Annotated in this window: 111 protein-coding genes, 1 tRNA gene and 4 other RNA genes (2 of these 116 cut by a window edge); 75 read left to right on the top strand and 41 right to left on the bottom strand. The window is 51.0% G+C overall.

What is annotated here, in order from left to right; all coding sequences use genetic code 11:
• The 5 genes from KDX31_13940 to KDX31_13920 form a co-directional block, all read right to left on the bottom strand.
• On the bottom strand, positions 1-157 hold the beginning of the coding sequence (locus tag KDX31_13940) for a hypothetical protein (GenBank protein ID UTW02447.1). 530 nt of this gene lie to the left of the window's left edge; 157 of the gene's 687 nt are visible here — the first part of the coding sequence; its start codon is at positions 155-157; the stop codon falls past the left edge of the window.
• Positions 144-872 (bottom strand): capsular biosynthesis protein, encoded by a 729-nt coding sequence (locus KDX31_13935; protein ID UTW02446.1) that lies wholly within the window; start codon positions 870-872, stop codon positions 144-146. The genes KDX31_13940 and KDX31_13935 overlap by 14 nt, the downstream gene beginning before the upstream one ends.
• Positions 872-3,085, bottom strand: coding sequence for a polysaccharide biosynthesis tyrosine autokinase (locus KDX31_13930; protein ID UTW02445.1), 2,214 nt, complete (start codon positions 3,083-3,085; stop codon positions 872-874). The genes KDX31_13935 and KDX31_13930 overlap by 1 nt, the downstream gene beginning before the upstream one ends.
• 79 nt (positions 3,086-3,164) lie before the next feature.
• Positions 3,165-3,674: a polysaccharide export protein gene (locus KDX31_13925; protein ID UTW02444.1), complete on the bottom strand. Its 510-nt coding sequence runs from the start codon at positions 3,672-3,674 to the stop codon at positions 3,165-3,167.
• 59 nt (positions 3,675-3,733) lie between these two features.
• Complete coding sequence (locus KDX31_13920) at positions 3,734-4,933, bottom strand: outer membrane beta-barrel protein (protein ID UTW02443.1); 1,200 nt, start codon at positions 4,931-4,933, stop codon at positions 3,734-3,736.
• Between the two features lie 315 nt (positions 4,934-5,248).
• Here KDX31_13920 and moaB point away from each other — a divergent pair, with 315 nt between their 5' ends.
• The 15 genes from moaB (at position 5,249) to KDX31_13845 (ending at position 17,395) form a co-directional block, all read left to right on the top strand.
• Positions 5,249-5,803 (top strand): molybdenum cofactor biosynthesis protein B, encoded by a 555-nt coding sequence (moaB, locus tag KDX31_13915; protein ID UTW02442.1) that lies wholly within the window; start codon positions 5,249-5,251, stop codon positions 5,801-5,803.
• Positions 5,800-7,041, top strand: coding sequence for a molybdopterin molybdotransferase MoeA (locus KDX31_13910; protein ID UTW02441.1), 1,242 nt, complete (start codon positions 5,800-5,802; stop codon positions 7,039-7,041). The genes moaB and KDX31_13910 overlap by 4 nt, the downstream gene beginning before the upstream one ends.
• A 53-nt stretch (positions 7,042-7,094) precedes the next feature.
• Positions 7,095-7,340, top strand: a complete 246-nt coding sequence (locus tag KDX31_13905; GenBank protein UTW02440.1) for a MoaD/ThiS family protein — start codon at positions 7,095-7,097, stop codon at positions 7,338-7,340.
• Positions 7,341-7,345: 5 nt separating this feature from the next.
• Positions 7,346-7,927 carry a molybdenum cofactor guanylyltransferase gene (gene mobA, locus KDX31_13900; GenBank protein ID UTW02439.1) on the top strand — a complete coding sequence of 194 codons (582 nt, stop codon included), beginning with the start codon at positions 7,346-7,348 and terminating at the stop codon, positions 7,925-7,927.
• 116 nt (positions 7,928-8,043) lie between these two features.
• Positions 8,044-8,631: a TMEM165/GDT1 family protein gene (locus KDX31_13895; GenBank protein UTW02438.1), complete on the top strand. Its 588-nt coding sequence runs from the start codon at positions 8,044-8,046 to the stop codon at positions 8,629-8,631.
• Positions 8,632-8,661: 30 nt separating this feature from the next.
• Positions 8,662-9,039, top strand: coding sequence for a CidA/LrgA family protein (locus KDX31_13890; protein UTW02437.1), 378 nt, complete (start codon positions 8,662-8,664; stop codon positions 9,037-9,039).
• A complete protein-coding gene (locus KDX31_13885) occupies positions 9,039-9,749 on the top strand; it encodes an LrgB family protein (GenBank protein ID UTW02436.1) in 711 nt (236 codons plus the stop codon). Before KDX31_13890 ends, KDX31_13885 begins: the two co-directional genes overlap by 1 nt.
• Before the next feature lie 1,163 nt (positions 9,750-10,912).
• Entirely contained in the window at positions 10,913-12,022 is a 1,110-nt protein-coding gene (locus KDX31_13880) for an AFG1 family ATPase (protein UTW02435.1), read from the top strand.
• A 447-nt stretch (positions 12,023-12,469) separates the two neighbouring features.
• The gene (gene rplM / locus KDX31_13875) at positions 12,470-12,898 is read left to right on the top strand and encodes a 50S ribosomal protein L13 (protein UTW02434.1); all 429 of its coding nucleotides are present in this window, start codon (positions 12,470-12,472) and stop codon (positions 12,896-12,898) included.
• Positions 12,899-12,911: 13 nt separating this feature from the next.
• Positions 12,912-13,304 carry a 30S ribosomal protein S9 gene (gene rpsI, locus KDX31_13870; GenBank protein UTW02433.1) on the top strand — a complete coding sequence of 131 codons (393 nt, stop codon included), beginning with the start codon at positions 12,912-12,914 and terminating at the stop codon, positions 13,302-13,304.
• A 292-nt stretch (positions 13,305-13,596) separates the two neighbouring features.
• On the top strand, positions 13,597-14,193 hold the full coding sequence (petA, locus tag KDX31_13865; protein ID UTW02432.1) for a ubiquinol-cytochrome c reductase iron-sulfur subunit: 597 nt from the start codon (positions 13,597-13,599) through the stop codon (positions 14,191-14,193).
• Entirely contained in the window at positions 14,193-15,440 is a 1,248-nt protein-coding gene (locus KDX31_13860; protein ID UTW02431.1) for a cytochrome bc complex cytochrome b subunit, read from the top strand. The genes petA and KDX31_13860 overlap by 1 nt, the downstream gene beginning before the upstream one ends.
• Complete coding sequence (locus tag KDX31_13855) at positions 15,440-16,201, top strand: cytochrome c1 (protein UTW02430.1); 762 nt, start codon at positions 15,440-15,442, stop codon at positions 16,199-16,201. Before KDX31_13860 ends, KDX31_13855 begins: the two co-directional genes overlap by 1 nt.
• Positions 16,202-16,291: 90 nt before the next feature.
• Positions 16,292-16,921 (top strand): stringent starvation protein A, encoded by a 630-nt coding sequence (sspA, locus tag KDX31_13850; protein ID UTW02429.1) that lies wholly within the window; start codon positions 16,292-16,294, stop codon positions 16,919-16,921.
• A gap of 63 nt (positions 16,922-16,984) precedes the next feature.
• The gene (locus KDX31_13845) at positions 16,985-17,395 is read left to right on the top strand and encodes a ClpXP protease specificity-enhancing factor (GenBank protein ID UTW02428.1); all 411 of its coding nucleotides are present in this window, start codon (positions 16,985-16,987) and stop codon (positions 17,393-17,395) included.
• A 147-nt stretch (positions 17,396-17,542) separates the two neighbouring features.
• Here the strand turns inward: KDX31_13845 and KDX31_13840 are convergent, their stop codons facing one another.
• The 4 genes from KDX31_13840 to KDX31_13825 are packed head-to-tail and all read right to left on the bottom strand — an operon-like array spanning position 17,543 to position 20,934.
• The gene (locus tag KDX31_13840; GenBank protein ID UTW02427.1) at positions 17,543-18,109 is read right to left on the bottom strand and encodes a BON domain-containing protein; all 567 of its coding nucleotides are present in this window, start codon (positions 18,107-18,109) and stop codon (positions 17,543-17,545) included.
• A gap of 3 nt (positions 18,110-18,112) precedes the next feature.
• Positions 18,113-18,703, bottom strand: coding sequence for an SIS domain-containing protein (locus tag KDX31_13835; GenBank protein ID UTW02426.1), 591 nt, complete (start codon positions 18,701-18,703; stop codon positions 18,113-18,115).
• A gap of 11 nt (positions 18,704-18,714) precedes the next feature.
• Positions 18,715-19,098: a YraN family protein gene (locus KDX31_13830; GenBank protein ID UTW02425.1), complete on the bottom strand. Its 384-nt coding sequence runs from the start codon at positions 19,096-19,098 to the stop codon at positions 18,715-18,717.
• 12 nt (positions 19,099-19,110) lie between these two features.
• Positions 19,111-20,934, bottom strand: a complete 1,824-nt coding sequence (locus KDX31_13825; GenBank protein ID UTW02424.1) for a penicillin-binding protein activator — start codon at positions 20,932-20,934, stop codon at positions 19,111-19,113.
• Between the two features lie 40 nt (positions 20,935-20,974).
• On the opposite strand from KDX31_13825, the gene rsmI reads away from it, so the two are divergent.
• The 21 genes from rsmI to KDX31_13720 all read left to right on the top strand — a co-directional run bounded on the left by rsmI (position 20,975) and on the right by KDX31_13720 (position 46,324).
• Positions 20,975-21,811 carry a 16S rRNA (cytidine(1402)-2'-O)-methyltransferase gene (rsmI, locus tag KDX31_13820; protein UTW02423.1) on the top strand — a complete coding sequence of 279 codons (837 nt, stop codon included), beginning with the start codon at positions 20,975-20,977 and terminating at the stop codon, positions 21,809-21,811.
• A 62-nt stretch (positions 21,812-21,873) separates the two neighbouring features.
• Positions 21,874-22,231, top strand: an RNA gene (rnpB, locus tag KDX31_13815) — RNase P RNA component class A.
• Between the two features lie 756 nt (positions 22,232-22,987).
• Positions 22,988-23,443, top strand: a complete 456-nt coding sequence (gene mraZ, locus KDX31_13810) for a division/cell wall cluster transcriptional repressor MraZ (protein UTW02422.1) — start codon at positions 22,988-22,990, stop codon at positions 23,441-23,443.
• A gap of 18 nt (positions 23,444-23,461) precedes the next feature.
• Positions 23,462-24,400: a 16S rRNA (cytosine(1402)-N(4))-methyltransferase RsmH gene (gene rsmH, locus KDX31_13805; protein UTW02421.1), complete on the top strand. Its 939-nt coding sequence runs from the start codon at positions 23,462-23,464 to the stop codon at positions 24,398-24,400.
• Complete coding sequence (gene ftsL / locus KDX31_13800; GenBank protein UTW02420.1) at positions 24,397-24,747, top strand: cell division protein FtsL; 351 nt, start codon at positions 24,397-24,399, stop codon at positions 24,745-24,747. Before rsmH ends, ftsL begins: the two co-directional genes overlap by 4 nt.
• Positions 24,737-26,452, top strand: coding sequence for a penicillin-binding protein 2 (locus tag KDX31_13795; GenBank protein ID UTW02419.1), 1,716 nt, complete (start codon positions 24,737-24,739; stop codon positions 26,450-26,452). Before ftsL ends, KDX31_13795 begins: the two co-directional genes overlap by 11 nt.
• On the top strand, positions 26,449-27,951 hold the full coding sequence (locus KDX31_13790) for a UDP-N-acetylmuramoyl-L-alanyl-D-glutamate--2,6-diaminopimelate ligase (protein UTW02418.1): 1,503 nt from the start codon (positions 26,449-26,451) through the stop codon (positions 27,949-27,951). Before KDX31_13795 ends, KDX31_13790 begins: the two co-directional genes overlap by 4 nt.
• A complete protein-coding gene (gene murF, locus KDX31_13785; protein ID UTW02417.1) occupies positions 27,948-29,336 on the top strand; it encodes a UDP-N-acetylmuramoyl-tripeptide--D-alanyl-D-alanine ligase in 1,389 nt (462 codons plus the stop codon). Before KDX31_13790 ends, murF begins: the two co-directional genes overlap by 4 nt.
• Entirely contained in the window at positions 29,336-30,418 is a 1,083-nt protein-coding gene (mraY, locus tag KDX31_13780; GenBank protein ID UTW02416.1) for a phospho-N-acetylmuramoyl-pentapeptide-transferase, read from the top strand. The genes murF and mraY overlap by 1 nt, the downstream gene beginning before the upstream one ends.
• A gap of 10 nt (positions 30,419-30,428) precedes the next feature.
• Entirely contained in the window at positions 30,429-31,781 is a 1,353-nt protein-coding gene (locus tag KDX31_13775; protein ID UTW02415.1) for a UDP-N-acetylmuramoyl-L-alanine--D-glutamate ligase, read from the top strand.
• Positions 31,778-32,983, top strand: coding sequence for a putative lipid II flippase FtsW (gene ftsW, locus KDX31_13770; protein UTW02414.1), 1,206 nt, complete (start codon positions 31,778-31,780; stop codon positions 32,981-32,983). The genes KDX31_13775 and ftsW overlap by 4 nt, the downstream gene beginning before the upstream one ends.
• Positions 32,973-34,070: an undecaprenyldiphospho-muramoylpentapeptide beta-N-acetylglucosaminyltransferase gene (murG, locus tag KDX31_13765; protein UTW02413.1), complete on the top strand. Its 1,098-nt coding sequence runs from the start codon at positions 32,973-32,975 to the stop codon at positions 34,068-34,070. Before ftsW ends, murG begins: the two co-directional genes overlap by 11 nt.
• The gene (gene murC / locus KDX31_13760; protein ID UTW02412.1) at positions 34,067-35,512 is read left to right on the top strand and encodes a UDP-N-acetylmuramate--L-alanine ligase; all 1,446 of its coding nucleotides are present in this window, start codon (positions 34,067-34,069) and stop codon (positions 35,510-35,512) included. The genes murG and murC overlap by 4 nt, the downstream gene beginning before the upstream one ends.
• Before the next feature lie 11 nt (positions 35,513-35,523).
• Positions 35,524-36,456 (top strand): D-alanine--D-alanine ligase, encoded by a 933-nt coding sequence (locus KDX31_13755; protein UTW05399.1) that lies wholly within the window; start codon positions 35,524-35,526, stop codon positions 36,454-36,456.
• Positions 36,457-36,459: 3 nt separating this feature from the next.
• Entirely contained in the window at positions 36,460-37,437 is a 978-nt protein-coding gene (locus KDX31_13750; GenBank protein ID UTW02411.1) for a cell division protein FtsQ/DivIB, read from the top strand.
• Between the two features lie 10 nt (positions 37,438-37,447).
• Positions 37,448-38,689 (top strand): cell division protein FtsA, encoded by a 1,242-nt coding sequence (ftsA, locus tag KDX31_13745; protein ID UTW05398.1) that lies wholly within the window; start codon positions 37,448-37,450, stop codon positions 38,687-38,689.
• 179 nt (positions 38,690-38,868) lie between these two features.
• Positions 38,869-40,065 (top strand): cell division protein FtsZ, encoded by a 1,197-nt coding sequence (gene ftsZ / locus KDX31_13740; protein ID UTW02410.1) that lies wholly within the window; start codon positions 38,869-38,871, stop codon positions 40,063-40,065.
• A 129-nt stretch (positions 40,066-40,194) separates the two neighbouring features.
• On the top strand, positions 40,195-41,109 hold the full coding sequence (locus tag KDX31_13735) for a UDP-3-O-acyl-N-acetylglucosamine deacetylase (GenBank protein UTW02409.1): 915 nt from the start codon (positions 40,195-40,197) through the stop codon (positions 41,107-41,109).
• A gap of 188 nt (positions 41,110-41,297) precedes the next feature.
• Complete coding sequence (gene secA / locus KDX31_13730; GenBank protein ID UTW02408.1) at positions 41,298-44,033, top strand: preprotein translocase subunit SecA; 2,736 nt, start codon at positions 41,298-41,300, stop codon at positions 44,031-44,033.
• Positions 44,034-44,143: 110 nt separating this feature from the next.
• Positions 44,144-45,361: a bifunctional glutamate N-acetyltransferase/amino-acid acetyltransferase ArgJ gene (argJ, locus tag KDX31_13725; GenBank protein ID UTW02407.1), complete on the top strand. Its 1,218-nt coding sequence runs from the start codon at positions 44,144-44,146 to the stop codon at positions 45,359-45,361.
• Positions 45,362-45,391: 30 nt separating this feature from the next.
• A complete protein-coding gene (locus KDX31_13720; protein UTW02406.1) occupies positions 45,392-46,324 on the top strand; it encodes a Nudix family hydrolase in 933 nt (310 codons plus the stop codon).
• A 702-nt stretch (positions 46,325-47,026) separates the two neighbouring features.
• Here KDX31_13720 and yacG read toward each other — a convergent pair.
• The 5 genes from yacG to pilB all read right to left on the bottom strand — a co-directional run bounded on the left by yacG (position 47,027) and on the right by pilB (position 51,947).
• Positions 47,027-47,263, bottom strand: a complete 237-nt coding sequence (gene yacG / locus KDX31_13715; GenBank protein UTW02405.1) for a DNA gyrase inhibitor YacG — start codon at positions 47,261-47,263, stop codon at positions 47,027-47,029.
• Complete coding sequence (gene coaE, locus KDX31_13710) at positions 47,256-47,885, bottom strand: dephospho-CoA kinase (GenBank protein UTW02404.1); 630 nt, start codon at positions 47,883-47,885, stop codon at positions 47,256-47,258. The genes yacG and coaE overlap by 8 nt, the downstream gene beginning before the upstream one ends.
• Before the next feature lie 81 nt (positions 47,886-47,966).
• On the bottom strand, positions 47,967-48,881 hold the full coding sequence (locus KDX31_13705) for a prepilin peptidase (protein ID UTW02403.1): 915 nt from the start codon (positions 48,879-48,881) through the stop codon (positions 47,967-47,969).
• A gap of 73 nt (positions 48,882-48,954) precedes the next feature.
• Positions 48,955-50,181 (bottom strand): type II secretion system F family protein, encoded by a 1,227-nt coding sequence (locus KDX31_13700; GenBank protein ID UTW02402.1) that lies wholly within the window; start codon positions 50,179-50,181, stop codon positions 48,955-48,957.
• Between the two features lie 47 nt (positions 50,182-50,228).
• Positions 50,229-51,947, bottom strand: a complete 1,719-nt coding sequence (gene pilB / locus KDX31_13695; protein UTW02401.1) for a type IV-A pilus assembly ATPase PilB — start codon at positions 51,945-51,947, stop codon at positions 50,229-50,231.
• 372 nt (positions 51,948-52,319) lie between these two features.
• Between pilB and KDX31_13690 the strand changes: the two genes are divergently transcribed.
• Positions 52,320-52,748: a prepilin-type N-terminal cleavage/methylation domain-containing protein gene (locus KDX31_13690; GenBank protein UTW05397.1), complete on the top strand. Its 429-nt coding sequence runs from the start codon at positions 52,320-52,322 to the stop codon at positions 52,746-52,748.
• Between the two features lie 121 nt (positions 52,749-52,869).
• Entirely contained in the window at positions 52,870-53,229 is a 360-nt protein-coding gene (locus KDX31_13685; protein UTW02400.1) for a hypothetical protein, read from the top strand.
• A 214-nt stretch (positions 53,230-53,443) separates the two neighbouring features.
• On the opposite strand, the gene KDX31_13680 is transcribed toward KDX31_13685, so the two are convergent.
• Complete coding sequence (locus KDX31_13680; GenBank protein UTW02399.1) at positions 53,444-54,289, bottom strand: carboxylating nicotinate-nucleotide diphosphorylase; 846 nt, start codon at positions 54,287-54,289, stop codon at positions 53,444-53,446.
• A gap of 164 nt (positions 54,290-54,453) precedes the next feature.
• Here KDX31_13680 and ampD point away from each other — a divergent pair, with 164 nt between their 5' ends.
• The 3 genes from ampD to KDX31_13665 all read left to right on the top strand — a co-directional run bounded on the left by ampD (position 54,454) and on the right by KDX31_13665 (position 57,018).
• A complete protein-coding gene (gene ampD, locus KDX31_13675; GenBank protein ID UTW02398.1) occupies positions 54,454-55,032 on the top strand; it encodes a 1,6-anhydro-N-acetylmuramyl-L-alanine amidase AmpD in 579 nt (192 codons plus the stop codon).
• Complete coding sequence (locus KDX31_13670; protein UTW02397.1) at positions 55,029-55,877, top strand: hypothetical protein; 849 nt, start codon at positions 55,029-55,031, stop codon at positions 55,875-55,877. The genes ampD and KDX31_13670 overlap by 4 nt, the downstream gene beginning before the upstream one ends.
• 94 nt (positions 55,878-55,971) lie before the next feature.
• Complete coding sequence (locus KDX31_13665) at positions 55,972-57,018, top strand: ABC transporter ATP-binding protein (GenBank protein ID UTW02396.1); 1,047 nt, start codon at positions 55,972-55,974, stop codon at positions 57,016-57,018.
• Positions 57,019-57,032: 14 nt separating this feature from the next.
• On the opposite strand, the gene KDX31_13660 is transcribed toward KDX31_13665, so the two are convergent.
• The 4 genes from KDX31_13660 to KDX31_13645 all read right to left on the bottom strand — a co-directional run bounded on the left by KDX31_13660 (position 57,033) and on the right by KDX31_13645 (position 62,511).
• Positions 57,033-58,709: an iron ABC transporter permease gene (locus KDX31_13660; protein ID UTW05396.1), complete on the bottom strand. Its 1,677-nt coding sequence runs from the start codon at positions 58,707-58,709 to the stop codon at positions 57,033-57,035.
• Between the two features lie 115 nt (positions 58,710-58,824).
• Positions 58,825-59,868: a Fe(3+) ABC transporter substrate-binding protein gene (locus tag KDX31_13655; GenBank protein UTW02395.1), complete on the bottom strand. Its 1,044-nt coding sequence runs from the start codon at positions 59,866-59,868 to the stop codon at positions 58,825-58,827.
• A 177-nt stretch (positions 59,869-60,045) separates the two neighbouring features.
• A complete protein-coding gene (locus KDX31_13650; protein UTW02394.1) occupies positions 60,046-60,759 on the bottom strand; it encodes a 16S rRNA (uracil(1498)-N(3))-methyltransferase in 714 nt (237 codons plus the stop codon).
• A gap of 51 nt (positions 60,760-60,810) precedes the next feature.
• Complete coding sequence (locus tag KDX31_13645; GenBank protein UTW02393.1) at positions 60,811-62,511, bottom strand: sigma-54-dependent Fis family transcriptional regulator; 1,701 nt, start codon at positions 62,509-62,511, stop codon at positions 60,811-60,813.
• A gap of 362 nt (positions 62,512-62,873) precedes the next feature.
• On the opposite strand from KDX31_13645, the gene KDX31_13640 reads away from it, so the two are divergent.
• The 6 genes from KDX31_13640 to KDX31_13615 all read left to right on the top strand — a co-directional run bounded on the left by KDX31_13640 (position 62,874) and on the right by KDX31_13615 (position 67,595).
• Entirely contained in the window at positions 62,874-63,170 is a 297-nt protein-coding gene (locus tag KDX31_13640; protein UTW02392.1) for a phenol hydroxylase, read from the top strand.
• A 65-nt stretch (positions 63,171-63,235) separates the two neighbouring features.
• On the top strand, positions 63,236-64,222 hold the full coding sequence (locus KDX31_13635; GenBank protein ID UTW02391.1) for an aromatic/alkene monooxygenase hydroxylase subunit beta: 987 nt from the start codon (positions 63,236-63,238) through the stop codon (positions 64,220-64,222).
• A 32-nt stretch (positions 64,223-64,254) separates the two neighbouring features.
• On the top strand, positions 64,255-64,524 hold the full coding sequence (locus tag KDX31_13630) for an MmoB/DmpM family protein (GenBank protein UTW02390.1): 270 nt from the start codon (positions 64,255-64,257) through the stop codon (positions 64,522-64,524).
• A gap of 11 nt (positions 64,525-64,535) precedes the next feature.
• The gene (locus KDX31_13625) at positions 64,536-66,038 is read left to right on the top strand and encodes an aromatic/alkene/methane monooxygenase hydroxylase/oxygenase subunit alpha (GenBank protein ID UTW02389.1); all 1,503 of its coding nucleotides are present in this window, start codon (positions 64,536-64,538) and stop codon (positions 66,036-66,038) included.
• Positions 66,039-66,107: 69 nt separating this feature from the next.
• Positions 66,108-66,470, top strand: coding sequence for a phenol hydroxylase subunit P4 (locus KDX31_13620; GenBank protein UTW02388.1), 363 nt, complete (start codon positions 66,108-66,110; stop codon positions 66,468-66,470).
• 63 nt (positions 66,471-66,533) lie between these two features.
• Positions 66,534-67,595, top strand: coding sequence for a 2Fe-2S iron-sulfur cluster binding domain-containing protein (locus KDX31_13615; protein ID UTW02387.1), 1,062 nt, complete (start codon positions 66,534-66,536; stop codon positions 67,593-67,595).
• Between the two features lie 58 nt (positions 67,596-67,653).
• Here KDX31_13615 and KDX31_13610 read toward each other — a convergent pair whose 3' ends face one another.
• The gene (locus KDX31_13610; protein UTW02386.1) at positions 67,654-68,550 is read right to left on the bottom strand and encodes a LysR family transcriptional regulator; all 897 of its coding nucleotides are present in this window, start codon (positions 68,548-68,550) and stop codon (positions 67,654-67,656) included.
• A gap of 166 nt (positions 68,551-68,716) precedes the next feature.
• On the opposite strand from KDX31_13610, the gene KDX31_13605 reads away from it, so the two are divergent.
• The 14 genes from KDX31_13605 (at position 68,717) to phbB (ending at position 81,107) form a co-directional block, all read left to right on the top strand.
• Positions 68,717-69,127, top strand: coding sequence for a DoxX family protein (locus KDX31_13605; protein UTW02385.1), 411 nt, complete (start codon positions 68,717-68,719; stop codon positions 69,125-69,127).
• 65 nt (positions 69,128-69,192) lie between these two features.
• Complete coding sequence (locus KDX31_13600; GenBank protein ID UTW05395.1) at positions 69,193-70,146, top strand: glutathione S-transferase C-terminal domain-containing protein; 954 nt, start codon at positions 69,193-69,195, stop codon at positions 70,144-70,146.
• A gap of 9 nt (positions 70,147-70,155) precedes the next feature.
• The gene (locus tag KDX31_13595; protein ID UTW02384.1) at positions 70,156-70,938 is read left to right on the top strand and encodes a dioxygenase; all 783 of its coding nucleotides are present in this window, start codon (positions 70,156-70,158) and stop codon (positions 70,936-70,938) included.
• Positions 70,939-71,151: 213 nt separating this feature from the next.
• Entirely contained in the window at positions 71,152-71,496 is a 345-nt protein-coding gene (locus KDX31_13590; protein UTW02383.1) for a 2Fe-2S iron-sulfur cluster binding domain-containing protein, read from the top strand.
• 48 nt (positions 71,497-71,544) lie between these two features.
• On the top strand, positions 71,545-72,468 hold the full coding sequence (locus tag KDX31_13585; protein UTW02382.1) for a catechol 2,3-dioxygenase: 924 nt from the start codon (positions 71,545-71,547) through the stop codon (positions 72,466-72,468).
• 167 nt (positions 72,469-72,635) lie between these two features.
• Positions 72,636-74,096: a 2-hydroxymuconic semialdehyde dehydrogenase gene (locus KDX31_13580; GenBank protein ID UTW02381.1), complete on the top strand. Its 1,461-nt coding sequence runs from the start codon at positions 72,636-72,638 to the stop codon at positions 74,094-74,096.
• Between the two features lie 50 nt (positions 74,097-74,146).
• Entirely contained in the window at positions 74,147-74,932 is a 786-nt protein-coding gene (dmpE, locus tag KDX31_13575; GenBank protein UTW02380.1) for a 2-oxopent-4-enoate hydratase, read from the top strand.
• 61 nt (positions 74,933-74,993) lie between these two features.
• A complete protein-coding gene (locus tag KDX31_13570; GenBank protein ID UTW02379.1) occupies positions 74,994-75,905 on the top strand; it encodes an acetaldehyde dehydrogenase (acetylating) in 912 nt (303 codons plus the stop codon).
• Positions 75,906-75,920: 15 nt separating this feature from the next.
• Positions 75,921-76,964, top strand: a complete 1,044-nt coding sequence (gene dmpG, locus KDX31_13565) for a 4-hydroxy-2-oxovalerate aldolase (GenBank protein UTW02378.1) — start codon at positions 75,921-75,923, stop codon at positions 76,962-76,964.
• On the top strand, positions 76,964-77,770 hold the full coding sequence (dmpH, locus tag KDX31_13560) for a 2-oxo-3-hexenedioate decarboxylase (protein UTW02377.1): 807 nt from the start codon (positions 76,964-76,966) through the stop codon (positions 77,768-77,770). The genes dmpG and dmpH overlap by 1 nt, the downstream gene beginning before the upstream one ends.
• 116 nt (positions 77,771-77,886) lie before the next feature.
• The gene (locus KDX31_13555; GenBank protein UTW02376.1) at positions 77,887-78,468 is read left to right on the top strand and encodes an antibiotic biosynthesis monooxygenase; all 582 of its coding nucleotides are present in this window, start codon (positions 77,887-77,889) and stop codon (positions 78,466-78,468) included.
• 10 nt (positions 78,469-78,478) lie between these two features.
• Positions 78,479-78,670: a 4-oxalocrotonate tautomerase family protein gene (locus tag KDX31_13550; GenBank protein UTW02375.1), complete on the top strand. Its 192-nt coding sequence runs from the start codon at positions 78,479-78,481 to the stop codon at positions 78,668-78,670.
• Between the two features lie 133 nt (positions 78,671-78,803).
• Positions 78,804-80,153: an MATE family efflux transporter gene (locus KDX31_13545; GenBank protein UTW02374.1), complete on the top strand. Its 1,350-nt coding sequence runs from the start codon at positions 78,804-78,806 to the stop codon at positions 80,151-80,153.
• A 204-nt stretch (positions 80,154-80,357) separates the two neighbouring features.
• Positions 80,358-81,107, top strand: a complete 750-nt coding sequence (gene phbB / locus KDX31_13540; protein ID UTW02373.1) for an acetoacetyl-CoA reductase — start codon at positions 80,358-80,360, stop codon at positions 81,105-81,107.
• Positions 81,108-81,189: 82 nt separating this feature from the next.
• On the opposite strand, the gene KDX31_13535 is transcribed toward phbB, so the two are convergent.
• Together KDX31_13535 and KDX31_13530 are read right to left on the bottom strand one after the other, a co-directional pair.
• Positions 81,190-83,859, bottom strand: a complete 2,670-nt coding sequence (locus KDX31_13535; GenBank protein UTW02372.1) for a DUF349 domain-containing protein — start codon at positions 83,857-83,859, stop codon at positions 81,190-81,192.
• 184 nt (positions 83,860-84,043) lie between these two features.
• Positions 84,044-84,475 (bottom strand): YchJ family protein, encoded by a 432-nt coding sequence (locus KDX31_13530; GenBank protein ID UTW02371.1) that lies wholly within the window; start codon positions 84,473-84,475, stop codon positions 84,044-84,046.
• 132 nt (positions 84,476-84,607) lie between these two features.
• On the opposite strand from KDX31_13530, the gene sbcB reads away from it, so the two are divergent.
• Both sbcB and KDX31_13520 read left to right on the top strand, forming a co-directional pair.
• Positions 84,608-86,068 (top strand): exodeoxyribonuclease I, encoded by a 1,461-nt coding sequence (gene sbcB, locus KDX31_13525; protein ID UTW02370.1) that lies wholly within the window; start codon positions 84,608-84,610, stop codon positions 86,066-86,068.
• Positions 86,068-86,562 carry a hypothetical protein gene (locus KDX31_13520; GenBank protein ID UTW02369.1) on the top strand — a complete coding sequence of 165 codons (495 nt, stop codon included), beginning with the start codon at positions 86,068-86,070 and terminating at the stop codon, positions 86,560-86,562. Before sbcB ends, KDX31_13520 begins: the two co-directional genes overlap by 1 nt.
• On the opposite strand, the gene KDX31_13515 is transcribed toward KDX31_13520, so the two are convergent.
• Positions 86,541-89,384 (bottom strand): insulinase family protein, encoded by a 2,844-nt coding sequence (locus tag KDX31_13515; GenBank protein UTW02368.1) that lies wholly within the window; start codon positions 89,382-89,384, stop codon positions 86,541-86,543. The two genes, KDX31_13520 and KDX31_13515, sit on opposite strands and share 22 nt — an antisense overlap.
• A gap of 436 nt (positions 89,385-89,820) precedes the next feature.
• Here KDX31_13515 and KDX31_13510 point away from each other — a divergent pair, with 436 nt between their 5' ends.
• The 4 genes from KDX31_13510 to KDX31_13495 are packed head-to-tail and all read left to right on the top strand — an operon-like array spanning position 89,821 to position 93,723.
• Positions 89,821-90,204 (top strand): hypothetical protein, encoded by a 384-nt coding sequence (locus KDX31_13510; protein UTW02367.1) that lies wholly within the window; start codon positions 89,821-89,823, stop codon positions 90,202-90,204.
• A 12-nt stretch (positions 90,205-90,216) separates the two neighbouring features.
• Entirely contained in the window at positions 90,217-91,905 is a 1,689-nt protein-coding gene (locus KDX31_13505) for a potassium channel protein (GenBank protein ID UTW02366.1), read from the top strand.
• Positions 91,905-92,804 carry a DMT family transporter gene (locus tag KDX31_13500; protein ID UTW02365.1) on the top strand — a complete coding sequence of 300 codons (900 nt, stop codon included), beginning with the start codon at positions 91,905-91,907 and terminating at the stop codon, positions 92,802-92,804. The genes KDX31_13505 and KDX31_13500 overlap by 1 nt, the downstream gene beginning before the upstream one ends.
• Before the next feature lie 43 nt (positions 92,805-92,847).
• On the top strand, positions 92,848-93,723 hold the full coding sequence (locus tag KDX31_13495) for a Tim44 domain-containing protein (GenBank protein ID UTW02364.1): 876 nt from the start codon (positions 92,848-92,850) through the stop codon (positions 93,721-93,723).
• A 96-nt stretch (positions 93,724-93,819) separates the two neighbouring features.
• Here the strand turns inward: KDX31_13495 and yaaA are convergent, their stop codons facing one another.
• The 3 genes from yaaA to KDX31_13480 form a co-directional block, all read right to left on the bottom strand.
• Positions 93,820-94,593 (bottom strand): peroxide stress protein YaaA, encoded by a 774-nt coding sequence (gene yaaA, locus KDX31_13490; protein ID UTW02363.1) that lies wholly within the window; start codon positions 94,591-94,593, stop codon positions 93,820-93,822.
• A 100-nt stretch (positions 94,594-94,693) separates the two neighbouring features.
• Positions 94,694-94,927 carry a DUF2789 domain-containing protein gene (locus KDX31_13485; protein UTW02362.1) on the bottom strand — a complete coding sequence of 78 codons (234 nt, stop codon included), beginning with the start codon at positions 94,925-94,927 and terminating at the stop codon, positions 94,694-94,696.
• Positions 94,928-95,043: 116 nt separating this feature from the next.
• Entirely contained in the window at positions 95,044-95,346 is a 303-nt protein-coding gene (locus KDX31_13480) for a hypothetical protein (protein UTW02361.1), read from the bottom strand.
• A 156-nt stretch (positions 95,347-95,502) separates the two neighbouring features.
• Here KDX31_13480 and KDX31_13475 point away from each other — a divergent pair, with 156 nt between their 5' ends.
• The 5 genes from KDX31_13475 (at position 95,503) to KDX31_13455 (ending at position 99,551) form a co-directional block, all read left to right on the top strand.
• Positions 95,503-96,786: a tryptophan--tRNA ligase gene (locus tag KDX31_13475; GenBank protein UTW02360.1), complete on the top strand. Its 1,284-nt coding sequence runs from the start codon at positions 95,503-95,505 to the stop codon at positions 96,784-96,786.
• Between the two features lie 80 nt (positions 96,787-96,866).
• Positions 96,867-97,712, top strand: a complete 846-nt coding sequence (locus KDX31_13470; GenBank protein ID UTW02359.1) for a sulfurtransferase — start codon at positions 96,867-96,869, stop codon at positions 97,710-97,712.
• 20 nt (positions 97,713-97,732) lie between these two features.
• Positions 97,733-98,113: an MmcQ/YjbR family DNA-binding protein gene (locus KDX31_13465; GenBank protein ID UTW02358.1), complete on the top strand. Its 381-nt coding sequence runs from the start codon at positions 97,733-97,735 to the stop codon at positions 98,111-98,113.
• 116 nt (positions 98,114-98,229) lie between these two features.
• Positions 98,230-99,165: a Dyp-type peroxidase gene (locus tag KDX31_13460; protein ID UTW02357.1), complete on the top strand. Its 936-nt coding sequence runs from the start codon at positions 98,230-98,232 to the stop codon at positions 99,163-99,165.
• 188 nt (positions 99,166-99,353) lie between these two features.
• Complete coding sequence (locus KDX31_13455; GenBank protein UTW02356.1) at positions 99,354-99,551, top strand: hypothetical protein; 198 nt, start codon at positions 99,354-99,356, stop codon at positions 99,549-99,551.
• A gap of 67 nt (positions 99,552-99,618) precedes the next feature.
• Here the strand turns inward: KDX31_13455 and cysK are convergent, their stop codons facing one another.
• On the bottom strand, positions 99,619-100,587 hold the full coding sequence (cysK, locus tag KDX31_13450; protein UTW02355.1) for a cysteine synthase A: 969 nt from the start codon (positions 100,585-100,587) through the stop codon (positions 99,619-99,621).
• A 381-nt stretch (positions 100,588-100,968) separates the two neighbouring features.
• On the opposite strand from cysK, the gene KDX31_13445 reads away from it, so the two are divergent.
• On the top strand, positions 100,969-101,442 hold the full coding sequence (locus KDX31_13445) for a sel1 repeat family protein (protein ID UTW02354.1): 474 nt from the start codon (positions 100,969-100,971) through the stop codon (positions 101,440-101,442).
• 107 nt (positions 101,443-101,549) lie between these two features.
• On the opposite strand, the gene KDX31_13440 is transcribed toward KDX31_13445, so the two are convergent.
• The 3 genes from KDX31_13440 to kdsA form a co-directional block, all read right to left on the bottom strand.
• The gene (locus tag KDX31_13440) at positions 101,550-102,983 is read right to left on the bottom strand and encodes a DUF4139 domain-containing protein (GenBank protein UTW02353.1); all 1,434 of its coding nucleotides are present in this window, start codon (positions 102,981-102,983) and stop codon (positions 101,550-101,552) included.
• Positions 102,984-102,988: 5 nt separating this feature from the next.
• Entirely contained in the window at positions 102,989-104,974 is a 1,986-nt protein-coding gene (locus KDX31_13435; protein UTW02352.1) for an SUMF1/EgtB/PvdO family nonheme iron enzyme, read from the bottom strand.
• 155 nt (positions 104,975-105,129) lie between these two features.
• On the bottom strand, positions 105,130-105,975 hold the full coding sequence (gene kdsA / locus KDX31_13430) for a 3-deoxy-8-phosphooctulonate synthase (protein UTW02351.1): 846 nt from the start codon (positions 105,973-105,975) through the stop codon (positions 105,130-105,132).
• A gap of 113 nt (positions 105,976-106,088) precedes the next feature.
• Here kdsA and KDX31_13425 point away from each other — a divergent pair, with 113 nt between their 5' ends.
• Complete coding sequence (locus KDX31_13425) at positions 106,089-106,592, top strand: pyridoxamine 5'-phosphate oxidase family protein (protein UTW02350.1); 504 nt, start codon at positions 106,089-106,091, stop codon at positions 106,590-106,592.
• Positions 106,593-106,648: 56 nt separating this feature from the next.
• Here KDX31_13425 and KDX31_13420 read toward each other — a convergent pair whose 3' ends face one another.
• The 11 genes from KDX31_13420 to KDX31_13370 all read right to left on the bottom strand — a co-directional run bounded on the left by KDX31_13420 (position 106,649) and on the right by KDX31_13370 (position 113,563).
• Positions 106,649-106,849, bottom strand: a complete 201-nt coding sequence (locus KDX31_13420; GenBank protein ID UTW02349.1) for a DUF2788 domain-containing protein — start codon at positions 106,847-106,849, stop codon at positions 106,649-106,651.
• Between the two features lie 125 nt (positions 106,850-106,974).
• Positions 106,975-107,946: an ATP/GTP-binding protein gene (locus KDX31_13415; protein UTW02348.1), complete on the bottom strand. Its 972-nt coding sequence runs from the start codon at positions 107,944-107,946 to the stop codon at positions 106,975-106,977.
• 171 nt (positions 107,947-108,117) lie between these two features.
• Positions 108,118-108,624 (bottom strand): disulfide bond formation protein B, encoded by a 507-nt coding sequence (locus tag KDX31_13410; GenBank protein UTW02347.1) that lies wholly within the window; start codon positions 108,622-108,624, stop codon positions 108,118-108,120.
• A 305-nt stretch (positions 108,625-108,929) separates the two neighbouring features.
• Entirely contained in the window at positions 108,930-109,592 is a 663-nt protein-coding gene (locus KDX31_13405) for a 2OG-Fe(II) oxygenase family protein (protein UTW02346.1), read from the bottom strand.
• A gap of 78 nt (positions 109,593-109,670) precedes the next feature.
• Positions 109,671-109,913 (bottom strand): TIGR02647 family protein, encoded by a 243-nt coding sequence (locus KDX31_13400; protein UTW02345.1) that lies wholly within the window; start codon positions 109,911-109,913, stop codon positions 109,671-109,673.
• Positions 109,914-110,490: 577 nt separating this feature from the next.
• On the bottom strand, positions 110,491-111,507 hold the full coding sequence (locus KDX31_13395; GenBank protein ID UTW02344.1) for an IS110 family transposase: 1,017 nt from the start codon (positions 111,505-111,507) through the stop codon (positions 110,491-110,493).
• Between the two features lie 113 nt (positions 111,508-111,620).
• Positions 111,621-111,748, bottom strand: a non-coding RNA gene (locus KDX31_13390) — RtT sRNA.
• A 52-nt stretch (positions 111,749-111,800) separates the two neighbouring features.
• Positions 111,801-111,928, bottom strand: a non-coding RNA gene (locus tag KDX31_13385) — RtT sRNA.
• 52 nt (positions 111,929-111,980) lie between these two features.
• A non-coding RNA gene (locus tag KDX31_13380) (RtT sRNA) lies at positions 111,981-112,108 on the bottom strand.
• A 241-nt stretch (positions 112,109-112,349) separates the two neighbouring features.
• Positions 112,350-113,366, bottom strand: a complete 1,017-nt coding sequence (locus tag KDX31_13375; protein UTW02343.1) for an IS110 family transposase — start codon at positions 113,364-113,366, stop codon at positions 112,350-112,352.
• A 113-nt stretch (positions 113,367-113,479) separates the two neighbouring features.
• Positions 113,480-113,563 (bottom strand) — tRNA-Tyr (locus tag KDX31_13370).
• 442 nt (positions 113,564-114,005) lie between these two features.
• On the opposite strand from KDX31_13370, the gene nrdA reads away from it, so the two are divergent.
• Positions 114,006-115,343: the 5' portion of a ribonucleoside-diphosphate reductase subunit alpha gene (gene nrdA, locus KDX31_13365; protein ID UTW02342.1), read on the top strand. The gene runs 927 nt beyond the window's last position; 1,338 of the gene's 2,265 nt are visible here — the first part of the coding sequence; the start codon lies at positions 114,006-114,008; its stop codon lies off the right edge, out of view.

Below are 115,343 nucleotides of genomic sequence, written 5' to 3'. Positions count from 1 at the left end.
GGATTTTGTCTGTTTTTTGCCATTGTTCGAGGTGCTGTCTAGGAGAGTATGCGTAGACGTCTGCAATACCGCCCCGGGTGGCGATGACGGCAGCCGAAACAAGAATAATGAGTATTGCGAAGACAAAAGTTTTGCGGACAGCGTCAGGTTTCGGCATGGTTGGAGATTATATATTCGGGTATTGAGGTTACCAGTGCCCGGGCTGCATCTTCACCAACGATCTGAATAGCGGCCTGAACCCCTTCCGTTAGTACGGGGGGACGATGGCGGCTATTATGGGCATCCGTAGCGAGTATGGTTACCCAGTCCCGCTGAAGCAGTATTTCGGAGATCTCTCTGGCAGCGTCGCCAAAGCGTCCGGCAACGGACATCGCGGTTACCTGCAATAAGCAGCCCTGGGCAACCAGAGGGTTGAGTTTATCGATATTGTCGATGATCTCTTTGTTGCGCTCCGGATGCGCAATCATCGGCTGAATGTTCTGGCTTAACAGCCAGTTGATCAGCTTATCTGTCCCTGGGGGAATATGGCTGTGAGGCAGTTCCAGGAGTAAGACTTTCTTACCCTTCCAGCTTCCCAGAAAGGGGACTTTACCGGAGGGTATCATGCTGATCATTTCGGCAGAGATACGTAGTTCTGCGCCCATGCTCAGCGTGAGTGGGATATCGGCATCAGCGATAGCCTGTTGCAGGGTCTGCAATACCGGCTGTATGGTACTGATCTGATTTTCGTAACGCCCGGGATGGATATGGGGGGTTACGACAATATGACGAATACCGTCATCAACAGCGATCTTAGCCAGTTCCAGCGACTCAGAAAGCGTCGCTGGCCCATCATCTATTCCTGGCAGTATATGGTTATGCAGATCAATCATCAGGCTGTCTTTTCTTCTGCGGTATAGCCGTACGTATCATAGTAACCACTGTAGTCACCACCATACTTTGCGGCCTTTTTAATATCGACCTGATTAAGCACTACGCCGATAACCGGGGCTTTCACTTCATTCAGACGCTTGAGACCATTTTTAGCCAACTGGTAGTTTGTCGCATCCGCTTTGACCACGTAGATCATTGCGCCTACATGCGATGACAGCACCAGCGCATCACTGACGGCTTGTGTCGGTGCCGTGTCGATGATGATCCGGTCGTATTTTGTTTCCAGAACTGCCAGTACCTTCGCGAAACGCTCTGATGAAAGCAGCTCCAGCGGGTTAGGGGGAATAATCCCCGATGGCAGTACATCAATACCGGATTTTTCATCTTTGTGAATGGTTTCTTCCAGTCGGGCAGTGCCGGCAACCAGATTCGATAATCCCGGTGTTTTGCCAGACAGACCAAAGTTTTTGGCTATTGACGGACGGCGCATATCGGCATCAATCAGCAGTACTTTCTCCATCTGTCCAATCGAGAAGGCAAGGCTGAGGGTAAGCGATGTTTTGCCCTCACCGGGGACCGAAGAGGTGATACATAAGATTTTATGGGGGTTGTCCAGCGCAGAGAGGACGATGCCGGTACGAATGGTTCTTACTGATTCAGCAAAGGCCGACTGCTGATCGTTCAGGTAAGCGCTGTAACTGATGTTTTCCGTACCCCCTTTTTTCGCCAGTTTCGGCAGCAGGCCCAGCATCGTGGCGCCGAGTTTGTTTTCAACATCCTGAGCCGTTTTCAGCGTATTGTTCAGCGCTTCCAGCAGGAATGAGAGCATAGTTCCAAACATGATTCCGACGATGAATGTCAGCGCGATAATAAGTCCTTTCTTCGGCTTTTCCGCGCTCTGTGGCGGGTGTGCCGGATCGGAAATACGGGCGTTGGCTGATTGCAGATCGCCGGTTGCATTGGTTTCGCTCAGGCGTGTGAAGAACGTGTCATACAGCTGGCGGTTGGCATCCACCTCTTTCTCAAGCTCTTTCAAACGGTAATCTTTCCGGTTGATCGATTGCAGTTCTTGCTTGGTGTTATTAACCGCAGATTTAAGTGAACGTTCAGCGGAGAGCGCCAGCCGGTATTCATTTTCAATACCATTGACGATAGACAGGACCTGCTCGTGCAGGCTACGCTGTGCATTTTCAAGTTCAGACTGAGCGGCTTGCATCTTAGGATGCTTGGCACCGTAGCGCTTCGACAGTTCAGACCTCTTGAGCTCTACCTGAAGAACAGAGCCTTTCAGACTCTGTACTAAGGGGTGCTGAAGAACCGCAGGGATCAGCTCAAAGTTCTCGGGATGGCGCTTGTCTACTTTCTTTATCTGATTGTTCAGGCTTTCGAGCGCCATACGTTCACGTCGTGCATCAACAAGCTTGCTGGCCACCAGGTCCAGTTCGCTGTTAGCGATATCAAACCCGCCGTCATTACCAACAATCTGTTCCTTTTCCCGGTATTCCTGTAAATTTTGTTCAGATTGTTTAAGTTTATCTCTGAGACCACTCAGTCTTTCCATCAGCCATTCGGAGGCTTTATAGGTCAGTTGCAGGCGTGCTTCCAGGTTGTTTTCAATATAAGCGTCGCCTATGGCGTTGGCTATCCGGGCCGACAGCAGCGAATCGTAAGAATCGTAGCTGATTTTGACCAGCTGTGTTTTACGGATGGGTGAGATTGTCAGGTTCGCAAGAAACTGATCGGTGACCTCTTGAAGTCTGATACGGGCCTGTTCCTCTTCGGAAAGCTCTGCTTCAACGCCCAGCGGTAGCAGGTTCTTAGCTGAAGTGATCGTTGCAGCGATAAAACCGGGCTTCTGGTTGAATTCAGGGTTATCTATCAGGTTTAGTTTCTCAATAACCCGTTCCGCCAGTTGCCTGGATTTGAGAATTTCAAACTGTGTCAGGTAGTATTCACTGTTGCCTGCATCGAGGCCGTAGACCTCTTCAATCGATACCACATTGGCATTTTTTGACTCAATCAGCAGCGTCGCTTCAGCGCGATAGACCGGTTTCATCGAGAAGACGACCAATGTCGCCAGCATCGTTATGACGATGGCGAATCCGAATATTCCCCACTTGTGCCGGTTAATGGTGTTCCAGTATTGGCGCAGATCGATTACATCGTCGCTCATCAGGCGGGTCATGCTTTCCTGGGATCTATTCGTATCCATACTTTCTGGCTTGTCTCTGTAATATGTATGCGGAACGGTTTAGCTTTGCTTATTAGTTGTGCTGAGTGACAGCAGCAATTTAGAAGAAGCTCTGTTCGATAGTAATAATATCGCCGGGTTTGATCTGGGTGTTGAGCTGAACCAGGCGTGGGTCGGTGGTTTCACCATCATGGGAGACAAATAGCTTGCTCTTGGAGGCGCGTTCAGTAAATCCGCCGGCCAGTGCAACCGCTTTCTGTAGTGTCAGCCCTGGCTGGAACGGGTAGCCACCGGGCTCCTGAACTTCGCCATTGATAAAGAACTGCCGATATTCCGCGACTGTGATGCTGACATGTGGGTCAAGCAGATAACCATCGGCCAGGCCCTGTTCAATCATTTTGCTAAGGTTGCCTATAGTCATATTCAGCACTCTGAGCTCGCCTAAAAAAGGATAAGCAATGGTGCCTGCGTCGCTGAGGCGGATCTCCATGCTCAGGTCTTCTTCGCCGAATACCTGGATGCTGAGGAGATCTCCGGAACCAAGACGGTAGTCGGAAAGTGTGGTCGACTCAGCCGAAACGACTGAGCAGAAGAGAAGCAGAGTAGCCATAAAGGCTACCCTGATAGTATTAAAACCGAATAACATAGATATATCTCGATTGTAACAGTTTAGAGCGATGCGTTAACTGTCAGCATAACCAGGTTTTTGCTGTAATCGGTATTGGCCAGGTTTGAATCGATATCACTGTATTTGTAATTCAGACCAAAGGTCAGCCAGCGTCGCATATCGTAATTCACACCCATATTAACCGATGTAGTGTCATCTTCCCGTCCATCAGCAGCACCTTCATAGGCTTCGTTGGTATATCCGAGACCCAGGTCAGTGTTAACAATGTCGCTCCAGGCGTGATTCCAGTTGACGTTATAGCTCTTGGTATCAATGAAGTTTCCGTTGCCGGTACTTTCAGCAGCGCTTCGGCTGGTGCTGATGTCGACGACGGAATAGGTGCGTGGCGCCCAGCGAACTGATGCTTCCCAGCTGCCGCTGGTGAAATCCTTACGGCTGGCTGAATCGAAATCTTTTTCGCTCACACCGACTTTAACGGTACCCGTTGTTTTTGCAGTGCCTTCCCAGGTCGCACCGACAAAATACTTGCGGGTTTCGCTGTCAAGAGAGTTGGCCGGATCAACATCGTAGTCTATATCTTTGTTGCGGACTTCAAACAGCAGAGATGTTTTCGGCATCACCTGGTAGTAGAAAACTGCACCCAGAGTCACTTCTGTGTCGTCCCGGCCTTCGGTTATTGAGCGGAAGTTCTGGTATTCGCGGTCAAGGTGCTCACCGTAAACCTGAATCCGGCCGGTTGCCTCCGGAGCACCATAGATGTAGCTGAAACCTACGGTTTGTGTGTCATATTCCAGAGGGGCATCAATGCTGTTTGCGATACCGCCGGTTCCGCTAAGTCCGGTGCCGCGTGCTTCATGACCTTTGTTGTAGGCTGCGTTCAGATCCATCACGCTGCGCTGACTGAATTCAAGATGTACGTCAGCGGACAAGTTATGATCTGTGTAGTTATCCGTCGAATGATCCTGGTTGATACCTTCGCTGAGCTGGTAGGTTAAGCGGTATGCGTTCAGTCCATCTTCGGCGATCAGTTGAACTGAGGGAGACAGAACAGTAATGGTGTCGTCTTCTTCGTTAGCAGAGGTGCTGAAAAAGTTATCGTCATAACCCACCTGAGCACTGATCATTGGGACAATTTTAACCGGACCTGCGTCAATGGCTGCAGGTTCGATAGCGGCTACAGCTGGCAGCGAGAAGATAAACGCAGTAGGGGTAATTAAACGTGCTAAAGTCCGGTATTTCATCGGCATATGTCCTTATGTGTCACTTTAAAATGTAATATTTTGTTCATTGTCCGCGTTATGAAAAGCATCAAATGAACCATAGAGTTTCAATATCGGCTAATAGTACCATGCACTTTTTTATAGCGGTACTCACTGATGCCTCTAAGTGGGTATGTTTTATGCTGCTATTGCTTGAAAGCTAACATTTTCTGTGTTCCCGGGTGTTGTCTTTCTATAATTGTCTTGTAAAGAGGCTTGGACACCCGGTCATATTTTATTTATCGTTTTATTTTCATGTTCTGTTTATATGGCATGACCCCTTCTTATGAGGATTTTATGAGTCATACAAAAACAAATGTACCGTTTCAGCCGTTACAGATCGCTGTGTTGACTGTTTCTGATACCCGTACTCCGGAAAATGATACCTCGGGTGATGCGCTGGTGGACGGATTAACTGAAGCTGGACACCGGCTGGCTGAGAGAGTGATCTGCAAAGATGATGTGTATCAGCTACGTGCGGTCGTCTCTGGATGGATCGCCGATGCCTCGGTTCAGGCTATTCTGGTGACCGGGGGAACCGGCTTTACCCTGCGGGATACAACCCCGGAAGCATTGATGCCGCTGTTTGATAAAGCCATCGAGGGTTATGGGGAGCTGTTTCGCCAACTTTCCTATGAGGAGATCGGCACTTCGACGGTTCAGTCCCGGGCGTTTGCCGGTGTTGCGAACCGAACCGTTATTTTCTGTATGCCGGGCTCGACCGGCGCCTGTAAGACCGCCTGGAACGGTATTATCCGGGAGCAACTTGATGCGCGTCACCGGCCCTGTAATTTTGTTGAGATGGTGATGACAGCGAGACCTGTCGATACTGCTTGTGGGCCGCGCGGATGAGTAGTCAACATAGCGATTGTGATGCACCTGCACCTCAGCTGATGCCGGTTGGTGAAGCGCTGGAAAGGCTGCTGGCGGAAGTGACGTTGCCGGTTGCGACTGAAGAGGTGAGTATCAGTGATGCTCTGGGGCGGGTGCTGGCTGAAGACCAGTTGTCAACTGTTGATGTGCCGCCCGCAGATAACAGTGCCATGGATGGTTATGCATTAAAAATTGCAGACCTTGCCGCAGGTGGACGTCTTAACGTATCGCAACGCATTCCTGCCGGAACAGCGCCCCTGCCGCTGAAATCCGGGTCTGCCGCGCGTATCTTTACCGGCTCTGAAATTCCATTGGGTGCTGATGCCGTTGTGATGCAGGAGAATGCCACGGCGGGTGAGAGTGATGGTCAGCAATGGGTTGAAGTGACTGAAGTGCCGTCCGTCGGTAACAATATTCGTCGTCAGGGGCAGGATATCCGTACCGGACAGGTTGTTATTCCGGCCGGTATGCGGCTTCAGGCGCACCATGTCGGCGTTCTTGCATCGGTAGGTGTTTCCCAAGTCAGAGTTTACCGGCGTTTAAAGGTTGCAGTGCTGGCGACCGGTGATGAGCTGGTGATGCCGGGGAATCCGCTTGAACCGGGCCAGATATATAACTCTAATCTGTATACTATCCGGGGATTATTACAGGGGCTGGGGTGTGAAGTTGTCGATTCGGCGGTTGTTGAAGATACTCTGGAGGGGACTAAAGCCGCTCTGAGGCAAGCGTCTGAGCAGGCAGACTGTATTATCACCAGTGGTGGTGTCTCTGTGGGTGAAGAGGATCATGTTAAAGCGGCTGTTGAGGCTCAGGGGGAACTGAGACTATGGAAACTGGCGATTAAACCAGGTAAGCCGATGGCCTTTGGTTATGTCAACGGTAAGCCATTGCTTGGATTGCCGGGTAATCCTGCGGCGGTATTGGTGACATTTAATATACTGGCGCGTCCTTTTCTGCTTCGCTCAATGGGGGCTGGCAATGTGGCAGCCAACGGTTTTTCCGTGGAGGTCGGCTTTAGCCGGCCTAAAGCGATTAGTCGCCAGGAATACCTCAGGGTTCAGCTGCAAGATGGGCGAGCGGTGCTCGGCGCCAGCCAAAGTTCGGGCGTGTTGAGTTCATCAGTAATGGCTGCGGGTTATCTTGTGGTGCCGCCGAACCAGGTGGTTGAAGAGGGTGGCCGGCTGATGTTCATTCCGTTTAGTGAAGTGATGAATTAAGTGCGGCAGATGGCTGCTGCAAGAGCAGGCTATTAAATGAGTGAGTTGTTGTAATGGTAAATGTGCTTTTTTTTGCTTCCCTGCGCGAGGCGCTGGGTGTTGGTCAGGTAAGTTATCAGTTAGATTGTTCTGTCAGTGCTGCCGGGTTGGTGGAGCAGCTGCAGGCGCAGGGTGTTGAGTGGCAAAAGGCGTTAAGCGGGCAGCTGCTCTGTTCTGTTAACCAGGATATTGTGCCATTGGATACTGTTATTTCAGACGGTGATGAAGTGGCGTTCTTTCCTCCTGTGACCGGCGGTTAATGCGCTTGGATGTTATTATCCTGGCAGGTGGCGAGGGGCGCCGCATGGGTGGTTGTGATAAAGGCCTGGTGCCATTTAAGTCGCAGCCGATGGTGGCTTTTGCAGTTGAGCTGGTCCGGCCTTTTGTCGAGCAGGTTGTGATTAGTTGTAACCGGCATCTGCCGGAGTATGCGGTTCTTGGTGATCAGGTTGTGGAGGATTCGCTGGAGGGATTTCAGGGTCCTCTGGCCGGGATTATGGCGGGGCTCAGGGTGTGTCGGTCTGATCAGGTGTTAGTGTTGCCCTGTGATACGCCGTTGCTTGAACCCTCTCTTATTGAGCGATTGCTGGATGCTGCCGGTCGCGCGCCTCAAAGTATTACCGTGTTATCAGAAGATGATAAGTTGCATCCGCTGCATGCAGTGATGCCCCGGCTGCTTGCTGATGACCTGGAACAATGGCTGAAAGGAGGGCAGCGTGCAGTGCAACGCTGGATGCGCATCCATCCGATGCAGTTGGTCGATATTTCCGATCTGTCTGAGCAGTTATGCAATCTTAATACTTTTCAGGAACTCCAGTCTCTGGAAGCGTTAAAGTCTGAGAGCTAGGTGCAAGATTGTTTCTGAGGGCTGTGTATCAGGGCTCGGCATAAGGTCTGTGATTAAAGACTCTGCATAAAAACTCTGTATAATCGCCGACTTTGATTTCTCAAGGGTTGTGTTTGATGGACCAGTTGGCGAGTGTAGTGGGTGCCTTCCTATTGGTGTTTCTGGCCGAGTTCGGTGATAAGAGTCAGTTGGTCTGTATGACCCTGGCTACCCGTTACCGCATTTTTCCTGTGCTGATGGGGGCGGTTGTTGCGTTTGCGGTTTTGAATCTGCTGGCTGTTCTGGTTGGCGCGGTTGCGGCAACCTGGTTGCCACGGCCTGTGGTTTTGGGTGTGGTTGCGGTTCTATTTCTCTGGTTCGGTATTCAGTCCTTCAGAACAGAGGAGGATGAGGCTGATGACAATGTTTCGCTCTCAGTGAAGAGTGTCTTTGTATCGGCGCTGTTGATGCTGTTTTTTGCAGAGCTGGGGGACAAGACTCAGTTGGCTGTAGTGGGGTTAGCGAGCACCGAGCCAGGGCTGCTCGTCTGGATTGGTTCGACGCTGGCGCTGGTGTCAACTTCGGCGCTGGGTGTTTTGGCCGGCAGGGCGTTAATGCGTTATGTTTCGGTAATCTGGTTGCATCGGGCATCAGGGGTGCTGTTTATTACTTTTGCGCTGTATGCTTTTTATGCCGGAACGGAAGCTGTATTGTTGATGGTTTGATGACGCAGGCCTGACTGCTCAGGGGATGAGATGTTAATTGGATTCCTGGTTTTACTGCTGTTTCAGTTTGTCGGAGAACTGGTTGTTACTATTGCGGGGATGCCGGTGCCGGGGCCTGTGGTCGGCATGGTGCTTCTGCTGGTCGCCCTGGTTTTAAATGGCAGTGTTCCGGATTATCTGCGTATCCCCAGTGAGGCTTTGTTGAAGCATCTGGCCCTGCTGTTTGTGCCCGCAGGCGTGGGGCTGATGACTCATTTCGGGTTGCTTAAACAGGATTGGCTGGCAATTCTGATTGCTCTGATTGTCAGTACCGCCCTGACCATTGTAGTGACCGCGCTGATTCTCAATCCGTCTGCAAAGAAGCTGCATAAGCTGACTGAAGATGCGTCGGCAGGGGATGATCGCTGATGGAGTTCTGGACCTTCTTTGCTGCCAAGCCTCTGATGTGGCTGATTATTACTATCAGCACTTTTATAGCGACCTCCTGGTTTAACCGACGCCTTGGTGGCACTCCGTTATTGCATCCGGTGCTGGTATCGCTGTCTCTGATTATTGTTTTTCTGTTATTGACCGGAACCTCATATGAGACCTATTTTGAGGGGGCGCAGTTTATCCACTTTCTGCTGGGGCCTGCGACGGTGGCGCTTGCTGTGCCGTTATTTGATCATTTTGAGCGGGTGAAACGGTTGCTTCTGCCGCTGCTGCTGGCGTGTCTGGCGGGTGCTGTGACTGCGGCGGCCTCTGCTCTGCTGGTTGCTCAGGCGCTTGATGCCTCGCTGGGTACGTTGTTGTCTATCGCCCCCAAGTCGGTCACCTCGGCGATCGCTATCGGTGTGGCGGAAAAGTTGGGGGGGTATCCTTCATTGGCGTCAGGTTTAGTGCTGATTACCGGTGCGCTGGGTTGTATGCTGGCACCGCCGATCTATCGCATTCTTAATGTTACTGATGAGGCGGTAAAGGGGTTTACTCTGGGTGTCTCTGCGCATGGTATGGGGACTGCTTTTGCCTTCGAATATGGATTGATGGCCGGTGCGTTTGGTGGGCTGGCGATGGGTATGACCGGTGCATTCACTGCATTTATGCTGCCATTGCTGGTGCCGTTGCTGGGGATAGGGTAAAAACCGGATCAGAGGTTCAATTGCTTCGTGTGTCCGAATGCAGCTTGCGGCTGCTTGTCCGCTTATTCGCATCCCGGGCTTCGAAAAGGACTTACCGCAGAGGATGCAGAGGTCTGTTTTGTGTAGGAGCCCCGTCCCGGGGCGATAAAATCATCGCGGCGGGACGCCACTCCTACAACACATTACACCTTGTAGGAGCTGCTTCCAGCAGCGATAAAGCCATTAGCAGTCGGCGGAATAATTCATCGCTGTGGCTCTAATGGGAATATCAGCGCGCAGCCCCAAATTAAATCTCTTCCCTCTGTTTCTCTGTTGAAAATAATAAATCGCCCTTACAAAGGGCTCCTGCATAGGCGCAATGATCTGTCTTGTGTAGGAGCCCCGTCCCGGGGCGATAAAACCCTTCGCGGCAAGCACCCAGAGGGCATGCTAATGCCGCTCCTACAAATACATCCCTCCCCGTAGGAGCCCCCTTTCAGGGACGATATAATCATCGCGGCGGGACGCCACTCCTACAACGCATTACACCTTGTAGGAGCTGCTTCCAGCAGCGATAAACCATCAACAGGCGGAGAAATAATTCATCCCCGTGGCTCTGATGGGTATATCAGCGCGCAGCCTCAAATTAAATCTCTTCCCTCTGTTTCTCTGTTGAAAATAATCAATCGCCCTTAAAAAGGGCTCCTGTTTAGGCGCAATGATCTGTTTTGTGTAGGAACCCCGTCCCGGGGCGATAAAACTTTTCGCGGCAAGCACCCAGAGGGCATACTTATGTCGCTCCTACAATACATGCCCGGCCCCGTAGGAGCCCCTTCCAGGGGCGATAAAATCATCGCGGCGGGACGCCACTCCTACAACACATTACACCTTGTAGGAGCTGCTTCCAGCAGCGATAAGCCATCAGCAGTCGGCGGAATAATTCATCGCCGTGGCTCTGATGGGTATATCGGCGCGTAGTCTTAAATTAAATCTCTTGCCTCCGTATCCTCTGTGGTGAAAATTGCTTTATGCTCTTCCTGACCTCGGGCAAGTGCAGCGCCCGGACAACGGACTTAGGCTCTCATCCCTTTGTTGCGTTGCAAAATCCGGGGGCTGAGAGTAAAGTGCCCAACCTTCTTTTATCTCTTTATTCTCTGAACTAGTTTGAATGGTACGGTTTCGGCATGACTCCTATTGATCGTTATAAAAAAGATCTTGAACGCGACGACTTTTCCTATGATGCAGCACAGGAGGAGGCGGTTAAGCATCTGCAGCGCCTTTATGACGATCTGGTTGCCAGGCAGAATCAGCCAAAGCCCCGGGGGTTGATGGGGCGGTTGTCGACTAAGTTAAAAAAATCGCAGACTGAGCCGGTTCAGGGGCTGTATTTCTGGGGTGGTGTCGGTCGGGGTAAAACCTATCTGATGGACACCTTCTTCGATAGCCTGCCGTTTGAGAATAAAGAGCGAACCCACTTTCACCGCTTTATGCAGCGGGTCCATAAAGAACTGAAATTGCTGGATGGTACACCTAATCCACTGGTCGCTATTGGTAAGAAGTATGCCAGCGAGTTTCAGATTATCTGCTTTGATGAATTCTTTGTGACCGATATTACGGATGCAATGATTCTCGGTGGCCTGTTAGAAGAGCTGTTTAAAAACGGTGTATCGCTGGTCGCGACGTCAAATATTGTCCCTGACGGTTTGTATGAGAATGGTTTGCAGCGTGCCCGTTTTTTACCTGCGATAGATATGCTCAATAAGTTTACCAACGTTGTTAATGTGGATAGTGGTGTTGATTACCGCTTGCGGACTCTGGAGCAGGCTGAGTTGTATCACTATCCCCTGGATGGAACCGCGGATGTCAGTCTGAATAACAGTTTTGAAAGTCTTGCACCCGATCTTGAAGAGGTGGTTGACGGTGGTGTACTGGATATTAATGGTCGCAATATCAACGTGCGTCGCTGTTGTGAGGATGTGGTCTGGTTTGACTTTGCCGAGCTGTGTGAAGGCCCCCGCAGTCAGAATGACTATATCGAGCTGGGTAAGATTTTTCATGCGGTGCTGATCAGTAATGTGCCTCAGCTGGGGCGGAGCAATGATGATGCGGCTCGTCGTTTCGTAAACCTGGTGGATGAGTTTTATGATAGTGGGGTGAAGCTGATTCTTTCTGCTGAAAAATCTATCCATGAGATCTATAGCGAAGGGCGGCTGGAATTTGAAATACAGCGTACCCAGAGTCGTCTGTTAGAAATGCAGTCCCACGAATATCTGGCGAAAGAGCATCGGGCTTAAGAGCAGTTGTCAGACGCGGCTTCGCCGCTTGCTAGTGGTTAGACGTCGCTGCGCGACTAGCTAGAAAAGAAAGTCACCTGTGAAGGCTTGTTTTGTGGGTCGTTGAAGGCCGCGGTTGTGTTTGGGCTTTTCAGTTAAGTGAGACGGGATGATCTGTAGCGCGCTGGTGTTGCTCCCAAGTGAAGTTACAGGTTTTTGTTTTTTCTTTTTCTAGCAAGCAAAGCGGAGCTTTGCGTCTGGCAAGCGACGAAGTCGCGTTCTGGTCGCTAGCGACTGAATTTATTATTGGCATATTTTTTAACTTGCAGTATAATCCGCGCTCCTTCGGATAGGTCCGGGGATTTTTGACGTTGTAAACACTGTTTGCAACCAATAATTATAAGGTCGTCGAGCATTGCTAATCGATTGAATTGGCAGTAATCAGACTGATGTATAGGTAAATTTATCATGACTACATTTAGCGCAAAGCCTGCAGAGGTTAAACGCGACTGGTATGTTATCGACGCTGAGGGTAAAACTCTGGGTCGTATGGCTACTGAAATCGCTCGTCGTCTGCGTGGCAAGCATAAAGCAGAATTCACTCCTCACGTTGACACTGGCGATTACATCATCGTTATCAACGCTGAGAAAGTAAACGTAACCGGTAATAAGCGTAAGGACAAAATGTACTATCGCCACACTGGTTACCCGGGTGGTCTGCGTGAAACTTCTTTCGAGAAGATGGTTGAAACTCATCCAACACGCACCATCGAACTGGCCGTTAAAGGTATGCTACCTAAAGGTCCCCTGGGTCGTGCTATGTACACTAAGATGAAAGTGTACGCTGGTGCAGAACATCCGCATGCGGCTCAACAGCCACAAGAACTGAACGTCTAAGGGGCAGGTCAATATGTCTACAACTCAGTATTACGGCACAGGCCGTCGTAAATCCTCTACTGCACGTGTATTCCTGCGTCCGGGTACAGGTAAAATCACTGTTAACCAGCGTGAGCTTGATGTTTACTTCGGTCGCGAAACTGCTCGCATGATCGTTCGTCAGCCTCTGGATCTGACTGGTAACACAGAAAAATTTGATGTTTACATTACCGTTAAAGGCGGTGGTGGTTTCGGTCAGGCTGGTGCGATCCGTCACGGTATCACTCGCGCCCTGATGGAATATGATGAGACTCTGCGTCCTGAACTGCGTGCTGCTGGTTTCGTTACCCGTGATGCTCGTGAAGTTGAGCGTAAGAAAGTGGGTCTGCGTAAAGCGCGTAAGAAGCCACAGTTCTCCAAGCGTTAATTCGCTGCGATACAGCTTCTGTATCGCCTCAGAAAACGCCCGGATCAGAAATGGTCCGGGCGTTTTTTTTTGTTTAATTTGTGCTGTTGCGTGAGCATGTCGGAAGTGGGTCGACTATAGGCGTAAAAAGGCCGTTTTGGCCTGAATTGGCCTTGTAAGAAGGGGGGAATTTCATTACTATTTGTGCCATTTTAAAAATCCGTTAATTCGGTATTCATTACTGAGCAACCGGAAAATTGCTGCGCTGCAATAGTGCAGGGGTTTGAGGGTTGAGTGAGGGGAGATAATCTTAATGAGTAATGACGGCGTGAATAAGGGGCGGCGACGTCTCCTGATCGGTGCCACCTCTGCTGTTGGGGCAGTGGGTGCCGTAGGAGCTGCAGTTCCGTTCGTGGCTTCATGGAATCCGAGTGCGAAGGCGAAAACCGCTGGTGCTCCGGTTAAAGCTGATATCAGCAAGCTGGAAGTCGGTCAGCAGATGATCGTCAAATGGCGCGGCAAGCCTGTATGGATTGTGCGTCGTGGGCCTGAAGCGCTGGCGAATCTGGCAAAGCTGGATGGTAGTCTGGCTGACCCTAAGTCTGAGGCACCTCAGCAGCCTGTGTATATACCTCACACTGCTGCACGGTCACTGCGTGAAGATATCGCGGTAATGGTTGGTATCTGTACCCATCTGGGTTGTTCTCCGACCTACCGGCCTGAACTTGCCCCTGAAGATCTGGGTGAGGAGTGGGTTGGTGGTTTCTACTGCCCATGTCACGGTTCCCGTTTTGACCTGTCTGGTCGAGTATTGAAGGGTGTTCCGGCACCTACTAACCTGGTGATTCCGCCTCATTTTTATGAGAGCGATAATGTGATCATCGTTGGTGTGGATCAGGAGACTGCATAATGGCTGGCGCACGTAATAAAGGAAATCCGGGCTTCATAGGCTGGATCGATGATCGTTTCCCTCTGACAGCGATGTGGGATGATCACTTAGCAAAATACTACGCTCCGAAGAACTTTAACTTCTGGTATTTCTTCGGTTCACTGGCGTTGCTGGTGCTGGTTAACCAGCTACTGACCGGTATCTGGTTGACTATGAGCTATAACCCGACTGCAGAGGGTGCGTTCGCTTCTGTTGAATACATCATGCGTGATGTGGATTATGGCTGGCTGCTACGTTATATGCACTCTACCGGCGCGTCTGCCTTCTTTGCCGTTGTTTACCTGCACATGTTCCGTGGTCTGCTGTACGGTTCTTACCGTAAGCCCCGTGAACTGGTGTGGATCTTCGGTATGACGATCTACCTGGCGCTGATGGCTGAAGCGTTCATGGGCTACCTGCTGCCATGGGGGCAGATGTCTTACTGGGGTGCTCAGGTAATCGTATCTCTGTTCTCTGCTGTGCCGGTGATTGGTCCCGATCTGGCTGAGTGGATTCGTGGTGATTACCTGATCTCTGGTATTACCCTGAACCGTTTCTTCTCACTGCACGTTGTTGCGTTGCCAATCGTCCTGCTGGGGCTGGTTGTTATGCACATTATTGCGCTGCACGAAGTGGGTTCAAATAACCCGGACGGCGTTGAAATTAAAGAGAAAAAGGATGAGAACGGTATTCCGCTGGACGGTATTCCATTCCACCCTTACTACACCGTTAAAGATATTGTTGGTGTTGTGGTATTCCTGTTCGTATTCTGCCTGATCATCTTCTTCTTCCCGGAGATGGGTGGCTACTTTATTGAGCAGCCTAACTTTGAACCTGCTAACCCGCTGAAGACGCCGCCGCATATCGCGCCGGTATGGTACTTCACACCGTTCTACGCCATGCTGCGTGCGATTCCGCCTATTGCGGCCTCTCAGTTCCCTGGTGTGGTGGTGATGGGTGGTGCGATTGCTATCCTGTTTGTGCTGCCATGGCTGGATCGCAGCCCGGTTAAATCCATGCGTTATAAAGGCTGGATGAGCAAAGTGTGGCTGGTTATCTTTGCAATCAGCTTCGTTATTCTGGGTTACCTGGGGGTTGTTGCATCTTCTCCTGGCCGTACTCTGGTGGCGCAGATCTGTACTGCACTGTATTTCGCATACTTCTTCCTGATGCCGTTCTACACCAGAATGGAAAGCACTAAACCGGTACCGGAAAGGGTGACAGGCTAATGAAAAAGTTTTTTATCGCAATTATGTTAGTGCTGGCACCAGTGGCTGCTAGTGCGAGTACGGGTGGGGCTCCGCTGGATTCTATGTCTCCGGACCATGCCAATAAGGAATCACTACAGCGTGGTATGAAAACCTTTGTAAACTATTGCATGGGTTGCCACTCTGCTAACTATCAGCGTTATGAGCGTGCTGCAACCGATCTGGGTATTCCTAATGAGCTGGTTGAAGAGAACCTGATCTTTGGTGATTCCAAAGTGGGTGAGCAGATGACTATTGCTATGCCTCAGACGGATGCAGCCGCATGGTTTGGTACGCCGCCGCCTGATCTGACGCTGGAAACACGTCTTCGTGGTGAGAGCTGGGTGTATACTTACCTGCGTAGCTTCTACAAAGATCCTGCCCGTCCATGGGGTGTGAATAACGTTGTATTCCCGGATGTTGGTATGCCAAACGTTCTGGAAGGGCTTCAGGGTCTTCAGGTTAATCACTGTACTAAAGAGGAGATGGCTCATCATGAGAAGACTATCGATCCTCTGACAGGACTGCAGATGGGTGGTTGTCTGAGCGTTGCTGAGAAAGGTTCCCTTTCTGTTGAAGAGTTCGACAAAACGATCTATGACCTGGTGAACTTCATGTCTTATATGGGTAATCCTGTTAAGCTGGAGTCTCAGGCAATTGGTTATAAAGTACTGATCTTCCTGTTCATCTTCTTCTTCTTTGCTTACGCCCTGAAGAAAGAGTACTGGAAAGACGTTCACTAAACGTCTGCTGGTCAGTAATGCCGATACGCGGTCCAATTTAGTTGGTCCGCGTATGTTTTTTTTATGGAACATGTGAAACGGGGTGATTTAATGGGTGTAGTGGCCAAGCGTTCTTCTATGACTTTTTACTCCGATGGTAATGATCATTACAGCCATCGGGTACGTATCGTTCTGGCAGAAAAAGGTGTTGCAGTTGAGATAAATGATTGTGATCCGAATAATTTGCCTGAGGATCTGGCTTCACTGAATCCGTACAACAGCTTGCCGACCCTTCTGGATCGTGAGTTGGTATTGTATGAGCCAAATGTGATGATGGAGTATCTGGATGAGCGTTTTCCTCATCCGCCGCTGCTGCCTGTCTATCCTGTTGCACGTGCTGAAAGTCGCCTGTATATGTACCGTATTCAGCGTGACTGGTGTTCTCTGGCGGATGTTATTCTGACCTCTGAAGATGCTGACGAGGCAGATGAAGCCCGCAAAGCGTTGCGTGACAGTCTGGTGGCAGTTTCACCGATTTTTGGTGAAAAAGATTTTTTCATGAGCGAAGAGTTTACGCTGGTGGATTGCTGTATCGCTCCGCTGCTGTGGCGTCTGGAGATCCTGGGTGTTGAATTGCCAGAGGCTCAGTGTAAAGATCTGATCAAGTATATGACTCGCCTGTTTGAGCGTGAGGCATTTCAGATCAGTCTGTCCGAAGAAGAGCGTGAAATGCGGGACTGATAGTCTGTCGCTAATAATAAATAAAGGATGGGTTGTTACTCATCCTTTTTTTTGGAGTGTGTAATGCAATCAAGTCGTGGATATCTTCTCCGTGCGTTGAATGAGTGGATTCTGGACAGTGGCTGGACACCTCATCTGGTTATCGATGCTGAGATCCAGGGGGTGATGGTACCGCAGCAGTTCATCAGTGATGGTCAGATCGTTCTGAATGTCGCTCCGAGTGCTGTGCAGGGGCTAACGATTGAGAATGATGCTGTCAGCTTCAGCGCGCGCTTCGGTGGCGTGCCGATGAATGTATTTGCACCCATGGTTGCAGTGATGGCGATTTATGCCCGTGAGAATGGTCAGGGGATGGGGTTTGGCGCTGAGCCGGGTGTTGAGGCCTTGTATAGTGATGAACCTGATAATGATCCTCCGCCAGAAGATCCAAAGCCAAAACCGAAGAGTCGTGCCTCTTTAAAAGTTGTTAAGTAAAAAAAACCGCCTCAGGCGGTTTTTTTTAGTAGGTTTGAGCGTCTGAGGTTTTAAGGTTTGAGGTCTGGACGCTTCACTTGCTATAACTACTGGAAATCATCGCGACGGGACGTCGCTCCCACAGGGGGAGTGATCGGACCTCGGCCTTTAATCGATATACTCAAAGATTTTAACAATTTTCTGAATACCGTTAACGCTGCGCACAATACGGATGGCGTTGTCTGCCTGGGCACGGGTGACCAGTCCCATCAGATAAACGACGCCATTTTCAGTCACAACTTTAATCTGAGTGGCATCGACCTGCTTGTCGCCAATCATATTGGCTTTGATCTTGGCGGTGATCCAGGTGTCGCTGGCGCGGGTTAGTGTTGAAGTGGGGCTGGTAACTGTCAGTTCATTGTGGATGCGGCGTATTTTGCGCACCTGGCTGACAATCTGTTCAGCTTCCATACGGCTCTCTTCGGTGGCAACCTGTCCGGTGAGCAGGACGATGCCGTTAAAGCTGGTGACGTTGACGTGGCTGCTGCTGAGCTCTACGGAGCCTTTGCTGATATTAACATTCGATTTGATCTCAATGAGCTCGTCATCGACAAAGCTGCCGGTGGTGCGGTCAGTGGGATTCTCTTTTATCGGTTCCTCTTTGAAACTGCTGACAACAGTTGAGCAGCCGCTGCTTAACAGGCCTGCAAGAATCAGAACAGCTATCCGTTTCATCAATTATTCTCCGCCAAAAAGTTGGTAGTCTATCAGGTCGCACAGGGCGTGCAGAATCAACGTCTGGGCGCCAAAAATAAGCGCCGGATCATCTGCCGGGATGCAAAATTCGACCTCGTCCGGGAGTAATAGAGAGTGAATGTTGTCATTAGTTCCCCCGGTGAGCGCAATTACCAGCATATCGCGGTCATGTGCTGCCTGAATCGCCTGGACCAGATTTGCTGCGCGCCCGTCATTCGAGAGTATCAGTAGCAGATCGCCTGGCTGGCCGAGCGCGCGGACCTGCTTGGAGAACACCTCATTAAACTGATCATCATGGGCGATGCCGGTCAGTGCTGAGCCATCGGCGCTGAGGGATATAGCCGGTAGTCCCGGTCGCTCATGACGAAACTGATTCATCAGTAAGCTGCTAAAATGCTGAGAAAGTGCTGCGCTGCCACCATTGCCGCAGCAAAGGATCTTATTTTCTGACATCAGGCAGCTCAGCAGCAGCTCGCCGGCATGAGAGATCAGAGGTGTGTATTCTTCGATGGTTTGGGCATTAACCTCCATGCTGTTATGGAACAGGCTAATAACTCGGTCTTGAAGTACCATCGGTGCTCCTGTCAGAAAGTGGCTTCAGGTCTGAAGGCGTCTTTATACCATATAGGGCAGGAATCTCCACTCCCGTTCTCCCTATTGGCTTCAAATGCTATTACATCAAACCGGCATACAGGCAGGTTACTGCTTTTTTGCTGGCTGAGAAAGTAACTGGCTGTTTTTATTAATTTCTTCTGTTTTCGGAAATCGACAGAGAGTCCGGCGCCGCCCCAGAGGGTGTGGCGCCGGCTGCGTACCTCAATGAATACCAGTTGTCCGCCATCCTGCATAATCAGATCAATTTCGCCAAAACGGCAGTGGTAGTTCCTGCTGATCAGTTTAAGGCCTTTTTGTTTCAGGTAGTTCAATGCTCTCTGTTCGGCGTCCCTGCCGATCTGCTGTCTGTCCATGCGTCGCTCAATTTAGTTGTTTCCGTTTATCGGTTGGGCAATTCCCTGCTTGAAGGTAACCCAGTTAAGGGTGCGTACAATCTGATTGTCTCTGCCAATTGAGAGTGAACCGGTTTCGCCTTCTACTCTGGCTGATGGTGTAGCGGAGAGTTGGGCAAGATAGGGGAACAGGTTGAAAGCATCTATGCCCAGGGCGTACAGCCGGCCAAAGCGGCTTTCAGTGTTGTCCCGCAGTTGTGCCAGTTGCAGATGGGCTGAGGATGGCGGGCTGCTTAACCAGGGGGTCGCAACAAATCGAATGCCGTTCAGGTCCTGATCTTCAATCGCTGACTCAGTGCCTGAATAGATCTGAGATGTGGCATAAACCGGAATGTTGCCAGCGTAGTGAAACGCCAGTGTGGGTTTGATCTGGCGAGCGGTTTGTGGCAGTGCTGAGAGGAAGATGGCGTCCACATCCTGGCGTCTGCGGCTCTCGAACTCAGGTCGTTCCCCGATAATCCGGGTGAGCTGGGTATTGCGTTCGTTGCTCTTTTCTGTGCCCAGCAGGGTTGCAATCTGTTCCGAATAGTTGGCATCGCTGCCGTAGGTATAGCTATCAAGAATGGTGCCGCCCAGTGCGGTAAAGTGCTGTCTGAATGCAATGGCGGAGCGCGTTCCCCAGTCGTTATCGGGGGTGTATATAAGAACCTGTTTTTTCTGGTCCTGCCAGGCTTGTTCGGCTGCCTGAATGGCTTCATCTTCTATGGCAAGGCCAAATTGGTAAACATTGGTTTGCTGGCTGCCTGGGGCAGTGTTAAGTGTCAGTGTTGGAATAGGGGCTGGTCCAAAGTTGATCAGGCTTTCTACCATCTCTTTCTCCAGCGGGCCGATGATCAGGTCTATCCCTCTTTCCTCTGCCAGTTGGTAAAGCTGCTCCGGGGAGGTGATTCTGGTGGAATCGAGCTGGGTGATTCTGGCGCTGGTTCTGCCTGCTTTCACCGCATTGTAATAAGCGGTCATAAATCCTGTTGAGATTGCTTCTGCAGGTTTTTCCAGGCTGCCACTCATCGGCAGATAGAGTGCTATATGCTCGGCACTGAGGGTGTCGGTAACGGCGGCTGCCAGAAGGGCTTCTGGTGGCGTTTGCTGCGCCGGGTGCGATTGCCAGAGGATCTCCCATTGCTGCATCAGTTTGTTTTGTTGGCTCAGGTCCTGTGCGCTGGTCGCAGCCAGAGCGAGTTCATACCAGCCCTGTTGATAGTAGCTGTTGTCGGGTCGCAGGCTCAGTTGCTGTAGCTGATGCGTTGGTAGCTGGATCAGTAGTGTCCATATCCGGTTGTGGAGCGCCTGGGCTTTGTCTGCCGGACTGTAGCTGCTTAGCTGGATCAGCTGTTGTAGTTCGCTGAGCGGCTCTTGCTGGTAGCGGTATGCATCTGCCTGCATTTCGCCTATCTGGTATTGCTGCTCAGGCAGCAGGTTTTTGGTGGTTTCAGGTGATAGCTGCTGCAGGTAGCGCAGGGCGCTTTGTCCATCTTGCTGTTCCAGGGCGGTGCGTGCCTTCAATTCAGATATTTCGAACTGCAGTGCGGGGGTCAGGCGTTGCATGTCAATCTCATTCAGCAGGCGTGAGGCGTCTTCTTGCCGGTCCTGCAGGATCAGGATTCGGGCCGCTTCTGCTTTTAGCTGAGCGCTTTTGATCGGCGCGGCGGTTTCCGCTTGCTGAATCAGCTCAGCAACCTGCTGCATGGGGTTGTCAGAGATTTGTGTTGCGATGTTGCCCTGTTGGGAACCGCAGCCGTTAAGAAAAAGTACCATGCTGGCGGTCAGCATCAGAGACAGGCGGCTTGGAAACGTCATATACTTTCACATCCTGAATTTATAAATGGCTCGAATACCGATGTCCGAAGCAGTTTTGTATGTAGTCGCAACGCCGATTGGCAATTTAGAAGATATGACGCCGCGCGCGCTCCGTGTACTGGAGTCGGTTGCATTAATTGCGGCTGAAGATACCCGCCATAGTGGCCGTTTGCTGTCACATTTTAATATCAAAACGCCGATGATAGCAGTTCATGACCATAATGAACGCCAGCAGCAGCAAAAAATTATTGAAAAATTACAGCGGGGGGATGATATCGCCCTTATTTCTGACGCCGGGACGCCGCTGATTTCTGATCCGGGATTTGTGCTGGTGCGGGAGGTGAGGTCTGCCGGGTTCAGGGTTGTGCCGCTTCCCGGGTGTTGTGCGCTGATTGCTGCGCTTTGTGCGTCAGGCGTGCCGTCTGATCGTTTTGCTTTTGAAGGCTTTCCACCGGCTAAATCCCAGCAGCGGGTTAATTTTTATACTGCGCTGGCGGCTGAAAACCGGACGCTAATGTTTTATGAGTCGCCCCACCGGATTATTGATAGTTTAAAAGACATTGTTACGGCGTTTGGTGCCGATCGTCCTATCGCGATTGCCCGGGAGTTGACCAAAACGTTTGAGACGTTTATCAGCGGTGCCGCCGCAGAGGTTCTGGCGAAGGTCGAGGCTGATCCTAATCAGCGTAAGGGGGAGTTTGTGTTGATGATTGAGGGGGCGCCTCAGCAGGATGATAGTCTGCTTGATCCCCGCAGCAGTGAGGTGCTGGATATTCTGCTGGAGGAGCTTTCGGTCAAGCAGGCGAGTGCGCTGGCGGCAAAAATCACCGGGGTCAAAAAGAAGGTGATGTATCAGGCGGCTCTGGATCGTAAATAATTCATTGCCTGCAGCTTGGTTCTGCTTGCTTATGACAGTCTTACTGGTATCCTGTGCGCCGTAGAGTTCGCCAGACAATCGCTGCTCCTGTAAAGGAGGGGAGGAAAGTCCGGGCTCCATAGGGCAGGGTGCCAGGTAATGCCTGGGGGGCGCAAGCCTACGGCAAGTGCAGCAGAGAGAAGACCGCCTACGTTTCCTGTTTACAGGAAGCCGGTAAGGGTGAAAGGGTGCGGTAAGAGCGCACCGCGTGCGTGGTAACACGACACGGCAAGGTAAACCCCACCTGGAGCAAGACCAAATAGGAATCCATGAGGCATGGCCCATGCTGGATTCGGGTAGGTCGCTTGAGGCCTGTGGCGACGCAGGCCCTAGATGAATGATTGTCCTCGACAAAACCCGGCTTATCGGCGAACTCTACACTTTATTATTTGTTCAGATGAGTGATTGTCCCTGACAGCTCATCAGAAGAAACAGGGCTCATCGACGAACTCTACACTTTATTATTTGTTCAGATGAGTGATTGTCCCCGACAGCTCATCAGAAGAAACAGGGCTTATCGGCGAGTGCTGCAATTTATTTTTTGTTCAGATGAGTGATTGTCCCCGACAGCTCATCAGAAGAAACAGGGCTCATCGACGAGTGCTACAATTTATTTTTTGTTTAGATGAGTGATTGTCCCCGACAGCTCATCAGAAGAAACAGGGCTCATCGACGAGTGCTGCAATTTATTTTTTGTTCAGATGAGTGATTGTCCCCGACAGCTCATCAGAAGGCGCAGGGCTTATCGTGAATGATGAGTTCTTTTTGAATTGATCAGCTATATAGTCTGACCTGCAGTTAGCTGATCTCCGGTTTTGGGTGAGTCGTTTTACCTGCTGCTGATTTTGAACTTTTGATATGTCGCATACTTTATTTATTTCTTTTTTTTCATCTTAGACCTGATTACTTTCTGTAATGGTGGGTATTTGTATTTTTAACTCTCTGTAATTCAAACGGTTTTTATTTAGTCTTTCAACTTCCCGATTTTCTGTATCTGTCTTGCTAATAAACAGTCTCTTTATAACCCGGTCACGAGGAGTTTCTCCCTTGCAAACCCGTGGGTTAATTTCTATAGTGTGCACTAGTGGGGAATTGTGGGTAAATGTGGGTTAATTTGGTTTTTTGGAGAACTTTTTCGTGTTTCGAGGGGTCAATCCTATCAATCTGGATGCTAAAGGCCGTATGGCCATACCAGCACGCTACCGTGACACGATCACGGAGCACTGCTGCGGCCAGTTGGTAGCAACGATTGATACCGAGGAACGTTGCCTGTTGCTCTATCCCCTTGCCGAATGGGACGATATTCAGGCTAAGATTCAGGCGCTGTCAAGTTTTAAGCCTGCGGTACGTCGTATTCAGCGATTACTGATTGGTCATGCGACCGATCTGGATATGGATGGAAATGGTCGGTTATTATTGCCTGCGCCGTTGCGTGAATATGCCGAGCTGAGTAAGAAAATCGTCTTGCTGGGGCAGGGTAACAAGTTTGAGATCTGGAGCGAAGAGCGCTGGTTGGCGACGCGCGAAGAGTATCTTGCAGAAGCTGACGGTGGCGCGGAGCTACCGGAAGAATTACAGAATTTATCACTTTAAACCGACAGGGGTTAGCACATGAGTGCAGAGTATAAGCATATCACGGTTCTGCTGAATGAGGCTGTGGATACCCTGGTCGAAGATCCGGACGGTTTCTATATTGATGGCACCTTTGGTCGTGGTGGCCATTCAGAGCTGGTGTTGAGCCGGTTGTCAGAACAGGGACGATTGATGGGGATTGATAAGGACCCTGAGGCGATTGCCTGCGCAGCCGAACGGTTTGGTGATGATGCGCGTTTCAGTATTGAACGGGGCTCATTTGCTCAACTGGAAGAGTTCGTGCGCCGGCGTGAACTGGCGGGTAAGGTTGATGGCGTGTTACTGGATCTGGGGGTTTCATCGCCGCAGCTGGATGACCCGAACCGGGGATTCAGTTTTATGGCGGATGGTCCGCTGGATATGCGGATGAATCCGGATGTGGGCGAGAGCGCTGCAGAGTGGATCGCCAGGGCGGCAGAGAAAGAAATTGCGGATGTGCTCTATACCTACGGTGAAGAGCGTCATTCGAGACGGATGGCCCGTGCCATTATTAATGAGCGAGAACAGGAGCCCATCGTAACAACCGGACGTCTGGCGAAAATTATTACCGAGGCCAACCCGGCATGGGAAAAGGGTAAAAATCCAGCGACCCGTGCTTTTCAGGGAATCCGGATCTTTATCAACCGGGAGCTGGAAGATCTGGAGGACTGTCTCGATCAGGCGCTGGACGTGTTAAAACCAGGCGGGCGTCTTGTGGTAATCAGCTTTCACTCACTGGAAGACCGGATTGTGAAGCGTTTCATCCGCAAATATGTGAAGGGTGATGAGCACCTGCCGCCGGGTATTCCAGTGACCGATGATATGTTGAATATACGTCTGAAAGCGGTGGGTAAGGCGGTTAAAGCGGGTCAGGATGAGGTGTCCGGTAATCCCCGTTCACGCAGTGCAGTCATGCGGGCAGCGAAAAAAGTACGATGAAACTGAGTGTGCCGCTGCCGGGGTGGCTGAAGGCTCAGGAAGAGCCGCAGGTTGACGCGGTGATAGAGCCTGTTGAGCTGGTTAAGCCAGCGTTGATGCTGTTTTGTATGGTTTGTCTGGTTGTGGTGTCATCGCTGTTGGTTATCTGGTCTGCACATCAGTACCGGATTCTTTTTAACCAGCAGCAGGAATTGGTACAACAGTGGGATGAGTTGCAGGTTGAATGGGGGCAACTACTACTGGAGCAGGGGACGCTGGCCGCCAATAACAGGGTCGAGTCGGTGGCAATTAAACGCCTGGGAATGCGAATTCCTGAGCAGGTCGAGGTGATCAGAGATGAGCGATGAGCAGGACTTTCAAGCTCGTGCTGCAAGGGGCTGGCGCTTATGGCTGGTGTTTTTGCTGCTGTTTCTGATTGCAGCAGCCATTGCCGGTAAGATGCTGTCACTGAATGTTCAGGAGCAGGCGTTTCTGAAGCGTCAGGGGGATGCCCGGGTTCTGCGTACTGCTGTCATTCCTGCTCATCGGGGTATGATCAGCGACCGTAACGGGCTGCCGCTGTCTGTGAGTGCACCGGTCTCAACGGTATGGATGAATCCGAAAGAGTTTGATCTGCAAAATGCTTCGATCAATAAGCTGGCGACTCTGACCGACACCAATAAAACCGCTCTGCTGAAGCGGGTAGCGCAGTTCCGCGATAAGCAGTTTATCTATCTGAAACGGCAGATGACGCCGAATCAGGCGGAACAGGTCGAAGGTCTTCATATACCCGGAGTCTATGTTGATCGTGAGTATAAACGTTTCTATCCCGCTGCTGAGGTTGCTACCCATTTGGTAGGTTTTACCAGTGTTGATGGCGTAGGGCAGGAAGGCATTGAGTTGGCGTTCGAGGACTGGTTACAGGGTGTGCCGGGCAAAAAACTGGTGATGCGGGATCTGCTCGGACGCACAGTGAAGCATATCCGTGAGCTGGAGCCGATGGCTCAGGGTAAGGATTTGCAGTTGAGTATTGATCTGCGGCTACAGTATCTGGCGTATCGTGAGCTTAAAGCGGCGGTGCAGGCCCATAAGGCCGATTCAGCCGCGATGGTAGTGCTTGATGTACATACGGGTGAAGTGCTGGCGATGGTTAATCAGCCCTCTTACAACCCGAATGACCGGAGTAATCTTGGCAGTGATATGAAATCACTGCGAAACCGGGCGGTGACAGACACTTTTGAGCCGGGTTCCACCATGAAGCCGCTGACGATCGCTGCCGCGCTGATGAGTGGGAAGTATACCCAGGATAGTGTGATCGATACCTCGCCGGGCTATATCCGGGTGAAAGGCAATACGATCCGTGATCATCGTAATTATGGTGAGCTCGATCTGGGACGCATTATTACCAAGTCCAGTAACGTCGGGGTTACCAAGCTGGCGCTGAGTATGCACGGTGATGCTGTGCGTAACGTGTTCCAGAATGTTGGTCTGGGTCAGGTGCCCGGTACCGGATTTCCCGGAGAGCAGCCAGGCGTGTTGCCATATCTGTCAGAAAGGCAGCTTGTCGAGCGTGCCACCATGGCCTATGGCTATGGTCTCTCAGTAACACCACTGCAGCTGGCACAGGCGTATCTGCCATTTGCAACCGGTGGTCTGGTGCGGCATGTATCGCTGCTGAAGCTTGACCGGCCGGAGCCGGGTACCCGGGTCATGCCTGAAAAGGTGGCCCGTGAGGTTCTGGAAATGATGGAAACGGTAACTCAGAGTGGTGGCACCGGGCGTCGTGCAGCCATTGAGGGTTATCGGGTTGGGGGTAAGACCGGTACGGTGCATAAGGTCGGAACCGGAGGCTATGAGGACGATCAGTACGTGTCCATTTTTGCCGGTGTGGCACCGATTGATAATCCTGAAATCGTCGCCGTGGTTATGGTTGATAATCCGAAAGGACAGGAGTACTACGGTGGTGAAGTGGCTGCGCCGCTGTTTTCGCGGGTGGTCGGCGGTGCACTGAGAATGTTGAATGTGGCACCGGATAACTGGCAGCCCGTGAAGACTCAGATGGTGATGAAATGAGCCGGGCCCACTTTCATCTGGCCGAACTGATACCGCAACTGGCTGGCAGTGATCTGGCGCAGCTGAAGATCAGCGGTATTTGTCAGGATAGTCGAATAGTTAAACCGGGCGATCTGTTTTTTGCCCGTAATGGTGTGAACCATAAAGGGATCGATTTTGTTTGCTCCGCTGCAGCAGAAGGGGCAGTTGCTGCGATTGTTGATGACGCAGAACTGGCTGCAGCGGACTCTATTGATGTGACCATCCCGCTGATCGGTGTGACAGATGTTGCCGCACTGATTGGCGAGGTGGCTTCGCGTTTCTTTGGGGAACCTTCTCTTCATATGCGGGTGGTGGGTGTTACCGGCACCAACGGTAAAACCTCCTGTGCCCACTATATCGCTCAGCTGCTGGAAGGGTGCGGAGAGGTCTGTGGCCTGATTGGAACCGTAGGCAATGGTCTGCTGGGGCAGCTTAGCGAAGCGAGCCATACCACGCCGGACGCCATTGGTGTGCATCGTCTGTTGGCTGAATTGCGCAGTGAAGGGGCAACAGCCGTGGTGATGGAGGTATCCAGTCACGCACTGGATCAGCAGCGGGTCAGTGGTGTGCATTTCAGGGCTGCAGGATTTACCAATCTGTCGCGGGATCACCTTGATTATCACGGTGATATGGAGAACTACGGTGCGGCTAAAGCACGACTGTTTTTCGACATGGATATTGAGCATCAGGTGGTGAATGCCGATGACCCTTATGGAGCAACTATTCTGGCGCGTAAAGATGGCCAGGACAGGATTGGTTTTGGCGAGTCTGAGCGGGCGCTAGTACGAGCCAGCGGGGTGAAGTTGTCGGCAACCGGAATTAGCGCCCGGATTGAGACGCCTCAGGGAACCTTTGGGCTGGATACAGGTCTTATCGGGCGCTTTAACCTGAGTAATCTGCTGCTGGCTATCGCTCTCATAGAAAAAATGGGTTACCCGCTGAATCAGATTGAGACTGCTCTGGGTAACCTGACGCCAGTTGCCGGACGGATGCAGTTGGTGTCCCGGAAGCAGCCGCTGGTTGTGGTGGATTATGCCCATACCCCGGATGCGCTGGAAAAAGCGCTTGAAGCCCTGCGCAGCCACTGCGAGGGACTGCTATGGTGTGTGTTTGGTTGTGGCGGTGACCGGGATACGGGTAAAAGAGCCCAGATGGCAGAAGTGGCAGAGCGGCTGGCTGATCGTATCGTGGTCACCAGCGACAACCCCCGGACAGAAGATCCGCAACACATTACCAGCATGATTATGGCGGGCTTTGGCAGTACAGAGAATGTGATCTGTGAAGCTGATCGAAAGCGCGCTATCGAACAGGCAATAGCGGCTCTGCAGCTGCAGGATATTTTATTGATTGCCGGAAAAGGACATGAAAATTATCAGGATATACAAGGTGTGAAGATGCCATTCGATGATCTGGCGGTGGCCAGAGACGCATTGGGTATGCCCGCTGAGCAGACTGAAAAGCAGGAGCGTTCACGGTGAATGGTCCCTTTAGTCTCAGTGAGCTGGCGACAGCGCTGTCAGCCCGACTGATTGGCGGCAGTTGCGATGTGCAGGGCGTAAGCACCGATACACGAAACATCTGTGCGGGTGATCTTTTTATCGCTCTGCGGGGGGAACATTTTGATGCCCATGACTTTGTAACTCAGGCGGTTGCTGATGGTGCTGTTGCTGTGGTAGTTGAGCATGAGGTCGATGTAGATGTCCCTCAGCTGGTGGTCAGTAATACCCGCATGGCACTGGGCAATACAGCGGCCTATAACCGTGACCGGTTTAGCGGTTCGATGTTTGCGGTGACCGGTAGTAGTGGAAAAACCACGGTGAAAGAGATGCTGGCATCAATCAACCGTCTCCGTGGGCAGACTCTGGCGACTCAGGGGAACCTGAACAACGATATCGGAGTGCCGCTGACCCTGTTAAGACTGTCAGTCGGTGATCGCTACGGGGTGATTGAAATGGGCGCCAGTGGTGCTCATGAGATCGCTTACAGTACTCATCTGACAAAGCCGGATGTCGCGATTCTGAATAATGCCTTTGGTGCCCACCTTGAAGGGTTTGGCTCTCTCAGAGGTGTGGTGCAGGCGAAGGCAGAAATTTTTGAAGGGTTGTCGGAAAGCGGTACTGCGGTGGTTAATCTGGATGATCCGCATGCGGATATCTGGCTGAGCATGTTACAGCAGCAACCCGTGATGACGTTTTCGACAGAGGACCGCGAGGCTTCGGTTTTTGCCTCAGATATCTGTTTGCAGCCGAACGGCTGTTATGCCTTCGGCCTCAATTACCGGGGCCAGCAATATCCGCTAAGCCTTGCGGTGATGGGGCGGCACAATGTGAGCAATGCGCTTGCCGCGGCCGCTGCAGTGCTGGCTGATGGTTGTCAGCCTGACGTTGCAGTGCAGGGACTGAGTGAGTTTCAGGGGGTTGCAGGACGGATGCGTCCGATACAGCTGGATAAATCCACGCTGATTATCGATGACAGTTATAACGCTAATCCTGATGCAGTGAAGGCGGCAATCGATGCGTTGTCAGAGCTGGAGGGGGAAAAGGTTCTGGTGCTGGGGGATATGGGTGAACTGGGTGCCGGAGCCGACGAAAAACACCGGGAGGTGGGCGAGTTTGCCGCGACCCGGCCGATCGACCTGTTATTGAGCTGCGGCACACTCTGTGCGGCAACACATGATGGGTTTATCGTGGCTGGAGGCAATAACGCCCGACACTTTAACGATAAAGCTGAGCTGTTGAGCTATCTGCGGCAGTTGCCAAAGCGTAAGCGTTCTGTGCTGGTGAAAGGATCCCGCAGTGCGGGAATGGATCAAATTGTAACAGGCCTGACTAAGACAGGCTCTACCGATGGGGGTAGTCACTGATGTTATTGCTTTTGGCCAACTGGCTGGCTGAATATAGTAGTTTTTTCTCCGTATTCAGCTATCTGACGTTGCGCGGAATACTTGGCGTGCTTACAGCGCTGGCGATCTCGCTGATGCTGGGGCCTGCGCTGATCCGCAAGCTTAAGAGTAAGCAGATTGGCCAGACTGTACGCAGTGACGGGCCTGAATCCCATTTCAGTAAAGCGGGCACGCCGACGATGGGTGGTGCGCTGATCATTCTGGCGATCATGATTAGCAGTCTGCTCTGGTCTGACCTGAGCAACCGGTATACCTGGATCGTGCTGGGTGTGACCTTTATCTTTGGTGCGGTTGGCTGGGTCGATGATTACCGGATGGTAATTGAGAAGAGCACCCGTGGGTTGCCGGCACGCTGGAAATATTTCTGGCAATCGGTCGGTGGTCTGGGTGCCGCTATTGTACTTTACATGACCGCGACAGGGCCGGCAGAGACGCAGCTGATTATTCCGATCTTTAAAGATGTTGCTATCGAGATGGGGCTGTTCTTTATTGTCTTTACCTATTTCGTGATTGTAGGAACCTCCAATGCGGTTAACCTGACCGATGGTCTGGATGGTCTGGCCATTCTTCCCACGGTGCTGGTTGCCGGTGCGCTGGGATTTTTTGCCTATCTCGGAGGTAACGTTAACTTTGCCAGCTATCTGCATATACCTTATATCGCCGGCTCCGGTGAGCTGATTATTATCTGTGGTTCGATTGTTGGTGCCGGGCTGGGGTTTCTCTGGTTTAACACTTATCCCGCTCAGGTCTTTATGGGGGATGTAGGGGCGCTGGCGCTGGGCGCTGCACTGGGTGTTATCGCCGTTATCGTTCGCCAGGAGCTGGTGCTGATGATTATGGGCGGCGTATTTGTGATTGAAACGGTCTCGGTGATTCTTCAGGTGGCGTCATTTAAGCTGACTGGAAGACGGATCTTCAGAATGGCACCGCTGCACCACCATTTTGAACTGAAAGGCTGGCCTGAACCCCGCGTAATTGTGCGCTTCTGGATTATTACCGTGGTCCTGGTTCTGATTGGGCTGGCCACCCTGAAAATACGTTAACGGAGCGATTGTGAGCCTGATAGCAACGGATCAACTGCGGATTATTATCGGTCTGGGACAGACCGGGCTTTCCTGCGCCCGTTATCTGGCAGGCAAAGGTGTTCCGTTCATTCTGGTTGATACCCGTGATGCGCCCCCCAATCTGGAGTTGATTCGCGCAGAATTTCCTGAGGCAGAACTGCACTGCGGCGAGCTGGATCAGGCGCTGCTGTGCCGCGCCACTGAAATTCTGCTGAGCCCCGGGGTAGCTAAAGATCAGCCGGCGATTCAGGCTGCGGTTGCGGCCGGCGTTAAGCTGAGCGGTGATATTGATCTGTTCTGTCAGGCGGTCACCGCCCCAATTGTTGCGATCACCGGTTCCAATGCCAAGAGTACCGTGACAACGCTGGTCGGCCAGATGGCGCTGGATGCCGGGATCGATACCGGTATCGGTGGCAATCTGGGGACTCCGGTGCTGGATATGCTGAGTCGTGGCGAGCAGCAACTCTATGTGCTCGAACTGTCCAGCTTCCAGTTGGAGACCGTCAATGATCTGCGGGCCGCCGCCGCAACAGTCCTGAATGTCAGTCCTGATCATCTGGATCGTTACAGCAACAGTCTGCCGCTTTACTATCAGGCGAAGCACCGCATATTCAAAGGCGCAGCGAACGTCATTATCAATCGCGATGATCCGTTGACATCACCACTGGTCAGTACGGGCGTGAAAGTCTCCAGTTTTGGCCTGGGGCGTCCGGATCTTAACCAGTTTGGTTTATCAGAACAGAACGGTGAGCTGTATCTGGCCCGTGGGCTGAAGCCATTGCTGGCGGTCAGCGAACTAAATATTCAGGGCCAGCACAATATCGCCAATGCGCTGGCATCGCTGGCGTTGGGTGAGGCGGTGAATATTCCGCTGGCGTCGATGCTGCAAACGCTGAAGAACTTTGCCGGACTGAAACATCGCTGCCAGTGGGTCGATGATAAGCAGGGCGTTACCTTCTTTAATGACAGTAAAGGCACTAACGTAGGCGCTACGGTAGCCGCAATCAATGGTCTGGCTGCAAACCTGGCACCCGATAACAAGATTGTGCTGATTGCCGGTGGTGTTGGAAAAGGGGCTGATTTCAGCGATCTGAACGCACCGCTACAGACAGCGGGACGGGCTCTGGTGCTGATTGGTCAGGATGGCGGATTGATTGATCAGGCGGTCAGTTGTCTGGAAGGGCAGTATGCCGCCACCATGCAGGAGGCCGTTTCAATAGCTGCCGGACAGGCCCGACCCGGAGACATCGTATTACTGTCTCCTGCCTGTGCTAGTTTTGATATGTTCAGTGGCTTTCCGGCACGGGGTGATGCTTTTATTGAATCGGTGGAGGCGCTATGAGCATTGCGGCTACCGCGCCAGCAACGACAGGCAATCGGGTTCTGCCATTCGATCCGCTGTTTCTTGCTGCTGTAATTTGCCTGATTCTGATCGGTTTTGTGATGATCAGCTCCGCCTCTATTGAGGTGGCCGCAGTACGCAACAGTAACCCGTTTTTTTATATGATTCGTCACGGGGTGTTTATTCTGCTGGGGCTGGCTGTGGCGATTGTGGTACTGAGAATTCCGATCAGTTTCTGGCAACGCAGTGGTCCCTGGTTGTTGTTGGTAGGCTTTTTGTTGCTGGTACTGGTGTTGGTTGTGGGCCGGGAGGTAAATGGTTCGGTTCGGTGGATCTCTCTCGGGCCGATAAATCTTCAGGCTTCGGAAGTGGCAAAGTTTGCCATGGTTATCTATCTGGCGGGCTATCTGGTGCGACGACTGACCGAGGTCAGGAGCAGTTGGAAGGGGATTGCCAAGCCTGCACTGCCGCTGGCATTTTTTGTCTTTCTGATGATCCTGGAGCCGGATTTCGGGGCCGCTGTGGTGTTGCTGGGCAGCGTTATGGGGATGATCTTCCTCGGCGGGATGAAGTTCAGTCAGTTTGCTCTGATTGTGATTGGTTGTGCCGTGGTAATTCCCTCACTGGCAATGCTTCAGCCTTACCGGGTTGTACGTTTGAAAACCTTCCTTGACCCTTGGGCGGACCCGTTTGGTTCCGGTTATCAGCTGGCGCAGGCGCAGATCGCTTTCGGCCGCGGGGACTGGTTTGGCGAAGGCCTGGGTAACAGTGTTCAGAAACTGTTTTATCTGCCCGAAGCGCACACCGATTTTGTTTTTTCAGTGCTGGCGGAAGAGATGGGGTTGGTTTTTGCGCTGCTGGTGGTGGGGCTTTATGGCCTTATAGCGGTACGCATGTTCCGTATTGGTCGCAGAGCGGAAAAACTGCAGCAGTTTTTTATGGCTTATATCTCTTATGGTTTCGCCATCATGCTGACAGGTCAGGCGCTGATCAATATCGGCGTGAATGTTGGTGCGTTACCCACCAAAGGGCTGACTTTACCACTGGTGAGTTATGGCGGCAGCAGTCTGTTGGTCAGCTGCGTCATGATAGCCATTGTGATGCGTGTCGATTATGAGTTGAAACGGTTGCAGGCGAGTGACGCTGCACCCTCTTCAGTCAAACGGAAAAAACCGAAAGCAGGCGGTACTGATGAAAAATAACCGCAAAGTACTGATCATGGCAGGGGGAACCGGAGGGCATGTGTTCCCTGCGCTGGCAACCGCAGACTGTCTGCGAAAGCAGGACGTAGCGGTTGAGTGGCTTGGAACTGCGGCGGGTATCGAAGCGGATGTGGTACCCGCTGCGGATATCCGATTGCACTGTATCGATGTAAAAGGTTTGCGTGGTAAGGGGAAGTTAAGCTTACTACTGGCACCCTTCCGGCTGCTGCACGCTTTATATCAGGCGTTTGGCGTGTTGCGTCAGGTTAAGCCTGATGTGGTGCTGGGTATGGGAGGCTTTGCCTCCGGACCGGGAGGCCTGGCGGCATGGCTTAGCGGCGTTCCGGTTGTGGTGCATGAGCAGAATGCTTATGCCGGAATGACCAATAAGATCCTGGCACGGATAGCCCGCCGGGTACTTGAAGCTTTTGGTGGTGCGTTTCGGGATAAAGTTGAAACCACGGTCGTTGGCAACCCGGTTCGGGGCGATATTCTTAATTTGCCCGATCCACAACAGCGTTTTGTTGGACGGCAGGGGCCTGTTCGTCTGCTGGTGGTGGGGGGCAGCCTGGGGGCAACCGCCATTAATGAGTTGCTGCCCGCAGTATTAAGCCATCTGCCTGATGATGCAGCCCTGGAAGTTTTGCATCAGGTGGGCAAGCGGAATCTGGTCCAGACTCAGGCGCTCTATAAGGCCGCGGGACTCGATGACCGGGAAACGATCCGGGTGGTGCCCTTTATCGAGCGGATGGATGAAGCCTATGGCTGGGCCGATCTTGTATTGTGCCGTTCCGGAGCATTGACGGTCAGTGAACTGAGTATAGCGGGTGTGGCCTCAGTGCTGGTGCCTTTTCCGTTTGCAGTGGATGATCATCAGACAGGGAATGCCCGGTTTCTGGCTGAAGCGGGTGCCGCTATTCTGATTCAGCAGAAAGATCTGGATCGGGATCGCCTGATCAATATATTGACTGAGCAGCTGAATGATCGACAGGTGCTATTAGATATGGCGCAAAAAGCGCGCCAGCTGGGCCAGCCTGAAGCGAGTCAAACGGTAGCTGATATCTGTCTGGAGGTAATGAAAAAGTGACTGAGAATACGACTGAAATTTATGAAGTACCTGAGATGCGGCGTATTCGCAGGATCCACTTTGTCGGTATTGGCGGTGTCGGGATGTGCGGTATCGCTGAGGTTTTGTTGAACCAGGGATATCAGATCTCAGGTTCAGATATCAAAACCTCTGTAACCACGGATCGCCTGCAGAAAATGGGTGCTGAGATCTTTATCGGACATCTGGCCGAAAATATTACTGCAGCCAACGTGGTGGTTACCTCGACAGCGGTTCGGGATGATAACCCGGAAGTGAGTGCTGCCCGCGAACGACGTATTCCTATTGTGCGCCGGGCAGAGATGCTGGCGGAGCTGATGCGTTATCGTCACGGTATCGCAGTGGCAGGAACCCACGGCAAAACAACTACCACCAGTTTGCTGGCATCGGTGATGGCTGAAGCAAAACTCGACCCGACGTTTGTCATTGGCGGACGACTCAACAGTGCCGGTACCAATGCCAAACTTGGCGGCAGCCGCTATCTGGTGGCTGAAGCGGATGAGAGTGATGCATCATTCCTCCACCTGCAGCCGATGGTGGCTATCGTCACCAATATCGATGCCGATCATATGGATACCTATGGCGGCGACTTTGGCAAGCTGAAGCAGACCTTTGTGGATTTCCTGCATAACCTGCCATTTTACGGACTGGCGGTGCTGTGTACTGATGATCCGGTTGTCCGGGAGATCATTTCAGAGGTCGGGCGGCCAATCGTGACGTACGGTATTAATGACGAGGCGGATTACCGTGCTGAAAATATTGTTCAGAACGGCCTGAAAACCAGTTTCACTGTTACCCGACCGGATGGTCGTTCCGACCTCCAGGTCACTCTGAATATGCCGGGCAGACATAACGTTCTCAACGCTCTGGCGACGATCGCTGTGGCAAGTGATGAAGGGATCGATGATCAGTCTATCTGCGCCGCGCTACAGAAGTTTGAAGGCGTTGGACGACGCTTCCAGGTATTGGGAGAGATTCCTGTTGACGGCGGCACGGCGATGCTGGTGGATGACTACGGTCATCACCCACGCGAGGTTCAGGCGACTATTCGCGCAGTAAAAGAGGGCTGGCCGGATAAACGACTGGTGATGATTAACCAGCCGCATCGTTATACCCGTACCCGGGATCTCTATGAGGATTTTGTTCAGGTACTTTCTGAGGCTGACGTGTTGCTGTTGATGGAAGTTTATGCCGCCGGGGAAGAACCGATAGCGGGGGCGGACAGCCGCAGCCTGTGTCGAAGTATCCGTCAGCGGGGAAGTGTTGATCCGGTGTTTGTCGAGTCCGTGGCTGCGGTGCCCGGATTGTTACAGAACCTTCTGCAGCCGGGCGATATTCTGTTAACTCAGGGAGCGGGGAATATCACCGCACTGGCACATGAACTTTCCCAGCTTGATCTGACAGTGGTGACGGAGGCCGATTGATGACGACCTTTATGATTGATGATCAGGAGCGTGCACAGTTTGGCCGGGTGGCGGTGCTGTATGGAGGCTCATCGGCGGAGCGAAGTATCTCCCTGAAGAGCGGCGCAGAAGTGCTCAAAGGGCTGCAGCGCGCCAATGTTGATGCCTTTGGTATCGACCTCTGTGCCGAGGGCGCCGACCCGCTGCAACAACTGCAGGACGCTGGATTTGACCGGGCGTTTCTGATCCTGCACGGACGTGGCGGAGAAGACGGTACGATGCAGGGGGTGCTGGAAATTATGGGTAAGCCCTTTACCGGTAGCGGTGTTATGGCGTCAGCACTGGGGATGGATAAGGTTAAGTGTAAGCAGATCTGGAGTGCTGCAGGCCTGCCAACCCCGATGTATGCGGTACCCGATGAAAAAACTGATCTGCAGCAGATGGCAGATCAGCTTGGCTTTCCGATGATAGTGAAGCCGGCCCATGAGGGCTCCAGTATCGGTATGAGTAAGGTGGATAGTGCCGGGGCCCTGGAGCAGGCAATCGGAGAGGCCAGACAGTTTGACCGGGCGGTTCTGGTTGAAAGCTGGGTCAGTGGTCCTGAGTTTACCATTGCGGTCTTAAACGGGCGGGCGCTGCCTGTTATCCGGCTGGAAACGCCCCATGATTTTTATGATTTTGATGCCAAATACCAGGCGAATGATACCCAGTACCATTTTGACAGCGGCCTCACGGAAGGACAGCAAACAGAGTTGAAGCAGCTGGCGGAACAGGCGTTTGATATGGTCGGTTGCAGTGGCTGGGGCCGCGTTGATGTGATGTTGGATCAGCAGCGGGGATTCCAGCTGCTTGAAGTGAATACCCTCCCGGGGATGACCGATCATAGCCTGGTACCGATGGCCGCCCGTGAAGCAGGTATCAGTTTTGAAGAGCTGGTGGTGACTATTCTGCGGGGGAGTCTCTGAGTCATGCTGAAAAAACTGTTTTCTGCAACTGAACAGCAACAGGAGCCCCCGAAAAGGGGGGCTTCTGCGACCGTTTACGGAAAAGCAGAATCCAGTGTCGGAATAAAACGCTTCTGGAGATCAGAGCGATCCTCGGTGACGGATGAAAAACAGGTAACAAAGGTAACAAGGATAAAGGGGCGTTCTGATGGCGCTAAAAGTGAACCGCTAGCGACAACCGGCGAAGTACAGCGCTGGCATGGTATTGACGGCGACTGGTGGATTAAGCCCGCGACAATCATGACCGCCCTGGCGGTGTTTGTTGCGCTGGCTAATTATTGCTTTGGTTCACTCTATAACTGGCTGGATCAGCCGGTTGCGCGGGTTACTTTTGAGGGTAATACCCGGCATCTGGATCGGCAGCACCTGGCGACCCGCTCTGTCGCGTTGATGAACGGAGGTCTGCTGAGTGCAGATCTGCATGCGGTAAAGGCGGGCATACAGGAGAATCCCTGGGTTTATCAGGTGGGTGTGACCCGGCGCTGGCCTGCATCGCTGTATTTGAAAATAACAGAAGAGGTCCCGGTTGCTCGCTGGGGGAGTGATGGCCTTTTGAATCATGAAGGGGATATTTTCTGGCCGGATCAGACTGCCAGATACAGCGCTCTTCCACTCCTGAAAGGGCCCTCTGGTAATACCACGATGATGATGTCGGAGTATTACGATCTGAATCAGATGCTTCGTAATGCCGGATTACAGCTGGTTGAGCTGAATCTGGAGGCGCGGGGGGCCTGGACTCTGATTTTGAATAACGGCATTAAAGTAGTCGTTGGACGGGATCAGGTCGTGGCCAGACTGGAACGGTTTCTGACAGTCTATCAGCAGCGCTTGCAGGCAGAAGCTGACGCTGGACGGATAGAGCAGATAGATATTCGATACAACAACGGCATTGCCGTTAAGTGGCGCCCTGAGGCAGCCACAGATGAACAACAAAAAGGTTGATACTGTGAATATGGCGATGAAGCCTGGAAATAATATGATCGTGGCACTGGATATCGGCACCTCGAAAGTGGTCTGTCTGGTGGGTGAGGTTGGCCTGGATGGCACGATCGATATCGTTGGTATTGGCTCCCATGAGTCGCGGGGGCTGAAGCGGGGCGTGGTGGTGAACATTGAATCCACCGTGCACTCTATTCAGCGGGCGGTGGAAGAAGCCGAGCTGATGGCGGGCTGCAAAATCCACTCGGTCACCGTAGGTGTCGCTGGCAGTCATATCAACAGCATGAACTCTCACGGTATCGTTGCTGTACGCGACGGTGAGGTGATGGAACATGATCTGGAGCGGGTGATTGATGCTGCCCGGGCGGTGGCGATTCCCGCGGACCAGAAGATCCTGCATATTTTACCGCAGGAATATGTCATCGATAACCAGGAAGGGATCCGCGAGCCTCTGGGGATGTCCGGGGTGCGGCTGGAAGCCAAAGTACATCTGGTGACCGGTGCGGTAAATGCGGTGCAGAACATCGAGAAGTGCGTTAAACGCTGCGGCCTGGCGATGGATAATGCGGTGCTGGAGCAACTTGCATCCAGTTATGCGGTATTGACCGAGGATGAGAAAGAGCTGGGTGTCTGTATGGTGGATATGGGCGGTGGCACCACCGATATTGCAATCTTCACCGGTGGTTCTATCCGACATACCGCGGTGATTCCGATCGCCGGTGATCAGGTGACTAACGATATCGCCATGGCGCTGCGCACACCGACACCTCATGCTGAAGAGATCAAGATTAAGTATGCCTGCGCACTGGCACAACTGGCCAGTGCCGAGGACACCATTAAGGTGCCCAGTGTCGGCGACCGTCCGGCCCGGGATCTATCCCGTCAGGCTCTGGCTGAGGTGGTTGAACCCCGCTATGACGAACTGTTTACTCTGGTGCAGGCGGAATTGCGTCGCAGTGGTTTTGAAGATTTAGTGGCTGCCGGTATTGTACTCACCGGCGGCACTGCAAAGATGGAAGGGGCAGTAGAGCTGGCGGAAGAGATCTTCCACATGCCGGTGCGACTGGCGCTGCCGAAAGGTGTGCGGGGCATGGGGGATATCCTCAATAGCCCAATCTATGCCACCGGCATCGGTCTGTTGCAATACGCCAAACAGGATATTCAGCATCTGGGCGAAGCGGTAGCGGTTGAAGATACAGTGGAGCTACCAAATGTATTGAACCGGATGAAAGCCTGGTTTCAGGGGAATTTCTAATGACTTACTAAATGAAATTCGGCGCAGACTGATAGGTCTCGTAAGACAAGTTTAGCGGGGGTGGTTCCCGGATATAAACCCCCGGTGATTGACGTGTTCACAGGATGTGACAGACAGCAACAAAACAGAATGCAATAAAAACAGGTGCGGGTTGGGCACTGAACCTGGAGGGAAGGGATATGTTTGAACTAGTTAATAATATCGCACAGAACGCCGTCATTAAGGTTATTGGCGTAGGTGGTGGCGGCGGTAATGCCGTGCAGCACATGGTCTCATCGGATGTTGATGGGGTTGAATTTATCTGTGCCAATACCGATGCACAGGCGCTCAACAATATGGGCTCACGCAGCGTTTTGCAGCTGGGTGGTGAGATCACCAAGGGGCTGGGTGCAGGCGCCAATCCCGATATCGGTCGTCAGGCTGCGCTGGAGGATCGCGATCAGATTGTTGAGATGCTCAGCGGTGCGGATATGGTGTTTATCACCGCCGGAATGGGCGGCGGTACCGGTACCGGTGCGGCGCCTGTTGTTGCTCAGGTGGCAAAAGAGCTGGGTATCCTGACTGTTGCCGTGGTGACCAAGCCATTCCCGTTCGAAGGCAAAAAGCGGATGCTGATCGCCGATCAGGGAATCAAAGAGCTGTCAGAGCACGTTGATTCGCTGATTATCGTGCCCAACGAAAAGCTGCTGCAGGTGCTGGGTAAAAACTGCACCCTGATGAAAGCATTCAACGAAGCCAACGATGTCCTCAAAGGGGCGGTGCAGGGGATTTCTGACCTGATTATCCGTCCGGGGATGATCAACGTCGACTTTGCAGACGTGCGCACCGTTATGTCCGAGATGGGCACATCAATGATGGGAACCGGCATGGCGCGGGGTGAAAACCGTGCGATTGAGGCGGCTGAAGCGGCTGTGCGCAGTCCGTTGCTGGAAGATGTCGATCTGATGGGGGCCCGGGGTATTCTGGTGAATATCACGGCCGGTCTGGATCTGGGACTGGGCGAGTTCAGTGATGTCGGTCAGGTGATCGAAGAGTTTGCCTCTGATAATGCGATTGTGGTGGTCGGAACCGTTATCGATCCGGAGATGGTGGATGATATTAAGGTGACGGTGGTTGCTACTGGTCTGCAGAGAGCGAAGCAGGAAGATACTACGGTTAAGGTGGTCAGTAACAACCGTAAGCCCGATGCACCGCTGGATCTGAATCAACTGGAGCTGCCTGCTGTACACCGGCGGAAGGCAGACCACATCAGCGCTGAAAAAAATAGAGCACCACAGCGGGAACTTTCCGGATCTCCGGAGTCGAAGAGAGGCACAAAAGGGGAAACCGAGACCTATCTGGATATCCCGACATTTCTGCGGCGCCAGGCGGATTAAACCGTATGGCGGATGGTCTGGCGTTGCAGGGATTAAACTAATCAGTTATTGCTGATATAGCGGTATTTTTGTTAATATGGCGCGTTAATTCGCCACACAAGAACACACCAAAGAGCCTTGGCAGAAAATATGATCGGACAACGTACATTACGGAACAGCATTAAAGCAACTGGCGTAGGCCTTCATACCGGTCAGAAAGTGTATTTGACACTGAAACCGGCGCCTGTGGATACCGGTATTGTTTTCCGTCGGGTGGATCTTGAACCGGCTGTCGAAATCCATGCCCGGGCAAAAAATGTCGGGGATACCACGCTGTCAACGAACCTGCAGAAGGGGGATGTGCGTGTCTCCACTGTTGAGCACCTGTTGTCAGCGATGGCGGGACTGGGGATCGATAATGCTTATGTTGAACTGAGTGCCGAAGAGGTTCCGATTATGGATGGCAGTGCCGCGCCATTCGTATTCCTGATTCAGTCTGCCGGAATTCAGGAGCAGGATGCGCCTAAACAGTTTATCCGGATCAAGAAAGAGGTTACCGTTCAGATTGAGGATAAGATCGCAACCTTTAAACCGTTTAACGGTTTCAAGGTTGGCTTTACCATCGATTTTGATCATCCGGCTTTTGCAGACCGTAATATGGAAGCCAGCCTCGATTTCTCCAGCACCTCATTCGTGAAAGAGGTCAGCCGGGCCCGTACGTTTGGCTTCATGCGTGATATTGAATACCTTCGTGCTCAGAATCTGGCACTGGGTGGAAGCATGGATAATGCGATTGTGGTGGATGATTATCGTATCCTCAACGAGGATGGCCTGCGTTACGATGATGAGTTCGTAAAGCATAAGGTGCTGGATGCGGTAGGCGACCTTTACCTGCTGGGTAAAAGTCTGATCGGAGAGTTTCACGGCTTTAAATCCGGCCACTATCTGAACAATCTGCTGCTGCGCAAGTTGCTGGAAACAGAGGATGCATGGGAGATTGTAACCTTTGAAGGGCGCGAGCAAGCAGTGCCGATCTCATATTTGCAGCCAGCTGCTGTAAGCTGATTAGCATAAACACTCTGAAAGCCGGACTACTCAGTCCGGCTTTTTACTTTTTTTAAGGCCGATTTACCCTCAAAAAAAATATCCCTATTGAGATTCAATTTGATGCCCCAATAGAGGTAGAATGTTGCGTTAATTTAATACTTTAACCGGCTTAAGACCGCCGCTTCTAACAGGTAAATAATCAGATTATGTTCACTTCGATGTTAAAGAAGGTTTTTGGTAGTAAGAACGAGCGTGTACTCAAGCAGATGGGTAAGGTCGTTAAGCAGATCAATAGCTATGAAAGCGAAGTCGAACAACTCTCCGATGATGACCTGAAAGCGAAGACAGTTGAGTTTAAAGCGCGTCTCGAGCAGGGAGAGCCGCTAGAGGCTATTTTGCCGGAAGCGTTTGCGGTTGTCCGGGAAGCCTCTCGGCGGGTTATGGGGATGCGCCACTTCGATGTACAGATGATCGGTGGTATTACCCTGAATGATGGTAAAGTCGCGGAGATGCGCACCGGTGAAGGTAAAACCCTGGTTGCTACGCTGCCCGTTTATCTGAATGCGTTAGAGGGACGTGGTGTTCATGTTGTCACCGTAAACGATTATCTTGCCAGCCGTGATGCTGAGTGGATGCGTCCACTGTATGAATTTCTGGGGCTGAGCGTTGGCGTGGTTCTGTCGGGTCAGGATCCGCAAACCAAGCGTGATGCCTATCATGCGGATATTACTTACGGAACCAATAATGAGTTTGGTTTTGACTACCTGCGCGACAATATGGCGTTCAGCGTAGAGGATAAAGTTCAGCGGGATTTCTTTTTTGCCGTGGTGGATGAGGTTGACTCCATCCTGATCGATGAAGCGCGTACGCCACTGATTATCTCCGGTGCTGCGGAAGACAGCTCAGAGATGTATCGCAAGATGAATACTCTGATCCCTGCGTTAGAGAAATATGACGGCGAGATTGATCCTAAAAGTGAAGAAGAGATTGATGGCGATTTTGCGGTTGATGAGAAGAACCGCTCCGTTGAACTGACTGAACGGGGTCATCAGCGAATTGAGGATATGCTGGCGAAAGAGGGTATTCTGACTGAGGGCGAAAGTCTTTATGCGCCACAGAATCTGAGTCTGCTTCATCATGTGCTGGCGGCACTGCGGGCGCACAACCTGTTTCAGCGTGATGTGGACTACATCGTTCAGGATGGCCAGGTGGTTATCGTTGATGAGCATACCGGCCGTATTATGCCGGGACGTCGCTGGTCTGAAGGTTTGCATCAGGCGGTAGAAGCTAAAGAAGGTGTGCATATTAATCAGGAAAGCCAGACCCTGGCTTCAACGACCTTTCAGAATTACTTCCGTCTTTATGAAAAACTCTCCGGTATGACCGGTACTGCGGATACCGAAGCGTTCGAGCTTAATCAGATCTACGGTCTGGATGTTGTGGTTATCCCGACTAACGTGCCGGTTGCACGGATCGATTATAATGATCTGGTATTTCTGACGATTGAAGAGAAATATGAAGCGATTCTGAAAGAAATAGAACACTGTGTTGAGCAGAAACGCCCGGTACTGGTGGGTACTGCGTCGGTTGAATCGTCTGAGCTGATCTCAGCGTTTCTGAAAAAGAAAAACATCCCACACAACGTATTGAACGCCAAGAACCACGGCAAAGAGGCCGGGATTATTACTGATGCCGGTCGTGCCGGCGCTGTGACTATCGCCACCAATATGGCCGGTCGGGGTACCGATATTGTTCTGGGCGGTAAGTTTGAGTCGGTCCTGGAAGCGATGGATAACCCGACGGAAGAGCAGATCGCTGAGGCGAAAGCAGAGTGGCAGAAGCGTCATGATGCGGTGCTGGAAGCGGGAGGCCTGCATATCATCGGTACTGAACGTCATGAATCACGCCGGATCGATAACCAGTTGCGGGGCCGTGCCGGTCGTCAGGGGGATAACGGTTCTTCCCGTTTCTTCCTGTCGCTGGAAGATGATCTGATGCGTATCTTCGCCTCAGACCGGGTGCGTCAGTTTATGAAAGCGCTGGGGATGGAGAAAGGTGAAGCGATCGAGCATAAGATGGTCTCCAATGCGATCGAGAAAGCTCAGCGAAAGGTAGAGGGTCGCAACTATGATATCCGTAAGCAGTTGCTGGAATATGACGATGTTGCTAATGACCAGCGTCGTGCGGTTTATGATCAGCGCAATGAGCTGATGGCGACCAACGATATCTCCGAGACTATCGAAGCGGTTCGTGCGGAAGTGGTCGATAATGCGATCAGTGACTATATCAAGCCACAGAGTCTGGAAGAGCAGTGGGATATCCCGGGGCTGGAAAAACATCTGCAGTCTGAATTTGGACTTGAGATGCCACTGCAGGAGTGGCTGGATAAAGATGATACTCTGCATGAAGAGACCCTCCGTCAGCGTATCCTGCGGGATATTGTCGAGGATTATCAGGCGAAAGCGGCGATTGTTGGCGTAGAAAATATGCGCCTGTTTGAAAAGCAGGTGATGTTGCAGGTGCTGGATACACTGTGGAAAGAACACCTGCAGTCGATGGATATGCTGCGTCAGGGTATTCATCTGCGCGGATATGCCCAGAAAAATCCTAAACAGGAATATAAGCGCGAATCCTTTATTCTGTTTGAGCAACTGCTGGAAAATATTAAAACCGATGTGATTAAAATTCTGAGCCATGTTCAGGTCCGTCAGCCAGAAGAGCTTGAAGAGATGGAGCGTCAGCGACGTGAACAGGCGGCGCAGCAACAGATGAATTTCCAGCATGAGCAATCATCAGCGATGGCTGCTGATGAGCCCGGTGAGGAAGAAGCGGTTGCCGGCGCAGAACCTTTTGTTCGCGAAGGTAAGAAAGTGGGACGTAATGACCCCTGCCCATGTGGTTCCGGAAAGAAGTACAAGCAGTGTCACGGTAAACTGAGCTGATCGCTAATGTTTGGCATTTACCCCGATCTGGTTATTGATTAAGACACAGAAAGCAGCGAAGCTGCTTTCTTTTTTTCTATAGATTAAAGATAAGGTTTAAGGAGTCTGTAATGGCGGTAGGTCCTGGCACGCTTCCAACGCTGCACCCGGTTGCAGGTTTTCGTATAGGTACAACATCTGCGGGCGTTAAAACGCCGGGTCGAAAGGATCTGGTATTAATGGAAATCGCAAAGGGAGCCAGCACTGCTGGGGTTTTTACCCTGAATCAGTTTTGTGCTGCACCCGTGAGAATTTGTCAGGCGAATCTGCAACAGGGGATGCCGTCATATCTGGTGATTAATACCGGTAATGCTAATGCCGGCACCGGTAAACAGGGACATCAGGATGCACTGGATGTCTGCCAGGCCGTTGCCGATCGCGCTGGGGTAAACCTCGCTGAGGTTCTGCCTTTCTCTACCGGAGTGATTGGAGAAAAACTGCCGAAAGATCGCATCATTACCGCGATTCCGGCAGCTTTTGATGCCCTTTCTGAGGTTGGCTGGCTGGAAGCCGCCAGCGGCATTATGACGACTGATACCCGGCCAAAAGCGTATTCGATGCAACTGGAGTATCAGGGGCAGGTGATTACTCTCACCGGTATCTCTAAAGGTGCGGGTATGATTAAGCCGAATATGGCGACTATGCTGGCCTATATAGCGACCGATGCACGGGTTGAGCCGGCCTTGCTGCAATCGCTGTTAAGCCGTTCTGCAGACCAGTCATTCAACCGCATTACCATTGATGGTGATACATCGACCAATGATTCCTGCATGCTGGTTGCGACTGGTGCCAGTGGTGTAGAAGTGACTGAAGATAACGGTGAGCTGTTAGCGCAGTTTGCTGCCGCAGTGGACAAGGTGTTACTGGAGCTGGCTCAGGCGATTATCCGCGATGGTGAAGGCGCAACGAAGTTCGTCACCATCAGCGTTGAGCAGGCTGCGAGCTCCGAAGAGGCACTTAAAACCGCCTATGCAGTAGCCCATTCGCCGTTGGTTAAAACCGCACTGTTTGCCAGCGATCCAAACTGGGGACGGATTCTGGCGGCAGTAGGTTATGCGGGAATCGACAATCTTGATGTTGATACCCTGCAGATCTGGCTGGGAGAAGCTTGTATTGTTGAAAACGGTGGGCGGGCCGCCAGTTATACTGAAGAAGCCGGGCAGGCGGTGATGAATCGTGAAGAGATCACAATCCGTATTATCCTTAATCGGGGTGATAAGCAGGAAACTGTCTGGACCACTGATCTGAGTAAGGATTATGTGGCTATCAATGCAGATTACCGTTCTTAGTCGATACACAGAGCTGGGTTGGTATAGGTTGTGTCGAAATTGATCCATGTCGCTGCGGCGGCGATCTTCAATGACTCCGGCGAGCTGTTGCTGGCGCTGCGCGATAAAGCACAGCATCAGGGGGGCTTATGGGAGTTCCCGGGGGGTAAGGTTGAATCTGGGGAAGATGTTCATAGCGCCCTGGCCAGGGAGTTGCAGGAGGAGTTGGGGATTGAGATTGATCAGTCATCTACTGTCCCCCTGATACAGGTTCCCTATCACTACCCTGATAAATCCGTGTTACTGGATGTCTTCCGCGTCAACCGTTTTATAGGGCAGGCGTATGGCCGGGAGGGGCAGCCGCTTGACTGGGTTAAGCTGAGCGATCTGAGTGGTTATCAGTTCCCGGCGGCAAACCGACCGATTGTGAATGCGCTGTTGTTGCCCTCTGCGATAGCGATTACTCCGCAGTTGCAGCCGGAGCAATATAGTGAATTTGTTCATCAGGCGTTCCTGAAGGGGGCTCAGGCCATTATGTTGCGGGCGAAGCACCTCAGTGAGCCTGAGCAGTTTCATCTCTATCAGCAGCTTTCTGCTCAGTGTCAGGGGAGGCTGATTATCTGGAATGGTTCGGTTGATATCGCTAACGGGGCCGCTGTATCAGCCCTTCATCTGAGTTCAGCCAGGTTGATGCAACTGAACCATCGTGAGGCGTACTGCGGTCGCTGGCTCGGGGCTTCCTGCCATAATGAAGAGCAGATACGCCGGGCGGAGCAGGTTGGCGTGGATTACATTACTCTCTCCCCGGTGCAAACAACCTCAAGTCATCCGGAAGTCACTCCAATGGGGTGGGCCGAATATTCCCGCTTGGCGAACGAGTCCTCTCTGCCCGTCTATGCGCTGGGTGGAGTATCAATGGAAGATCTTGATCGAACGATTCAGGCAGGTGGTCAGGGGATTGCAGCTATCAGTTGTTTTTGTTGAAGCAGGGGATTGTGAAACTGCCGGGGTCTCAAATCCGTAGGAGCTGCATCCTGCAGCGATAAAGCTTGCGGCGGCTCCTACAAATATAAAATAGACTTACCACCGAGGTCTCAGGTTAGTATGCGCTGCATCTTGCAGCGATAATGCCTCTGCACCTGAATATCCCTTCGCCGCTGGAAGCGGCTCCTACGCTATAAAACAGACTCATCGCCGAAGTTTCAGATTAGTAGGAGCTGCGTCCTGCAGCGATAAAACTTGCTACCAGTACAGGCCTTCGCCGCTGGAAGCGGCTCCTACAAATATAAAATAGACTTACCACCGAGGTCTCAGGTTAGTATGCGCTGCGTCCTGCAGCGATAAAACTTGCTACCAGTGCAGGCCCTCGCCGCTGGAAGCGGCTCCCACAAATATAAAATAGACTTACCACCGAGGTCTCAGGTTAGTAGGAGCTGCATCCAGCAGCGATAAAACTTGCTACCAGTGCAGGCCTTCGCCGCTGGAAGCGGCTCCTACAATATAAAACAGATTCCTCACAGAGGGCACAAATTAGTAGGAGCTGCATCTTGCAGCGATAAGGTTCTCTACCAGTGCAGGTTATTGCCGTTATAAGCCTCTCATACAGGAAAGCTTAAAGTCTGAAGTCATAAATCAGCTTTTCTCGGTGGCTCTTCGACGTAAAAATACTTCACAGAAGCAGCACTATCAGTGCAGCGGCCGATCCAAATAGTCAGCGCTTTCACTGTCTTCAAAGCTACTGCTGTAGTCATCGACACTGGGTTCGGCGGGGATCTGGTATTCTTCTGAAGCCCAGGCGCCAAGGTCGATCATTTTACACCGCTCGCTGCAAAATGGGCGATAAGGGTTGTCGCTGCTCCATTCCTGCTCTTTACTGCAGGTTGGGCAGGCTACCAGAGGTTTTTTCGTTACCGGCTTATCCATGATCAGACTCCCGTTCCTGTCGTGCCTGATGCAGGAACTTGTTGTGCAATTGTTCAATCAGCGGTTTAAGGTCATCTATTGTGCCGCTGTTATCGATCAGATCATCCGCTTTAGCGATACGCTCCGCCCGGGGGATCTGTGCTGCGATGATAGCTTTGACCTGCTCAGTATCACTCATATCCCGGGCGGTTGTGCGACTGATCTGGATCGCTTCATCCACGTCCACCACAACGATATGATTAACCAGCAGATGCTGATCTGTTTCCAGAAGCAGGGGCGAGGCCAGAATAGCATACTCAGCGTTTGAATGGGGCTGGGATTGCTCCAGTTTAAGCAGAATGCGATCTCTGATCAGGGGATGCAGCAGTTGCTCCAGCCAGTCCCGCTGACGAGGGGTCTCAAAGACGATTTTTCGCAGTGCTTTACGATCAAGGTTGCCGTCCGCTAACAGAATACCGTCTCCGAATCGCTGGGCAATCTTACTCAGTGCGGGTTCGCCGGGTTCGACAACTTCCCTGGCAACCTGATCCGCATCAATTACCGTGATATTGCGTTGTTCAAATAGGCGGGAAACTGCAGATTTACCACTGCCAATTCCACCCGTAAGGCCCACTACAAACATATCAGTATCTCTGAGTTTATTGTTCTATAAGTACAGTCTTACTAAGTACTGCCTTATAAGTATTGTTCTATAAGAGTTATTTTATAAGTTTAGCAGCTGCAGATACCAACCTGTCAGCTCATCACCCCATAAAAGAGCGATCCACCCGGCGCCCGCCAGGTAGGGACCAAAAGGGATCGGCGTTTGTGACTCATGACGGCTGAAAGCGATCATTAAACCGCCGACTATCGCCCCGATCAGAGAGGAGAGCAGAATAATTAGCGGAAGCATCTCTGCTCCGGCCCAGGCGCCCAGCGCGGCAAGGAGTTTGAAATCCCCGTAGCCCATCCCCTCTTTACCGGTTACCAGTTTGAAGAGCCAGTAGACTGACCAGAGCGAGAGGTAACCCAGCACCGCTCCCCAAAGCGCAGAGGGAAGAGAAGTGAAATAGTCAAAACTATTGAGGATCAGGCCGATCCAGAGCAGTGGCAGAGTGATTTTATCCGGCAGTAACTGGTGGTCTATATCGATAGCTGTCAGCGCAATCAGACACCAGCTGAAGAATACAATAGCCAGGGCGGCCAGATTAAAACCGAACTGCCAGACAATAAAACCGGATATCAGCGCTGTTACCAGTTCAATCAGCGGATAGCGCAGCGATATTGCACTTTTACAGCTGCTGCAGTTTCCACCCAGAATCAAAAAATAACTGATAAGCGGAATGTTTTCATACCAGCGAATCAGATGGCCACAGTGCGGGCAGGTTGAGGCGGGCTGGGCCAGGTTGAAGGTCTCTGCAGTCTCTGGCGGGCTCTCAGAGGGAGCTGCCGGTTGATCCGCTGCTGTCCCGGCGGGTGGCGGGTTTGCCGCCTCCTCCGCCATCTGTAGCCACTCGCGTTCCATCATCAGCGGTAGACGATGAATCACCACATTCAGGAAGCTGCCAACCATGAGTGAGAAAACAAAGGTGAGTGCCACCGACAGCCAGATATTCGCTGCAATCAGTTCGAAAAACATATTAGTCAGGTTCCGCTATCTTCTTAGAATGAAGCGTTGTTATTTTCGGCTTAGCTAAGTTTTAAAACGTTCTTTACACAACATTACCCAGCTGGAAGATCGGCAGATACATGGCAATAACCAGGCCGCCTACCAGTACACCCAGAACCGACATGATCATGGGTTCGATCAGCGTAGCCAGGTTATCAACGGCGTTGTCCACCTCCTCTTCATAGTAACTGGCGACCTTATCGAGCATCATCTCAAGGGAGCCTGCTTCCTCGCCGATAGCGATCATCTGGGTGGCCATGGCTGGGAATATCCCCGTCATGGTCACCGCGTTTTGCAGTGACTGACCGGTGGATACACCGTTCTTAATCTGTATGATCGCTTTTTCGTAGACGACATTACCTGAAGCGCCTGCTGCTGATTCCAGTGCATCAACCAGTGGAACCCCTGCGGCAAAGGTTGTTGCCAGGGTCCGGGCAAAGCGAGCGATCGCTGATTTGTGAAGGATCTGACCAACAATCGGTAATTTAAGCACCGTTCTGTCTAACCACTCGCGGAACCCCCGCGACTTTTCATGGGCTTTGGTAAAAGCGAAACCAGTGGCAGCAATTGCGATAAGTGCAATAAACCACCAGTCCTGAGCAATTTTTGACAGACCAACCACAAACATCGTAAAGGCAGGCAGGTCTGCCCCGAAACTGGAGAAAACGCTTTCAAACTGGGGCACCACTTTTATCAACAGGATTGCGGAAACCACCAGACCAATCACAATAACGGCGATCGGGTAGGTCATGGCTTTCTTGATTTTCTTTTTAAGGGTTTCGATCTTCTCTTTATAGGTTGCTATCCGGTCAAGCATAGTTTCCAGTGAGCCCGAGTTTTCACCGGCATGTACAAGATTACAGTAAAGATCATCGAAATATTTTGGGTGGCGTTCCAGCGCTTTGGCAAAGCTGGTTCCTCCACTGACATCGGCTTTGAGATCATAGATAACCTTTTTCATCTGATCCTTTTCGATACCGTTAGCGACAATATCAAATCCCTGGAGCAGCGGCACACCGGATTTCAGCATGGTCGCGGTCTGGCGGGTAAACAGAGCAATGTCCATAGGCTTTATCGGCTTATTATGGTTGCTAAACATGCTGTAGGTTTGTTTACGAACCTTTTTCGGCATAATCCCCTGTTTGCGCAGCATCGCTTTGGCTTCGGCCAGGTTTCCAGCATTGATTGAGCCTTTGCTGGCATTACCACTCTTGTCTTTACCTTGCCAATTAAAGGTAAGAGGTGTTTTGTCTGCTGCTTTCTTAGCCATCCGCTTGGTTTCCGTATACAGGTTTTGTATTAATTAGGTAGAAAATCTTAAAGCTTGATAACCCGGTTCATCTCTTCCAGGCTGGTAACCCCCTGGATTACTTTACGCAGACCTGATTCCCTTAGCGCTCTGAACCCCTGCTGTTTAGCGGTCGACAGGATATCCAGCGAGGTGCCGTTATCCATTATCACCTGCGCTATTTCAGAACTCATTGCCATGGTTTCGTAGATGCCGACCCGGCCTTTATAGCCCTTATTGCATTTATTGCAGCCTTCCGGGTTATGTTCAAACAGGTTAAAACCTGTATTGATTTGTTCCGGTGTGAAGCCCTCTTCAAGCAGGGTGGCTTCCGGGATCGTCACTGGTTTTTTACAGCCGGTGCATAAACGTCGCCCCAGTCGCTGAGCGATAATCATAGACACAGATGTGGCAATATTAAATGCCGGAACACCCATATTGCGTAGTCTTGTTAGTGTTTCCGCCGCACTGTTGGTGTGCAGGGTTGACAGAACCATATGACCTGTCTGGGCAGCTTTAATGGCGATCTCGGCAGTTTCCAGGTCCCGGATCTCACCTACCATCACCACATCCGGGTCCTGACGCAGGAAGGAGCGTAGCGCTTCAGCGAAGGTCAGACCTACCTTATTGTTTACATGTACCTGGTTGATACCCTCCAGATTGATCTCTACCGGATCTTCTGCGGTGGATATATTACGTTCAACCGTATTGAGTATATTCAGACCGGTATAGAGCGATACGGTTTTACCGCTACCGGTCGGGCCGGTCACCAGAATCATCCCCTGAGGTTTATGCAGGGTCTGCATAAACAGCCCTTTCTGATCTTCATCATAACCGAGGGCTTCGATTCCCATCTGCGCACTGGTGGGGTCGAGAATACGTAGTACCACTTTCTCGCCCCAGAGGGTCGGCAGTGTGTTGACCCGGAAATCGATCGCCCGGTTTTTGGATATCTTCATCTTGATCCGGCCGTCCTGAGGCACCCGGCGTTCCGAGATATCCATCTGCGACATCACTTTAAGGCGGGCGCAGAGGCGGGATGCCAGATTCGCTGGTGGTTTGGCGACCTCCTGCAAAATACCATCAATCCGGCAGCGGATGCGGTAGGACTTCTCATAGGGCTCGAAGTGGATATCCGACGCTCCGGTTTTTATGGCATCCAGCAGTATTTTGTTAACGAAACGTACAATCGGTGCATCGTTTGCGGCATCTTCGCCAGTATCCTCCTGCTGCTCATTAACCCCCTCGTCGATCTCAAGATTGTCCAGGTCCGCATCTTCCAGTCCTTCCAGGGCGGAGTTCTGCTCGTCGAGAAAAGTGTCGATCAGATGGGAGAGCTTATCTTCCTCAACAATCACCCCTTCGGTGGTGGTGCCGGTATGGAACTTAAACTCATCCAGTGCCTGAATATTGGTAGGGTCGGAGATCGCGACATAGAGGCGGTTTTCCCGTTTAATCAGTGGCAGTGCGTGGTGTTTGGTAATGAGCTTTTCATCGACCAGTCCCTGAGGCAGGGCTTCGACATCGAGCACGTCGAGATCAAACAGGGGCATGCCGAACTCATCGGCCGCTGCGGCTGCGGCCCGATAGGCACTCACCAGCCGGTTTTCGATAATATGGGCGATAAAGGGTTTATTGTCTTTGCGGGCGGATTTCAGTGCATCCATCGCCACATCGGATGAAAACACACCGTCATTAACCAGTCGTCTGGCCAGGCCACTCAGCGGCTGAAAGGGTTGTACGCTCATTATTCAGAGAATCCATTTTATCTGCATTTAACTGCGGCTATCGGCGACAGAAAGGATAGCTTAAGTTAGTAGCCAGTGATATGAAGCACTTATCGCAAAGTGTTTATAAAAAATTACTTATAAAAAAGTACGTAATATAAGTTCATAGCCTTTAACCTAAACCGCCTTGTATTATTATCTATTTGTAAAGTAACATCTATCGGTCGGTTTGAGAATCAACAGACGCTTGCTTCAAGTCACTGGACAGCCATAAATAATAGGTTACTATCGTACCAGGCTCGTATGGAGCAGGGATGAAGAGCCTTATGGCAAGGGAAGGAGTCGTTCGGAGCAAGGATGATGATGAATACTTTACTCGCTGGAGAGTTAATAATGAAAAACACACTTAAGAAGCAACAAGGCTTCACCCTGATTGAATTGATGATTGTTGTCGCGATTATCGGTATTCTGGCTGCGATTGCTATTCCTGCTTATCAGGATTATGTATCTAAAGCTAAGTTTCAAGATAATATAAGTTCAGTTGCTGCGGTTGAAACAGCGATATCTTTATGTCTCCAAGAGAATAACGGTATAGGTACATCATGTGATACTGCTGCTGAACTAAGCTTAACCTTACCTAACGATGCAGATATGAAATATGCTGGAGCTGTTACACTTACGGCTTCTACTGGAGCAGTAAACTTTACAGCTGACGCCGAAGCTGGCGGGTATACTTATATCAATACACCGGCAGTAGGAAATTCAATTATTTCTTGGACTCAGAGTGGTACTTGTGAAGGCGCTGGCTTCTGTAAAGAGTAACCTGTATTGATAGGCAAAAAAACCTCGTGATTACGGGGTTTTTTTATTTTGAATTTTTAAGTGCCTCAATAATATAATGACTTTTCGTTCTTTCTCTTTTTAAAAAAATCTCCGGAATATAATGGATAAAAAAACTATTTTGTTTATCTTGATCGCCATTACTGCAGCCGTCACTTACTACCTTTACGAAGAACCTCTGCCGATCGAGCAGCGTGCCGCAGTTGAGGCCGATCTGGCGGCTCAGCCCGATCAGTATCCGGCTACGCCGGTGTGGTGGTCGGATGGCGGTATTCTGGCGATCGGTATGTTACCCCGGGAAGACGGCGAAAAGCGCAATGACAGTGCCAAAGAGGTCTGTAATATCCTCTGGAAAAATGGCGTCAATAAAACCGTGGTAGAGCTTTACGATATCCTGCAGATTCAGAAAAGTGATGAGTGGGAACTGATTGGCGCAGCGGATTGCCGGCGCAAGATCCAGTAATCTAAGTCTCTTGAAATTTTTGATAATTAAGCGTGTTGATAACAAATCAAACGTTAGTTTGCTGGTTTTTTACCCATACTGGGTATTGTATATTTATGGCTTATTGTTTCTTAATTGGAAATAATAGTGCCTCCCGATCAAAAAAACCGCCTGTTATAGCGGTTTTTTTATAGTTCTGATACGGCGATCAAAGACCGTAATTTATTTAGCCGTTTCAGATAAACCGCATCGACAGATCAACGGCTTTACAATCCTTGGTCAGCAGACCGATCGAGATATAGTCTACACCGGTTTCAGCAATACTGCGCAGTGTGTTGGCATCGATGCCACCGGACGCTTCCAGTTTTGCCGGGGTCGGATGTTGTTTGTTTTTCTGCACCGCCAGACGCAGGCCGGCATGGTCAAAGTTATCCAGCATGACAATATCGGCCTGGGCATCAAGCGCCTGTTGCAATTCTTCAAACGACTCGGTTTCAACTTCTACCGGTTTGCCGGGTTCGTTGCGCTTCGCGGTGGCTACTGCGTTGGCAATTGAGCCGCAGGCCATAATATGGTTTTCTTTAATCAGAAAGGCATCATAGAGGCCTATGCGGTGGTTATAGCAGCCGCCGCAGGTCACTGCATATTTCTGCGCCAGACGTAGTCCGGGAATGGTTTTACGGGTGTCCAGCAGCTTAACACCGGTGCCTTCAACCAGTGAGGCATAGTATGCGCTGATGGTGGCAGTGGCAGAGAGGGTCTGCAGAAAGTTCAGCGCGCTGCGCTCGCCGGTCAGCAGTGAGCGGGCGGATCCCTCCAGTTCAAACAGGGTCTGATCGGCAGACACTGTGTCACCGTCACTGACCAGCCAGTGTATCCTGACGCTGTCATCCACCTGGCGGAACACCTCGTTGACCCATTCGACGCCACAGATTACCGCATCCTGGCGGCTGATAACCCGTGCTTTTGCCTGTTGCGCTGCCGGAATCAGCCGGGCGGTGATATCGCCGTCACCAATATCTTCCGCCAGCGCGGTACGAACGGTAGCAGTGATATCACTGAGCAGTGGGGGGTTGGCCATAGGGGCTCCATTTAGATGATCTGATTGCAGTAGTTGCGCTATCACCGCTGTATACTGTGCTGATAGCTTGTCTGATGTGAAAGGCATGGTAGTATCAATAGCCATTCACCTGACGGTATTTTAACGGAAACCCGCAGGGTAAAGTAGTCGCTGGCAGAGGAAAAATGACCCGGTTAAATGAGATTCTTCAGATAGAAGCGGGCTGGCTGAATGGGGCTGAACACTATCCGTCGCCCAATTTTAATCAGCGTCCGGATACTGAGCAGCCACGCTTGCTGGTGATACACAATATCAGTCTGCCGCCGGCGAAGTTTGGTGGCGGCTATATCCGGGATTTTTTTCTCAACCGGCTGGACACTGCCGCCCATCCCTATTTTGAAACGATCGCTTCGTTGCAGGTGTCTGCGCATCTGTTAATTGAGCGAAGCGGCCATCTGCTTCAGTTTGTTGGTTTTGATCAGCGGGCCTGGCATGCGGGGCAATCTCAGTACTGCGGTGCCGATAACTGTAATGACTTCTCAATTGGTATTGAGCTGGAAGGGACTGATACGATTCCCTATACCGAACAGCAGTATCGGCAGCTGGCCAGGGTGGCAGCGGCTCTGTTGGCTTATTACCCTGAGATGAGTGCGGGGCACATCACCGGTCATTCGGATATCGCTCCGCAGCGTAAATCCGACCCGGGCCCGGCGTTTAACCGGGACTATTTTGATCGGCTGTTGAAGCGGGAGTTGCACGGATGAAGTTTCTGGCGTTGATGTTGGTCATTATTCTGGGACGTTACAAGCGCCGTTCACAACGGATAGTCAGTCTGTCCCGGGCGGTCACTCCCCAGAGCTCTCTCCACTGGTTCATGCTTATCCTGTATATGCTGGCGTTGGAAGCACTGTTGCTGCAGTTTTTCCGTTGGGAGTCTGGCATCTTTGTATTGGCCATCGAAATGCTGGCACTCTATCTCTATCTGGAAAACTGGTCGCCCAGCGATCTGACCGGCAAATACTACCAGGACTGGTGTCGGGGGGATTTTCAGGCGTCCTGGCTGCAACTGGCAGGGTTGCTGGGGCTGAATCGCACCGATGATGTTACCGATTGTCAGTCGGCACATTATGCTATCTGCCAGCAGTATGTTTTTCTCTCGCTGACCGGTTTCTTTGCACTGTTTTTCTGGTTTATTTTGCTTGGAATTCCGGGGTTGTTTCTTGCTCTGTGGGCAGGGTGGCTGCTGCAGCGCAGAAATAAAAAGCGCCTGTTGTCAGCCGCACAGATGGTGATCTGGATCCCTGCCCGGGCATTGGGTTTTACCTTTTTTATTGTGGGCAACGGTGTGAGTGCCTTCAGTCAGTTAAAAAATCGACATACTGACGATGAGGGGATAAGTGACTGGCTTTTCCGCATTGCGCTGGCCGCGGTGGGCGAAGAGAGTTATAAGCAGTACCAGCTGGGTGGGGACTGTGGCGAAGATCAGTTCAGGCATCTGGCGGCTGAAGAGATTATCAGCCTCAACCGACTGGTTCGGCGGTCAGCCATTCTCTGGTTAACTATGTTTGGTGTGTTAACGATGCTGGGCGTTGAAACCCCGCTCTATTAATAAAAATGACATGATGTCATCTGGTGCTCGTGGTTGAAATAGCGACCGTTATAAGCGAGAATGATTTTCATTTGTAAAAGAGATCGCGCGACGTATGACTCCTCTGCTGGAACTCAGATCAATTAGTTGCGGTTATGAAAATACCGTTATTGCCGGGCAGCTGAATATGCAGCTGCAGGCGGGCGAGATAGCCTGCCTGTTAGGCCCCAGTGGCTGTGGTAAAACAACGGTACTGCGTGCTGTAGCCGGTTTCAATTCGCTGTTATCCGGCACCATTGTTCAAAATGGCAAGGAGATCTCCAGTGTGGGTTTTACACTGCCACCTGAGCAGCGCGGAATCGGGGTTGTGTTTCAGGACTATGCGCTGTTTCCCCATCTCAACGTATTTGACAATATTGCTTTTGGTTTACACCGGCGTAGCGCCGCAGAAAAGAAACTGTCAGTCGCGGAGATGCTCAAGCTGGTCGAACTTCCTGATATATCTAACCGTTATCCCCATGAGCTTTCCGGAGGTCAGCAACAACGGGTAGCCCTGGCCCGGGCACTGGCACCTAAACCTAAGCTGCTGCTGATGGATGAGCCCTTCTCTAATCTGGATACCGATCTGCGTAAACAGTTGGCACTGGAGGTGCGATCTATACTTAAAGATCAGGGGATTGCGGCGATTATGGTGACCCATGATCAGCAGGAGGCTTTTGCTATCAGCGATAAACTGGGCATACTGGCGCGGGGTACGCTGCAGCAGTGGGGCACCCCGACAGAGTTGTATTACCAACCGGTTAATCCGCTGGTGGCTGGCTTTGTCGGCAAAGGGGAGCTGTTTGACGCCGAGTGTCTGAGTGAGACGGCGGTTGTCACTGAGCTGGGTACCATTGAGTTTGCTGAGCCTTTTGGCGGGGTCACCGGCAAGCAGCTATCTCTGTTTATTCGTCCGGCGGATATCCGTCCCAGTACCGAAAAGGGAAATGTGATGGCTACCATTGAGCAGAAGGAGTTTCTCGGCAGTTCAGTGGTATATCAGCTGATGTTGCCATCCGGAAGGCGAATAGAGTCGGAAATTTTTGAACCGCTGATGTTTGAGGTTGGCTCGCAGGTGTCACTGCATGTTTCGGCCCACCGGCCGATCGCGTTCAGCGGTTAGTGTTTTTGGCCGGCTCAGTTACTTTCGCGGGTGGCTGAAATAGTTCTGCTCAGCAGTATGACCGGTATAATCCCCACCAGTACTATCAGCAGTGCGGCAAGTGAGCAGGCTTCCAGCATCTCATCCGAAGCATACTGATAGACATAGGTTGCCAGTGTATCGTAGTTGAAAGGTCGCAGAATCAGGGTCGCTGGCAGTTCCTTCATACAATCCACAAATACCACCAGTGCCGCTGTCAGGATCCCGCCTTTTATCAAGGGCAGGTGCACTTTTGTCAGGGTCTGCAGTGGCGAGTGTCCCAGTGATCGTGATGCCATATCCATACTTTCAGTAATCTTGTTAAGGCTTGATTCTACTGAACCGACCGACACCGCCAGAAACCGTACGACATAAGCAAATACAACGGCGAAAGCAGTGCCGCTGAGTAGCAGGCCGGTAGACAGATTAAAAAACTCTTCCATCAGCGCATCAATGAAGTTATCAAAAGCGGCCAGGGGAATGATCACACCGATCGCCAGCACCGCGCCCGGCATCGCATACCCCAGGCTGGAAAATTGTGCTGCGATTTTGAGGCTCTGTGTTTTGTGTAGCCGTTTCGAGTAAGCCAGCAGCAATGCTACTACAATGGTTAGCAGGGCTGCGCAGCTGGAAAGCAGAAAACTATGACTGGCATGCGTGATGAAATTGCTGGTCCACAGCTGGTCTAAATTGCTTAAAGCATAACCGGCCAAAATCCATACCGGAATGACAAACCCTGTTACTACAGGCAGTCCGCACAGCAGTGTGGCCCCCCATGCACGCCAGCCGGAAAGGCGGTATCCGGTGAGCGTTTTAAAGCGGTCGGAACTGTGAAACTGGCGCTGTTTTGTCCGTGCAAGCCGTTCCAGAGAGATCAGTATGACGACAAAAATCATCATCATGCTGGCGATCTGGGCGGCCCCGCCGAGGTTACTCATGTTGAGCCAGGTATCGTAGATACCCGCGCTCATACTTTTTACCGCAAAATAATCGACGGTGCCAAAGTCGTTTATGGTTTCCATCGAAACCAACGACAGGCCCACGGCGATCGCGGGACGGGCTATTGGCAGGGATACCCGATAAAAGCTTTGCCAGGGGGTGCAGCCCAGAGTCCGGCTGGCATCATGAATAGTTGTGGATTGTTCCAGAAAAGAGGCCCGGGCCAGCAGATAGATATAGGGATAGAGCACCATCGCCAGCATCAGGATCGCACCGCCCAGCGTGCGAATGTCGGGAAACCAGTAATCCCGGGCCGTTTGCCAGCCAAACAATTCACGCAGAAAAATTTGTACCGCACCGGAGTATTCCAGCAGGTCGGTATAGACGTAGGCGATCACATAGGCAGGGACAGCAAAAGGCAGCAGGAGTGCCCATTCGAAGATACGCCGGCCGGGGAAGCGGCACATGGTCACCAACCAGGCTCCACAGACACCGGTGGCGATAGAGAGCGCCCCGACGCCGAGCATCAGTGCCAGGGTGGTTGTGATGTAAACAGGTAGTACTGTTTCTGCTAGATGGCCCCAGATATTTTCCTTTGGAAACAGGGCCAGATAGAAAACAGACAGAACCGGCAACGCCACCATCAGTGCCGTACCCCAGGTACAGCTATACCAGCCAAACAGATAGCGGCTTTTTTTCGAAAAGCGTTGTTTTACATCGCGTTCTCTGATCACCTGGGTGGCGGGTTTTGCCTGCATAGCTCTCTTCTGTTAACGAAAAAACGGTAGCATGAGACTACCGTTTGAGTGAATCATTGTCGATGGCTGTTATACCACAGAAGGGGGAGTATCAGTTATCAAAACCGACTTTATCAGCCATCCGTGCAGCCTGCGCTCGCAGCTCTGCGACTTTCTGCAGGTTGATGCTGTCCTGTTTGAAATCTCCCATATACTTGTTCAGAAGTTCTGAGCGAGGGGTTCCCGGGCGTACTGGAAACTCGAAGTTGGCTTCTGCGTACATCGATTGTGCTTGCGCTTCACTGAGGAACTCCATCAGCTTGACAGCACTTTCTTTGTTCGGCGCATATTTTGTCAGAGCGGCTCCGGAGATACTCATGTGTGCACCGCGATCATCCTGATTGGGAAATACCAGGTTGACGGCGTTCGCCCACTCTTTCTGCTCCGGTTGTTTCTCGTTGGTGATCATCTTACCGAAGTAATAAGAGTTTCCGAGGGCAATATCACACACCCCTTCTTTAACCGCTTTGACCTGTGCACGGTCGTTGCCCTGAGGTTTACGTGCCAGGTTAGCTTTGACTCCCTCCAGCCATTGCTCTGCTTCTGCTTCACCGTGATGGGCGATCATGGAACCGATCAGTGACAGGTTGTACGAGTGTTTACCGCTGCGGGTACAGATGCGTCCCTTCCACTTCGGATCAGCCAGCTCTTCGTAGCTCTTGATTTCACCCTCGGCGACGCGGTCTTTTGAGGCGTAGATCAGGCGGGTACGGCTGGTGAGACCGAACCACTGGTTTGCCGGGTCACGATAATGTGCCGGAATATTCCCTGTCAGGATTTCACTCTCTACTGGCTGAGTCAGACCCTTTTCGACCACATCGTAGAGCGGTCCGATATCAGATGTCAGTACAATATCCGCCGGAGAGTTTTTACCCTCATGCTCGAGGCGTTCAATCAGCCCTTTTTTGGCAAAAACAACGTTGGTTTTGATGCCGGTATCAGCGGTGAAAGCATCCAGCATCGGCTGAATCAGGAACTGTTGGCGGTATGAATAGATGTTCACTTCATCGGCAGCCGAGGCCGAGTTGGCTGCGATTGTCAGTGGCAGAGCGATAAAGGCCAGTTTTTTAATCTGTTGCTTGAATGGTTTACGCATAGTTGAAACACCCGAGTTGTGTCTGACTTTATTAAAGGGCGGTAAAGCCGCTAATTCAAAACTGTATTGCTAATGCGAACTATTCTTATTCAACGCAAAGTTAAAGTCAACTCAAATGAGGATGATTCTCAGTTAAATTTATCAATTTTATTGATTCAGGTCATAAAAGTCTGTTTGTTAAACAGGAAATAGCCTGGCTAATAACACCGGTACTGCATTCTCAACCCGCAGAATTCTCTGGCCGATATGGATCGCTTCAAACCCGGTGGCCTGAAACTTTTCAACTTCATAGGGTATAAAACCACCCTCGGGGCCGATAGCGAGGGTTGTTTCCCCGGTGCTGGCCCCGGGGCAGGGCGAGGCATGGTAGGGGTGTGCAACCAGAGCCCGGGTCTGGCGGGCGATCTGCGGCAGTTCATCCTCTACAAATGGCTTAAAGCGCTTTCGCAGGTGCACTTCGGGCAGTACCGTATCGCCTGACTGTTCCAGCCCCAGCAGTAATTGCTCTCTGAGATTGTCCTGCTGCAACACCGGCGTCGACCAGTAACTTTTATCCACCTTGTAAGAGTTGATCAGGTAGATCTGTTTAACCCCCATACTGGTAATGGTTTGCAGGGTGCGTTTCAGCATTTTGGGTCGGGGCAGCGCCAGTAACAGGGTCAGTGGCAGAGCGGCAGGAGGCTGGTTTTCCAGTAATACCTCCAGCGTGATGCTCTGCTCAGTGAGGCTGATCACGATGCCGCTACCGGTCTTGCCATTCAGCAGGCCTACTTTCAGTCGCTGTCCCTGGGCTGGCTGGTGGAACTGCCTGATATGGTGAAAGCGCCGGTCATTGATGATCACGGTATCGGTTGCGGTGAAATCACTTTCAAACAGGAGTATCAGATTCATGGCAAACTCAGGAAGGAGAGAAGGCCGTCATTCTAAAACAGCCTTCACCTGTTATCCATCCTGGAATTTTTTCAAACGGTAGGCCAGTGCCGGACGTGTCAGCCCGAGCTTACGTGCCGCTTTGGAAACATTATTGCTGCACTGGGACATCGCCTCTTCAATTAATTGCTGCTCAAGCTGTTCGAGGCTGAAGTTTTCAACCAGCAGGCTTTCGACAGGTTCCTGATCCGTTGTATCAGGTTTGGGCGCTTCTTCATGAAGCTGCCCCCGGCCACCAATGATATTCAATGGATGAGAGGGTTCAGACAGCGAGGGAAAGAAGCTGGCCATACTGATCGTCTGGTTGTTTTCGGTCAGAATGACGCCCCGTTCAATCATATTCTCCAGCTCGCGGATATTACCGGGCCACTTGTACTGGGTCAGTGCCTGCATCGTTTTATCTGAGATACCGGATGTTTTTTTATTGTACAGGGTGCAGTATTTTTTCAGGAAGTGTTCGGTCAGCAGTGGAATATCTTCGGTACGGTCGCGAAGCGGGGGGATATGTACCGGATAGACATTTAAACGGTAAAACAGATCGGCGCGGAAACGACCTTCCTGAACAGCGGCTTCCAGGTCCTCATTGGTGGCAGCGACAACCCGCACATCAATTCGCCGGGTGCGGTTGTCACCGACCCGCTCAAATTCAGATTCCTGTAACACTCTCAGCAGTGACGCCTGCGCCCTTGGAGTCAGCTCGATCACCTCGTCGAGAAAAATAGTCCCCCGGTGGGCCCGTTCAAATTTACCCTCGCGGGATTGGGTTGCTCCGGTATAAGCGCCTTTTTCCACCCCGAATAACTCGGCTTCTATCAGGTCAGGGGGGATGCAGGCACAGTTGACTGCAACAAAGGGTTTGTCCGCCCGGTCACTGGTTGTATGCAGGCCCCGGGCAACAACCTCTTTTCCCACGCCGGTTTCGCCCTGCAGCAGTACGCTAACCTTACTTTTTGACGCTTTACGTATCAGGTGGCAGACATTTTTAAACGCTGCTGAGTGGCCGACGCTGTTAAACAGCAGGTCTTCTTCAGCATCGTTGCTGCGAAACTGATCTTTGAGAACGCTGACTTCATCCTGCAGGGCCATCAGCTGTTCAATAATGGGGTCGGGAAGAAGATATTTTTCCATCTCTTCGGGATCGTCCCAGTCTTCGGCCGGACGCCCCTCGATATGGCAGTGATCGGCTCCGGTGGCGGCGCACTGAGTTTCCCTGAAGATGATCTGGCGGTTCATCTGATAGGTGGAAAAGCCACTGGCATAACCGATCAGTGTCCAGCAAACCGGAACGTCGGAATTACCATAATTTGCCAGGTGAGTTTCTACTTCATGGGAGTTGTACCAGTCAAAAGCACCGAAGAAATGTTGGCTATCTTCGTCGAACTCCAGAGAAACCGGGATGACTTTAACCATACCTTTGATGGCATGAAGCTGAGGTCCCACCATAAAAACTTCTTCGGGGGTCATATCCGGGCGAACTTTTTTAGCCAGTTCGGCATCTCGCAAGCCGGTATGGTATCCGAAGCGCATGAGGAAGCCTTTAGCTCTCTCTACTCCCAGCGTCTGGATCAGCTCGTTTCGCAGTAATCCCATGACTGCGGAATGGATCAGCAGCATGCGCTGCTCATCCAGCCAGATTTTGCCCTCTTCATTGTCGAAGCGGATCTGTTCTAAGAGATCCTGAGCGTCAGGAAGCTTAGGTTGTAATTCTGTCATATTGCACTGCTTTTGTTATTTTTCTTTTGATTTGTATCGATGTCAGGGACTGACTCTGCTTTTTATTGTGACGCTTATTTTGCCTAAAAAACAACACCTATTTAAATTTCCAACGATGATTGACGGCGAAACGTCAGAGGCCGATTTTTGATTTTTTCATTAACTTTTCACTATTTCATAAGCTTTTATTCATTGCTTACCGGGTTTGCTCTCAGGCCGAACCGTATGTGTGATTAATCTTTATTATTATTTTAAATCAGTATGTTACATTTGTTTTTCTGCTGTTTTGTTGCATTTTTCTATCTCTGGCACAGCCATTGCTTTAACCCTTGTGATTAAAACTTAATTTCACAGGTGATCATATGGCAGATCTGAAACTACACACCCGTAATGATTCTGAGAACCGGTCCGGTTTTGACCGGCTGACTAAGTATGTCCGTGTGCGTAGTGCTGAGGATGCCCGCTTCGTAGAGTTTGATTTTGCTATCGGTGACCCGGCGCTGTTCGTCGAACTGATTATGCCAAAAGGCGCTTTCGAACATTTTTGTACTGCCAATGAGGTGGTCTTTATGACCCGGGAGCAGCAGGAAGCTATCGATATCGAGATGGAAAAATGGCGCTACGGAGAGGAAACGCTGATGGCGAATAACCACCGCTGATCAGACACCGTCAGCGGTGACTTGAGAATAACAATAACGATCCAAAAAAAATGGGATAAAAGCAAATGACCATTGAGATTAAAACAGCCATGCTGGAGCCGGTGCGCAACACTTTTGCGCACATTGAACGTCGTTTCGGTGATAAACCGGCTACCCGTTATCAGGAAGCGACTTATGATGTTGCCTCCGAAATTAACTTTCATTACAAGCCTCTGTGGCAACCTGAGTTTGAACTCAACGATAAAGGCCGTACCGCCATCGTGATGGAAGACTGGTACGCCTTCAAAGACCCCCGTCAATTTTACTACGGCACCTATGTACAGATGCGCGCCAGGCAGCAGGAAGTGGCTGAGAGCAATTACAGCTTCTTCGAAAAGCGCGATCTGGCGCGCCTGATTCCTGAGGCCATTCAGCAGAAGGTGATCCGGCTACTGGTGCCGCTGCGTCATGTCGAGCAAGCGGCCAACCTGAATAACATGTATGGCAGCTCACTGGGCTATGGCACAGCGATTACTCAGGCGCTGTTGTATAACGGCATGGATCGTCTGGGCAATGCTCAGTATCTGTCGCGCATCGGTCTGATTCTGGATGGTAACTCCGGTGATGCCCTGGCTGAAGCCAAGCGCTACTGGACCGACGATGCGGTGTGGCAGGGCGTGCGTGCCTACTGCGAAGCCAATATCTGTGTCGAAGACTGGTTTGAATCTTTTGTCGCTCAGGATGTGGTTTTGGATGGACTGATTTATGAGCTGGTCTATCTGCAGTTCGATCAGTGGCTGGCGGATAACGGCGGTCAGGACTTCAGCATGCTGACCGAGTTTATTCAGAACTGGAATAAAGACACCAATCGCTGGGTGGATGCGGTGGTGAAAATTGCAGCCACGGAATCCGATGCCAACAAACAGCAGCTGAACCAGTGGGTTGAACACTGGAAAGGCAAAGCCTTTGAAGCACTGGCGCCGCTGGCTGAAGAGATGATCGGCCCTGAAGCACTGGCGATAGCCGGGGATGCCTGGGGTAAACGTCTGGCAAAAACCGGTCTGCTGAAATAACTCCACGCATAAAAACAATAAGGTTTATCACCATGTCAAAAGTATATATCGCACTGCAGGACAACGATGAGTCCCGCTATATCGTCGAAGCGATTGAAGAGAGTAATCCGGATGCCACTGTTATCCATCAGCCCGCGATGATCCGTATCGAACGGGAAAATAAACTGGTAATCGAACGTTCGGTGGTGGAAGAGAAGATGGGACGGGACTGGGATGTGCAGGAGTTGCACATCAATCTGATCACCCTCGGCGGTAACGTAGATGAAGATGACGATCAGTTCGTCCTTGAGTGGAAACGGTAAGGGGAAACATCATGGCTGCTAAAAAACTAAATATAAAAGATAAGTATCGCCTGCTGACCCGCGATCTGGACTGGGAGTTTTCCTATGAAGACCGTAAACAGGCGTTTCCCTACGAAGAGTTTGAAGGGATTAAAATTACCGACTGGGACAAGTGGGAAGATCCGTTCCGTCTGACCATGGATTCCTACTGGAAGTATCAGGCCGAGAAAGAGAAAAAGCTGTACGCCATTTTCGATGCCTTCTCTCAGAATAATGGTCACCTGAATGTGGTTGATCCCCGCTATGTGAATGCGGTGAAGATCTTCCTTACAGGCGTATCGCCACTGGAATATCAGGCCTATCAGGGTTTTGCTCATGTGGGGCGTCAGTTTGGGGGTGTGGGGGCCCGGGTGGCCTGCCAGATGCAGTCGCTGGATGAACTGCGTCATGTGCAGACCCAGATCCATGCGATGAGTCACTACAACAAGTTCTTCGATGGTTTCCAGGAATTCAGCCACATGCATGACCGGGTGTGGTATCTGTCGGTACCCCGTTCGTTCTTTTGTGATGCACGAAGTGCCGGGCCGTTCGAATTTATGATCGCAATCGGCTTCTCCTTTGAGTACGTGCTGACTAATCTGCTGTTTGTACCCTTTATGTCCGGTGCTGCTTATAACGGCGATATGGCCACAGTGACCTTTGGTTTCTCGGCGCAGTCTGACGAGGCCCGTCATATGACTCTGGGACTTGAAGTGATCAAGTTTCTGCTGGAGCAGCATGAAGATAACGTGCCTATTGTGCAGAAATGGCTTGATAAGTGGTTCTGGCGCGGCACTCGTTTGCTGACGATCGTTGCGATGATGATGGACTATATGCTGCCGAATAAAGTGATGTCCTGGAAAGAGGCCTGGGAGGTCTATTTCGAAGAGGCTGGTGGGGCACTGTTTAAGGACCTGGCCCGTTATGGTATCCGCATGCCGAAGTACGCGGAAACCATTGAGAAAGAGAAAGAGCATATTTCCCATCAGGCCTGGTGGACCTTCTATACCCATGGGCATGCTGCAGGGTTCCACACCTGGATCCCAAGCGATGAAGAACTGGACTGGCTGTCGGCGCAATACCCGGACACTTTCGATAAATACTACCGTCCTCTGTGGGAAATGGCTAAAGAGATGGAAGCTAAAGGCGAACGCTTTTACACCACCGGTTTGCCACAACTGTGTCAGACCTGTCAGATCCCGATGCTGTTTACCGAGATGGATAATCCGAACCAGAACTCGATGCGTGACTTTGTTTATCAGGGTGAGCGTTATCACTTCTGCTCTGACGGTTGCTGCGACATTTTCAAAGAGGAACCGGAAAAGTATGTGCAGGCCTGGTTACCGGTACATCAGATCTTTCAGGGCAACTGTGGTGGTCCCGAGGTCGGCGATATTCTGAAGGACTACTACAAGATGAATGTTGGCGTCGACAATATGGATATTAAAGGCTCACCCGATGAGGTGCGCTGGAATAAGTGGAAAGGCGTCGCCTGAACCGTCAGAAACAATCATAACGGGTGTGGCATTGCTGCATCCGGACAAGAATAACAAGAGGATATAACGATGCCTGTATACGCACTAAATCCTGGCTATCAGGGCGAGCGGATGGACCGGGTGGAGAACTTCCACGGCAATCAGGTTGTTTACCTGGGTTGGGATGAGCACCGCATGTTCTGCGCGGCCAAAGCGTTTCCACTGCCACCCTCAATGCCGTTTGCGGCGTTGATTGAAAATATTATGCCGGAAGCCTTTGGTCAGCATCCGGAGTTCAGTCAGATCAACTGGGACACGGCTGAGTGGCTGCTGGACGGTGAACCGTTTAAACCCCAACTGGATGCCAGTCTGGAGGCTCAGGGCGTGGGGCACAAATCGCTGATCCGCTTTAAAACCCCGGAACTGCTGGGTTATCAAAGCGCAGGGGTTTAATGAACCGCGGGATAAAGGCAGGGCAGGCCTTCGTCGGAAGGCGCCCTGCAGCGAGGTGAAATGATGAGTTATGAAGTAACAGTAGAACCCACCGGTGATGTGATCGAGGTTGAAGAGGGGCAGACTATTCTGGATGCTGCCCTGCGTCAGGGCGTCTGGTTGCCGTTTGCCTGTGGTCACGGCACCTGTGCCACCTGCAAAGTTCAGGTGCTTGAAGGTGAAGGTGATCTGGGTAACGCCTCTCCCTTTGCGCTGATGGATATGGAGCGGGATGAAGGGAAGGTGCTGGCCTGTTGCTGCACCCCGGAATCCGATATGGTGATCGAGGCGGATATTGATGTGGATGATGACTTCGCCGGTTATCCGGTGCTGGATTTTATTGGCACCGTGACCGAAATACGGGAGTTGTCCCCCACCATTAAAGGGATCTTTTTTGAACTGGATAAGCCGATGGCGTTTCAGGCTGGCCAGTATATCAACCTGAAGATACCCGGAGTAGAGGGCAGTCGGGCATTTTCCATTGCCAATAAACCCTCTGAGGCCGGCACGCTGGAACTGCATGTCCGCTTAGTGCCGGGCGGAGCGGGCACCAGCTATCTGCATGAGCAACTGGAGGTGGGGGATACGCTGGATGTCAGCGGGCCCTACGGTCAGTTTTTTGTGCGAAAATCGGATGATCAGGGGGCGATTTTTATCGCCGGAGGTTCGGGATTATCCAGCCCGCAATCGATGATTCTGGATATGCTGGAGGAGGGCGACAGTCGCCCGATAACGCTGTTGCAGGGCGCGCGCAATGTTGCCGAACTGTATAACCGGACGTTGTTTGAAAACCTCGCCAGAGAGTTTGCCAACTTCACCTACGTGCCGGCGCTGAATGCTCCGGAGCCGAATGATGACTGGCAGGGCTTTACCGGCTTTGTGCATGAAGCGGCACAGGCTCATTTCAATGGCCGTTTTGATGGCAATAAAGCGTACCTCTGCGGTCCGCCGCCGATGATCGATGCGGCCATCACAACCCTGATGCAGGGACGGCTGTTTGAACGGGATATTCATATGGAACGCTTTGTCACCGCAGCCGATGGTGCTGAAGAGCAGAACCGGTCGGCGTTGTTCAAACGGATCTAAGGGTTTTGATCAACCGGTATACCTACAGGAAACGTTGAGGCAGGCAAAATTCTAGCAACTATGCTGTGTTTTGCCTGTTCCAGTAGGCCATAAATTGCTGCGTAAAGGTTGTCACTCTGTTGGACAGGTGCTGACGATGAGGGTAGATCACATTGATCGGTATCGGAGTGTTGTTCACCTGAGGTAATAGCCTGATCAGTTCCCCTGTTTGCAGCATCGTATGGATAGCAAATTCCGGGCAGAGTGCCATCACTCTGCCCGTACTCGCCATTTTAGCTGCCGCCAGTGCGCTGTTCACCCAGGCGACAATTTTGGGTTTGATTTCAACTTTCTGTTGCTCTTGCACAAAGCTCCAGCTGCCCCCTTGTCTATCGTTAGTGTCAAATACACAGGGCAGACCTTCCAGCTGACCTAACGAATCGGGCTGGCCATAGTGTTTTATAAATTCAGGTGATGCGCAGAGGATCATCTGTGTAAAGCCTGCACGCCTTGCGATCAGGGATGAATCCGCCAGATTGCCAACCCTCAGTGCCGCGTCGTACCCTTCACTGATCAGGTCTACATACCGGTCATTTAGTTGTAGCTCGATTTGCAGTTCAGGGTTGGCGGTTGTCAGTTCTGCGATGAACGGCATCAGAACCAGTTCGCCAAATGTCGTCGGTGCAGAGATACGCAGTCGCCCTGCCAGGCTCTGGCTTTGATGAAGCAGCTGGGATTCGAGATGAGTTATATCATCCAGAATCTTCCTGGCCTGATGATAATAGCTGTTACCTTCGCTGGTGATCTGCATGCTGCGTGTCGAGCGGATAATCAGCCTGACTTTTAAGAGATTTTCGAGTTGCGCTATATGTGTGCTAACCAATGCTTTGGTTTTGCCCAGGCGTTTTGCCGCGGCGGTAAAGCTGCCTGCCTCTGCAACGGTGACAAAGGTAGACATCAGGTTCAGTTTATCCATCGTTGCTAAAGCCTTTCTGAAGAGCTCTTTTTGAAAAAAGGTAAGTGTAAAAAGCTAATTGTAAAATAATAATGAACAATGAGTAAAATAAATACGATATTGTTTATATTTAATAATAATTCAGAATGACCTTATCGATGATTAATGAACAGATGAGGATAACTGAATGAACACTTCCCCCGCTTATGCTGCAACGCTGCTTCGCATTGCTTTGGGTACCATGTATCTGGCACATGGTTTGTTGAAACTGCTGGTATTTACCCCGGAAGGCACCGCTGGATTTTTTAGCTCACTGGGGCTGCCGGGTTTTTTTGGACCCGTAACCATGGCGCTGGAGATCGCTGGTGGCGCCGCGCTGATTCTGGGTGTGTATGCCCGTTGGGTTGCTGTAGCGCTGATCCCCGTTCTTCTGGGGTCTGTCATTCTGGTTCATGGCGCCAATGGCTGGGGCTTTGGTAATGAAGGCGGCGGCTGGGAGTATCCGGTATTTCTGATCGCTGCTTCTGTTGTGCAGTTTTTATTGGGCGATGGCCGGTATGCCATTAAGTCTCAAACGACAGAAGCCTCTGCCGTTTAAAACGAATCAACAAGCTCCGGTATCCAGCTGTCGGAGTTTTTTTCGCTAACCGCAGGAGTGTAATGATGTTGGTAAATGGGGTGTGGAAAAGTAAATGGGATCCGGTGCAGAAAAAAGATGAACAGGGGCGTTTTATTCGTCAAAGCAGTGCATTCAGAGAAACGATCAGTCCGACGCGTATCTCAGCGGTAAAGCGTGGTGATATTGAAACACTGGGGGTAAAGCTATATGTGGCGTATATCTGCCCCTGGGCAACCCGGACACTCATCGCCAGGTCTTTACTGGGTTTAGACGCGCATATTCCAGTCAGCATTGTCGATCCGCAGCTGAGTGATAGCGGTTGGCGGTTTCACGGATATCCCGGCAGCACACCGGCTGGCCAGGAATCGATAACCTATATTCATCAGCTTTATACACAGGCTGACCGTGATTATAGCGGACGGGCAACAGTGCCGGTTCTATGGGATATGGCAGATAACACTATTATCAATAATGAATCTGCAGATATCATCAGAATATTCAATAACGACCTTCGTTCATTACATGCTTCAGAGGTTGATCTGACCCCTGAATCACTCTTGCAACAGATAGATCGATTTAATGAACGAATCTACCATACGCTGAATAATGGCGTCTATCGGGCAGGCTTTGCTTCTTCTCAGGAGGCGTATGAGGAAGCTTATGCAGAGCTGTTTACGACATTAGACGCGTTGGAACGGCATTTTGAAACACAGCGATATGCGGTCGGTAATCAGCTGACAGAAAGTGATATTCGCTTGTTTGTCACGCTGGTCCGTTTTGATGTGGCTTATTATGGGTTATTCAAAACCAATAAGGCTCAGATAGGTGACTACCCGAATATTTCGGACTATATGGATCGGTTGTTGCAGATGCCGGCCTTTAGTGAAAATACTAATATTGATCATATAAAAGCAGGTTATTACTCAATCAAAGCCCTGAACCCGGCAGGGATTGTGCCTGCGGGGCCAGAATTGCACTGGTTTGATTATCTGAAATAGGAGACCGTTATGCCATTAACTTCAGCTCCGGTTATGTTTATCGGTCACGGTTCACCCCGATGGGCTCTGTCGCCGGGAGACGCCGCTGCCCGGTTACAGGAGTACAGTGTTTTCTTTAATCAGGTAAAAGCGCTGTTGGTGATATCCCCTCACTGGATCACTCGTGGTATGCAGCTGACGGCATCCCCTGAACCGGAAACGATTCATGATTTTGGTGGCTTTGAAGAGGCGCTGTATCAACTTCAATACCCCGTTGCCGGTAACCCTGATCTTGCGCGTCATATTCAGGCGCTATTGCAGGATCAGGGGACAGAGGTGTCACTGAATGAACAGCGCGGCTTAGATCATGGCGCCTGGGTGCCGTTACTGCATATGCTGCCTGATCACAGGATTCCGGTAATACAGCTCTCCCTGGATGCGGCTTCAACACCGGAGTCTCTGGTCGTGCTGGGGGCGAGGCTTAAAAGGCTTCGCAATGAGGGCGTCGCGATCATCGCTTCCGGTAGCCTGACCCATAACCTCTACCATATTGGGGATGAGCATGGATCTCCTTTGGATTATGTCGTGCGGTTTCAGGACTGGGTCAGATCCCGGGTGATTGAACGGGACATTCCTGCTCTGAGTAAGCCACATCTGAATTCTGACGATTTTTCTGCGGCGCACCCCAGTGCCGAACACTATCTGCCCCTGTTGATTGCGATGGGAGCCAGCAGTGAAGCAGATCAGCTTTCTGTATTAGAAAGCCCTGTTTTATATAAGGCACTGTCGATGGAGTCCTATGGATGGAGATGATGAAATAGTTAACCAATTGCGAAAATGATTGATTATTTGATTAAAGAGCCTTGCTTTCGAGCGAGGCTTTTTTTTGCTTTATGGAACGGCGGTGATTGATAAAGTTAATTAAAACAATATGTTAGTTTTATTTTTCATGTGTTTTTAGCTTGCTGGCACAGTGGTTGCTCTAGATACAGGTGCAATCAATTAAAAGCGTGAAAGGAGACTCCTATGCCAGAGCAGGCTTCGCATGTGATCACGGTGGCGAATCGTAATCAACGCTTTAAATGTGCAGAGGATCAGGTGTTGCTGATTGCGATGGAGCGGATGCGTGCTAATGCTATCAATGTTGGATGTCGTGGCGGAGGTTGCGGTGTTTGCAAGATTCGTATTCTTCAAGGGGAATATGAGTGCAAACGGATGAGTAAAGCGCATATATCTGAAACTGAACAGCAGCAGGGTTTTGTTCTGGCCTGTCGGGTTTTTCCCCGTACAGATCTTGAAATTGAAGCTGATCATTATCAGGCACAGGAATCTTGTTACGCGAATGAAGATGGCGGGATAGCGTCCAGCTAAACATTCAAAGTAGTAAAACAATAAAAGCAAAGTGCAGAGGAAAGTGAGATGAGAAAAGGTGTAATGCGTCCCGGACATATACAGATCCGGGTTTTGGATGTTGAAGAAGCTCTGAAACACTACCGGGATCTGATGGGCCTGATCGAAGTTGAGCGTGATAGTCAGGGGCGGGCTTATCTTAAGGGCTGGACCGAGGTGGATAAGTTCTCTGTAGTCCTGCGGGAAGCAGATGAGCCGGGTATGGATTTTGTTGGTTACAAAGTGCTGGACAACCAGACGCTGGAAAAGCTGCATGGCGAGCTGATCGAATATGGCTGCAATGTCGAAGAGATTCCTGCGGGCGAGCTTAACGGTTGTGGTCGGCGTATTCGTTTCGATTCTCCTACCGGGCATATGTTTGAACTATTTGCTGAGAAAGAGCAAACCGGAAAATGGGGACTCTCTAAGGTTAACCCTGAAGCATGGCCCCGTGGCCTGACCGGTATGAAGGCCACCCGCTTTGACCACTGTCTGCTGTACGGGCCGAATATCGCAGGCACTCTCGATCTGTTCCAGAAAGTACTGGGCTTTGACCTGGCTGAACAAGTTGTCGATCCTGAAGGTAATAAAGCAGCGGTCTTTCTTACCTCAAGTATGAAAGCCCATGATGTTGCGTTTATCGAGTGTCCTGAACCGGGTAAGTTGCACCACGCCTCTTTCTTCCTGGAGACCTGGGAAGATGTGTTACGCGCCGCCGACCTTATCTCAATGGAAGATGTCTCTCTGGATATCGGTCCAACCCGTCACGGCCTGACCCATGGTAAGACAATCTATTTCTTTGACCCATCCGGTAACCGTTCAGAGGTGTTCTGTGGCGGTGATTATCACTACCCGGATCATGAACCAGTCACCTGGAAGGCTGAGGATCTGGGTAAGGCGATTTTCTACCATGATCGCGTTCTGAATGAGCGCTTCCTGACAGTTCTGACCTGAGAGCGCTGACCTGATAATTATAAATCAGGCCGCTTTGTTGCTGACGTCCTGACAGAGCGGCCCTCCGTGGCAGAGTCAGAGTCCTGCCAGATATAGTTCTATTGTCTGTAGTGCTTTTAAGCTACGGGTGCCAGACAGATTTACCCCTGAGATTAGCGAGTACAAACATGCACGAATTTAAAAACTTTATTAATGGTGAGTTTGTCACCACGGCCAGCGGTAAAACCTTCGAAAACCGTAACCCGGTCGATAACAGCCTGCTGGGTCTGGTCCATGAAGCGGGTCAGCCCGAGGTGGATGCCGCGGTGAAAGCCGCTAAAGCGGCGATGAAAGGTCCCTGGGGCAAGATGACTCAGGCACAACGGATTCAGTTGCTGGATAAAGTGGCTAATCGCATTAATGAGCGCTTCGATGAGTTTCTTGACGCCGAGTGTAAAGACACCGGTAAGCCGCACAAAATTGCCTCCCATATCGATATTCCAAGAGGCGCGGCCAACTTTAAGGCATTCTCTGAGACTCTGGCGAACCATCCGACAGAAGCCTTTAAGCTGGATACCCCGGATGGCCGTGGTGCACTCAACTATGGTCACCGTACTCCCAAAGGGGTGATCGCGGTGATCAGTCCCTGGAACCTGCCGTTGCTGCTGATGACCTGGAAAGTCGGGCCGGCATTGGCCTGCGGTAACACCGTGGTGGTCAAGCCTTCAGAGGAAACCCCGGCCACTGCCACCCTGCTGGGTGAGGTGATGAACGAGTGTGGCGTACCTAAAGGTGTCTATAACGTGGTACACGGTTTTGGCCCCGATTCTGCCGGTGCCTATCTGACCGAGCATCCTGATGTGAATGCGATCACCTTCACCGGCGAAACCCGCACCGGTGAGATCATTATGCGCGCCGCTTCGGTGGGCCTGCGCAATATCTCGCTGGAGTGTGGTGGTAAGAACCCCGGTATCGTGTTTGCTGACTGCGACATGGATAAAGCGATCGAGGGCACCATGCGTTCAGCGTTTGTGAACTGCGGACAGGTCTGTCTGGGAACCGAGCGGGTCTATGTCGAACGTCCTGTTTTCGACGAGTTTGTTCAGCGCCTGAAGGAGGGGGTTGAGAAACTCAGGCTGGGGGTGCCGGAAGATCCGGAAGTGGACTTTGGCCCGCTGGTGAGTCAGGAGCATAAAGAGAAGGTGTTGTCCTACTACCGTCTGGCGGTCGAAGAGGGGGCTACCGTGGTCACCGGTGGCGGCGTGCCCGAGATGGGCGAAGCGCTGAATGCCGGCGCCTGGGTCGAACCGACCATCTGGACCGGCCTGGCCGATGATGCCCGTGTCGTGCGGGAAGAGGTCTTTGGGCCCTGCTGTCATATCCGTCCGTTTGATACCGAAGACGAGGTGATCGAACTGGCGAACGATACCAAATATGGTCTGTCGGCGGCGATCTGGACAGAAAACTCTGCCCGGGCGTCGCGGGTTGCCGAAGCGATGGATGTCGGTATCGCCTGGGTCAACAGCTGGTTCCTGCGGGATCTGCGGACCGCCTTCGGTGGCGCGAAAGAGTCCGGTATCGGCCGCGAAGGCGGGGTACATGGACTGGAGTTTTATACCGAACTGAAAAATGTCTGCATCAAGTTGTAACAGCCAGGCTGTTTAGCTAAGTCATTCAGCCAAGAGATATAGAGAATAATATGAATAAAGAACAGATATTACAGTGTGGTGACGAGCTGTATGAAGCGATGGTACAACGCCATACACTGCGTCCATTCACCGAGCGCTTTGACGACATCACTATTGAAGATTCTTATAACATTTCGCTGCGAATGATCGAACGCCGTGTGGCTGCGGGTGAGAAAATCATTGGTAAGAAGATCGGTGTGACCTCAAAAGCGGTGCAGAACATGCTGAATGTTCATCAGCCGGACTTTGGTTTCCTGACCGATTCAATGGCTTTTTCTCAGGGCCAGGAGATGCCGATCAGCGAACAGTTGATCCAACCGAAAGCGGAAGGCGAGATCGCTTTCATTCTGAAAAAGGATCTGCTGGGGCCGGGTATCACCAATGCCGATGTGCTGGCGGCAACCGATTGCGTGATCCCCTGCTTTGAAGTGGTGGATTCGCGCATCGAAAACTGGCAGATCAAAATTCAGGATACGGTGGCAGATAACGCCTCCTGTGGGCTATTTATTCTGGGGGATAAAGCGGTCGATCCACGCAAAGTCGATCTGACAACCTGCGGCATGGTGGTCGAAAAGAATGGTGCGGTGCTCTCAACCGGGGCCGGCGCTGCGGCGCTGGGCAGCCCGGTTAACTGTGTCACCTGGTTAGCCAACACGTTGGGTGAGTTTGGTATTCCCCTTAAAGCCGGTGAAGTAATTCTATCGGGTTCGCTGGTTCCTCTTGAGCCGGTACAGGCGGGGGATTATATGAGCGTCAGTATCGGTGGTATCGGTTCTGCCTCCGTTCGCTTTGTATAACCGCTGGCAACAACAGCCTTCTATTTAAGAGCTTGGTATTTAGAGCTTAGGGTGAAAGTATATGAGTAAGAAACTAAAAGCAGTTATTATCGGGCCGGGTAATATCGGCACCGATTTGCTGATGAAGATGCAACGTTCCGAATGGATCGAGCCAGTGTGGATGGTGGGTATCGATCCCGAATCCGATGGCCTCAAACGCGCCCGGGAGATGGGCATTAAAACCACCTCTGACGGTGTCGATGGTCTGCTGCCGCACGTGATCGAAGACGATATCCGTATCGCCTTCGATGCTACATCCGCCTACGTGCATGCCGAGAACAGCCGCAAGCTGAACGAACTGGGGGTGATCATGATCGATCTGACCCCGGCAGCGATCGGCCCGTTCTGTGTGCCTCCGGTGAATCTGAGGGCCCATGCGCAGAACCTGGAGATGAACGTCAATATGGTTACCTGTGGTGGCCAGGCGACGATCCCGATGGTGGCGGCTGTATCTCAGGTTCAGCCAGTAGAATACGGCGAGATTATCGCTACGGTGTCCTCAAAATCTGCCGGTCCCGGCACCCGTAAAAACATCGATGAGTTTACCCGCACCACCGCCGGTGCCGTGGAAAAGGTCGGCGGCGCTAAAAAAGGTAAGGCGATTATCATTATCAACCCGGCTGAGCCACCGTTGATGATGCGTGACACCGTGCACTGTCTCACCGAAGGCGAGCCGGATCAGGCGGCGATTACCGCCTCCGTTCACGCGATGGTCAAAGAGGTGCAGAAATATGTGCCCGGCTACCACCTGGTAAACGGCCCGGTATTTGATGGCAACCGGGTCTCCATGTTTATGGAGGTGGAAGGTCTGGGGGATTACCTGCCCAAATATGCCGGAAACCTGGACATCATGACTGCAGCGGGTCTGCGCACCGCCGAAATGTTTGCTGAAGAAGCAACCAACGGCACCATTACCCTGCCAGCACGCGGCTAAGTGGAGGAGAAAGCAATGAATCTGAAAGGTAAAAAAGTAGTCCTCCACGACATGAGTCTGCGGGACGGTATGCACGCTAAACGTCACCAGATCTCTCTGGAGCAGATGGTTGCTGTAGCGACCGCGCTGGATGACGCGGGTATGCCGCTGATCGAAGTCACCCACGGTGATGGTCTGGGGGGCACCTCGGTGAACTACGGCTTCCCGGCCCACAGTGATGAAGAGTATCTGGGCGCGGTGATTCCGAAACTGAAAAACGCCAAAGTCTCCGCGCTGCTGTTGCCCGGGATCGGCACGGTCGATCACCTGCGCATGGCGAAAGACTTAGGGGTCAACACCATTCGTGTTGCGTCGCACTGTACCGAAGCGGATGTCACCGAACAGCATATCGGTCTGGCGGCCAAATTAGAGATGGATACCGTGGGGTTCCTGATGATGGCGCATATGGCCAGCCCGGAGAAGATTCTCGAGCAGGCACGGCTGATGGTCTCTTACGGCGCCAACTGCATCTATTGCACCGATTCGGCCGGTTACATGCTGCCGGATGAGGTGACTGAAAAGATCGGTCTGTTGCGGGCCGAGCTGGACCCGTCTATCGAGATCGGTTTCCACGGCCATCACAACATGGGGATGGCGGTCGCGAATTCCCTGGCGGCGATCGATTCCGGTGCCGGACGTATTGATGGTTCGGTGGCGGGCTTAGGCGCCGGTGCCGGTAACACGCCACTGGAAGTGTTGGTGGCCACGCTGGTACGGATGGAAGCGGACCACGGTATCGATCTGTACAAGATCATGGATGTCGCAGAAGATCTGGTCGTCCCGATGATGGATCAGCCGATCCGGGTGGATCGCGATGCCCTGACCCTGGGTTTTGCCGGGGTGTACTCCTCGTTCCTGCTGTTTGCCAAACGGGCGGAAGCGAAGTACGGCATTCAGGCACGTGATCTATTAGTCGAGCTGGGCCGTCGCGGCACCGTCGGCGGACAGGAAGATATGATTGAAGACCTGGCACTGACTATGTTTAAAGAAAAGCAGGCGAAAGAGAAGGGGTTAATCTGATGGCTGAGAATCAAACAAATACACTCACGGCGTCACAGATCGAAGAGCTGGCGATCCATCTGGAAAATGCTGAGCTGGAAGCTTACGAAGTCACCAAGATTACAGATGACTTTCCAGAGATGACCTACAAGGATGCTTTCGATATCCAGTGGGAGATCCGTCGTCGCAAAGAGGCGCGGGGCAATAAGATTGTCGGCATGAAGATGGGCCTGACCTCCTGGGCGAAGATGGCGCAGATGGGGGTTGAACATCCCTGTTACGGTTTCCTGGCGGACTACTTCTCCGTGCCGGACGGCGGTGAGATCAAGCATGATGAGCTGATCCATCCGAAGATCGAAGCGGAACTGGCATTTGTCACTAAAGCACCGCTGAAAGGGCCGGGCATCCATATCGGCGATGTCTTGCGGGCCACCGACTTTGTCATGCCCGCAGTTGAAGTGATCGACTCCCGCTATAAAGATTTTAAGTTCGATCTGAAGAGTGTCATTGCGGATAACTCCTCATCCAGTCGTTTTATCACCGGTGGCCGTATGGCGCCCCCTGCGGATCTTGATCTGAAGACGCTGGGAGTGGTGATGGAGATCAATGGTGAAGTGGTACAGACCGGCGCAGGCGCGGCGGTGCTGGGTCATCCGGCGTCTTCTGTGGCGATGCTGGCGAATATGCTGGGCGAACGTGGCGAAGAGATTCCGGCGGGCACCTTCATCATGATTGGTGCGATCACCGCGGCGGTACAGGTTAACAAAGGCGATAGCTTCAGCGTTCGCTATCAGGACCTGGGCACGATTAGTGGCAAGTTTGTTTGACACAGGCTTGGCTTAATCACACATGATTGATTATGCTGATCTTTAAGTAGATCGTTTTATCAGCATGGCAGATAGCAGCTCTTTTATGGGCTGCTTTATTTTTTTAGAGGTAAATCATGGCGGATAGCTGTATTCAGAATCAACTGACTGAGCCGGGTCAGGAAGGGCCGGTTACCGTGAGTATCTCCCGTAAAGTTAAACCTGGCCGAGAGTCTGAATATGAGTCATGGATCTCCGGGGTCATTGAAGCAGCGTCAGACTATCCAGGACATCAGGGCAGTAATGTGCTTCGTCCATCGGCGTCTACCGGAAACCGTTATGTGCTGATCTATCGTTTCGACAATTATCAGAACTGTCAGAATTGGGAAAGCTCTGCACTGCGGCAAGAGTGGCTTGATAAGCTTGAACCACTGATTGAGGGAGATGCAGAAGTGCAGCGGGGAACCGGGCTTGAATTCTGGTTTGATCTGCCTGAACTGCCGGTCAATAAACACCCTTCGCCGCATAAGATGGCATTGGTACTGATTGCCGTGGTCTATCTGCTGATCATGATGATAAATCTGCTGCTGGGTCCCTACCTAAGTGATCTCGACCTATGGTTAAAAAGCGCAATAATTGTGACCTTGCAGGTATTACTGATGACCTATCTGGTGATGCCCAGGGTTACCCGCCTGTTAAAAGGATGGTTGTTTAAATAAGGATGGTGTAATGCCAATAGTCTCAATTAGTCTGCTGGAGGGTCGTTCCGACGAGCAGAAAGAACGGATGATAAATGAAGTAAGTGAAGCAATTGCCCGCTCTCTGGATGCTCCAAAGGACAGTGTTCGGGTATTGATTTATGAGATGCCCTCTCAGCATTTTGGTATCGGCGGAGAGTCGGCTAAAAAACTCGGAAAATGATCCTGTTCTTCTGTGAAGCCTCCTTCTGGAGGCTTTTTTATACCTGACAGTTAATCTTTGTTTTGTGAGTCAATAAAGCGTTGCCGCGGTGTTATCATGGAGCCCTTTTAACCCTACCGAGCTAGAGTAACCCGTGAAGCCTGATCTGTTAAATGGTGAAATCCGACCAACACTGATTAAGATGACACTGCCGATGATGTTCGGCATTGTCAGTCTTATGCTGTTCAATGTGGCGGATAGCTATTTTGTCAGTCAGCTGGGTACTGAACAGTTAGCGGCGCTGGGCTTTACCTTTCCGGTATCGTTCACCGTTATCAGCCTCTCTATCGGACTGAGTGTGGGTACCTCAGCCACCATTGCCCGGTTGATCGGGGCAGGAGACAGTGATGGTGCCCGACAATTGACCACCGATAATCTGTTGCTGACCACAGTGTTAATGGTGCTGATCGCTTCACTATCCGTTATGTTTATTGACCCTCTTTTCAGGCTGCTGGGGGCCGGTGATGCGTTGCTGCCCTACATACACAGCTATATGTCGGTGTGGTTTTTTGGTTCGGTTTTTTATGTTCTGATTATGGTCTCTAACAGTTCTTTGCGCGCCAGCGGAGATACACGTACTCCGGCGATGCTGATGGGCTTTTCTTCAATCATGAATCTGCTGCTTGACCCGTTGCTGATTTTTGGCTGGGGACCGGTCCCCGGGCTGGGTATTCAGGGGGCCGCCATTGCCAGCGTGATTGCGTGGGGGATCGCCGCGATTGCTGCACTGGCCAATTTATATCTGCGCAAAGGCTTACTTGTGTTAAAAATAGTGTCCATCTCTGTTGCGTTGCAGCATTGGCGGTTGGTGATGAAAATCGGTTTCCCTGCGGCACTTTCTAATATGATGACCCCTGTTGCTGCGGGAATTATGACTGCACTTGTGGCGACCCATGGCCCTGAAGCAGTGGCTGCATTTGGTGTGGGCAACCGGCTTGAATCACTCGCTTTACTGGCGAATCTGGCACTCTCGATGACGTTACCGCCCTTTATAAGCCAGAACTTTGGTCGTGGGCAGATAGCCCGGGTACGGGGAGCATATCTGAGTGCTGTCAGGTTCGCACTGCTCTGGCAGGCTTTGATTTACATTCTTTTATTCATATTTGCCGGGGGTATCGGTGCGCTTTTCAGTGATCAGGAAGACGTGGTTAATCTGATCAGTCTATGGATTCTGATCGTTCCACTGGGCTTTGGCTTTCAGGCCGTCACCTTTCTGACCGCTTCTTGTTTTAATGCGGTACATCAACCGATGAAGGCGATGCGGATCAGTGTTTTTCGTCTGTTTGTCCTTTACGTGCCCGTAGGTTATCTGGGTAATTTTATCGCGGGTCTGGAGGGGATGTTTGTTGCTTTCGTGATCGCCAATATGTGCACTGCAGCAATGGCGTTCAGATGGATGCAGAGACATCTGAGCAGTCTTAATCCTTTGACAACGCTTAAATAAGTTGTATCTTGTCTTAAGGCTGTAACAGACAGGAAGTAATCTTTCGCTGCGTAACAGGCCTGCTAATAGACCTACTAAACGAAAGTCATATTACTACTCGGCACTGATGATTATATCATCTGGAAAACGACTAAAAAAAATCAAATAATAAATTATAACTAAGATTCGAAACAACAAATCTCAAGAAGCAAAGGGGACGCGAGCATGACACAAAAAATTGCTCTGGTAACAGGTGGTACTGGTGGTATTGGTACCGCTATCTGTCGCGCATTAGCCGACGCAGGTTTAAAGGTTGTTGCAGGCTATAATTCCGGTGGTAACCATGAAAAAGCAAAAGCCTGGCAGGAAGAGCAGAAAGCTGAGGGTTACGATATTCTGGTAGCCTATGGTGATGTGACTGATGAAGAGTCATGTGCTGCCTGTATTAAGACTGTTGAAGATGTTGCCGGCGGTTCGGTTGATATTCTGGTAAACAATGCGGGTATTACCCGTGACGGCACTTTCCGTAAAATGAGCTGGGAACAGTGGAACGAAGTACTGTCTGCGAACCTTGACTCAATGTTCCACATGACTCGTCTGGTGATCAACCCAATGCTGGAGAAGGGCTGGGGACGAGTGATTAATATCTCCTCTGTTAACGCACAGAAAGGTCAGTTTGGCCAGTGTAACTACTCTGCGGCTAAAGCCGGTATTCACGGTTTTACCAAGGCTTTGGCGCAGGAAGTAGCAGCGAAAGGCGTTACCGTTAACACGGTGTCACCGGGTTATGTTATGACGCCAATGGTTGCTAAGATTCCTCAAGAGGTTCTGGAAAAGATTATTCGTCAGGTACCGGTTGGCCGTCTTGGCGAGCCTTCAGAGATCGGTAAAGCGGTTTCTTACCTTGCCAGCGATGACTGTGGTTATGTAACCGGTTCTGACTTCTCCATCAACGGTGGTCAGCATATGTCATAAGCTGAGTTCAGCTTGTAAAAAAAACCCGCCAGTGCGGGTTTTTTTTGTGCCTTCAAAACGCATGAGAAAACCCTGTTATAGGTTAAAACTCTGCTTGCTGAAGGTTGCTGTAAAAACGGATCTGCAGGGCTTCATGCTGAAGGGTAAATGGCAGACATTGCCATTCCAGTTCCAGCCGCTTAAGGTCGCTGCTATTGCCTGATGTTTGACGCTGTTTCAGTGCTTTCTGCAGGCGATCCATCTGGTATTCCATTCGCAGAGTATGGTCCTGCTCCGGAGAGTCTTGTTCAAGCAGGATCTCAAGTCGTATACAGAGTTGGCGCAGGGCTTTTTCAGTGAGAGTCAGCAGGTCTTCCATCTCGATGCGGCCTGAGATCAGTTCCAGAAGCAGTTCGTAACGGGAATTGATCAGTGGTTCAAAATATTCATCGACCTGATCACACTGATCCCAGGCTGACTGTATCTCATCCAGCGCCAGCTGATCCAGTGTGCCGTCATTAACACAACTCTCCAGTTGATCGCAGAGTTCGATGCGACGTAAGAGTGCCTGATAGAATCTGCTATCAGTCAGGGACGGGGTAGGCTGTTCATTTACAGAGGTCTGCCTCTCAACCTGCTTGTGCCGATTGAGGTTTTCAAACACTTCATTGCATGCTTTACGGAACTCGGGCCATAGCTTCCGTTCTATGTTGTGAAACGTATTACCGGCCTCTTTCCAGTGTTTCTGAAGATTCCTGATCTCACTGGCGGCAGCCTGGGGGTTGTCATCGGTAATCAGTACCAGCGCCTGTTCCAGCAGGGCCCTTTTTTCGTTTGCGACCTGTTCCCGGTGAGCGGCGATTTTGTTATCCATTTGCTTGAGCAGGGCGTTGAAGTCGTTTTGCACCTGACGGCCCGGTGTACGGTCTACCGGAGCATATTCTTTCCACTCGCGTTTGGCGGTGCGGCTGACCTGTTCAATCAGGGACCAGTCAGGTTGTTGCCAGTCGATCTGATCGATAAAGCCCGTTAGCTCAGTAACCAGTTGAATCCGCTTGTTGAGATTATCGGTTCGCTGCTGCTTTTGAATGCGGAAGTGTTGCTCGCAAGGTGCATAGGCCTGATCTGATGCGGTTTTGAAACGCTGCCAGGCCTTGTGTGAGTGAAGCGGATCATCGCTGTCCAGCTCTTTCCACTGCCCTTGCAGTGTATGGATCTGTTTTGCCAGAAGTGGTGCTTCGATTTCACTGTTAATCAGCGCTTCCATCGCTTCACACAATTGCTCTTTCTTGGCTGAAACGGCAAATCCCTGCCAGTTTTTCAGTTCAGCCAGTCTTGCAAGTAAGCCTTTATAGCGCTGTAGAATATGTTTTGGCGTGATGCCATTTATCTCGCTCAGACGGGTCTCAGTCTGTTGCTCCAGCTGACAGGCGAGTTTAACCTGGCCCGCTTCTATCTGCTGCTCCAGAGCGTCGAGTAGCCCAGAGAGGTCTTTACTGCAATGCTGCTGCTCAAGCTTCAGCTGACTGAGTTGCTCAATAATAGTCTTGTGCTGTTGTGCAACTGACTGCAATAGCACCGGACTCCTGATCTCTGTTGGCCAGTTTAGCTGTTCACTGAACCGGTCTATCCGTTGCAAGTGCTGCTGGAGTGTGGAACGGTTGGTTTCGTTGGCTAACTCAAGGCCAACCAGTTCAGCGACCTCGTGGCTAAGTTCTAACCACTGACGGCCGGCATGCTGATAACGCTCAAAGCGCTTGCATAACTGCTTTAGTGTAGGGGGTACATGGTTTTCGGTGGCAGTGTTCAGCTGCTCAAAGGTGTGGTTCCAACACGCCTGTTCAGCATCGAGGTCTGCTTTGCAAAAGTGTTCGCCGGAGATCAGTGCACAGCAACGATTCAGGGTATCTTCAAGCTTTTGTAACAAGGATAAGTTCTGTTGTTCCTCCGCCTGAGCCTTCTGCTGCTGTTCTTCTGCCTGATCACATCTTAACTGCTCTGCAGCGAGGGTTTGCTGACAACGTGCTATAAGCCCGGAATAGCGCTCGCTGATCTCTGGGGTACTCGCCTCATTCAGCGAGCTCCACTGTTGGCATAGTGCTTCGAGTTTGGCCCCGTATAAGGGGAAGTGGTCTGTTCGGCTCAGTTGTTCGAGGCTGCAGAGCAGTTCCTCTTTGCGCAGCAGAATCTGCTCCCGCTGGCGGGCTTGTTCCAGGAGTTGCTGCTGCTTGTTGCGGATAATTCTGAATACAGATTTATCGCGACCTTTAATCGCTTTAGCTGTCAGTTCGAGTTGTTCTGGCGAGTGAATTTTCTCTGCGGCCGACTGGCGGAGTTGAGTGCTGCTGCCAGTGATCGCCAGTGAACTGAGACTCTGTTGATCGTTGATAGACTGGATGGCTTGCTGCTGAATATTGGAATTCTCACTGTTCAGCGCGATATGCGCGAGCATATTCTCGTCGTGAAGATAGGTGAGACATTCGCTTTGCTGACTATAGGTGTAGGATGGGTCCAGTATGATTTCACAGATCCGTTTAGCGGCACTTCTGCGGATATCCGGATTGACATCATGGGTCAGAATATCGGACAAAAGATCCGGAGCCGCAATTTTTTCAACGGCGGCCAGCCGGACTTCGATACTCTGATCCTGACGGGCAAGGCGTGCGAGCACTTCACAGTGTTCAGTTTTGCCTGGGCTCAGCCGGTGAACTGCCCGGATGCGGACAGTGGCTTTATTATGTTTCCAACGGGGTTTGAAAAACTTCGCAAACATTACATCGATCCTGCAAGGGCCACTATATATACAACGGTACCTGTGGCCAGGTGGCCATATTCTACCGGCTCTTAGCCGTGCAGGAAAAGCCTTGACAGAAAAGAAAAATGTTACCTCAGGCAGACAGCTGTTGTGGTTGGCTTGTCTGCCGGGCTTTACAGTGGGTTATCACTCAATAATTTATTTATTCTGTTGGCAGAATCTCTACGTCACCGTCAACGTAAAACCAATGGTTATCCTGTTTCCGGAACAATGACCGCTCGTGCAGGTCTGCAACCTGATCATCCGTTTCGAAATGTGCAATAAACTCAACCATGCCCTCCTGATCATCTGCCAGGCCTGCTTCCGTGTTGAGAATTTTCAACCCAGCCCAGGTGGTGGCCTTAATCTGTTCTGCGATCAGCGTGGCATCATCCGGGGTTCGGTGTTCTTCAACGGTGGTATTGATAAGATAATCAACCGCTCCCAGCACAAACGCCGTGTAGCGTGAGCGCATCAGTGCTTCTGCAGTGGCAGCGGGTTTATGGCCCTCTATGGCGGGCTCACAGCAGAACGAAAATGGCTTATTTGAGCCACAAGGGCAGGTAAGCGTGGTATCTTTGTGGTCATGAAGCATAAGGGCCCCGGCTTAGATAGAATTCAGAGATTGATAGGTTATTATAGGGGGCTGAAAAATTAAGCATATTGATCAAAAGCATAACCATACAAATCCCATTGTTTTTTAAACGAATGGTTTAAGGCGAATAGAATGGCTGCATCCTCAACCCCCACTTTTTTTTGGCATGACTACGAAACCTCGGGCGCTGACCCTAAACGGGACCGGCCTATGCAGTTTGCCGGCATCAGGACCGATGAGGAGCTGAATATCATCGAAGAACCGGTGATGTTCTATTGTAAGCCCGCAGATGACCTGCTGCCACACCCGGAAGCCTGCCTGATCACTGGAATTACGCCACAAAAAGCACTCAATGATGGCTATTGCGAAGCGGAGTTTATGGCGCTGGTGCATGAGCAGCTGGCCCGGCCGGGGACCTGTGGTGTGGGTTATAACAGTATCCGTTTCGATGATGAAATCACCCGCTATAGTCTGTATCGTAATTTCTTTGATCCCTACGGCCGGGAGTATCAGAACGGCTGCTCGCGCTGGGATATAATCGATATGTTGCGACTTACCCGGGCGCTAAGGCCGGAAGGAATCGAGTGGCCTCTGTATGAGGACGGCCGCCCCAGTATGCGCCTGGAAGATCTGACTAAAGCCAATGGCATCGATCATGGAAACGCCCATGACGCATTGGCGGATGTGTATGCCACCATAGCCATGGCCCGCTTAGTCAAAGAACGTCAGCCAAAACTGTATCAGTATGCATTGACTCACCGGGATAAACGTAGCATTCAGGGGATGCTGGATGTGATGACTATGAAGCCGGTACTGCATATTTCATCAATGTACCCATCGGAATGGGGCAATGCGGCTATCGTTGCACCTCTTGCGGTCCATCCGGTGAATAAAAATGCAGTGCTCGCATTCGATCTGCGTTGTGATCCGACGCCACTGCTGGAGCTGCCGGCAGAGGAGATTCGTCGGCTGATTTACACCCGGGCTGACGATCTGGCAGAAGGCGAGCAGCGCATACCCCTGAAACAGATTCATACCAATAAGGCACCTGTTATCGCTCCTGCCGGGATGCTCACTGCCGTCGAGGCGGAGCGTCTTAATATATCCGGGGATAGCTGCCGCTCTCACCTGGCGATGTTGCGCAGCCGTCCTGATCTGAAACAGAAGCTTGCTGAGGTGTTTTCAGATTCAGGTTTTGAGGACGATTTTGATCCTGATCACATGTTATACAGTGGCGGTTTTTTCGGTGATGCCGATAAGAAGAGTATGGAGCTGATCAGAACCACGCCACCTCAACAGCTTGGAACCCTCGAACTACCGTTTCAGGATGGTCGTCTGGAGGAGATGTTCCTGCGTTATCGGGGCAGAAATTATCCGTTTAGTCTGAATGAAGATGAACGGGGGCGCTGGGAAGAGTTTCGACACCGTCGCTTGTTGGGCCCGGATAACAGTGGTCATCTGACTATGACCGAACTGTTCAGTAAACTCAACGAACTGTATCAGAAGCCCGACCTGAGTGGATCTCAAAAAGAGATACTGGAGGAGCTTGCGCTGTATGCCGAAGCGATCTATCCAATGGATGAGGGATATTGATGAGCGATTCTGTTTGTACTGTGACGTTCGGACTGGTCGCCCTGGCGATCAGTTGTTCAGTCATGGCAGACAGAAAAGCGGATCTGGTCAATCCGATCCCCTATGAGGTGATAAAACCCACCGGACATATCGATTCTCCTGTCGATCCGGAGACCGTCTATGATAATAAACGGCGCGGTTTTGTCGACAGTGAGCCGATGCCGGAGATTGAAGCCTATGTTATTCCAGAGCGGCAACTGCCTCCGCCAACGGTTGTGCCGTATAGCGATCCGGAACCTGTTGAGCGGGTTGTCAGTGCTGAGAAGAAAGCGCCACTACTGAAAGGGGAGGATCGGGTTTTTGAACGGATCGCCCGGGATCAGCTGGAGATCGAGTGCGCCCTTGATGACTCACTTGATCAGTGTGAGGGGATAGAGATCGAGGCTCCTAAAGTGAAGAAACCCCGCTCACGCAGGGTTATTGATCGTCAGATTCAGACTTCAGGGACAAACTGACCCTCTAGTTTTAAGCGTGCAATCTGGGGGTCACAGATCTCTGTCAGGGTGTTTGTATCGACATGATCACGGTGTTGCTCACCAAAGGAGCGGACTGTCAGGCGGCGCTCGGGTAGCTGAGTATAGCTCCTGAGCAGGTCATCCAGTGTCAGGGCGTTGACTGCGTCGACCAGTTTTTCCCGGCTGTCAAAGTCAGTCTCGCCACGGTCGATCTCCTGCCAGTAGCGTTCACTCAGCTCTCCCATGCGGTTCTCTTTCTGACTGATCCGTGAGATGACACTGCTCTTGAAGCTTTCCATTTGTTGCTCATCCATCGCTTCCAGCGTGCCGGTCATATTATCGATGAATTTATTGATCTGCGTTTCAAGACCCATCGGGTTAGTGTTGGGTGACTGAATTACAAATGCCAGTCCCGGCGCTTTTCTCATCGGTAGCGCCGTGGCGAAGACAACGTAACCGAGCTGTTGTTCGGTGCGCAGGCTGCTATAAAACGGCGCTGAAAGAATTTCACTCAGCAGGATATACTCCGCCTGGGTTTCTGTTTCTCTGTTGTTGCCCTGAAAGTAGACACTGATCGCTGAATCGTTGTGTTCCAGCGGCAGGGTTTGAGTCAGTTCGTAATTCTTCGGCAGCCTGATCACCGGCAGTGAATTGCTGTTGGCGTTTATCTGTGCCGAGGGCAGGCCTGCCTGTACCGTTTGCGCCATCTGTAGCGCCTCGGTTCTGGTCAGATTACCGTGAGCGAGCATGCGAACTTCGGCCTTGTACAGCAGTTGTGGTATAAACGCTTGCAGCTTATCAAGGGTTACAGAATCCAGAGCTGTCAGCTTTTTATCTGCACTCGAGCTCTGTAATAACAGGTTGTAAACCTCTCCGGTGGTTTGATTGAACGGCTTATCCTTGTGGCTGTTTTTAAGTTCCTGAGCATATTTCTCTTTGATTCTGGCAAAACTGTTCTGTGTAAACTGTGCCTGTCGCAGACTGGTGACGACCTCTGTGAGCAGCTGTTGCTGCTTATCATCATAGCCTGAGATTTTGACACTCAGCCCCCTTATATGCGGATATATCCGCGTATTCAGGCCAGCCAGTGAGGCGTCATAAAGGGTTTCATTCAACTGATCACTGACTAGTCTGGTGTAGATAGCGGTCATTACAGCGTTTTCAGTGGTCCGGTTTGCCTGTTCAGATATGATTGAGAAAAAGAAATCCGCTTTTGGCAGTTTGAATGTCTGATCCTGTTTATGCCAGAGAGAGTACCCCGCCTGTTTCAGAGCCTGTTCTGGCTTCAGCAGCATGTGGTCTGCAGGCTTAATCTCAAAATGATCAGCAATAAAGGGATTAAGCTGGCGTACCTGCAAAGCGGGATCTGTCGCTGGGTGGGTCCATTTATCCAGACGTTCAGAACTGATCGGGGCAACACTGTATCCAGCCTGGAACCAGGGGTCTTGCTGGTCGGTTTCCACGGTTTTTGCCTGCAGAGTAACCAGCAGGTTATCGGGTGTCATCTGATCCAGAATGCTGGCGATCAGTTCCGGCTCAAATTTATCCATCAGATAATCGGCACTGATAACGTCGTCAGACGGGTAGAGCTGCAGGTTATGGGAGAGTCGGGCGACCTCATGTATCGGCGCAGTTTGTTCTTTAAAACGGAAACCAATATGGCTGATCTTCTGCTCCTCCTGATACAGCGCTTCAGAGATACCTTGCTGTTTCAATAACTGAATTGCTGCGAAGGTTGTTTCTATCACCTGGTCGTAATGTTTCAGCCCTTCATCAGTCAGAGAAACAGACAGTTCAATCGAGGACTGATCAGGCAGATCATTGCCCCGGTACGCGGCGAGTCCGTTTGCCCAGCCTTTTGCTTTCAGGCTGGCAAACAGGCTGCCTTTACCCTCATAACCCAGCATTGAGGCGATATAGTGGGCAGGCTTTTCACGGTAATATTCACGCGTCGCCTGAATCGGAAACGTTAGCGTTAGTTGCTGCAGGTCTTTCAGGGTCTGGATGTTTTGCTGTTTTGGCAGATTCCGGTACAGCGGAACCTCTGAGATAAAAGGCGTGGCGTGACGGTTTTCTACTGCAGAAAACTTCTCTTCAACCAGACTTTTCAGTTCAGATACCGGCTCTTTTCCCAGCACAACCAGAGAGAGCAGGTTAGCTGAGTAATAACGCTGATAAAATGCAATCAGATCATCTCTTAACTTACCCTCATCATTAGATAGGGTATCCAGACTGCCTACTGCAAACTGACTCATACTGTGATCGGGATTCAGTACATGTCTGCCTGCTGAGTAGCCGCGGCGACCGTCATCACGCAGTTTCGACTGGTACTCTGAATTGACCGCATGGCGTTCCCGGTCAACATACTTCTCGGTAAACAGTGGCTCGATAAAAAAACGTGAAAAGCGATCCAGTGCGGGTTCCAGCTTGTCCGCCTTAATATCGAAAAAATAGTTGGTGTTTTCGAACGCAGTAAAGGCGTTGTGATTGCCACCATTATTGCTGATGTATTCCTGATAGCTGCCGGCTTCGGGGTATTTTTCTGTGCCAAGGAACAGCATATGCTCGAGGAAATGAGCCAGTCCCAGACGGTTTTTCGGGTTGGCATTTGAGCCGACACTGACATCCACGGACGCGGCGGCCTTATCGGTGGCCGGATCAGAGATAACCAGAACTTTTAGCTGATTGGGAAGTGTAAAGGTCAGATAGTCGCGATCATCCGTGGGACTTTTTTTAACCGCTGCATAGGTTGCTTTTGTGGTGAGAAACAGCAGCATGAACAGCGTGTAAAAGACAGTCTTTCTGGTCGGGGTATAGCGCATTCACTCAAGCCTCTGGATGATGGAGCTCTGATCACTCATTTAAAAAGGAAATTGATTATCGGTTATTTATTGTACAGATGTCGAGTCTAATGTAACTGAGTCTCAAAGAGAAGGGCGTTAAGTCCACTGAACTCTTTAGTCATGAGAAGCGGGTTACATCGGTAGTTATATTTTTCGTTGCGCATTTATTCAAGCCTCACTGTTTTCTGTGTTGCAGGGGGGCTTTTACGGCTGACCGGCAGCCGGTCCTACAGTTAAACCCGTTGTACAGCAGATCTGCCTGTGTTGTTATTCAGGGTCATCAGGCAATCTGGATGTTGGACATATAGTTTTACAGTAGGTTCGATTGTTTCTTTATTATTCCCGTATGCTTTACAATCAGTTGCAGTAAGCTTTTGTTGTTATAACTATTTTTTTATACGGCGGGATGGATTCTATGAATCGCGAAAAGGTGATTTACGCTTTCTTTATTGTGCTGGCCCTAACCATGAACTTTGGTTTCTTTATCGGCGATATAGATGATCCTGCGCACCACAATGTGTATGAGTTTTTTGCCGCAATTGTGGTGAGCATGATCTGTACAGTACTTAAGTTTGGTGACCGGACGCATCTGGGAGCACTGATGATGGCAACCAGTCTGGTGGCGGATCTCCAGCTGGTGATTGCTGCAATGATCTGGGGGTATGGCGCTCAGCTGTCCGATGTTGGCGTAACCCCCGAGATGTTCAGCAGTGTGATCTCGATGTCAGGGGGGGCATTGCTGGCAAACATTGTGTCGGTGATTCTGTTGATGGTCGAGACGATCGTTGTGCGTCGCTAAGAGCGCTTCTCCATGAACGATATATTTTATGTGATGTTGCGCCGTCTGCGACATCCGCTGATTACTCTGATTGTTATCTACTCGCTGGCAACGCTGGGTTTTGTCATGATTCCCGGTCAGGATGATCAGGGTAACGTATGGCATATGGATTTTTTCCATGCGATCTATTTTGTCAGTTTTATGGGGTCGACCATTGGCTTTGGTGAGATTCCCTATGCGTTTACCGCGGCTCAGAGGGCCTGGACACTGGTATCGATCTACGGCACGGTGATTGCCTGGTTGTACAGTATCGGTTCACTGCTTGCGTTGTTTCAGGAACCGATGTTTGGCCGGATGCTGCGACGCCGTGCGTTTGCCAAAGAGGTCAGGAACCTGAATGAGCCGTTTTATCTGATTTGTGGTTATGGCATTACCGGCAGTGCCATTATTAAAAAACTCTGCAATCGTGGCATCCGTTCAGTAGTGATCGATATCGAGCAGCCCCGGATCGATGAACTGGAAGTTGATGGGCTGGTGCTGCGTGTCCCTGGCCTGTGTGCCGATGCCTCGTTGCCTGAAATGCTCGACGATGCGGGGTTGCAACATCCCAGCTGTATCGGTGTGCTGGCTCTGACTAATGACGACAACGTTAATCTCTCTATTTCAATCGCCAGTAAACTTCTGGCTCCGGACAGACTGGTGGTGAGCCGGACAGCGTCTGAGACCAATGCCCGGAATCTGGCTTCTTTTGGTACCGACTATATTGTTGATCCGTTCAAAGATTATGCTGAATATCTCTCTTTGGCGGCGCATTCGCCTTATGCGCATCTGGTATATGACTGGCTGGTCAATCCATTCCATCGTCCGCTTTCCAGTGCTTACAAGAAAACCAGTGGCCGCTGGATTATTTGCGGCCTGGGCCGATTCGGTAAGGCGTTGCACCGGGAGTTTGCTAAGCATGAAGTGGAGCTTATTTTACTGGACGATGAGCCGGGTCAACTGAAAGGCTATAGCAATACGGTGATCGGTTTGGGTACTGAGGCAGCAACGCTGGAGATCGCCGGTGTCATGGAGGCGGTTGGTATTGTTGCAGGTACCGATAACGATGCCGATAACCTGTCGATTATCATGACTGCTAAAGAGTTGAATCCAAAGCTGGTGACCGTGGTTCGTCAGAATCTCAGTACGAATACGCTGGTGTATGAAAACTCTAAGGCTGACTTCATCATGGAACCGGGCAGGATAATTGCCAACCGGATTCTGGCTAAACTCAAAACCCCGCTACTACCGGAATTTATCGAGCAGATGCAGTTACAGGATGATGTCTGGGCGCATACCCTGCTCAACCGGATGAGTAGTATCGCTTCAGATAGAGAACTGGATAGCTGGTCGATTAGCGTGAGTCCGGCAACCACTCCGGCAATCACCGCGATATCGGCTGAAGGGCTTGAGGTAAAGTTAAGTAATCTGATGAAAGATCCGCGTCATCGTAAGGATCAGTTACCCTGTTTTCCGTTGATGTTCCGGCGTAACGGCGACCTGAAACTGCTACCGGGAGAGTTGACGGTGCTGCAAGAGGGGGATGAGGTACTCTTCTGTGGTCTGGCTGAAGCCAGCAACCAGATGAGCTGGAGTATCAATAACTACAATATTCTGTTCTATCTTCAGACCGGCGAAGAGCCGAGTCATAATCTGCTGGCCAAATTGTTGAAGCGAATCTGATGCCATACTTCCTGTTGACCCTGACGGTACTGTTCTGGGCGGGTAACTTTGTGACTGCCCGGGGTATTCATGCTGAATTCCCCCCCCTGACCATGTCATTTATGCGCTGGGGACTGGCGCTGCTGATTATCCTGCCATTAATACTGCCGCGTATCTTGCGTAAATGGCCACTGATCCGGCAAAACCTGCCTATTTTAGGGGTGTTGTCAGTGCTGAGTGTGGTCTGTTTTAACTCCTTCATCTATCTCGGTGTGCAGACGACTCAGGCGACTAATGCCACGCTGATGCAGTCGGCGGTACCCATTATCATTCTGGTGTTTACCTCGCTGTTTCTGGGTGAAGCCGTGGTTCGCCGGCAATGGCTTGGCGTGTTTATCTCCCTTATCGGGGTGTTGATGCTGGTGGCCAAGGGTGACCCTGAAGTATTGATGACCCTATCGTTTAATACCGGTGATCTGTGGATTATAGCGGCGGTGTTAAGCTGGTCTGCTTATTCGGTGATGTTGCGACTGAAACCTGTCGGGCTGGATGGGTTTACCTTTTTCGGTGTTACTGTGGTGATCGGCGTCGTGGTGCTGTTTCCATTTATGCTGTGGGAATATCTCGCCGGGGCGCGTCCGCAATGGAGCCCGCAGACACTTTCAGCGATTATCTATATGGCGATTTGTCCGTCGATTCTTTCCTACATTTTCTGGAACCGGGGAGTTGCCGAACTGGGACCCGCTAAGGCCGGGCTGTTTATTCACCTGATGCCGCTGTTCGGCCTGATTCTGTCGGTTATTTTTCTCAATGAAGCCGTGGAACCTTTCCATTTTATAGGGATGGGGCTAATATTCAGCGGCATTTATCTGGCGATCATTACCGGTCGTAACCATAACGATAAAAAGTCATCAGCATAATTATCTGGCAGCTGAATGTCTTAAATACAGTACAGGAGCTTCTATGCGTACTCTGTTGGTTTCATTTTTTACACTGATTATCGGTTTTGGTCTGATCGTACCCGATGCGGAGGCTAAGCGTTTAGGCGGCGGTTTCAGTTTCGGTAAATCTTATTCAACCCCAAAGAAAGTTCAGCCTGCGTCACCGACACAGCAGAAAGCAGCGCCAACAGGTAGTTCAACCACGGCTGCAGCTCAGCCTCGTCGCAGCGGCTTTGGTGGTCTGATGGGCGGCCTTCTGGCGGGTGGTTTACTGGGTGCACTGTTCTTTGGCGGTGCTTTCGATGGCATTCAGTTTATGGATATCCTGTTAATCGGTTTGCTGATTTTTGCCGCAGTGAAAATTTTCTCTGCTATGAAAGGCGGTTCGCAGGCGCAATATGCCGGACATCAGCGTCCCGAGGAGTCTATGGCTCAGCCCCAGAATCGTGAGCAGGCCGATACTGCCGTTTATCAGGATGTTTCGTCGGCGCCTGTGGCTGGTTTTAACGTTGAGCCTGAAGCGCTGCAATTACCGCAGTGGTTTAACGAACAGGCTTTTCTGGAAGGGGCGAAAGGCCACTTCAGTCATCTGCAGAACGCCTGGGATAACAGTGACTGGGACGATATTGCAACCTATACCTCCGACGAAGTTCTGGATGTTCTGAAGCAGGAGCGGGCAAAGCAGCCGGCTGAACAGAAAACCGAAGTGGTTTCAGTGATGGCGGAGATGGCTAACTTTATCGATAACGATGATCATGTTATCGCATCGATCAACTTTTACGGCTGGCTGAAAGAGGATAGTGATCAGACGACCGAGTTCAGTGAAATCTGGCACCTGCGCCGGGATATGAGTGAAGCCGATGCCAGCTGGATGATTGTCGGTATTCAGCAGCCCTGAGCTAGTCTTCGATTATCTTCGTTCTACAGACATAAAAAACGCTGCGGATGGCAGCGTTTTTTTATGGGTTAAAAGCGCATTTCGGCAGGGAAAAGCTCAACTTTCCCTGCGGGTAAACACCCAGGTATCCCCTTTAGACTGGCTGTCATCATACTGATAACCGGCCAGATCGAAGTTCTTTAGCTGTTCAGCATCGGTGATCTGGTTTTTGATCGCATAGCGGCACATCAGTCCCCGGGCTTTTTTCGCAAAGAAACTGATGATCTTGTACTGACCATTTTTCCAGTCTTTAAACACCGGTGTGATGATTCGGCCGTTCAGCGCTTTAGGCTTAACCGATTTGAAATACTCATTGGAGGCGAGGTTAACCAATACCGGTTCATCGTTGTTTGCCAGTGTCTGATTCAGATCATCAGTCACGATATTGCCCCAGAACCCGTACAGATCTTTGCCCCGGCTGTTAGCCAGCTTGGTTCCCATCTCCAGCCGGTAGGGCTGCATCAGATCCAATGGTTTGAGAACGCCATAGAGACCCGAGAGAATGCGCAGGTGCTGCTGGGTAAAATCCAGCTCCGCTTCGCTGAAATCTTCAGCATTTAGTCCGCTATAGACATCACCATTAAATGCCAGAACCGCCTGTTTGGCATTTTCTGTGGTAAATGGCTGAGACCAGCTCTCATAACGGGCAACGTTAAGGGCCGAGAGTTTGTCGCTTAGTTTCATCAGTTCAGCAATATCCTGAACCGAGTATTCGCGCAGCGACTGAATCAGGTTTTCGGAATGATCCAGATGCTGCGGCATTGTATAACGGTCGGTCGTGGCCGGAGTATCGTAATCGAGATTTTTAGCAGGGGAGATAACCAGTAGCATAGTATTTGTGTGTCGTTTTCTGATAATGCTCTGATCCTAAACTAAAAAGGCCAGCCCTGGAAAGGGCTGGCCTGATTAGTTATCCCTATCAGCCTGATAGTCAGGAGTGAAGTCGTGTATTCAGATCATCCACGACCTCACACCAGTCTGAATCGGTTTCAAGGCACTCTCTGATAAAACTTGCCTGACTAGGTGTCCAGAATGTTGCTTCCGAGAGCTTAACATTCTGACTGAACAGGGTGTGGGTGCGGATAAACTGATCGATATATGAATCATCACCGGGCATTCCCAGCTGCTCAAACAGGGCATTCATCGTATGCATTGATCTGTCCATCGCGGCCTCCATAAAAGACATTCTGTCCATTAAGTTTTGGTCAGGATAGCGGCTTTGTCAAAGCGTTGGCTCAGAACGTTTTGGCTGCCCGGGATCCGAGATGATAGTACTGATGTTTAGTCGTTATTGCCCTGTTGTTGCTTCAGTTTCTTTTTTTCATCCAGCTTGATATAGATTGCCAGTGCTCCAAAAGTACCGATAGCCACCAGAACCGCTATGATAAAAGGATTTGAATTTTCGTTCCCGACTGCGCGGGTATACATCGCCGAGACCAGCATACCGCCGACAAAGCAAAGTGCGCTCATAATGACACTGTTGACGATTGTTGCGGGTTTACGATTGGGTGCGCGTCGTATCAGGATAACCAGCGTTATCAGCAATGAACCCAGAACAATAAAAGAGGGGATAAGCGAAGACATAGTGATTCCTTACATAAGAGATGGCTATTTGTACCACTGATCACTGTCTGAAAAAACCCTTGTCATCACTTCTGCTTTGATTACGCAGGCCAGAGGCTCAATTTTCTTGTATTATAGAGCGCAATTTTCGTTAGCTTTCAGTAAAAAGATAATCAGATGACTAAGCAGACCGTTCTGACCGGTATTACAACCACCGGTACCCCACATATTGGTAACTATCTGGGCGCAATTAAGCCCGCGATTGAGGCCAGCCTCAACAGTAATAATAACAGTTACTTCTTTCTCGCTGACTTCCATGCCCTGATTAAATGTCATGATCCTGACCGGGTAGCCCGTTCAACCCGCGAGATCGCAGCAACCTGGCTGGCGCTGGGACTGGATACCGATAAGGCGACCTTCTACCGTCAGACCGATATACCTGAGATTACTGAGCTGACCTGGATTCTTACCTGCATGACCTCTAAAGGTCTGATGAACCGTTCCCACGCTTACAAGGCGTCTGTCGATGCTAACCGTGAAGCGGGACGTCAGGATGATGATGACGTCACCATGGGACTGTTCAGCTATCCGATTCTGATGGCCGCCGATATTCTGATGTTTAATGCCGATATCATTCCTGTCGGTAAAGACCAGATTCAGCATATCGAAATGGCGCGTGATATTGCCGGCCGCTTTAATCACACTTATGGTTCACTGTTTAATCTGCCAGAAGCTCAGGTGGATGAGCAGACTCAGCTGATTCCGGGGCTGGATGGCCGGAAGATGTCGAAGAGCTATGATAATACGATTCCGTTGTTCAGCTCTTCTGATGAACTGTACAAGCTGATTAAGCAGATCAAGACCGATACCCGGGAGCCGGGTGAGCCAAAAGATGCGGACAGCAGCACTATCTTCCAGCTCTATGCTAACTTCGCGACAGCGGCAGAACAGGCGCAGATGCGGACAAAATTTGCCAATGGTATTGGCTGGGGAGACGCGAAGAAGGAGTTGTTTGAGTATCTCGACAGCTATCTGGCTAAGCCCCGTGAAGAGTATAACCACCTGATGCATGATCTGGCCTATGTTGAGCAGCAATTGCATAAGGGCGCGGATAAAGCCCGCAGCTATGCGGCGCCCTTTCTGGAGCAGGTTCGCAACGCGGTCGGTATCCGTCCCCTGACCTGGCAGGGTAACTCCACTGTTCAGGCGGAAGAGAAAAAAGAGAAAGAGCAGTCTGCTGAGCAGATTGCCCGGGCAGAAGAGGGGCGTCGCCGGGCGATTCTGATGCAACTGAAGCCTTTGTTGGAGCGGGTCAGTAATGCAGATGATAGCTCTGCTGAGGCAAAACTGCTGATCGCAGAAAAAGAGGCTGAAGTTGAGTCACTGAAGAAAAAAGCGAAGCAGAAAGCTCAGAACGAACTGGACCTGTTGCGCGATGAGCTTGCCGCGCTGCTGGTGTAAGTTAAATTGAGGGTCGCCGGTTGTTGAAGACTAGCCGGCGCTAGCGGCTTCTGAATGACACAGACCACGGAGAGTTACGGATGTTTACGACACTGATCTCGGTTGCTCAACTGGAACATCTGCTACTGCCCGGGCATTCTGCAACGGTTGTGCTGGACTGCCGTGCCTATCTCACGGCACCCGGGAAGGGTGAGCAGGTCTACCGGGAAGGGCATATTCCGGGGGCCGGCTACCTCAATCTCGATACTGACCTTTCATCACCGGTCACCCCTGACAGTGGTCGTCATCCTCTGCCTGACTTTGCAGTGCTCTGTGCGGCGTTACGTGCCCGTGGTGTGAGTAGCGAGACTCAGGTTGTGGTCTATGACGACTGCGGTGGTGCCATGGCGGCACGTGCCTGGTGGTTGCTGCGCTTGCTGGGGCACCGGCAGGTCGCCGTACTGGATGGGGGTTATCCCGCCTGGCTCGCCTCGGGGCTGTCCGTCAGTGACCAGCTGCCATCTCCGTTAACGGGTAATTTTGACGCGGCTCCGGACCCGGTTCTGATCCTTTCCCTTGAGCAGGTTGAAGGGTTTACTGCGGCGGGGTTGCTGATTGATGCCCGGACCGCAGAGCGTTACCGGGGTGAACAGGAACCGATCGACCCGGTTGCAGGGCATATTCCCGGGGCGGTTAACCGGCCACTACAGCTGAACCTGACAAACGATGGTCTGTTTAAAACCACCGGGCAGCTACAACAGGAGTGGCTCAGCTTTATAGGGGATTATCGGCCGCATCAGGTCGCACATTATTGCGGTTCGGGGGTGACAGCCTGCCACAATCAGCTAGCGATGGAACATGCCGGACTTAAAGGTTCGAAAGTCTATCCGGGTTCCTGGAGTGAATGGATTCGAGATCCGCAGCGGCCGGTGGCAATCGGCGAATAGCGGTTCGGACAGAGATACTTATGGATTACCAGACAGCCCGCAATTATATGCTCAGTCGTCCGGAAGCCTGGGAGGATTTCCCCTTTTATCCCCATATTGCGGTTATGAAAGTGCACAATAAGATGTTTGCGACGCTCTCCGTTGAAGAGGGTGTCGCGAGAATGAATCTTAAGTGTGACCCTGCAGAAGCGCAGATGCTGCGGGATATATTCACTGCAGTTCTGCCCGGATATCATATGAATAAGCGTCACTGGAATACGGTTGTGCTTGATGGAAGTATCCCTGCGGGAGAATTGGAGAGGATGATTGACCGCTCTTACGGACTGGTAGTAAAAGGCATGACCCGTAAAGAGCGTCTGCCGCTGGAACTGAAATATGGTTGTGAGGTTTTATACCGCTAGTTTCACCCTGCCTTTATCTTGTCAGAAAGCCTTAATCACGAGTTTAATCCGGTCGTTATAAGCGTTAAGCTTAATTCAGTTGCCAAATCTATTTACGGTATTGAGTTTTACACGATATGGAGTTCGTTATGACCCGTTTTCAGTCTGGTATTACGGCCGAAGCTAACGCTGATGCCCTGTTTATTACCCTCAAAATTGCCCGCACACACGAGGCCAGTGGCAAGCTGCGCCGGATTCTCGCTGAAATTCCCGCCACTGAGCTGAAGTTCAGACGGCAATATCCTGATGCCGATATGCACATCACTGTTGCCATCGGCAGTGAATACTGGGATCAGCTCAGCCCGGAGCAAAGACCTGCGCAGTTAACCGCTTTTCCCGCTTTGAGCAGCGGCGCGATAAACATGCCACATACCCCGGTTGATCTGTTGCTGCATATCCGTTCTGAGCGTCATGATCTTAACTACGAAGCCGCTGTGTTGCTTACCGAAAAGCTGGGTGATGATGTGACTCTGGCTGAAGAGATACACGGCTTTCGCTATCTCGACAGCAGAGATCTGACCGGCTTTGTCGATGGTACGGAAAATCCTGAAGGCGATCACCGGGCAGAGGTTGCACTGGTGGGAGACGAAGATCCCGCTTTTAGCGGCGGCAGTTATATACACCTACAGCGGTATGAGCATGATCTGAAAGCCTGGAACCAGATCACGGTTAAACAGCAGGAGGATATTCTGGGTCGGACCAAAGAGGAAAATCGTGAATATGCCAGCGCAGATAAAGCCGCCTTTGCGCATACCAAACGGGTCTCATTGAAGGACACTGAGGGGCGTTCAATTGAGATTTTGCGGCATAGCATGCCCTATGGCAACCTGAGTCGAAAAGGGTTGGTGTTTGTCTCTTACTGCCGTTCTCCTGAGCCTTTTACGAAAATGCTGGAAAGTATGGTTTTGGGAGACAGTGCGGGTCACCATGATCATCTGATGGACTTTACGTCGGCGGTTACCGGTCAGGCTTTCTTTGCACCCTCACCGCAGTGGCTGGAAAAGCAGGCCTGATTCCTGCTGTAACAGGAGCGACTGAAAAACGTCACTGATTTGTCAAATTGATCCAATAGACTAAACTTAAGGGATTGGAAAATTCCGGAGATATTAGTAGCAGTTCCAGACATTGTAGCCTGCGAAGACGGGCGCAAGCAGGGTCTGCATAAAAAGCAGAGTGCAAATATAAGAAAGCGGAGCCGACTATGCAAAATGAGGCGATAAAAAGAACGATTGCAGTACTGGGCGTAGATGGTGAAAACTTTGAGGTGGATGGCCACTTCAAAGGTGATGAGCGTAAAGCGCGTTGGTACACCGTGAAGAAACTGAGCAATGGTAAAGTTTTTGTTGATCACCTGCCAAAGTTTCCAAGTCATGATGAGATTCGGAGAATGGTGTCCTGAATATCATCCGATGTAGTTAAGAAAAAAACCGGGCCAGGCCCGGTTTTTTCGTTTTAGCTTTGCAGCACTACTGAACTAACTCATTATCGCTGAACATCCCTTCAAACAGGGGCGTAGAGAGGTAGCGCTCGCCCGAGTCAGGGAGAATGACAACGATCATTTTGTCGGCATTTCCGGGCTGCTCGGCAACCTTCATCGCTGCGCTAAGAGCTGCGCCGCAGGAGATGCCCGCCAGAATACCTTCTTGCAGCATGAGCTGGCGAGCCACCTCAATCGCATCTTCATTGGAAACCTGCTCAACCTGATCAACCATAGACAGGTCAAGGTTTTTGGGCACGAAACCCGCCCCGATGCCCTGAATCTTGTGCGGAGAGGGCTTGAGCTCTTCACCGTTTAGTGTCTGAGTGATAATCGGAGATGCGGTAGGCTCAACGGCAACAGCTGTGATCGCTTTACCTTTTTGCTGTTTGATAAAGCGTGATACCCCACTGATGGTTCCGCCAGTACCCACACCGGCAACCAGAATATCGATCAGGCCATCGGTATCGTTCCAGATCTCCGGTCCGGTGGTTTTCTCATGGATATCAGGGTTTGCCGGGTTTTCAAACTGTTGCAGCATCAGGTGACTTTGAGGATCGCTGTTGACGATTTCCTGAGCTTTTTCAATCGCACCTTTCATGCCCTTGGCAGGTTCGGTCAGGACAATTTCAGCCCCCAGTGCTTTCATCAGTTTACGACGTTCAAGACTCATAGAAGAGGGCATTGTCAGGGTTAGCTTATAGCCCCGCGAGGCCGCCACAAAAGCCAGAGCAACACCGGTGTTACCCGATGTCGGTTCAACCAGCGTCATGCCGGGTTTCAGCGTACCATTTTCCTCAGCAGCCCAGATCATGTTCGCCCCGATACGGCATTTAACAGAGCCTGCCGGATTACGGCTTTCCAGCTTGGCGTAGATTCTCTTTCCAGGTGCAATTCTGTTCAGGTGAACCAGAGGGGTTTCACCGATCGTCAGTGAATTATCTTCAAATGTTTTCATGTGAGTACCTGTAACGACTGAAAAATAACCGGTCGCAGAGGCCCCTGTTTAAGACTCTTTCGACCGTACTTAAGGTTTTATTACGGTTTAAATATATTCTTTTAAGCTATTAAAAAATGTATTTCTATAGCCAAACTGTAACTGATTTAAGCGCAATAATTCGTTTATAGCAAGTGATAGACTCAGACCGTTTATCCGGGGTTGTAACGCCTCTGTTTACCGTATGTGTTGTGAGTATAAAACAGCAAGAGGTCGATCAACTACACTTGCAGAAGCGATGCCTGTATAGCGGGCATGTTAAACCTTAGCGTTAAGCGGTTTTAATATGAGAAAATTCTGATACTGTGTCCGGGTTAATCATCTCTCAGCTAAGGTATTCTGATGCGTTTTTTTATGACATTGATCGCTCCGCTGCTGGGCTGGATCGCTTTCCGGCTGTTTCATCTGCCAGTACTGAAAAGGTCTGAGGCAAAACACAGGTTTGTAATGAAGCTGTTTCGCTATGCTGCTGATTATGGAAGTGTTCGCGCCCTGTCTGTTTATGGGCATCTGCTGCACTTCCGGGGCGAGGGCATCAACAACCGGATACAGGGATTGATCTATCTGCAGCGGGCGGCTGATAAGGGCGACAGTAAAGCGGCTTATCAGATGGGCAAAATATTTGAGGTGGGGTATCAGAACTACCCGGCCGATCCGGCAAAGGCGGTTAAGTATTATCGTCAGGCCGCTGAATCAGGGCATATCCTGGCGCTCAGGCGGATGGTTGATATTTGCAATAAAGGTGAACTGGAGCAGAAAAAATCTGATACTGATGCCGCCTATTGGCTTGATCTGCTCGACGCGGACCGCGACTAAACAGTCGGCTGTTGAGACGTGCTATGGCTTATCTGCAGAGTGGCTGTGTTGATAATTGAGTCTTCCAGGCCCCGGCACGGTTTGCCGGGGCGCAGAATAAATGAGCGTTAGTTTTTCTTCTGCAGGCTTTTAAGTTCAGTTTTAAATTTCAGCTGGGTAGAACTTTCTGCTGGTAAGCTGATTGTCCAGCGCAGCTGGCTGGCGTTTACCCGGGTATATGGCTGGTTGCTCTCAGTTACTTTCCAGTCCTGATGGAAATTAGCGGTTATCTCAATCTGTTTGGTCTGGTCGCTACTGTTGCTCAGTTGCAGTTCATAACCGTTCAGGAAGCTATCGTAGTTTTTCTCAAACAGCGTCTGTTGCCGTTTAATTGTCAGATCGAATGCTTTGCCAACCGGCAGGTTAACTTTCTGGCCCTTACTGCTGTTTTGAATATTAGCGCTGCCAATAAAATGCTTGAGTCCCTCTGCGTCAGGACTAAAGACTCTGGCGGTGCCAGCTGGCAGCGGAAATCCCAGTCCCTCTTTCTGACCGTTGATAAAGCTGATCCTGATATCCGGTTTCTGATCATAGGTCTGTCGGTCAAGAGTGGGGTATACCTGAAATGCATAGTGATAACTCTTCTCTGCCGCCACTGTGTCAGAACTGATCAGGCTGACCTGTTTGGTCTGTCCGTTCAGCAGGCTGGCCCGCTGGGGCAGCTTATAGAGTTGGTAATCCTGGAATGCCTGAGGTGAGCCGCTGTCAGCCATCGATTCTGCCATCAGCATCGCGGTTTTCTGGCGCAGCATAGGAGCGGGTGGCTGATTTACCTGACCGGCCATCAGCAGCACTTTACTATTTTTGAAATCCACACCGGTATTGTTGATAAGCGTTGCCAGGCCATCGAGCTTAAGCTGATCCCCTTTATTGTTCAGTACCAGGGCGTAATCCATCTGCCAGCTGAGTCCCGAGGTCAGGTAGGTCAGCACTGCATCGCTGGATTGTGGGGTACCCGCAGAGCGGATCTCGAGGCTTGGCCGGGCCTGCATACCTTCCGGTAATGATGGAAAGATAAAGCGCCAGCCCTGCTGGTTGACCGGGACTGTCTCTACCCGTCCCTGGTACTCAACCAGTGCCTGATTTCCATCAGAACTCAGCAACACGGAATCGATGATTGTTTCACTGCCGCTGACACTGTTAAAGCGTGCCAGTTGCAGCGTCTTTCCGGTATAGGCGTTAAGCAGCGCGTACACTGAGATAAGGTTGTTGTTGAGGTTCTGCTCGAGGATTTTACCGGCATTCTCCACCTGCAGGGTCTGACTCATAATCTGATGGCTGACATCCCGTATATAGAGTGTCTGTCCCGGATTGATGCGGGGCAGGCTGCGGACATCTCTTACCAGTCCCAGATTCTGATTGTAAAGGGTAATGCTCAGGTCTTTTTGTTTCTCAGAATCGACGGTCAGTGGGGCGGCGTGTAGCGCTGTACTGGCCAGGGCACTTAAAATCAGTGCGGGCATTACGGCGGATAGACGGACAGAGGTCTGGAATTTAAGCATCACTGTTACTCGGTTGGTTTATCGGGCAGGTCGAGTGCTATACGGAATCCCCAGCTGTTTTTGCTGCTGTCCGGCAGATGGCGGTAGCGGCTGGATGAGCGGATCACCCGGTCGATATCGAACCAGGATCCTCCGCGCATAACCCGGAATTCGCAGTCACCCTCTATCATCGCAGAACCATCTTCGGGTGCTCCGAAATAGGCGTCCTGATAGCAGTCCTCAACCCATTCATCGACATTACCACTCATATCATGAATGCCCCATGAATTTGCTGGGAAAGATGCCACCGGTGCTGTTTTCTTGCCATCCCACTCCGTGCCACACTCGCCACAGACGGCACGCTGCGCTTCAAACTGATCACCCCACCAGTAGTTGGTGTCGGTGCCTGCCCGGGCAACATACTCCCACTCGGCTTCAGTCGGCAGGCGGTAAGGCTGACCTGTCAGCAGCCCCAGCCACTGAACATAGGCTTTTGCGTCTTTCCAGCTGACATTGATCACCGGGCGGTTACCGCGTCCCCAGCCTTCATCGTCGGGTAGCGGACGCCCCATAGATCGGGCGTAGTAATCATAGTCGTTAAAGGTCACTTCGTTCCGTGACAGGGCAAACCTGTGACCGATGGTCACCTGATGTGCGGGCAGCTCGTTGTCATCGCCGACCAGTTTCTGATCGCCCATGATGAAACTGCCCCTGGGGATGATAATCATCTGAGGACCTTTAAAGCCATCATCCAGTTGGTCGGTGAAAACGGTTAGCTTGTCCGGATCAGCAAACTTAACGCTCATCAGCTCTTTATGTAGCGCATCGATTTCATCGGTTTTACTTTTCAGCTCAGTCTGTAAGGTGCCGGTTTCAGCAGAGCGTTGTTCACGTTCTGCCTGTAGTGTTTGTTGCAGGCCGGCAATATCTTCTCGAGCTTTTTGCAGCTCTGTGTGGGTCTGCTCCAGGGCTGTCTTAACCTCGCCGGTGTTTTGCCAACCGATGAAAAAGGCGATGCTGAAACCAAGCGCAAAGCCAGAAATGAAGATCAGTGCTGATACGGCCCAGTCGGGTACGCTTAACATCCATAGTTTGCGTGGTTCAGCCACATCCTCCTGCAGCGGCTCGGGGATATCTTCTTCAGACTGACGCTCTTTTTTATCACCAGCGTCGATTATCTGTTTGAACAGCTGGCTGGCCTGGCGGGGGCGTTGTTCGGGGTCGGTAGCGAAAGCTGACTGCAGAATATCCCACTGTTCAGGGTTCAGTGAGGCCGGCTTATTGAGTTCCTTGCGGACCCGGGTTGATTCATCATCACTGGCCTGAAAGGGCGCTTTGCCGCTTAGCAGGTGGTAGACAATACAGGCGAAGGCGTAAATATCCGCTTCAATAGTGAGCGGGTTAGGGTGAAATGATTCAGGGGCTTGATAGGCCAGATGGGAAGAGGGGGTATTGCTCATCTCGTCAGCGATTGTCATCGCTTCATCGAAGGCAAAGTTCGCCAGCTTCACGCCCCCTTGTTTATTGATAAAGACCGATGCAGGACAGATCCCTTTGTGGGGTTGTCCGGCCCCGGCATGGGCAGTGTCTATTGCCGTAGCAAGTTGCTGCAGCAGTCCCTTTTTCTGGTTGTCTTTGAGCTTACTGGCCTGACCACTGGTAAGCAGCTTTTCCAGTGTCAGCCCGTCCATCAGTTCAATGGCAAAGAACAGCAGCAGGCCTTTATGCCGGAACATGCCATAATACTCTGCAAGGTGCGGGTGCTTGAATTTTTTGCTGAGGACAATATGTTTTTGTGCTGAGTCGATAAATCCCTGATGCCTTAACAGCGCGGGGTCAAATATCTGCAGTGTGACAGGCACCGAACGGCTGGTGGACAGGTCCTCTGCGTACCACAGCTGGCCAAACCGGTTCGTTTGAAACTGGCTTGTCAGTTTGAACTGGTGATGATCCGGGCCAATGATCTGACCCGGTTCCAGTCCGTCGTATATGAGATCGCTTGGTATAGCCATTCCTATGCACCCTTCATCGAAAAACCTGACGATTCTGTACGATAATAGAGTATGACTAACAAAGAGTTAAGGCTCATAGCTGTCAAAACGACAGGTATATCACCGCAAGCGTAAAGGACGTGATGTTGGCGACCCCTGCAGGGGTCGCAACGGAGTTATTCAGTAATCAGTGGCTCGAAACTTTTGACCAGCTCGTCAACCGCTTTCATCTGGGCCAGATAAGGCTCTAGTTTATCCAGTGGCAAAGCACAGGGGCCGTCGCATTTTGCCTGACTCGGATCCGGATGAGCCTCGAGGAACAGTCCGGCAATGCCTTGTGCCAGTCCCGCTCTGGAGAGTTGGGCAACCAGTGCGCGGCGGCCATCGGCTGAGTCACTTCTTCCGCCCGGCATCTGCAGCGCATGCGTTGCATCAAACATCACCGGGTAGCCCATCTCTTTCATGATGGAGAAGCCCAGCATATCGACAACCAGATTGTTATAGCCAAAGCTGCTGCCGCGCTCGCATAAAATCAGGTTGTTGTTACCCGCCTCTTCACATTTATTGAGGATGTGTCTCATCTCCTGAGGTGCAAGAAACTGAGCTTTCTTGATATTAATAACCGCACCGGTTTCTGCCATCGACTTTACCAAATCGGTCTGACGGGAGAGGAATGCCGGCAGTTGGATGATATCGCAGACTTGTGCGACGGGCGCTGCCTGATGGGGCTCGTGAACATCGGTGATCAGCGGGACGTTAAAAGTCTCTTTTATCTCCTGCAGAATTTTCAGGCCTTCATCCAGCCCGGGGCCGCGGAAAGACGTCAGCGATGAACGATTGGCCTTATCGAAAGAGGCTTTAAAAACATAGGGAATGTTCAGTCGGCTGGTGACTTCAACATAATGTTCTGCGATCTGCATCGCCAGGTCTCTTGATTCCAAAACATTCATGCCGCCAAACAGAACCATCGGCATCTCGTTTGAGATTGAGATGTCCCCGGCTTTAACCACTTTCTGTTGCATATCCACAAATCCTGTCAGTTTTATACGCGGGTAATTATACGTTAATCTGTATGGCAATGGAGTATATTTATATTCAGTCAGATTAATTAATAAAAGCTGTTGGAGAAGCTGACATGTCAGAGTCGCAGGTAGACCATCAGGCGGTGGAGCAGCTGAATCGCCTGTTGCAAACAAGCAAAACACTGCAGCTGGCAACTCAGGGAAAGAACGGGCCTGAAGCAAGCTACTCACCGTTCGTTTTAAGTGAGGGTGATCTCTATATTTTTGTCAGTGAGCTTGCCAGCCATACGCTTAACCTGATGCGTTCGCCCGCAGTCGGTGTGATGCTGATTGAGGATGAGGCGATGAGTCGAAATCTGTTTGCCCGAAACCGGGTTACCCTGCAGTGTCAGGCCAGTGAGGTTCGTCGTGACGCCACTGAATATGCTCCGGTCATGGCGCTGTACCGGGAGGAGCATGGCACTACTGTGGACCTGTTGCTCACCTTGCCGGATTTTAAACTGTTTCGCCTGACGCCGGATCAGGGGCGTTTAGTTTTGGGCTTTGGGCGGGCATTCACACTGCAGATGCCCGACTTTTTGCTGCAACCCGTTACCGCCGACACAATACAGAACTGAGAGTGCTGAGGGAGAGGCTCAGGCAGGCGGACTTTCCGTTAAAGGGATTATCAGTCTCAGCCTTCCATCATGTAGACGACGACTGTTTTTACCAGAAAGGCCGTCAGACCCAGCCCCAGAGCAAAGAACAGAACCGCCGTGCCAAACTTGCCCGCATTTGATTTCTTCGCCAGATCATAGATGATAAAAAAAACGTAAGCGGCGAAGATTGTGATGCCCACATTCAGAGATATCGCTTCAATTTCTGCCAGACGCACTGCGCAATCCTTATATTAAAAAGTAAAAATGGTCACGGATTGTACAGAATTCGGACCTGAATGTGCAATCGGAAGGGCGGTGAAACTGTGGTGTTTGCTGGATATTCTCGACATAAGCTTATGCATCAGGCTGTCGGTATAGCCAATCTGTCAGACCACTGTAACCGGTTATCGATCTCCTGCTTGAGGGAAAGCAGGCTTAGCTGCCCATTGCAGTGAACGCCTAAAGTCTGGTTGTCAGCCAGCATAATCAGGTAATACCCCTCTCCCTGAGTATTCAGTGAGAAGCTTTCGACAGAACCAGGATTATCGATCCGCTGGCGAACCGGGGGAATCCCGGCAGTAAACGCCTGTAGTGCTTTCAGTTCAGAGTATGTCAGGGATGAATGTTCGGGGTGGTTTTGGCAGTTCAATAAAGCGGTTCCGGTTACCGCGTCGATGCTTTCAACTTCATCAATCAGTCCGGGTGTAAATAACGCGTAATGGTTGTCCGGTGCAAACAGTTCCTCGAGACTCATTTCCTCTTCCGTTTGCCACAGGCTGTCATCATCAGCAGCAACATTTTCGGGTATTTCCGGTTGCAGGATTTCGTCAATCAGTAGCTGTACATCTTCAGTCCGGCGAGCGTCGATAAAAAATAGCGGAGCTTTGATCTCCAGTTCAGCAAGCCATCTTGCATAATCAGCCCGGGTGGGGGTCGTCGCCAGATCACTTCCGGTAACGCCAATAACCAGAGGGGTGGACGGATTGTACATAGTGAAATTATTCAGGTAGAACTCGAGGTCTTTGCGGGGATGGTTGCGGGTGTTATCCAGCAGCATGATGTGACCGCTACAGTCATGGGCCAGTTCGGTTGAAATCATCTCCCACATAAACCGAAACCGCTCCTGCCCCGGAGTGCCATACAGGTGAATCCGTTTACCACCGCTTTCCAGCAGCGCATAATCCATTGCCACTGTCGTTCTGCTTTTACGTCGCTGGCCTGTATCAGAGATGCGCGCGTCAGTGGTCGCACACGTGTTGTTAGTGATCGTGGCGATAGCGGTTGTTTTGCCGGCGCCAACCGGGCCAAAGAAGATGATTTTGGGGTCTTTCATCGATGTAAAGGGCCCGCTTGTTGGCCGGGCGCTTCGCCTCATTTCTCTTCTGATCGGGTTAGCGGTGGTCCTGTTACCAGCTTAGCCCGGCGTTTGTTTCGGCAGATCCCTCTGACAGCGTTCATCAACATCGTTTGAGAGTATAAGGTACCGCTTTGTTAAGCAAAGGTTTTAAGCTTTTCTGTACAGGGAGAACGTTGCAAGCAGTGTGGTTATCACGGCGATCGCCGAGGTTACCAGCAGCGCTTCAGCCATGGTAATACCGAATAGCAGTTCAGGGGTCCAGCCGCACAGTTCCCAGGGCTCAAACATTGCGGGGAACCACCGGTCCAGTGCAAACCAGTCTGGCAGGCCCGAACCCATGGTACAACTGCCTTCTATCAGGTTGCGCTCGATCGCGAAGGTCATCCAGGAGCGTTCAGTTAACCCGACAGCGGCAACCACGGTCAGAAGACTGATCAGAATATTCATGGGTCGGCTTTTGTGGCCAAGGAGCCCCAGGATTCCCAATAGAATAAAGGCCATCACCCAGATGCGTACGTGGATGCAGAGTACACAGGGACCATAGTTGAGAACATACTGGTAATAGAGCGCTATGCACTCCATCGTCATACCGGCAAATATCATGGCAAGCCAGTACCAGGGGCTGCGGAAGAAACAGTTGAGCGTGTTAAACATTGAAAATCCTGTATCTAAAAGATGAAATCCTGCAGGTCAGATCCGTGATGACGATAGAAGTTCAGTCAGTCGTTTAATATACCCTGTACCATTGACTGAATCGAGCGTGCAAGTGGTTGATACTGTTTCATATCCGGATGGATATTGTCCATCTTGCTGGCGTTGATCATTGTTCCGCTATTAAAGAAATCAGATTCAGTGTCTGCTACGATTGGGTAATCGGTGGCGGGTATCGGGACTAATGCCCCAGCGAAGCGAGTCTACATAAACCTGAACGTGTTTCACCGGGGTACCTGCCTTGGTGTTTATTCCTGAAAATGGATCTGACTGTTAAACGCGATCACCACCCGGTCTTTCTGACCAAAATAGGGCATCGCAGCATGCTTAAGGTAGGAGGGGAATATAACCACCTGGCCTTCAACGGCAGCAAAGTCCCAGCTGCCGGTACCGTTGAGATAGGCTGTACCGGCATCAAGATACTGATCAGCTCCGTGGCGCGGGTCGTAGAAGCGGTTGATGCCATTACGACTCTGGATATCGCACTCTCCGGCATCTACATAGTAGATACCACACCAGGAGCAGTTCGGATGAGCATGGGTGTCATGATAACCACCGTTTTCGGTGACATGAAACCAGGACTCAACAATATCTGCCCTGGCCTGAGCGCCTTCAGGCCAGAACGGTTCATTAACGGCACTGGCAACGGTGATCAGCATCTCCTCAATAAACTCCCGTAGCTCTGAAATAACCGGATCAGGGTGTTGTAACAGATCCAGGGAACTCTCATAAAGCGCGTGTTTTGCTGTCGGGGCAACCTCGCTCTCGATGGCCTGTTGCTGATTATCCCGTAAGCGGTAGATCAGTTTCAGAAGAGGGTCACGGATAGCACCGTGCAGTGGATTCTGCACGGTAAACATCTGGGTTTCCCAGACATTGATATCTTCGATAAGGATTTCAGCCTGATGCATGGATGCGTTTTTATCCCGGTGGCTATATTAAATTTTGGAGTTAAGGGTTTGGCTTAAATTGCTGGATCAGTGCTGATTTTACTTAGGCGCGTTGAGAATGTTCAGCAGCGCGTGAGCCTGATCTGCAGCTTCATGGCCAAGCGGTGTCAGATAGCCGCCATCAAACAGCGTGATGAGCTTTTTATCAAACAGGCGTTGAGTGGCCTCAACCAGTTCCGGCGCGGCAGTGTCCTGATGTACCTTGAGACCCTGATGATCGCTGCTCTGGCTAAAGCGAATCAGCATATTAATCTCTTCCTGAATATCGTTTGTCAAAGGCATATTGTTATTCTCCGGGTGCTATTAGATCTTTCCCACACATTGGCACAGGATAACGGCAAGGTACAGAGGGGGAGTGAAATATTCTATGGGTAATTGATTTAAGGCGGTTTTTTTAAGAACTGAGACTAGAGGTTAAGCCGGTATGACTTGTGTTTTCTTGGGTAGCTGCCCGCGAGCAAGCAACGAAGTCGCGTTTGGCAAGTAGCGTTTTTGCTGCGGACTGAGCGAAGCGGTAGATTAGCGTTGTGCAAAGCACGCACAGCATTGTCTTCGTTCGCGGGCTCACTCCGACTCGAACCACGTCGGTGGTCCTCACCCACCCCCTGCGCATAAATTTCAGACACAAAAATGTATGGTTCCCCTCATGATTGCAACACAGATTTGTGATCATGAGGTGGTTTTGCGCTAATGTATTCGGAGTCTTTAATTAGGAATGTTTCATTCCTGCTCCACGATGAGCATCCGCGCCAGATAGCCCTTAAAAAACCGACAGCTTATAACAGCTGTTTTTTGTGACAGGTTTACTACCCGGACGGTCAACCCTTTTCATCATCACGCTCTGTTATTGCAAACCTGATTAAACCTGCTGTGACTGGTAAGGCTCATTCTTGCTTAAAACAGCATACGCTATTCGTGACAGCTTGTTTGCCAGAGCAATACAGACCGTATTAAATGATTTACTTGCTCTCAGCTTTCTTAGCCAGTCATACATCGGCCCCCGATAGTTATCCAATCGTGATAGGATCGCTCTGGCTCCGTGCACTAATAAGCATCTAAGGCGTTTATTTCCACGCTTACTAATACCTAATAACTTCGACCTCCCTCCTGTCGAATATTGCCGCGGCACCAACCCTAACCAAGCAGCCATTTCTCGACCGCTTTTAAACTGATGAGCATTGCCCACTTCTGCTGCTAATTGGCTTGCAGTCATATCACCAATACCAGGAACGGTTTTTAGTAGCTGGCAACGACTGCTTTGCTTAACCTGCCTAACGATTTTTATATCTTGTTCGGCTATTTGCTCATTTAAGTAGCGGTAGTGATCATGCATCACTTGAAGCTCACCTATGATGGCTGGGCATAGTGTAACTTTTTGTGTGCTTAGCCATGAAAACAGCTTTTTCATCGCTGAGTGACCACGTGGAAGGGATAAACCGAATTCCAATAACAGCGCGCCAATACGTGACATACAAGCTGTGCGCTCCGCTACGAAGCCTTCACGTACTCGATGTACGACTACCTGACTTTGTGCGTCAACTGACTTCACTGCGACAAACCGCATATCCGGACGACCTGCCGCCTCAGTAATCGCTTGCGCATCAATGAAGTCGTTTTTATTACCTTTAACAAAAGGTTTAACATATTGAGGCGGGATTAATCGGACGTCGTGACCATAACTCATGCAGAGACGGCCTAACCAGTGCGCGCCACCGCATGCTTCAAACGCAATAATGCATGGCGGTAGTTGTGCTATAAAAGTAATGAGCTGATGACGAGAGAGTTTCTTTTTGCAGACTTGCTTATCGTGAGAATCACGACCAATTAAATGAAAAGAAGACTTGCCTAAATCGATTCCAAGGACTTTGATAGACATGAGATGGTTCTCCTTGTTGGTTTCGTCGCCTTTCCAGCATAGCTGGTTAAAAGCGAGGGGAACCATCTCATTAAGCCCCGTTGGTAAACGAGGCTGTTTCGTATCGAATTCGATGGTGGTGGGGGGTGGATTATTCCCCTTCGGGCCGTTGCGGAAAAGCACGCAACGTTGTCTTCGTTCGCGGGCTCACTTCGGCTCGAACCACGTCGGTGGTTCTCACCCACCCCCTGCGCATAAATTTCAGACACAAAAAAGCCCCGTTAGTAAACGAGGCTGTTTCGTATCAAATTCGATGGTGGTGGGGGGTGGATTATTCCCCTTTGGGCCGTTGCGGAAAAGCACGCAACGTTGTCTTCGTTCGCGGGCTCACTTCGGCTCGAACCACGTCGGCGGTTCTCACCCACCCCCTGCGCATAAATTTCAGACACAAAAAAGCCCCGTTGGTAAACGAGGCTGTTTCGTATCGAATTCGATGGTGGTGGGGGGTGGATTATTCCCCTTCGGGCCGTTGCGGAAAAGCACGCAACGTTGTCTTCGTTCGCGGGCTCACTTCGGCTCGAACCACGTCGGTGGTTCTCACCCACCCCCCTGCGCATAAATTTCAGACACAAAAATGTATGGTTCCCCTCATGATTGCAACACAGATTTGTGATCATGAGGTGGTTTTGCGCTAATGTATTCGGAGTCTTTAATTAGGAATGTTTCATTCCTGCTCCACGATGAGCATCCGCGCCAGATAGCCCTTAAAAAACCGACAGCTTATAACAGCTGTTTTTTGTGACAGGTTTACTACCCGGACGGTCAACCCTTTTCATCATCACGCTCTGTTATTGCAAACCTGATTAAACCTGCTGTGACTGGTAAGGCTCATTCTTGCTTAAAACAGCATACGCTATTCGTGACAGCTTGTTTGCCAGAGCAATACAGACCGTATTAAATGATTTACTTGCTCTCAGCTTTCTTAGCCAGTCATACATCGGCCCCCGATAGTTATCCAATCGTGATAGGATCGCTCTGGCTCCGTGCACTAATAAGCATCTAAGGCGTTTATTTCCACGCTTACTAATACCTAATAACTTCGACCTCCCTCCTGTCGAATATTGCCGCGGCACCAACCCTAACCAAGCAGCCATTTCTCGACCGCTTTTAAACTGATGAGCATTGCCCACTTCTGCTGCTAATTGGCTTGCAGTCATATCACCAATACCAGGAACGGTTTTTAGTAGCTGGCAACGACTGCTTTGCTTAACCTGCCTAACGATTTTTATATCTTGTTCGGCTATTTGCTCATTTAAGTAGCGGTAGTGATCATGCATCACTTGAAGCTCACCTATGATGGCTGGGCATAGTGTAACTTTTTGTGTGCTTAGCCATGAAAACAGCTTTTTCATCGCTGAGTGACCACGTGGAAGGGATAAACCGAATTCCAATAACAGCGCGCCAATACGTGACATACAAGCTGTGCGCTCCGCTACGAAGCCTTCACGTACTCGATGTACGACTACCTGACTTTGTGCGTCAACTGACTTCACTGCGACAAACCGCATATCCGGACGACCTGCCGCCTCAGTAATCGCTTGCGCATCAATGAAGTCGTTTTTATTACCTTTAACAAAAGGTTTAACATATTGAGGCGGGATTAATCGGACGTCGTGACCATAACTCATGCAGAGACGGCCTAACCAGTGCGCGCCACCGCATGCTTCAAACGCAATAATGCATGGCGGTAGTTGTGCTATAAAAGTAATGAGCTGATGACGAGAGAGTTTCTTTTTGCAGACTTGCTTATCGTGAGAATCACGACCAATTAAATGAAAAGAAGACTTGCCTAAATCGATTCCAAGGACTTTGATAGACATGAGATGGTTCTCCTTGTTGGTTTCGTCGCCTTTCCAGCATAGCTGGTTAAAAGCGAGGGGAACCATCTCATTAAGCCCCGTTGGTAAACGAGGCTGTTTCGTATCGAATTCGATGGTGGTGGGGGGTGGATTCGAACCACCGAAGCTCGCGCGTCAGATTTACAGTCTGATCCCTTTGGCCACTCGGGAACCCCACCACAAGGAGCGCGTATACTATTGATTTGTTACCCCGCTGTAAAGCGTAATATCGAATCTTTTTTCGCAGCATGGGAGGTCTTTTTTATAATTATCAAAACTTATTACGATTTCATTTTTAATTAAAATTTTTCTTATTTTTGAGTAATATTCTGCAGCGCCGATGGCACGGGCGTCTGGCCTGTTTTTAGCGTTTGACTACACTCATAAAAGGGCAAAATCAAGTATTGTAATTAAGTTGTTTATAACTATATTTAGTGCCTGATCTTCGGGCGCGCACAACATGTAGTGTGGCAGATGAAGTGCTGGCACACATTGCCAGCAGGATAGAGTGAACATCAGGGAGTCAGGGACGCTAAAGCGAAATATCCCCGGTCCCGCCGCTGAAAAGGTTCGGTTAAGAAACCTTCGTAAATCTGATTTTTTCAAACTTGGGAAAGCGAAATGCAGGACATATTGGTAACGAAACGGGATGGTCGTCAGGAAAAACTGGACCTTGAAAAAATTCACCGAGTCGTTATCTGGGCCGCCCATGGCCTTCAGAATGTCTCAGTCTCGCAGGTAGAACTGAAAGCCCATATTCAGTTTTACGATGGTATCAAAACGGCCGATATCCATGAAACGCTGATCAAATCTGCTGCAGACCTTATCTCTGAGGATGCACCGGACTATCAGTATCTGGCAGCCCGTCTGGCGATTTTTCATCTGCGTAAGCGAGCTTTTGATAGCTTTGAGCCGCCACATCTTCTGACCCATGTAGCGAAGATGGTTGATGCCGGTCGTTATGATAAACACCTGATAGAAGATTACTCTGAAGCAGAATTTAATCAGCTGAATGACTATATCGACCATGGTCGGGATATGAACTTCAGCTATGTTGCTGTGAAACAGCTAGAGGGCAAGTATCTGGTACAGAACCGGGTAACCCACGAGATCTATGAGAGTCCTCAGATCCTCTATATGCTGGTCGCAGCCTGTCTGTTTGCCAACTATCCGAAAGAGACGCGACTCGAGTATGTGAAGCGTTTTTATGATGCCTGCTCACTGTTTAAATTGTCACTGCCAACACCGATTATGGCGGGTGTCCGCACCCCGACCCGTCAGTTCAGCTCCTGTGTGCTGATCGAATCCGGCGACTCACTGGATTCTATCAATGCTACTGCCAGTGCGATTGTGAAATATGTCAGCCAGCGGGCGGGTATCGGTATCAACGCCGGTCGCATCCGCGCTTTGGGCAGCCCTATCCGGGGCGGTGAAGCGTTCCACACCGGCTGTATTCCGTTTTATAAATATTTCCAGACTGCGGTTAAGTCCTGTTCTCAGGGCGGTGTTCGTGGTGGCGCAGCAACACTGTTCTATCCACTCTGGCACCTCGAAGTTGAATCACTGCTGGTACTGAAGAACAACCGGGGTGTGGAAGAGAACCGGGTGCGCCATCTGGATTATGGTGTACAGCTGAACAAGTTGATGTATACCCGACTGATCAAGGGAGGAAATATTACCCTGTTCAGCCCTCACGAAGTGCCGGGACTTTACGATGCCTTCTTTGCTGATCAGGACGAGTTTGAACGTCTCTATGTTCAGTATGAACAGGATCCAGCGATTCGTAAGAAAACCATTAAAGCGGTTGAGCTGTTTGGTATTCTGGCATCCGAACGCGCGTCAACCGGACGTATCTATATTCAGAACGTCGATCACTGCAATACCCATAGCCCGTTTGACGCTAAGGTGGCACCGGTTAAGCAGTCTAATCTATGTCTTGAGATTGCCCTGCCAACCAAG

Source organism: Amphritea atlantica (genome assembly GCA_024397875.1).
Taxonomy (GTDB): Bacteria; Pseudomonadota; Gammaproteobacteria; order Pseudomonadales; family Balneatricaceae; genus Amphritea; species Amphritea atlantica_B.
Note: the sequence above shows the minus strand (reverse complement) of the source record. Positions and strands in the feature narration are given on the sequence as shown.

Excerpts from the sequence above, each read along its gene's own strand:
- KDX31_13515 (UTW02368.1), bottom strand. The coding sequence starts at position 89,384 with ATGCGCTATACCCCGACCAGAAAGACTGTCTTTTACACGCTGTTCATG.
- rsmI (UTW02423.1), top strand. The coding sequence starts at position 20,975 with ATGTCCGAAGCAGTTTTGTATGTAGTCGCAACGCCGATTGGCAATTTA.
- KDX31_13845 (UTW02428.1), top strand. The coding sequence starts at position 16,985 with ATGCAATCAAGTCGTGGATATCTTCTCCGTGCGTTGAATGAGTGGATT.
- KDX31_13425 (UTW02350.1), top strand. The coding sequence starts at position 106,089 with ATGTCAGAGTCGCAGGTAGACCATCAGGCGGTGGAGCAGCTGAATCGC.
- rsmH (UTW02421.1), top strand. The coding sequence starts at position 23,462 with ATGAGTGCAGAGTATAAGCATATCACGGTTCTGCTGAATGAGGCTGTG.
- KDX31_13655 (UTW02395.1), bottom strand. The coding sequence starts at position 59,868 with ATGCGTAAACCATTCAAGCAACAGATTAAAAAACTGGCCTTTATCGCT.
- KDX31_13440 (UTW02353.1), bottom strand. The coding sequence starts at position 102,983 with ATGCTTAAATTCCAGACCTCTGTCCGTCTATCCGCCGTAATGCCCGCA.
- KDX31_13495 (UTW02364.1), top strand. The coding sequence starts at position 92,848 with ATGCGTACTCTGTTGGTTTCATTTTTTACACTGATTATCGGTTTTGGT.
- KDX31_13790 (UTW02418.1), top strand. The coding sequence starts at position 26,449 with ATGAGCCGGGCCCACTTTCATCTGGCCGAACTGATACCGCAACTGGCT.
- KDX31_13625 (UTW02389.1), top strand. The coding sequence starts at position 64,536 with ATGGCTGCTAAAAAACTAAATATAAAAGATAAGTATCGCCTGCTGACC.
- KDX31_13925 (UTW02444.1), bottom strand. The coding sequence starts at position 3,674 with ATGGCTACTCTGCTTCTCTTCTGCTCAGTCGTTTCGGCTGAGTCGACC.
- phbB (UTW02373.1), top strand. The coding sequence starts at position 80,358 with ATGACACAAAAAATTGCTCTGGTAACAGGTGGTACTGGTGGTATTGGT.
- KDX31_13455 (UTW02356.1), top strand. The coding sequence starts at position 99,354 with ATGCAAAATGAGGCGATAAAAAGAACGATTGCAGTACTGGGCGTAGAT.
- KDX31_13505 (UTW02366.1), top strand. The coding sequence starts at position 90,217 with ATGAACGATATATTTTATGTGATGTTGCGCCGTCTGCGACATCCGCTG.
- KDX31_13555 (UTW02376.1), top strand. The coding sequence starts at position 77,887 with ATGGCGGATAGCTGTATTCAGAATCAACTGACTGAGCCGGGTCAGGAA.
- KDX31_13470 (UTW02359.1), top strand. The coding sequence starts at position 96,867 with ATGTTTACGACACTGATCTCGGTTGCTCAACTGGAACATCTGCTACTG.
- KDX31_13880 (UTW02435.1), top strand. The coding sequence starts at position 10,913 with ATGACTCCTATTGATCGTTATAAAAAAGATCTTGAACGCGACGACTTT.
- KDX31_13520 (UTW02369.1), top strand. The coding sequence starts at position 86,068 with ATGAGCGATTCTGTTTGTACTGTGACGTTCGGACTGGTCGCCCTGGCG.
- KDX31_13650 (UTW02394.1), bottom strand. The coding sequence starts at position 60,759 with ATGAATCTGATACTCCTGTTTGAAAGTGATTTCACCGCAACCGATACC.
- sbcB (UTW02370.1), top strand. The coding sequence starts at position 84,608 with ATGGCTGCATCCTCAACCCCCACTTTTTTTTGGCATGACTACGAAACC.
- KDX31_13895 (UTW02438.1), top strand. The coding sequence starts at position 8,044 with ATGGACCAGTTGGCGAGTGTAGTGGGTGCCTTCCTATTGGTGTTTCTG.
- moaB (UTW02442.1), top strand. The coding sequence starts at position 5,249 with ATGAGTCATACAAAAACAAATGTACCGTTTCAGCCGTTACAGATCGCT.
- KDX31_13795 (UTW02419.1), top strand. The coding sequence starts at position 24,737 with ATGAGCGATGAGCAGGACTTTCAAGCTCGTGCTGCAAGGGGCTGGCGC.
- KDX31_13460 (UTW02357.1), top strand. The coding sequence starts at position 98,230 with ATGGAGTTCGTTATGACCCGTTTTCAGTCTGGTATTACGGCCGAAGCT.
- cysK (UTW02355.1), bottom strand. The coding sequence starts at position 100,587 with ATGAAAACATTTGAAGATAATTCACTGACGATCGGTGAAACCCCTCTG.
- KDX31_13830 (UTW02425.1), bottom strand. The coding sequence starts at position 19,098 with ATGGACAGACAGCAGATCGGCAGGGACGCCGAACAGAGAGCATTGAAC.
- KDX31_13825 (UTW02424.1), bottom strand. The coding sequence starts at position 20,934 with ATGACGTTTCCAAGCCGCCTGTCTCTGATGCTGACCGCCAGCATGGTA.
- KDX31_13635 (UTW02391.1), top strand. The coding sequence starts at position 63,236 with ATGACCATTGAGATTAAAACAGCCATGCTGGAGCCGGTGCGCAACACT.
- KDX31_13705 (UTW02403.1), bottom strand. The coding sequence starts at position 48,881 with ATGTTTTTCGAACTGATTGCAGCGAATATCTGGCTGTCGGTGGCACTC.
- KDX31_13615 (UTW02387.1), top strand. The coding sequence starts at position 66,534 with ATGAGTTATGAAGTAACAGTAGAACCCACCGGTGATGTGATCGAGGTT.
- coaE (UTW02404.1), bottom strand. The coding sequence starts at position 47,885 with ATGTTTGTAGTGGGCCTTACGGGTGGAATTGGCAGTGGTAAATCTGCA.
- KDX31_13665 (UTW02396.1), top strand. The coding sequence starts at position 55,972 with ATGACTCCTCTGCTGGAACTCAGATCAATTAGTTGCGGTTATGAAAAT.
- KDX31_13405 (UTW02346.1), bottom strand. The coding sequence starts at position 109,592 with ATGCATCAGGCTGAAATCCTTATCGAAGATATCAATGTCTGGGAAACC.
- KDX31_13600 (UTW05395.1), top strand. The coding sequence starts at position 69,193 with ATGTTGGTAAATGGGGTGTGGAAAAGTAAATGGGATCCGGTGCAGAAA.
- KDX31_13510 (UTW02367.1), top strand. The coding sequence starts at position 89,821 with ATGAATCGCGAAAAGGTGATTTACGCTTTCTTTATTGTGCTGGCCCTA.
- KDX31_13435 (UTW02352.1), bottom strand. The coding sequence starts at position 104,974 with ATGGCTATACCAAGCGATCTCATATACGACGGACTGGAACCGGGTCAG.
- petA (UTW02432.1), top strand. The coding sequence starts at position 13,597 with ATGAGTAATGACGGCGTGAATAAGGGGCGGCGACGTCTCCTGATCGGT.
- KDX31_13480 (UTW02361.1), bottom strand. The coding sequence starts at position 95,346 with ATGTCTTCGCTTATCCCCTCTTTTATTGTTCTGGGTTCATTGCTGATA.
- KDX31_13750 (UTW02411.1), top strand. The coding sequence starts at position 36,460 with ATGCTGAAAAAACTGTTTTCTGCAACTGAACAGCAACAGGAGCCCCCG.
- rplM (UTW02434.1), top strand. The coding sequence starts at position 12,470 with ATGACTACATTTAGCGCAAAGCCTGCAGAGGTTAAACGCGACTGGTAT.
- KDX31_13500 (UTW02365.1), top strand. The coding sequence starts at position 91,905 with ATGCCATACTTCCTGTTGACCCTGACGGTACTGTTCTGGGCGGGTAAC.
- kdsA (UTW02351.1), bottom strand. The coding sequence starts at position 105,975 with ATGCAACAGAAAGTGGTTAAAGCCGGGGACATCTCAATCTCAAACGAG.
- ftsZ (UTW02410.1), top strand. The coding sequence starts at position 38,869 with ATGTTTGAACTAGTTAATAATATCGCACAGAACGCCGTCATTAAGGTT.
- ftsA (UTW05398.1), top strand. The coding sequence starts at position 37,448 with ATGGCGATGAAGCCTGGAAATAATATGATCGTGGCACTGGATATCGGC.
- KDX31_13415 (UTW02348.1), bottom strand. The coding sequence starts at position 107,946 with ATGAAAGACCCCAAAATCATCTTCTTTGGCCCGGTTGGCGCCGGCAAA.
- ftsW (UTW02414.1), top strand. The coding sequence starts at position 31,778 with ATGAGCATTGCGGCTACCGCGCCAGCAACGACAGGCAATCGGGTTCTG.
- KDX31_13855 (UTW02430.1), top strand. The coding sequence starts at position 15,440 with ATGAAAAAGTTTTTTATCGCAATTATGTTAGTGCTGGCACCAGTGGCT.
- ampD (UTW02398.1), top strand. The coding sequence starts at position 54,454 with ATGACCCGGTTAAATGAGATTCTTCAGATAGAAGCGGGCTGGCTGAAT.
- KDX31_13645 (UTW02393.1), bottom strand. The coding sequence starts at position 62,511 with ATGACAGAATTACAACCTAAGCTTCCTGACGCTCAGGATCTCTTAGAA.
- KDX31_13530 (UTW02371.1), bottom strand. The coding sequence starts at position 84,475 with ATGCTTCATGACCACAAAGATACCACGCTTACCTGCCCTTGTGGCTCA.
- KDX31_13835 (UTW02426.1), bottom strand. The coding sequence starts at position 18,703 with ATGGTACTTCAAGACCGAGTTATTAGCCTGTTCCATAACAGCATGGAG.
- KDX31_13395 (UTW02344.1), bottom strand. The coding sequence starts at position 111,507 with ATGTCTATCAAAGTCCTTGGAATCGATTTAGGCAAGTCTTCTTTTCAT.
- KDX31_13935 (UTW02446.1), bottom strand. The coding sequence starts at position 872 with ATGATTGATCTGCATAACCATATACTGCCAGGAATAGATGATGGGCCA.
- KDX31_13920 (UTW02443.1), bottom strand. The coding sequence starts at position 4,933 with ATGAAATACCGGACTTTAGCACGTTTAATTACCCCTACTGCGTTTATC.
- dmpG (UTW02378.1), top strand. The coding sequence starts at position 75,921 with ATGAATCTGAAAGGTAAAAAAGTAGTCCTCCACGACATGAGTCTGCGG.
- KDX31_13400 (UTW02345.1), bottom strand. The coding sequence starts at position 109,913 with ATGCCTTTGACAAACGATATTCAGGAAGAGATTAATATGCTGATTCGC.
- KDX31_13755 (UTW05399.1), top strand. The coding sequence starts at position 35,524 with ATGATTGATGATCAGGAGCGTGCACAGTTTGGCCGGGTGGCGGTGCTG.
- KDX31_13570 (UTW02379.1), top strand. The coding sequence starts at position 74,994 with ATGAGTAAGAAACTAAAAGCAGTTATTATCGGGCCGGGTAATATCGGC.
- KDX31_13680 (UTW02399.1), bottom strand. The coding sequence starts at position 54,289 with ATGGCCAACCCCCCACTGCTCAGTGATATCACTGCTACCGTTCGTACC.
- KDX31_13890 (UTW02437.1), top strand. The coding sequence starts at position 8,662 with ATGTTAATTGGATTCCTGGTTTTACTGCTGTTTCAGTTTGTCGGAGAA.
- ftsL (UTW02420.1), top strand. The coding sequence starts at position 24,397 with ATGAAACTGAGTGTGCCGCTGCCGGGGTGGCTGAAGGCTCAGGAAGAG.
- KDX31_13535 (UTW02372.1), bottom strand. The coding sequence starts at position 83,859 with ATGTTTGCGAAGTTTTTCAAACCCCGTTGGAAACATAATAAAGCCACT.
- KDX31_13930 (UTW02445.1), bottom strand. The coding sequence starts at position 3,085 with ATGGATACGAATAGATCCCAGGAAAGCATGACCCGCCTGATGAGCGAC.
- KDX31_13590 (UTW02383.1), top strand. The coding sequence starts at position 71,152 with ATGCCAGAGCAGGCTTCGCATGTGATCACGGTGGCGAATCGTAATCAA.
- KDX31_13910 (UTW02441.1), top strand. The coding sequence starts at position 5,800 with ATGAGTAGTCAACATAGCGATTGTGATGCACCTGCACCTCAGCTGATG.
- dmpH (UTW02377.1), top strand. The coding sequence starts at position 76,964 with ATGGCTGAGAATCAAACAAATACACTCACGGCGTCACAGATCGAAGAG.
- KDX31_13465 (UTW02358.1), top strand. The coding sequence starts at position 97,733 with ATGGATTACCAGACAGCCCGCAATTATATGCTCAGTCGTCCGGAAGCC.
- KDX31_13485 (UTW02362.1), bottom strand. The coding sequence starts at position 94,927 with ATGGACAGATCAATGCATACGATGAATGCCCTGTTTGAGCAGCTGGGA.
- sspA (UTW02429.1), top strand. The coding sequence starts at position 16,292 with ATGGGTGTAGTGGCCAAGCGTTCTTCTATGACTTTTTACTCCGATGGT.
- KDX31_13595 (UTW02384.1), top strand. The coding sequence starts at position 70,156 with ATGCCATTAACTTCAGCTCCGGTTATGTTTATCGGTCACGGTTCACCC.
- KDX31_13685 (UTW02400.1), top strand. The coding sequence starts at position 52,870 with ATGGATAAAAAAACTATTTTGTTTATCTTGATCGCCATTACTGCAGCC.
- KDX31_13580 (UTW02381.1), top strand. The coding sequence starts at position 72,636 with ATGCACGAATTTAAAAACTTTATTAATGGTGAGTTTGTCACCACGGCC.
- KDX31_13550 (UTW02375.1), top strand. The coding sequence starts at position 78,479 with ATGCCAATAGTCTCAATTAGTCTGCTGGAGGGTCGTTCCGACGAGCAG.
- pilB (UTW02401.1), bottom strand. The coding sequence starts at position 51,947 with ATGAGCGTACAACCCTTTCAGCCGCTGAGTGGCCTGGCCAGACGACTG.
- KDX31_13410 (UTW02347.1), bottom strand. The coding sequence starts at position 108,624 with ATGTTTAACACGCTCAACTGTTTCTTCCGCAGCCCCTGGTACTGGCTT.
- KDX31_13700 (UTW02402.1), bottom strand. The coding sequence starts at position 50,181 with ATGGCTAAGAAAGCAGCAGACAAAACACCTCTTACCTTTAATTGGCAA.
- secA (UTW02408.1), top strand. The coding sequence starts at position 41,298 with ATGTTCACTTCGATGTTAAAGAAGGTTTTTGGTAGTAAGAACGAGCGT.
- KDX31_13630 (UTW02390.1), top strand. The coding sequence starts at position 64,255 with ATGTCAAAAGTATATATCGCACTGCAGGACAACGATGAGTCCCGCTAT.
- KDX31_13620 (UTW02388.1), top strand. The coding sequence starts at position 66,108 with ATGCCTGTATACGCACTAAATCCTGGCTATCAGGGCGAGCGGATGGAC.
- KDX31_13735 (UTW02409.1), top strand. The coding sequence starts at position 40,195 with ATGATCGGACAACGTACATTACGGAACAGCATTAAAGCAACTGGCGTA.
- KDX31_13690 (UTW05397.1), top strand. The coding sequence starts at position 52,320 with ATGAAAAACACACTTAAGAAGCAACAAGGCTTCACCCTGATTGAATTG.
- rpsI (UTW02433.1), top strand. The coding sequence starts at position 12,912 with ATGTCTACAACTCAGTATTACGGCACAGGCCGTCGTAAATCCTCTACT.
- murG (UTW02413.1), top strand. The coding sequence starts at position 32,973 with ATGAAAAATAACCGCAAAGTACTGATCATGGCAGGGGGAACCGGAGGG.
- KDX31_13640 (UTW02392.1), top strand. The coding sequence starts at position 62,874 with ATGGCAGATCTGAAACTACACACCCGTAATGATTCTGAGAACCGGTCC.
- KDX31_13905 (UTW02440.1), top strand. The coding sequence starts at position 7,095 with ATGGTAAATGTGCTTTTTTTTGCTTCCCTGCGCGAGGCGCTGGGTGTT.
- KDX31_13585 (UTW02382.1), top strand. The coding sequence starts at position 71,545 with ATGAGAAAAGGTGTAATGCGTCCCGGACATATACAGATCCGGGTTTTG.
- KDX31_13610 (UTW02386.1), bottom strand. The coding sequence starts at position 68,550 with ATGGATAAACTGAACCTGATGTCTACCTTTGTCACCGTTGCAGAGGCA.
- KDX31_13475 (UTW02360.1), top strand. The coding sequence starts at position 95,503 with ATGACTAAGCAGACCGTTCTGACCGGTATTACAACCACCGGTACCCCA.
- yaaA (UTW02363.1), bottom strand. The coding sequence starts at position 94,593 with ATGCTACTGGTTATCTCCCCTGCTAAAAATCTCGATTACGATACTCCG.
- mraY (UTW02416.1), top strand. The coding sequence starts at position 29,336 with ATGTTATTGCTTTTGGCCAACTGGCTGGCTGAATATAGTAGTTTTTTC.
- KDX31_13840 (UTW02427.1), bottom strand. The coding sequence starts at position 18,109 with ATGAAACGGATAGCTGTTCTGATTCTTGCAGGCCTGTTAAGCAGCGGC.
- KDX31_13670 (UTW02397.1), top strand. The coding sequence starts at position 55,029 with ATGAAGTTTCTGGCGTTGATGTTGGTCATTATTCTGGGACGTTACAAG.
- KDX31_13885 (UTW02436.1), top strand. The coding sequence starts at position 9,039 with ATGGAGTTCTGGACCTTCTTTGCTGCCAAGCCTCTGATGTGGCTGATT.
- dmpE (UTW02380.1), top strand. The coding sequence starts at position 74,147 with ATGAATAAAGAACAGATATTACAGTGTGGTGACGAGCTGTATGAAGCG.
- KDX31_13375 (UTW02343.1), bottom strand. The coding sequence starts at position 113,366 with ATGTCTATCAAAGTCCTTGGAATCGATTTAGGCAAGTCTTCTTTTCAT.
- KDX31_13445 (UTW02354.1), top strand. The coding sequence starts at position 100,969 with ATGCGTTTTTTTATGACATTGATCGCTCCGCTGCTGGGCTGGATCGCT.
- yacG (UTW02405.1), bottom strand. The coding sequence starts at position 47,263 with ATGGATAAGCCGGTAACGAAAAAACCTCTGGTAGCCTGCCCAACCTGC.
- KDX31_13860 (UTW02431.1), top strand. The coding sequence starts at position 14,193 with ATGGCTGGCGCACGTAATAAAGGAAATCCGGGCTTCATAGGCTGGATC.
- KDX31_13605 (UTW02385.1), top strand. The coding sequence starts at position 68,717 with ATGAACACTTCCCCCGCTTATGCTGCAACGCTGCTTCGCATTGCTTTG.
- argJ (UTW02407.1), top strand. The coding sequence starts at position 44,144 with ATGGCGGTAGGTCCTGGCACGCTTCCAACGCTGCACCCGGTTGCAGGT.